This window comes from Paraglaciecola psychrophila 170, from assembly GCF_000347635.1.
Classification (GTDB): Bacteria; Pseudomonadota; Gammaproteobacteria; order Enterobacterales; family Alteromonadaceae; genus Paraglaciecola; species Paraglaciecola psychrophila.
The window spans coordinates 57,672-173,014 of sequence record NC_020514.1; the positions used below are offsets into that span (position 1 = coordinate 57,672).

Annotated in this window: 106 protein-coding genes, 2 tRNA genes and 7 pseudogenes (2 of these 115 cut by a window edge); 52 read left to right on the plus strand and 63 right to left on the minus strand. The window is 40.1% G+C overall.

What is annotated here, in order from left to right; translation table 11 throughout:
* The 5 genes from C427_RS00260 to mutM all read left to right on the plus strand — a co-directional run.
* A protein-coding gene (locus C427_RS00260) for a glycosyltransferase (protein WP_007642005.1) crosses the window boundary here: on the plus strand, positions 1 to 879 show its 3' portion. Its footprint begins 210 nt before the window's first position; only the last 879 of its 1,089 coding nucleotides appear in the window; the start codon falls outside the window, past its left edge; it ends in the stop codon at positions 877 to 879.
* Positions 880 to 1,142: 263 nt separating this feature from the next.
* Complete coding sequence (gene rpmB / locus C427_RS00270) at positions 1,143 to 1,379, plus strand: 50S ribosomal protein L28 (protein WP_007625404.1); 237 nt, start codon at positions 1,143 to 1,145, stop codon at positions 1,377 to 1,379.
* An 11-nt stretch (positions 1,380 to 1,390) separates the two neighbouring features.
* On the plus strand, positions 1,391 to 1,546 hold the full coding sequence (gene rpmG / locus C427_RS00275; RefSeq protein ID WP_007625402.1) for a 50S ribosomal protein L33: 156 nt from the start codon (positions 1,391 to 1,393) through the stop codon (positions 1,544 to 1,546).
* 326 nt (positions 1,547 to 1,872) lie between these two features.
* Complete coding sequence (locus C427_RS00280; protein WP_007642003.1) at positions 1,873 to 2,346, plus strand: hypothetical protein; 474 nt, start codon at positions 1,873 to 1,875, stop codon at positions 2,344 to 2,346.
* A gap of 3 nt (positions 2,347 to 2,349) precedes the next feature.
* Entirely contained in the window at positions 2,350 to 3,162 is an 813-nt protein-coding gene (gene mutM / locus C427_RS00285; protein ID WP_007642002.1) for a bifunctional DNA-formamidopyrimidine glycosylase/DNA-(apurinic or apyrimidinic site) lyase, read from the plus strand.
* A gap of 151 nt (positions 3,163 to 3,313) precedes the next feature.
* Here mutM and coaD read toward each other — a convergent pair whose 3' ends face one another.
* The 3 genes from coaD to C427_RS00300 all read right to left on the minus strand — a co-directional run bounded on the left by coaD (position 3,314) and on the right by C427_RS00300 (position 5,310).
* On the minus strand, positions 3,314 to 3,808 hold the full coding sequence (gene coaD / locus C427_RS00290; RefSeq protein ID WP_007642001.1) for a pantetheine-phosphate adenylyltransferase: 495 nt from the start codon (positions 3,806 to 3,808) through the stop codon (positions 3,314 to 3,316).
* Positions 3,809 to 3,889: 81 nt separating this feature from the next.
* A complete protein-coding gene (locus tag C427_RS00295; RefSeq protein WP_007642000.1) occupies positions 3,890 to 4,918 on the minus strand; it encodes a CDP-glycerol glycerophosphotransferase family protein in 1,029 nt (342 codons plus the stop codon).
* Positions 4,915 to 5,310 carry an adenylyltransferase/cytidyltransferase family protein gene (locus C427_RS00300; protein WP_034900128.1) on the minus strand — a complete coding sequence of 132 codons (396 nt, stop codon included), beginning with the start codon at positions 5,308 to 5,310 and terminating at the stop codon, positions 4,915 to 4,917. Before C427_RS00300 ends, C427_RS00295 begins: the two co-directional genes overlap by 4 nt.
* A 337-nt stretch (positions 5,311 to 5,647) precedes the next feature.
* Here C427_RS00300 and C427_RS00305 point away from each other — a divergent pair, with 337 nt between their 5' ends.
* The gene (locus C427_RS00305) at positions 5,648 to 7,015 is read left to right on the plus strand and encodes a capsule assembly Wzi family protein (protein ID WP_007641997.1); all 1,368 of its coding nucleotides are present in this window, start codon (positions 5,648 to 5,650) and stop codon (positions 7,013 to 7,015) included.
* Here C427_RS00305 and C427_RS00310 read toward each other — a convergent pair.
* The gene (locus C427_RS00310) at positions 7,008 to 7,733 is read right to left on the minus strand and encodes a 3-deoxy-D-manno-octulosonic acid kinase (protein ID WP_007641996.1); all 726 of its coding nucleotides are present in this window, start codon (positions 7,731 to 7,733) and stop codon (positions 7,008 to 7,010) included. The genes C427_RS00305 and C427_RS00310 overlap by 8 nt on opposite strands.
* Positions 7,734 to 7,841: 108 nt before the next feature.
* On the opposite strand from C427_RS00310, the gene C427_RS00315 reads away from it, so the two are divergent.
* Positions 7,842 to 8,918, plus strand: coding sequence for a glycosyltransferase family 4 protein (locus tag C427_RS00315; protein WP_007641995.1), 1,077 nt, complete (start codon positions 7,842 to 7,844; stop codon positions 8,916 to 8,918).
* 8 nt (positions 8,919 to 8,926) lie between these two features.
* On the opposite strand, the gene waaA is transcribed toward C427_RS00315, so the two are convergent.
* Entirely contained in the window at positions 8,927 to 10,240 is a 1,314-nt protein-coding gene (waaA, locus tag C427_RS00320; protein WP_007641993.1) for a lipid IV(A) 3-deoxy-D-manno-octulosonic acid transferase, read from the minus strand.
* Between the two features lie 365 nt (positions 10,241 to 10,605).
* Here waaA and C427_RS00325 point away from each other — a divergent pair, with 365 nt between their 5' ends.
* The 5 genes from C427_RS00325 (at position 10,606) to C427_RS00335 (ending at position 14,572) form a co-directional block, all read left to right on the plus strand.
* Positions 10,606 to 10,893: a hypothetical protein gene (locus C427_RS00325; RefSeq protein WP_007641991.1), complete on the plus strand. Its 288-nt coding sequence runs from the start codon at positions 10,606 to 10,608 to the stop codon at positions 10,891 to 10,893.
* A 6-nt stretch (positions 10,894 to 10,899) separates the two neighbouring features.
* A complete protein-coding gene (locus tag C427_RS25440; protein ID WP_015430232.1) occupies positions 10,900 to 11,466 on the plus strand; it encodes a hypothetical protein in 567 nt (188 codons plus the stop codon).
* Positions 11,467 to 11,516: 50 nt separating this feature from the next.
* A complete protein-coding gene (locus C427_RS25445) occupies positions 11,517 to 11,732 on the plus strand; it encodes a hypothetical protein (RefSeq protein ID WP_015430233.1) in 216 nt (71 codons plus the stop codon).
* Positions 11,733 to 11,801: 69 nt separating this feature from the next.
* The gene (locus tag C427_RS25450; RefSeq protein ID WP_015430234.1) at positions 11,802 to 12,263 is read left to right on the plus strand and encodes a hypothetical protein; all 462 of its coding nucleotides are present in this window, start codon (positions 11,802 to 11,804) and stop codon (positions 12,261 to 12,263) included.
* On the plus strand, positions 12,185 to 14,572 hold the full coding sequence (locus C427_RS00335; RefSeq protein ID WP_226991257.1) for a putative bifunctional diguanylate cyclase/phosphodiesterase: 2,388 nt from the start codon (positions 12,185 to 12,187) through the stop codon (positions 14,570 to 14,572). Before C427_RS25450 ends, C427_RS00335 begins: the two co-directional genes overlap by 79 nt.
* Before the next feature lie 227 nt (positions 14,573 to 14,799).
* Here the strand turns inward: C427_RS00335 and C427_RS00340 are convergent.
* The 3 genes and pseudogenes from C427_RS00340 to C427_RS00350 all read right to left on the minus strand — a co-directional run bounded on the left by C427_RS00340 (position 14,800) and on the right by C427_RS00350 (position 18,002).
* A pseudogene (locus C427_RS00340) lies at positions 14,800 to 16,172 on the minus strand (L-serine ammonia-lyase).
* Between the two features lie 49 nt (positions 16,173 to 16,221).
* Positions 16,222 to 17,238, minus strand: a complete 1,017-nt coding sequence (locus tag C427_RS00345) for a cupin domain-containing protein (RefSeq protein ID WP_007641986.1) — start codon at positions 17,236 to 17,238, stop codon at positions 16,222 to 16,224.
* 23 nt (positions 17,239 to 17,261) lie between these two features.
* Positions 17,262 to 18,002: an SDR family NAD(P)-dependent oxidoreductase gene (locus tag C427_RS00350; RefSeq protein ID WP_007641984.1), complete on the minus strand. Its 741-nt coding sequence runs from the start codon at positions 18,000 to 18,002 to the stop codon at positions 17,262 to 17,264.
* A gap of 113 nt (positions 18,003 to 18,115) precedes the next feature.
* On the opposite strand from C427_RS00350, the gene hisD reads away from it, so the two are divergent.
* The 5 genes from hisD to C427_RS00375 are packed head-to-tail and all read left to right on the plus strand — an operon-like array spanning position 18,116 to position 23,249.
* Positions 18,116 to 19,393, plus strand: a complete 1,278-nt coding sequence (hisD, locus tag C427_RS00355) for a histidinol dehydrogenase (RefSeq protein WP_007641981.1) — start codon at positions 18,116 to 18,118, stop codon at positions 19,391 to 19,393.
* Position 19,394: 1 nt separating this feature from the next.
* Complete coding sequence (locus tag C427_RS00360; RefSeq protein WP_015430237.1) at positions 19,395 to 20,414, plus strand: LacI family DNA-binding transcriptional regulator; 1,020 nt, start codon at positions 19,395 to 19,397, stop codon at positions 20,412 to 20,414.
* Positions 20,404 to 21,105, plus strand: a complete 702-nt coding sequence (locus C427_RS00365) for an alpha/beta fold hydrolase (protein ID WP_007641978.1) — start codon at positions 20,404 to 20,406, stop codon at positions 21,103 to 21,105. The genes C427_RS00360 and C427_RS00365 overlap by 11 nt, the downstream gene beginning before the upstream one ends.
* On the plus strand, positions 21,098 to 21,880 hold the full coding sequence (locus C427_RS00370) for an HpcH/HpaI aldolase family protein (protein ID WP_007641975.1): 783 nt from the start codon (positions 21,098 to 21,100) through the stop codon (positions 21,878 to 21,880). The genes C427_RS00365 and C427_RS00370 overlap by 8 nt, the downstream gene beginning before the upstream one ends.
* Positions 21,867 to 23,249, plus strand: coding sequence for an alpha/beta hydrolase family protein (locus C427_RS00375; RefSeq protein ID WP_007641973.1), 1,383 nt, complete (start codon positions 21,867 to 21,869; stop codon positions 23,247 to 23,249). The genes C427_RS00370 and C427_RS00375 overlap by 14 nt, the downstream gene beginning before the upstream one ends.
* Before the next feature lie 3 nt (positions 23,250 to 23,252).
* Here C427_RS00375 and C427_RS00380 read toward each other — a convergent pair whose 3' ends face one another.
* The 5 genes from C427_RS00380 to C427_RS00400 all read right to left on the minus strand — a co-directional run bounded on the left by C427_RS00380 (position 23,253) and on the right by C427_RS00400 (position 30,699).
* Positions 23,253 to 25,103 carry a tetratricopeptide repeat-containing sulfotransferase family protein gene (locus C427_RS00380; RefSeq protein ID WP_007641971.1) on the minus strand — a complete coding sequence of 617 codons (1,851 nt, stop codon included), beginning with the start codon at positions 25,101 to 25,103 and terminating at the stop codon, positions 23,253 to 23,255.
* Positions 25,104 to 25,191: 88 nt separating this feature from the next.
* A complete protein-coding gene (locus tag C427_RS00385) occupies positions 25,192 to 27,591 on the minus strand; it encodes a TonB-dependent receptor (protein ID WP_007641970.1) in 2,400 nt (799 codons plus the stop codon).
* Between the two features lie 283 nt (positions 27,592 to 27,874).
* On the minus strand, positions 27,875 to 28,834 hold the full coding sequence (locus C427_RS00390) for an ester cyclase (protein ID WP_015430239.1): 960 nt from the start codon (positions 28,832 to 28,834) through the stop codon (positions 27,875 to 27,877).
* Between the two features lie 51 nt (positions 28,835 to 28,885).
* Positions 28,886 to 29,686, minus strand: coding sequence for an alpha/beta hydrolase (locus tag C427_RS00395; RefSeq protein ID WP_007641968.1), 801 nt, complete (start codon positions 29,684 to 29,686; stop codon positions 28,886 to 28,888).
* Positions 29,686 to 30,699 (minus strand): nuclear transport factor 2 family protein, encoded by a 1,014-nt coding sequence (locus C427_RS00400; RefSeq protein WP_007641966.1) that lies wholly within the window; start codon positions 30,697 to 30,699, stop codon positions 29,686 to 29,688. Before C427_RS00400 ends, C427_RS00395 begins: the two co-directional genes overlap by 1 nt.
* 134 nt (positions 30,700 to 30,833) lie before the next feature.
* Between C427_RS00400 and C427_RS00405 the strand changes: the two genes are divergently transcribed.
* The 8 genes and pseudogenes from C427_RS00405 (at position 30,834) to glpG (ending at position 39,389) form a co-directional block, all read left to right on the plus strand.
* Entirely contained in the window at positions 30,834 to 32,444 is a 1,611-nt protein-coding gene (locus C427_RS00405; protein ID WP_007641964.1) for a sodium:solute symporter family transporter, read from the plus strand.
* A 12-nt stretch (positions 32,445 to 32,456) separates the two neighbouring features.
* Positions 32,457 to 33,416: a nuclear transport factor 2 family protein gene (locus C427_RS00410; RefSeq protein WP_007641958.1), complete on the plus strand. Its 960-nt coding sequence runs from the start codon at positions 32,457 to 32,459 to the stop codon at positions 33,414 to 33,416.
* A gap of 69 nt (positions 33,417 to 33,485) precedes the next feature.
* Positions 33,486 to 34,586 (plus strand): ester cyclase, encoded by a 1,101-nt coding sequence (locus tag C427_RS00415; RefSeq protein ID WP_007641957.1) that lies wholly within the window; start codon positions 33,486 to 33,488, stop codon positions 34,584 to 34,586.
* Entirely contained in the window at positions 34,586 to 35,431 is an 846-nt protein-coding gene (locus C427_RS00420) for a hypothetical protein (RefSeq protein WP_007641956.1), read from the plus strand. The genes C427_RS00415 and C427_RS00420 overlap by 1 nt, the downstream gene beginning before the upstream one ends.
* A 257-nt stretch (positions 35,432 to 35,688) precedes the next feature.
* Complete coding sequence (locus C427_RS00425) at positions 35,689 to 36,882, plus strand: glycine C-acetyltransferase (RefSeq protein ID WP_007641955.1); 1,194 nt, start codon at positions 35,689 to 35,691, stop codon at positions 36,880 to 36,882.
* Positions 36,882 to 37,908, plus strand: a pseudogene (tdh, locus tag C427_RS00435) (L-threonine 3-dehydrogenase). Before C427_RS00425 ends, tdh begins: the two are co-directional and overlap by 1 nt.
* Positions 37,909 to 38,174: 266 nt before the next feature.
* Positions 38,175 to 38,504, plus strand: coding sequence for a thiosulfate sulfurtransferase GlpE (glpE, locus tag C427_RS00440; protein WP_007641952.1), 330 nt, complete (start codon positions 38,175 to 38,177; stop codon positions 38,502 to 38,504).
* A 24-nt stretch (positions 38,505 to 38,528) separates the two neighbouring features.
* Complete coding sequence (gene glpG, locus C427_RS00445; protein ID WP_007641950.1) at positions 38,529 to 39,389, plus strand: rhomboid family intramembrane serine protease GlpG; 861 nt, start codon at positions 38,529 to 38,531, stop codon at positions 39,387 to 39,389.
* A gap of 8 nt (positions 39,390 to 39,397) precedes the next feature.
* Here glpG and C427_RS00450 read toward each other — a convergent pair whose 3' ends face one another.
* Positions 39,398 to 39,814 carry a flagellar basal body-associated protein FliL gene (locus C427_RS00450; RefSeq protein WP_007641949.1) on the minus strand — a complete coding sequence of 139 codons (417 nt, stop codon included), beginning with the start codon at positions 39,812 to 39,814 and terminating at the stop codon, positions 39,398 to 39,400.
* A gap of 154 nt (positions 39,815 to 39,968) precedes the next feature.
* Here C427_RS00450 and C427_RS00455 point away from each other — a divergent pair, with 154 nt between their 5' ends.
* A complete protein-coding gene (locus C427_RS00455) occupies positions 39,969 to 40,535 on the plus strand; it encodes a chorismate--pyruvate lyase family protein (RefSeq protein WP_226991256.1) in 567 nt (188 codons plus the stop codon).
* Positions 40,536 to 40,541: 6 nt separating this feature from the next.
* On the plus strand, positions 40,542 to 41,432 hold the full coding sequence (gene ubiA / locus C427_RS00460) for a 4-hydroxybenzoate octaprenyltransferase (RefSeq protein WP_007641946.1): 891 nt from the start codon (positions 40,542 to 40,544) through the stop codon (positions 41,430 to 41,432).
* A 44-nt stretch (positions 41,433 to 41,476) separates the two neighbouring features.
* Here the strand turns inward: ubiA and ubiK are convergent, their stop codons facing one another.
* The gene (gene ubiK / locus C427_RS00465) at positions 41,477 to 41,722 is read right to left on the minus strand and encodes a ubiquinone biosynthesis accessory factor UbiK (RefSeq protein ID WP_007641944.1); all 246 of its coding nucleotides are present in this window, start codon (positions 41,720 to 41,722) and stop codon (positions 41,477 to 41,479) included.
* 151 nt (positions 41,723 to 41,873) lie between these two features.
* On the opposite strand from ubiK, the pseudogene rep reads away from it, so the two are divergent.
* A pseudogene (rep, locus tag C427_RS00470) lies at positions 41,874 to 43,890 on the plus strand (DNA helicase Rep).
* A gap of 21 nt (positions 43,891 to 43,911) precedes the next feature.
* Here the strand turns inward: rep and C427_RS00475 are convergent.
* Together C427_RS00475 and C427_RS00480 are read right to left on the minus strand one after the other, a co-directional pair.
* Positions 43,912 to 46,502: pseudogene (locus C427_RS00475) on the minus strand (bifunctional diguanylate cyclase/phosphodiesterase).
* A gap of 129 nt (positions 46,503 to 46,631) precedes the next feature.
* On the minus strand, positions 46,632 to 47,027 hold the full coding sequence (locus C427_RS00480; protein ID WP_015430246.1) for a c-type cytochrome: 396 nt from the start codon (positions 47,025 to 47,027) through the stop codon (positions 46,632 to 46,634).
* A gap of 232 nt (positions 47,028 to 47,259) precedes the next feature.
* Here C427_RS00480 and C427_RS00485 point away from each other — a divergent pair, with 232 nt between their 5' ends.
* A complete protein-coding gene (locus C427_RS00485; protein WP_015430247.1) occupies positions 47,260 to 48,396 on the plus strand; it encodes a PQQ-dependent sugar dehydrogenase in 1,137 nt (378 codons plus the stop codon).
* 156 nt (positions 48,397 to 48,552) lie between these two features.
* Here C427_RS00485 and C427_RS26835 read toward each other — a convergent pair whose 3' ends face one another.
* The 4 genes from C427_RS26835 to C427_RS00495 all read right to left on the minus strand — a co-directional run bounded on the left by C427_RS26835 (position 48,553) and on the right by C427_RS00495 (position 51,530).
* Positions 48,553 to 48,888, minus strand: coding sequence for a response regulator (locus C427_RS26835; RefSeq protein ID WP_015430248.1), 336 nt, complete (start codon positions 48,886 to 48,888; stop codon positions 48,553 to 48,555).
* Positions 48,889 to 48,947: 59 nt separating this feature from the next.
* Positions 48,948 to 49,790: an ATP-binding protein gene (locus tag C427_RS26840; RefSeq protein ID WP_015430249.1), complete on the minus strand. Its 843-nt coding sequence runs from the start codon at positions 49,788 to 49,790 to the stop codon at positions 48,948 to 48,950.
* Positions 49,760 to 50,107, minus strand: coding sequence for a hypothetical protein (locus C427_RS26845; RefSeq protein ID WP_236613728.1), 348 nt, complete (start codon positions 50,105 to 50,107; stop codon positions 49,760 to 49,762). Before C427_RS26845 ends, C427_RS26840 begins: the two co-directional genes overlap by 31 nt.
* A 571-nt stretch (positions 50,108 to 50,678) precedes the next feature.
* Entirely contained in the window at positions 50,679 to 51,530 is an 852-nt protein-coding gene (locus C427_RS00495) for a LysR family transcriptional regulator (RefSeq protein ID WP_007639104.1), read from the minus strand.
* 186 nt (positions 51,531 to 51,716) lie between these two features.
* On the opposite strand from C427_RS00495, the gene C427_RS00500 reads away from it, so the two are divergent.
* Positions 51,717 to 52,112 (plus strand): hypothetical protein, encoded by a 396-nt coding sequence (locus C427_RS00500; RefSeq protein ID WP_007639103.1) that lies wholly within the window; start codon positions 51,717 to 51,719, stop codon positions 52,110 to 52,112.
* 787 nt (positions 52,113 to 52,899) lie between these two features.
* Here the strand turns inward: C427_RS00500 and C427_RS00505 are convergent.
* From C427_RS00505 to mutY, 3 genes and pseudogenes are all read right to left on the minus strand, one after another.
* Positions 52,900 to 52,975, minus strand: a tRNA-Phe gene (locus tag C427_RS00505).
* Between the two features lie 177 nt (positions 52,976 to 53,152).
* Positions 53,153 to 53,425, minus strand: coding sequence for an oxidative damage protection protein (locus C427_RS00510; RefSeq protein ID WP_007639102.1), 273 nt, complete (start codon positions 53,423 to 53,425; stop codon positions 53,153 to 53,155).
* Positions 53,426 to 53,449: 24 nt separating this feature from the next.
* Positions 53,450 to 54,516: pseudogene (gene mutY, locus C427_RS00515) on the minus strand (A/G-specific adenine glycosylase).
* Positions 54,517 to 54,594: 78 nt separating this feature from the next.
* Between mutY and C427_RS00520 the strand changes: the two are divergent.
* The 10 genes from C427_RS00520 to C427_RS00565 all read left to right on the plus strand — a co-directional run bounded on the left by C427_RS00520 (position 54,595) and on the right by C427_RS00565 (position 64,800).
* Positions 54,595 to 55,323, plus strand: coding sequence for an alpha/beta fold hydrolase (locus C427_RS00520; RefSeq protein ID WP_007639099.1), 729 nt, complete (start codon positions 54,595 to 54,597; stop codon positions 55,321 to 55,323).
* 123 nt (positions 55,324 to 55,446) lie between these two features.
* Entirely contained in the window at positions 55,447 to 56,166 is a 720-nt protein-coding gene (gene trmB / locus C427_RS00525; RefSeq protein WP_007639098.1) for a tRNA (guanosine(46)-N7)-methyltransferase TrmB, read from the plus strand.
* Positions 56,166 to 57,191: a methyltransferase gene (locus C427_RS00530; protein ID WP_007639096.1), complete on the plus strand. Its 1,026-nt coding sequence runs from the start codon at positions 56,166 to 56,168 to the stop codon at positions 57,189 to 57,191. The genes trmB and C427_RS00530 overlap by 1 nt, the downstream gene beginning before the upstream one ends.
* 36 nt (positions 57,192 to 57,227) lie before the next feature.
* Positions 57,228 to 58,664 carry a glycogen synthase GlgA gene (glgA, locus tag C427_RS00535; protein ID WP_007639094.1) on the plus strand — a complete coding sequence of 479 codons (1,437 nt, stop codon included), beginning with the start codon at positions 57,228 to 57,230 and terminating at the stop codon, positions 58,662 to 58,664.
* 475 nt (positions 58,665 to 59,139) lie between these two features.
* On the plus strand, positions 59,140 to 60,789 hold the full coding sequence (locus tag C427_RS00540; protein WP_034899594.1) for a sensor histidine kinase: 1,650 nt from the start codon (positions 59,140 to 59,142) through the stop codon (positions 60,787 to 60,789).
* A 103-nt stretch (positions 60,790 to 60,892) separates the two neighbouring features.
* Entirely contained in the window at positions 60,893 to 61,600 is a 708-nt protein-coding gene (gene arcA, locus C427_RS00545) for a two-component system response regulator ArcA (RefSeq protein ID WP_007639089.1), read from the plus strand.
* A gap of 189 nt (positions 61,601 to 61,789) precedes the next feature.
* Positions 61,790 to 62,203 carry a TlpA disulfide reductase family protein gene (locus C427_RS00550; protein WP_007639088.1) on the plus strand — a complete coding sequence of 138 codons (414 nt, stop codon included), beginning with the start codon at positions 61,790 to 61,792 and terminating at the stop codon, positions 62,201 to 62,203.
* 132 nt (positions 62,204 to 62,335) lie between these two features.
* Complete coding sequence (locus C427_RS00555) at positions 62,336 to 62,560, plus strand: DUF4266 domain-containing protein (protein WP_007639087.1); 225 nt, start codon at positions 62,336 to 62,338, stop codon at positions 62,558 to 62,560.
* Positions 62,551 to 63,873 (plus strand): DUF3570 domain-containing protein, encoded by a 1,323-nt coding sequence (locus tag C427_RS00560; protein WP_007639086.1) that lies wholly within the window; start codon positions 62,551 to 62,553, stop codon positions 63,871 to 63,873. Before C427_RS00555 ends, C427_RS00560 begins: the two co-directional genes overlap by 10 nt.
* A gap of 30 nt (positions 63,874 to 63,903) precedes the next feature.
* Positions 63,904 to 64,800 carry an FAD:protein FMN transferase gene (locus tag C427_RS00565; RefSeq protein ID WP_007639085.1) on the plus strand — a complete coding sequence of 299 codons (897 nt, stop codon included), beginning with the start codon at positions 63,904 to 63,906 and terminating at the stop codon, positions 64,798 to 64,800.
* 47 nt (positions 64,801 to 64,847) lie between these two features.
* On the opposite strand, the gene C427_RS00570 is transcribed toward C427_RS00565, so the two are convergent.
* From C427_RS00570 to C427_RS00620, 11 genes are all read right to left on the minus strand, one after another.
* Positions 64,848 to 65,786, minus strand: a complete 939-nt coding sequence (locus C427_RS00570; RefSeq protein ID WP_007639084.1) for a lipase chaperone family protein — start codon at positions 65,784 to 65,786, stop codon at positions 64,848 to 64,850.
* Positions 65,787 to 65,789: 3 nt separating this feature from the next.
* Positions 65,790 to 66,713 carry a lipase family alpha/beta hydrolase gene (locus C427_RS00575; protein WP_015430253.1) on the minus strand — a complete coding sequence of 308 codons (924 nt, stop codon included), beginning with the start codon at positions 66,711 to 66,713 and terminating at the stop codon, positions 65,790 to 65,792.
* A gap of 241 nt (positions 66,714 to 66,954) precedes the next feature.
* Positions 66,955 to 67,230, minus strand: coding sequence for a peptidylprolyl isomerase (locus tag C427_RS00580; protein ID WP_007639075.1), 276 nt, complete (start codon positions 67,228 to 67,230; stop codon positions 66,955 to 66,957).
* A gap of 121 nt (positions 67,231 to 67,351) precedes the next feature.
* On the minus strand, positions 67,352 to 69,526 hold the full coding sequence (locus C427_RS00585; protein WP_007639072.1) for a glutamine synthetase III family protein: 2,175 nt from the start codon (positions 69,524 to 69,526) through the stop codon (positions 67,352 to 67,354).
* Between the two features lie 114 nt (positions 69,527 to 69,640).
* Positions 69,641 to 70,348 carry a hypothetical protein gene (locus tag C427_RS00590; RefSeq protein ID WP_007639071.1) on the minus strand — a complete coding sequence of 236 codons (708 nt, stop codon included), beginning with the start codon at positions 70,346 to 70,348 and terminating at the stop codon, positions 69,641 to 69,643.
* A complete protein-coding gene (locus C427_RS00595; RefSeq protein WP_007639069.1) occupies positions 70,345 to 71,124 on the minus strand; it encodes a hypothetical protein in 780 nt (259 codons plus the stop codon). The genes C427_RS00590 and C427_RS00595 overlap by 4 nt, the downstream gene beginning before the upstream one ends.
* Positions 71,114 to 71,473: a cupredoxin domain-containing protein gene (locus tag C427_RS00600; RefSeq protein ID WP_007639067.1), complete on the minus strand. Its 360-nt coding sequence runs from the start codon at positions 71,471 to 71,473 to the stop codon at positions 71,114 to 71,116. Before C427_RS00600 ends, C427_RS00595 begins: the two co-directional genes overlap by 11 nt.
* Positions 71,466 to 72,791, minus strand: a complete 1,326-nt coding sequence (locus C427_RS00605) for an ATP-binding protein (protein ID WP_007639066.1) — start codon at positions 72,789 to 72,791, stop codon at positions 71,466 to 71,468. Before C427_RS00605 ends, C427_RS00600 begins: the two co-directional genes overlap by 8 nt.
* 2 nt (positions 72,792 to 72,793) lie before the next feature.
* Entirely contained in the window at positions 72,794 to 73,468 is a 675-nt protein-coding gene (locus C427_RS00610) for a response regulator (RefSeq protein WP_007639065.1), read from the minus strand.
* Positions 73,469 to 73,771: 303 nt separating this feature from the next.
* Complete coding sequence (locus C427_RS00615; RefSeq protein ID WP_007639063.1) at positions 73,772 to 74,200, minus strand: hypothetical protein; 429 nt, start codon at positions 74,198 to 74,200, stop codon at positions 73,772 to 73,774.
* Positions 74,201 to 74,242: 42 nt separating this feature from the next.
* Complete coding sequence (locus C427_RS00620) at positions 74,243 to 74,761, minus strand: FxsA family protein (RefSeq protein WP_007639061.1); 519 nt, start codon at positions 74,759 to 74,761, stop codon at positions 74,243 to 74,245.
* Between the two features lie 427 nt (positions 74,762 to 75,188).
* Here C427_RS00620 and C427_RS00625 point away from each other — a divergent pair, with 427 nt between their 5' ends.
* Together C427_RS00625 and C427_RS00630 are read left to right on the plus strand one after the other, a co-directional pair.
* Complete coding sequence (locus C427_RS00625) at positions 75,189 to 76,946, plus strand: protein-disulfide reductase DsbD (RefSeq protein WP_407636125.1); 1,758 nt, start codon at positions 75,189 to 75,191, stop codon at positions 76,944 to 76,946.
* 127 nt (positions 76,947 to 77,073) lie between these two features.
* Positions 77,074 to 77,790, plus strand: a complete 717-nt coding sequence (locus C427_RS00630) for a M23 family metallopeptidase (RefSeq protein ID WP_007639057.1) — start codon at positions 77,074 to 77,076, stop codon at positions 77,788 to 77,790.
* Positions 77,791 to 77,961: 171 nt separating this feature from the next.
* On the opposite strand, the gene C427_RS26850 is transcribed toward C427_RS00630, so the two are convergent.
* Positions 77,962 to 78,354, minus strand: coding sequence for an EAL domain-containing protein (locus tag C427_RS26850; protein ID WP_034899588.1), 393 nt, complete (start codon positions 78,352 to 78,354; stop codon positions 77,962 to 77,964).
* A 262-nt stretch (positions 78,355 to 78,616) separates the two neighbouring features.
* On the opposite strand from C427_RS26850, the pseudogene C427_RS24330 reads away from it, so the two are divergent.
* Positions 78,617 to 78,787: pseudogene (locus C427_RS24330) on the plus strand (IS3 family transposase); the annotation flags it as partial.
* 418 nt (positions 78,788 to 79,205) lie between these two features.
* Here C427_RS24330 and C427_RS00645 read toward each other — a convergent pair.
* From C427_RS00645 to C427_RS00655, 3 genes are all read right to left on the minus strand, one after another.
* Positions 79,206 to 79,460 (minus strand): hypothetical protein, encoded by a 255-nt coding sequence (locus tag C427_RS00645; RefSeq protein WP_007638107.1) that lies wholly within the window; start codon positions 79,458 to 79,460, stop codon positions 79,206 to 79,208.
* An 81-nt stretch (positions 79,461 to 79,541) separates the two neighbouring features.
* Positions 79,542 to 80,171 carry a uracil phosphoribosyltransferase gene (gene upp / locus C427_RS00650; protein WP_007638109.1) on the minus strand — a complete coding sequence of 210 codons (630 nt, stop codon included), beginning with the start codon at positions 80,169 to 80,171 and terminating at the stop codon, positions 79,542 to 79,544.
* A 2-nt stretch (positions 80,172 to 80,173) separates the two neighbouring features.
* Entirely contained in the window at positions 80,174 to 80,785 is a 612-nt protein-coding gene (locus C427_RS00655) for an acyl carrier protein phosphodiesterase (RefSeq protein WP_007638110.1), read from the minus strand.
* Positions 80,786 to 81,024: 239 nt separating this feature from the next.
* Here C427_RS00655 and aroQ point away from each other — a divergent pair, with 239 nt between their 5' ends.
* The 4 genes from aroQ (at position 81,025) to prmA (ending at position 84,318) form a co-directional block, all read left to right on the plus strand.
* A complete protein-coding gene (gene aroQ / locus C427_RS00660) occupies positions 81,025 to 81,459 on the plus strand; it encodes a type II 3-dehydroquinate dehydratase (RefSeq protein ID WP_007638111.1) in 435 nt (144 codons plus the stop codon).
* A gap of 46 nt (positions 81,460 to 81,505) precedes the next feature.
* The gene (gene accB / locus C427_RS00665; protein ID WP_007638112.1) at positions 81,506 to 81,979 is read left to right on the plus strand and encodes an acetyl-CoA carboxylase biotin carboxyl carrier protein; all 474 of its coding nucleotides are present in this window, start codon (positions 81,506 to 81,508) and stop codon (positions 81,977 to 81,979) included.
* 13 nt (positions 81,980 to 81,992) lie between these two features.
* A complete protein-coding gene (gene accC, locus C427_RS00670; RefSeq protein ID WP_015430259.1) occupies positions 81,993 to 83,363 on the plus strand; it encodes an acetyl-CoA carboxylase biotin carboxylase subunit in 1,371 nt (456 codons plus the stop codon).
* A 76-nt stretch (positions 83,364 to 83,439) separates the two neighbouring features.
* Positions 83,440 to 84,318, plus strand: coding sequence for a 50S ribosomal protein L11 methyltransferase (gene prmA, locus C427_RS00675; RefSeq protein WP_007638115.1), 879 nt, complete (start codon positions 83,440 to 83,442; stop codon positions 84,316 to 84,318).
* 749 nt (positions 84,319 to 85,067) lie between these two features.
* Here prmA and C427_RS00680 read toward each other — a convergent pair.
* The 6 genes and pseudogenes from C427_RS00680 to trxA all read right to left on the minus strand — a co-directional run bounded on the left by C427_RS00680 (position 85,068) and on the right by trxA (position 90,466).
* Positions 85,068 to 85,143: transfer RNA gene (locus tag C427_RS00680), tRNA-Thr, on the minus strand.
* A gap of 141 nt (positions 85,144 to 85,284) precedes the next feature.
* A complete protein-coding gene (locus C427_RS00685; RefSeq protein WP_034899387.1) occupies positions 85,285 to 86,424 on the minus strand; it encodes a 5-(carboxyamino)imidazole ribonucleotide synthase in 1,140 nt (379 codons plus the stop codon).
* 24 nt (positions 86,425 to 86,448) lie between these two features.
* Complete coding sequence (gene purE, locus C427_RS00690; protein WP_007638119.1) at positions 86,449 to 86,943, minus strand: 5-(carboxyamino)imidazole ribonucleotide mutase; 495 nt, start codon at positions 86,941 to 86,943, stop codon at positions 86,449 to 86,451.
* A 130-nt stretch (positions 86,944 to 87,073) separates the two neighbouring features.
* Positions 87,074 to 88,289, minus strand: a pseudogene (locus tag C427_RS00695) (amidohydrolase).
* A gap of 238 nt (positions 88,290 to 88,527) precedes the next feature.
* A complete protein-coding gene (gene rho / locus C427_RS00700) occupies positions 88,528 to 89,793 on the minus strand; it encodes a transcription termination factor Rho (RefSeq protein ID WP_007638121.1) in 1,266 nt (421 codons plus the stop codon).
* 346 nt (positions 89,794 to 90,139) lie between these two features.
* The gene (gene trxA, locus C427_RS00705; RefSeq protein ID WP_007625278.1) at positions 90,140 to 90,466 is read right to left on the minus strand and encodes a thioredoxin TrxA; all 327 of its coding nucleotides are present in this window, start codon (positions 90,464 to 90,466) and stop codon (positions 90,140 to 90,142) included.
* 101 nt (positions 90,467 to 90,567) lie between these two features.
* Here trxA and rhlB point away from each other — a divergent pair, with 101 nt between their 5' ends.
* Complete coding sequence (gene rhlB / locus C427_RS00710) at positions 90,568 to 91,830, plus strand: ATP-dependent RNA helicase RhlB (protein WP_007638122.1); 1,263 nt, start codon at positions 90,568 to 90,570, stop codon at positions 91,828 to 91,830.
* Positions 91,827 to 93,344 carry a Ppx/GppA phosphatase family protein gene (locus C427_RS00715; protein ID WP_007638123.1) on the plus strand — a complete coding sequence of 506 codons (1,518 nt, stop codon included), beginning with the start codon at positions 91,827 to 91,829 and terminating at the stop codon, positions 93,342 to 93,344. The genes rhlB and C427_RS00715 overlap by 4 nt, the downstream gene beginning before the upstream one ends.
* A 77-nt stretch (positions 93,345 to 93,421) precedes the next feature.
* On the opposite strand, the gene hemB is transcribed toward C427_RS00715, so the two are convergent.
* Genes hemB through tatA form a run of 7 tightly spaced genes read right to left on the minus strand, consistent with a single transcriptional unit; the run spans position 93,422 to position 99,053 of the window.
* Positions 93,422 to 94,420: a porphobilinogen synthase gene (gene hemB / locus C427_RS00720; protein WP_007638124.1), complete on the minus strand. Its 999-nt coding sequence runs from the start codon at positions 94,418 to 94,420 to the stop codon at positions 93,422 to 93,424.
* A gap of 2 nt (positions 94,421 to 94,422) precedes the next feature.
* Positions 94,423 to 96,324, minus strand: coding sequence for a sensor domain-containing diguanylate cyclase (locus C427_RS00725; protein WP_007638125.1), 1,902 nt, complete (start codon positions 96,322 to 96,324; stop codon positions 94,423 to 94,425).
* Positions 96,314 to 97,126: a TatD family hydrolase gene (locus C427_RS00730; RefSeq protein WP_007638126.1), complete on the minus strand. Its 813-nt coding sequence runs from the start codon at positions 97,124 to 97,126 to the stop codon at positions 96,314 to 96,316. The genes C427_RS00725 and C427_RS00730 overlap by 11 nt, the downstream gene beginning before the upstream one ends.
* A 4-nt stretch (positions 97,127 to 97,130) precedes the next feature.
* A complete protein-coding gene (locus C427_RS00735; RefSeq protein ID WP_007638127.1) occupies positions 97,131 to 97,733 on the minus strand; it encodes a hypothetical protein in 603 nt (200 codons plus the stop codon).
* Entirely contained in the window at positions 97,730 to 98,473 is a 744-nt protein-coding gene (gene tatC / locus C427_RS00740) for a twin-arginine translocase subunit TatC (protein ID WP_007638128.1), read from the minus strand. The genes C427_RS00735 and tatC overlap by 4 nt, the downstream gene beginning before the upstream one ends.
* Positions 98,474 to 98,478: 5 nt before the next feature.
* The gene (gene tatB, locus C427_RS00745; protein WP_007638130.1) at positions 98,479 to 98,778 is read right to left on the minus strand and encodes a Sec-independent protein translocase protein TatB; all 300 of its coding nucleotides are present in this window, start codon (positions 98,776 to 98,778) and stop codon (positions 98,479 to 98,481) included.
* Complete coding sequence (gene tatA, locus C427_RS00750; protein WP_007638131.1) at positions 98,778 to 99,053, minus strand: twin-arginine translocase TatA/TatE family subunit; 276 nt, start codon at positions 99,051 to 99,053, stop codon at positions 98,778 to 98,780. The genes tatB and tatA overlap by 1 nt, the downstream gene beginning before the upstream one ends.
* 185 nt (positions 99,054 to 99,238) lie before the next feature.
* Here tatA and C427_RS00755 point away from each other — a divergent pair, with 185 nt between their 5' ends.
* Entirely contained in the window at positions 99,239 to 100,153 is a 915-nt protein-coding gene (locus tag C427_RS00755; protein ID WP_226991148.1) for a hypothetical protein, read from the plus strand.
* A gap of 87 nt (positions 100,154 to 100,240) precedes the next feature.
* Here C427_RS00755 and ubiB read toward each other — a convergent pair whose 3' ends face one another.
* The 7 genes from ubiB to prlC all read right to left on the minus strand — a co-directional run bounded on the left by ubiB (position 100,241) and on the right by prlC (position 108,119).
* On the minus strand, positions 100,241 to 101,872 hold the full coding sequence (ubiB, locus tag C427_RS00760) for a ubiquinone biosynthesis regulatory protein kinase UbiB (protein ID WP_015430261.1): 1,632 nt from the start codon (positions 101,870 to 101,872) through the stop codon (positions 100,241 to 100,243).
* Position 101,873: 1 nt separating this feature from the next.
* On the minus strand, positions 101,874 to 102,530 hold the full coding sequence (locus tag C427_RS00765; RefSeq protein ID WP_007638134.1) for a ubiquinone biosynthesis accessory factor UbiJ: 657 nt from the start codon (positions 102,528 to 102,530) through the stop codon (positions 101,874 to 101,876).
* Position 102,531: 1 nt separating this feature from the next.
* Positions 102,532 to 103,311 (minus strand): bifunctional demethylmenaquinone methyltransferase/2-methoxy-6-polyprenyl-1,4-benzoquinol methylase UbiE, encoded by a 780-nt coding sequence (gene ubiE, locus C427_RS00770; RefSeq protein WP_007638135.1) that lies wholly within the window; start codon positions 103,309 to 103,311, stop codon positions 102,532 to 102,534.
* A gap of 175 nt (positions 103,312 to 103,486) precedes the next feature.
* Positions 103,487 to 104,365, minus strand: a complete 879-nt coding sequence (locus C427_RS00775) for a sugar phosphate isomerase/epimerase family protein (protein ID WP_007638136.1) — start codon at positions 104,363 to 104,365, stop codon at positions 103,487 to 103,489.
* A 157-nt stretch (positions 104,366 to 104,522) separates the two neighbouring features.
* The gene (locus C427_RS00780) at positions 104,523 to 105,104 is read right to left on the minus strand and encodes a hypothetical protein (protein WP_007638141.1); all 582 of its coding nucleotides are present in this window, start codon (positions 105,102 to 105,104) and stop codon (positions 104,523 to 104,525) included.
* 156 nt (positions 105,105 to 105,260) lie between these two features.
* On the minus strand, positions 105,261 to 105,950 hold the full coding sequence (locus tag C427_RS00785) for a DNA-3-methyladenine glycosylase I (RefSeq protein WP_007638142.1): 690 nt from the start codon (positions 105,948 to 105,950) through the stop codon (positions 105,261 to 105,263).
* A gap of 132 nt (positions 105,951 to 106,082) precedes the next feature.
* Positions 106,083 to 108,119 carry an oligopeptidase A gene (prlC, locus tag C427_RS00790; RefSeq protein WP_007638144.1) on the minus strand — a complete coding sequence of 679 codons (2,037 nt, stop codon included), beginning with the start codon at positions 108,117 to 108,119 and terminating at the stop codon, positions 106,083 to 106,085.
* Positions 108,120 to 108,373: 254 nt separating this feature from the next.
* Between prlC and gorA the strand changes: the two genes are divergently transcribed.
* On the plus strand, positions 108,374 to 109,723 hold the full coding sequence (gene gorA, locus C427_RS00795) for a glutathione-disulfide reductase (RefSeq protein WP_007638145.1): 1,350 nt from the start codon (positions 108,374 to 108,376) through the stop codon (positions 109,721 to 109,723).
* Between the two features lie 94 nt (positions 109,724 to 109,817).
* Here gorA and C427_RS00800 read toward each other — a convergent pair whose 3' ends face one another.
* From C427_RS00800 to C427_RS00810, 4 genes are all read right to left on the minus strand, one after another.
* Entirely contained in the window at positions 109,818 to 111,218 is a 1,401-nt protein-coding gene (locus tag C427_RS00800) for a sugar porter family MFS transporter (RefSeq protein ID WP_007638147.1), read from the minus strand.
* Between the two features lie 85 nt (positions 111,219 to 111,303).
* The gene (locus tag C427_RS00805; RefSeq protein WP_007638149.1) at positions 111,304 to 112,176 is read right to left on the minus strand and encodes a FecR family protein; all 873 of its coding nucleotides are present in this window, start codon (positions 112,174 to 112,176) and stop codon (positions 111,304 to 111,306) included.
* A 21-nt stretch (positions 112,177 to 112,197) separates the two neighbouring features.
* A complete protein-coding gene (locus C427_RS24340; protein ID WP_007638150.1) occupies positions 112,198 to 112,347 on the minus strand; it encodes a DUF4880 domain-containing protein in 150 nt (49 codons plus the stop codon).
* Between the two features lies 1 nt (position 112,348).
* Complete coding sequence (locus C427_RS00810; protein WP_007638151.1) at positions 112,349 to 112,921, minus strand: RNA polymerase sigma factor; 573 nt, start codon at positions 112,919 to 112,921, stop codon at positions 112,349 to 112,351.
* Between the two features lie 313 nt (positions 112,922 to 113,234).
* Between C427_RS00810 and C427_RS00815 the strand changes: the two genes are divergently transcribed.
* Positions 113,235 to 115,343, plus strand: the 5' portion of a protein-coding gene (locus C427_RS00815; protein ID WP_007638152.1) for a TonB-dependent receptor. It continues 903 nt past the right edge of the window; the window shows 2,109 of its 3,012 coding nt (coding positions 1-2,109); it begins with the start codon at positions 113,235 to 113,237; its stop codon lies off the right edge, out of view.

The following is a 115,343-nucleotide window of genomic DNA, read 5'->3' on the forward strand; positions in this document are numbered from 1 at the left end:
CACCAACTATATAAGATATGTAAAGAATATAAGCCTGATATTTTAGTTGTGCATGGTTTCAGCGAACATATTTGGGGCCGTTATGCGGGATTATTAGCAAAAGTGCCTCACCTTATTCACGTAGAGCATAACTCAAGAGAAAGATATACTTGGCTTAGGCTTAAGCAAGCTAAATGGTTGTCGCAATATACTGCCAAAATTGTTGGTTGCTCTGAAGGTGTTAAAGAAAACTTGTTGCGACTAGGTTTTCCTGTAGATAAAGTTGTAAGTATTCCAAATGGCATCAATTTAACTCGTTTTGAACAACCAACTCACGTTCCTTTTGAACAGAGAAAAGCTGAAATTATCATGGCGGCTAGATTCGCAAGGCAGAAAGACCAAACCAGCCTAATAAAAGCAATTTCCTTGCTAAAACTTAAAAATATTGAAGTTAAATTGAGTTTTGCTGGCTTAGGTAAAACTGCACATTTGGTATCGGCTCAAAAGCTAGTAAAAAAGTTAAATCTTGAGCAACAAATTACATTTTTAGGCCATTGTACAAATTTGCCAGAACTGCTGGCTCACTATCAAATATTTGCACTGAGCACCCATTATGAAGGGATGCCACTGGTTCTGATTGAAGCTATGGCTTCTGGATGTGCTATTGTGGCCAGTGAAGTAGTGGGAGTGAAAGAAATGTTTGTGCACGCTGAAGACGGATATTTAGTTGAACCGCAATCACCACAAGCTTTGGCTGATGCTGTTGAAATATTATTGGCTGACAAAAACTTTACTGCAAAAATGGCGACTAATGGCCAAAATAAGGCACAAAGCCAGTACTCCCTTGAACGAATGGCAGGTGAATATAAAGTACTATTTCGGTCATTATGTAAAACATAATAATTTACTGATGGCTTATCGTGTTTTTTAAATCGGTTGTTACTAACTTTAGAATATGCCAAAGGCTCAGTGATTATTAATGAAAAGCCGTGGCCATGGCTTTTTGATAAAAATGATCGCTATTTACACATTGTTGTTGAATTAATATGTTCTTTACTGTATAAAATGCGCCCTCTTGTAATAGCGTTAGCTGACTCATTGATTGATTACAATTAAATGTGAATCAGAGCTAAATTTTTTTAGATTGTTTGGAGACAAAGGCCATGGCCAAAGTATGTCAAGTTACAGGCAAGCGTCCAGCGGTAGGTAACAACCGTTCTCACGCTAAAAATTCGACCCGTCGTCGTTTTTTGCCAAACCTTCAATCCCACCGTTTTTGGGTTGAAAGTGAAAACCGTTTCGTGAAGTTGCGTTTATCTGTTAAAGGTATGCGTATTATTGATAAAAAAGGTATCGATACAGTATTGTCTGATATGCGTGCCAACGGTGTTAAAGTTTAAGGAATCAGATTATGCGCGAAAAAATTAAATTAGTGTCTAGTGCTGGTACAGGCTTTTATTACACTACAGATAAAAACAAACGTAATATGCCTGGCAAAATGGAGATCAAAAAGTTTGATCCTAAAATTCGCCAGCACGTTTTGTTTAAAGAAGCCAAAATCAAGTAATTTATTGTTTTTGTCTCCTGAAGAACCCGGCCTTTGCCGGGTTTTTTGCGTTTACACCTTATTACCAGTATTTTTATAATAGCCATCGCACCTCAAAAAGCACGTTTCAGAACGAGTGGGGGCTTCAATGAGCGGCCACCAACGATGCGTTAGCCATTTTTGATTTAGCCCCCTTTTTTAAGAAAGGGCGTCTGCAAATCGACGCTTTGCCTGGGGGGCCGATCTAAACGGATTTTTAAAAAGCATTATCTAAACACTTAAACTCCCGCTGAATCCGTCATTTTGGGGTAGAGTGGGCATATATACTTATCCGGTTTTACTTTTACATGATCAAGTTATCTCAACGGGCATGGAACAATGTCATCATTGTCAGTATGTTAGTGCTGATTATGTTATTCAATTTCAGCAGCAGCTTTTTAAATGATGGAGGTGATGAAGCTCCATCATTACTCACCCTTGTGCCTTTTAATATGGTCATCACCACCATGGCGTTCGAACAATACAAAGTAGAGCGTATTGGTCAAGGTTGGCGAACAACATCTGGGAAATACGCTAGAGGGAACAGCAATGAAGAGCTTGAAAGCTTAGTCGAACATTGGATCAATGCAGAAATTAGTTTATTTGATCAAAATCCTAATTGGCCGTCACCTTCCTCAGCAGTACAACTCTGGTTTGCTGGACAAGCGTTGCCTATTGAGTATCAATTTATGCAACTAGATGATAAAACCTTAGTGAAAATAGACCAACAAACGTATCAGTTAATCAGTCCTAGTTATCAAATGTTAACCCTATCAGAGTAAAACATGCCTGAATTACCAGAAGTCGAAGTCAGTCGGTTGGGTATTACCCCGCATCTTGAAAATCAAGTCATTAAAGAGATTATTGTACGTAAGCGTCAGTTGCGCTGGCCTATTCCAGAAACTATTCACCAAGCCGAAGGTTTAGTTATTACTTCAATTCGTCGCCGAGCGAAGTATTTGTTATTAGATACCTGTAAAGGCAGCATTGTTCTGCATTTGGGCATGTCAGGCAAATTGTGTGTGGTGGATTGCAATACCGAAGTGAAGAAGCATGATCATTTGGATATCGTTATGCAAAATGGCGTGTGCTTGCGTTTTAATGATGCGCGAAGGTTTGGCTCTTGTTTATGGCAAGGACGTAATGAACCGATACTAAGTTTATTGGCTTCACTTGGCCCAGAGCCATTAACGGACGATTTTGATGGAAATAGGTTGTATGAATTGTCTCGTAGTAAATCTGTCGCTGTAAAAAAATTCATAATGGATAATAAAGTGGTGGTGGGGGTGGGCAATATTTATGCTAACGAATCACTGTTTATTGCCGGCATTGACCCTAGAAAAGCTGCCAACACAGTGACTAAAAAACGTTATTTGCAACTTGCAGAGATTATTAAAAAAGTTTTGGCTAGCGCTATTGAGCAAGGTGGCACGACCCTAAAAGACTTTGCGCAAGCAGATGGACAACCAGGCTATTTTAAGCAGCAGCTACTGGTTTATGGTCGTGCGGGTGAAAATTGCGATGCGTGTCTGTCACCCATCAAGTCAGTCACCATTGGGCAACGTAATACTTTCTACTGTGAAACCTGTCAGCGCTAAGAGAGAGCCTTCAGCGATGACAAAGAGCCTTCAGCGATTGCAAAGAGCCTTCAGCGATGACAAAGAGCCTTCAGCGATGACAAAGAGCCTTCAGCGATTGCAAAGAGCCTTCAGCGATTGCAAAGAGCCCTCAGCGATGACAAAGAGCCCCTCAGCGGGGCTCTTTGTCATGTAACTTCTGTTGCAACGCATCAATCACCGCTGGGTGACAAAATTCGTTTACGCGCCCTCTGTGCAAAGCTACCTCTTTGACTAAGGTGGATGAAATAAAGGAATTTTCTTCAGCGGGTGTCATAAAGACACTTTCGAGGTCAGGATTGAGCCTTCTGTTCATATTCGCTAGTTGAAACTCATATTCAAAATCGGATACAGCACGAAGCCCACGAATTAAAACACTGGCTCCTTGGCTATCCGCAAAATCAGCCAGTAACCCTTTAAAACCTATCACTTCTACATTATCCAAATGTGCCGTCACTTGTTTAATGAGTTCGACTCGTTCTTCTAAACTAAACAAAGGTTGTTTATTGGGATTCGAAGCTACGCCGACAATCACTTGGTTAAACATTTTGGCTGCGCGCTCAATGAGGTCTGCATGACCATTAGTAACAGGGTCAAACGTACCCGGGTATATCGCTTTTCTATGCATAATTGACCTTATTGCTTCATTTCTTTTAGGCTAACCCGATTAGGATGAATTTGACTAATTTATTTGTTTTAATGGTGTATATCACAATTTCCAATAGCCTAGCTTTTTTCGCATCTTAAATTGTCGTAATAAACTATATGGCTTAGTTAGCAGCTCTGTAGATGGTGATTGGATTATTTTCTCTGCAGCATCTAATACTCTGGCTGAGGATTTGCCATCAAAATAAGGATGCATTAAGTTAGTATTATGTTTGATTTTTTCTAACATTGATTGGTCTGCTTTAAGGGCTTTTTCTATTGCTGAAGATAAGCTTCTTGCCTCGGAAATATTTAATAAATGGGCTTCAGGTTCTTTATTTTTAAATGTGACAATCGGTTTATTAAGTAAACCAAATTCGGTAATGATTGACGATGTATCAGAAACAATCACATCAGCTGCTTGTAAAATAGGCGCTAGCTCTGCGGTTTCAACAACATGCAGGTTTTCACTGCTTAAATCTTTATATTGTTGAACCAAATCTTTTGCCATTTTGGGATGGAATTTTATTATCCATTGCCACTCTTGGTTTTTTGATAACCTACCTATTTCTTCATATAACGCCTGAGCAGAGGTTAAAGCTGGAGAAAAAGTAGGTGCATATAATATTGTCTTAGCAGATCGTTGATTGGGCCATGTATAGGCCTTTGCATTGAACAGAGTGTCAACTTTTGGCCAACCAGTTTCCACTACATTGAAATGTGGATGGCGGATTTTGAGCTGATTGAACTTGTGTGTGAAAAATGGTCCCTGAGTACAGTAGAGATCAAAACAACCTCGTATTCTTAAATGCCCTTTCTTTTTCCATTCAAAGCCATGAAACACTTGTACTTTAATGCCTGGAATAAAAAGGGGCACTAGATTACTAGGTGTAAATACTGCTCGAGGTTTGTAATCCATTATTTGAGTTATATTATCTAGTACACGTTCATCTGGATAAAAATAATCGGGATTGAATTCGTTACCTTCGACAAACCAAGCCACGTCATCACCGCGTCGACGTATTTCTTGTTGTAGAGGACGTAAAATTTCAAAATCGTAATTGTGAGCAATATAAAATAGATAGTGCTTCACATTGTTTCCTTAATTATTTCAATAACTTCGGTGGTGGAAATGGAAGGTGTACGTGGAAGGTATACTACTTTACAGTATTCGTTTAAATGGTCAAATCGACCTTGCCAATCATCACCCATGACCAAAACATCTGCATTTTTTGAGCTAATATATTCGGCTTTTAAATCCAATGAATCCTCGACGAATACTTCGTCAACAAACTTCAGTGAAGAAATAATTTCTAATCGACTTTTTAGTGGATAAATCGGCTCTCGTCCTTTTTTATCTCTATTAAGCTTATCAGAGGATACGCCTACTATTAAATGGTTTCCTAATGACCTTGCGCGCTTCAGCAATTTTATATGTCCGATGTGTAATACATCATATGTACCAAATGTTATGACTCTACTCACTGCTCACCTATTTATTAAAAAACTGACATTCTATTAAAGCCTTTACTCAGGCTCATTGTTCTTAGCATTCGTACAATATATTCCGTATGATATCGGTTAGTTAGAGATTAGTAAAAGCCGCCGTTCGGCAATGACTAAATGACTTATATAATTAGTCATTTAGTCAGTATGTTTAAAGGTCGGTTATTTACGTGGGCAGTGCCCAAGACGAGAAAATATTTTATTGGGGATGATGTTGATAAAAGTTCGACAGAGACATTTTTACTGTTTTTATATTTGTTTATTCTGGTCAATTAAGGGGTGGTGTTCTCCTTGGATCGGCACACTTGAACCGCATTTGCATCAAGACTTGCAAGTGTTAGTGGAGTGGGGAGTGCTAGATGCATCAGTAAGCAGTTACCCTGTTCCTTGGAAAGGCATCACAGAGCAACTAGAAAAACTCCAAGTAAACACTCTTCCGAGTATTCCAGGCATTTTCGCGCAGCGATTGAAGCATTATTTACAAGCCCATAAGAAACAAAAAGGTCAGTCTGTTATCAGCCTGTATGGCGCAACAGACGACAGCAGGTTTGTGGGGTTTAATGGTGTGCAGGCTGAAAAAGTCAAACTCAATGTAACTAAAGAGTTTTATGCTGGTCGTTGGGCTGGGCAAATATCGGCTAACCATGAACGGGGCGGGGAAAGCCACTTTGATCAAAGTTTTTTGGCTTATCAATTTGGTGATTGGAATTTACGAGTGGGTTCATTGAACCAGTGGTGGGGGCCAGCACAATCTAGCAGTCTGATTATGTCTAATAATGCGAGACCGGTTCCCTCTATCAGCTTTTCTCGTTCTCAAGCCATTCGTTCTGAAAATAAGTGGTTACGGTATCTTGGCCCTTGGTTTCTGACTGCGCAAATTGGACAGTTAGAGAGTCAAAGAGCCGTGCCGGATACTAAGTTGTGGATGACACGCTTTAATTTCAGTCCCGTGTCTGGTTTAGAACTGGGGTTGTCTTGGAGTGCAATGTGGGGCGGTAAAGGGCAACCTCATTCCATTAGTGATTGGTTTAAAGTGGTGACCTTTCAAACAGAATGTGCAAACGGTGCGGCGACTTGTGATGATGCCTTAGATTCCAAACTCGGTAACCATCTTGCAGGTTTGGATTTCAAATACACCATGATGTGGTTCGATCGGCCTTTTAGCATTTATGGACAACGTATTGGTGAAGATGCGGTTGATTATTATCGTGTAACTGATAATGCTAATTTGATGGGTTTATCAACTTACCTGTGGGGCAATAAAGTGTTTATCGAGTCTAGTGATACCAATGTTGCTTGTTCTAATGCCGGCACTAATGAAAAAAATTGTTATTATGAGCATGAAACTTATCAATCAGGTTATCGTCGTTATGACCGTGCTATCGGTAGTAGTTTTGATAGTGATGCAAAGATGCTCACGTTAGGTATCAATAAAAATTTCAGGGATGGTGACTTATTTGAGTTAGTTATTAATCAACTAACCCTTAATAAAGACAAGCAAAAACCTGCACCAGTACTAAATGGTATGAGCGAGGAAATACTCAGGCTTAGTGGCTTTTATCAAGCCGCTTACGGTGATTGGTTAGTCAAATTGGGTGCAAGCATTGAACGTGGCGAAGTCGACGATGCTGATGCAAAAACCGATGCATTAGTATTTGCTGAGATTAAATATCGACTTAATTAGTCTTTGCCGCTTCGTTATAGGCAGATATGAGTATTTGCCAATCGGCCAGTTGCCAATGAATATTACGTAATCGTTTTTCTTTTTCAAAGGAGCGCTTTAGGCGCGCCATGTTTGAATTTTTCCAATTACTGCCTTGTCTAATTCCGCATTTATCAAAATCAATTAACCAAACCTCGTTTTCTGTATCGAGCATAATGTTGTGGATATTTAAATCGTGGTGATAAATCTGATGATGATGAAACTTGGCAATGGTTTGCCCAATTTTTTGCCATACATCAGCGGTTAAGCTGTTTGCTAGTAGAATATGATGTAAGTCTTGAGCGCTGGGAATTTTTTTTGAAATAATATCGGCTCGGTAATATAAGCCTGTTTTCTTCAACATCGCTGCGATCGGAGTTGGACAATTTAAATCCATATTTTCCATGTGCTGTAGTAGCTTAAATTCTTGCCATGCTCGGGATTGCTCAAGACCTGTATACAGATATTGATCACTCAGTACTTTTCCAATCAAGCCACCGCGACGATAGTGACGTAACACATATTCATTTTTGTCATGTTGAAAAAAGTAGGTGGTGCCTCGGCCGGTTGCTTGTCCTGTTATGGCACTTTGTGACTGCCAATATTGACCTGAAAACATTTTTGGAATGGGCGCAGCGAAATGTTCTGCATCAAACAGCATGGCGTGGGCGTTAATTGTTTTTTGCTTAATAATAGCCATGTTACAATTTTGACTCAGAAGTAATAGGTGTATTGTATACACATTACCGAGGTAAGTGCAGGTTCAGATAGCTGTTTTGTGTTTCAACAAATTGAGTAATCCCCATCTATGAATAATCATGTTTCTAGCAAACCACAGTCAGGCGAAGTTGAATTAATTATTGGTAATTCCAATTCAAATTTCTCTGGTGTGACATCTACAATGCTGCAAGTTATGTCTTATCAAAAAGAGCTGATTAATTTACGCATCATGGGTACGCACTTTTTGCCTGAACCGGCCTTAGCTATCAGTTTTTGGCAAACTGCAAAAATGTGTCGAACACCACTCAAAAACGGTAAGTGGCGTATTTTTCATGCTCGCCGCGTCGACGAAATGATTCAGGGTATATTGCTTAAATACCTGTTCAGAGCAAAAATCATTCTGGTGTTTAGTTCGGCCGCGCAGCGTAAACGTTCTGGATCAACAGTGTGGTTAACCAGAAAAATGGACGCTGTGATTGCGGTAAGTAAAAGATCGGCAGGGTTTTTATGTGATCCCCCTGACTTGGTCAACCCCCATGGCGTGCAAGTTAATGATTATTTACCTGCTAAAGATAAACAGCAAGCATGGACTGAATTAGGTTTTGGAGGAAAATATGGTATTGGAATTTTAGGTCGTGTCAGAAAACAAAAAGGGGTGCATTTGTTTGTTGAAGCGTGCATTCAACTGTTTGACAAGTATCCTGATTACCACTGTGTAGTGGTTGGCGCAATTTCATTAAGTAACAAAGAGTTTGTCGAACAGTTAAAAGCCAAAGCGGCACAAGCCAATATGGCTGATAGGATAACTTTCACCGGTGAACTTCCATTTGAACAAATACCCACAATATTTAGTGCACTGTCTTTGGTTACAGCCTTGAGTGATAACGAAGGATTTGGTTTAACTGTTTTGGAAGCCATGAGCAGCGGTGCAGCGGTATTGGCAACAGAAGCCGGCGCTTGGGAGGAAATTGTTCGCCCAGCAGTCGATGGTTATATTGTGCCTGTGAATGATCAGCAAGCTGTTATCGAAAAAATGGACTTAATGTTATCCAGTCCTGAAAAACTAACCCAAATGGGTATTGAAGGGCGAAAAAGAGTCGAGGCCAGTTATCGTGTGGAAGACGAAGCAACACGTTTAATCACTTTTTTTCGTAGCTTACAATAGGCATGCTTTTAAGGAGAGTTGAACGCAGTGAGGACATCCAGCGTTTTTTGAATGGCACCACGGTTAAGAGCTAACACTTGTTTGCCAGCATCCCCTGCATGTTTTCTTTGTTCGGGGTTGTCTAGCCACGTTTTACAAGCCGCTTCAATTTGTCGAGCATCTGTCACTGTTAGTAACGCGCCGCTATCGGCTAAGGCTTGGCAAATAGCAGGATTATTATAAGTCGACTCACCCATCAATATTGGTACTGCCATAGCCGCAGGCTCCAAGGCATTGTGCCCACCTCTATCCGCTAAACTGCCTCCTACAAAACTGATATCTGCCAATGCGTAGATGGAGCGCAACTTGCCCATTTGATCGCATAATAATACTTGGGTCATGGATGTACATGGTTTTACGTCACTCATTAAAGCCGTTTCAATATTTTGTGTTTGTAGAAGTTGATGAACCTTTTCAAAGCGTTGAGGGTGACGAGGGACTATAATCATTAATAACGCCGGATAAAGTGTTACCAACGCCAAGTAGGCATCCAGTAAAATTTGTTCCTCTGGCTCATGGGTGCTGCCAGCCACAATAATTAAACGCGACTCTAAGGCAAAGCTGGTTTTAAGCGTTTGGCTAAAGGCGATATCGTAATCAGAAATGCTTAAGTCAAATTTAATGTTATTGGTTAAGGTTAGCTTTTCAGGGCTGACTCCAAGAGTCAGGTAGTTCTGATAATCTCTTTGGTCTTGGGCACAGATGGAAGTGATTTTTTCAAACATAGGTTGAAATAAAGAAGGATATTTTTGATAAGTTTTGGTCGATTTTTCACTCATTCTGCCATTTATGATAAAAATAGGAATATTTGAACGCCAGCATTGGTCACACAAATTTGGCCATAATTCCATTTCATTGATAAGCACTTTGGTTGGGCGTTTTCTGTTTAGAAAAACCTTTATAAAAGGAGGGAAATCATAGGGTAGATAAGCATGGTTAACACGATCCGCAAACAGTAGCTTGACCCTATCAGCACCTGTGGTGGTATTGGTGGTGATAGTTATGCGTTGTTTGGGGTTGTGCTCTAATAATTGTTCAACTAAATTTTGTATTGCCACCACTTCGCCCACTGACGCACAATGGATCAAAGGGCCGTTCTCATGGTTACCTTGCTTTAATGTGAAACCATAGCGGGATAAACGGAGTTTTGTATATCCTGGTTTACGCCTGATAAGTTGATAAACAAAGTGACAAAGGGCAAAGGGTATAATCAGTATCCATAATAATGAATAGCTGAGTAATACAGCGGTTTGCTTGGTACTGGGATAGAAATTTCGGGTCATGATTTATAAGAGCAGATGAGAGTATTCAAAACTAAAGTTATTTTAGCAGGTTTTGACAAATGAGGAACTAACAATACTTTAAATTGAGGCATACTATAATTAATCTAACAGACTGAATCGTAATTAATTTTTATTAAGTCCTCGCTTTTTGTTAAAACTCATTTAGTGTAAAATTTCACCCTGTACAGAGTTTGTTTTTGAATCTAATTGGTCAACATTTTTACTCAATTTTGTTTATAGGCTTGAGCTGCCTATTATCTGTATCCTTTTCTGTTAGAAGTCAGGCTTCTACAATACAAGTTGTGGTAAATCCCTCGGTTGAATCTAAAGATATTAGCGTCGAACAAATACGAAGGATTTTTTCTATGCGCCAAACTATTTGGCCTAATGGTCAAGCAATTACTGTTTATGTTCTTCCAAATCGACATCAAACACATCAAGCTTTCAGCACCAAAGTGCTCGGTTTGTTTCCATATCAACTGGATCGTATATGGAATAAATTAGTGTTTTCAGGACTAGGGGAAGAGTCTATTGAGGTGCAAAGTGAGCAAGAAATGCCGGAGCGAGTTGGTCATAAGCCAGGTGCTATTGGTTATTTGATGCTGCCGATTAATGGCGATAATTTCAATGTTATTAAAGTACTGGGGAAATAAATTAACATGAAGCTTTCAATACGGTTTAGTTGCCTTTGGTTGGGACTAATCTTTCAATCATATTGTGTTGCAGCTGAATCATTCAAACTCAACGGCTTTGTCGCACAGGGAATCACTCAGGCAAAAGGTTCGAACTTTGTAACCGATGATGGTGACGTGTCACTTAAGCTAACGGAAGTTGGAGTGAATAGTACCTACCGTATTAATCCTTCATTTCGGGTGGCCGGCCAGGCGGTATATTTAGAAGGCGGAAATCGTTTTTCTGATGGTTTTAGAGTCGATTATTTGTTTTTAGAGTGGCAACTGCTTAATAGCCCTGATTGGCAGTTAAAAACTCATATTGGACGCAATAAAAATTATCATTGGTTATACTCGTCGACCCGAGACGTGCCTCATACCCGTCCTTCTATTGTGCTACCTCAATCGTTATATTTTGATGTTTTTCGAGATGTTGCTTTGGGTGTCGATGGATTAGTTCTCATAGCCCAAACCCATAATGAATTAGGCGAGTGGGATATTAATTTCAGTTACGGTAATTCAAGGATGAGTGAAGAGCAGAAAAAAAATTATTAGGCTCAAATGCTTCTGGAAAATAGAAACACGATTTCGATACGCAATTTAGTGTGTATTGGCGTCCTAAATTAAGCAAATTTCAATTTGGTTTTTCATTATTGGATGCTGATTTTAGCTACCAACGAGGAGATAACGATACTCTTTTTACAGGTGATGAGACATCTCAAAGAATAATGTTCAATCTATTGTATCAAGGACAATACTGGGAAATAGCCTCCGAAGTAATGCGTGAGCGAGTGATTGTGGAAAACATCTTATTCCCATGATTCTATAGTGATATCACAGCAGAAGGTGGGTATCTGCAAGCTAGGTACTTTGTATCTAAGCAAGTAACCATGCTTGCTAGATTAGATATTTATGACCGAGATAGAAAGCACCGAGATAGAAAGCACCGAGATGGTCAGAATATTGAAACCTTAAGTCAAGGTTTGGTGCCAGGATATTTTGGCTTTATGGATCAAGCCACTGCAGGGGTTACTTGGCGTTTTGCTGAAAATATTCAGGTTCAAGTTGAATACCACAAAGTAAAAGGTACTAGCAGACTAGCGCCTATATTTACCCCAAATATAATCATAAATAACAATAAGTATTGGGATTTGTGGGCTATGCAGCTTATGTATTGGTTTAAATTGATGCGTAAATTTGTCAGCTTACCCACTAAAATAATGAGCATTTTAATGGCCTTTTTATTGTTTGCTAGTGTCTCTTTAACTTATTTGTGGGTGAAAAAAATAATCAAGACTATTCTGTTCAACAGCAAACATTACTCGATCAAGATCAACAGCAATTTGAGTTGATTCGAGGTCTATTGCGTACCAGAATGGAATCTTGGTTTGAATCCTTTGTACACTTTCAAGCAAATTACGCTGACAATATTGAAGCCACTGCGTTGTTCTTCGAACGCGAGTTTGACTACTTGCAAATTAACTTGAAAATCAATGATTTATGGCTATTTTATAGCAACAGTGATTTAATTTATAGTACCTCAAAAACTGAAAAAAGTTATGTTTATGTTGATGTGAAAGAAGTTATTAATACTCAATCATCAATCGCACACATTCGTTGTGCAGCAGAATGTCAGCAACAAATTAGTATGCCGATTTTATCTAACTCGGGAGAATTGGGCATATTATCAGTCAGCAGCTCGTTGTTAGAGGTGTTAGCGCCAGTTAATCGTTCTACTTTTGCTAAATTAGCTATTTTAGGTGACTATGAGTCGATAGCTGCAGCCGTTTCACTTGAGGGTGTGAGATTAAAGGATTTAAGTGTAAAGCCGCCTATCAATTTTACTAATAAACAATTTATGCAAGAACTCCTAAAAGACCTACCTAACACTCTTTTACTTTCACAAATACTGGATTCAGGTTATCGATTTGAAAGAGGCGATAATATATTTTTATTAAATGTATTACCTATCGACCCTCATCTTGAAAACTCAACGTATTTAATGTTTGTACACGATATTAGTGAGGTGTCGCTGGCGCATAAACAATACCAAACGCAGGTGTTAATTATATCTATTACTGTGGTTGTACTTTGTGTTTTGGCCATATTTTTGATGACCCAACAATTTCGCCGTCGCCTGATTTTAGTGGCAGAACAGCTACCTCTGTTAGCTCAAAAAAAGTATCAAGAGTTTCGTATTCATAAGTTTGCAAAAAGCCGTTTTTTTGTCGATGAAATTGAATTATTACAAGACTCTGCAAGCTTGCTCGGTGATGAATTGGAGTTTTTAGATGAAAAGATTGAACAGAATACTCGAGAGTTAGAAAATATCGCCATGTATGACAGTCTGACTGGCTTACCTAATCGCAATATGCTGAATTATCAATTGAAAAAATTGCTGGCTTCCATGACTCGTGAATCAAACAAATTAACTGTTATGTTTCTTGATTTTGATAAATTCCGTAAGGTTAATGATACTCACGGTCATGATATTGGTGATACGTTTTTGATAAATGCAGCACAGAGGATACGCGTGTTTTTTCGTGACTCGGACATGTTGTTCCGTTTTGGCGGTGATGAATTTGTAATCGTATTTTTAGAAAAAAATATCGCAGTAGGTGCCCCTATATTAGCCACAAAGTTGATTGATAGTTTCAGAGAGCCTATTGTCGTCAATGAGTTACTCTTTTATACCTCTAGTAGTATCGGTATTGCGAGTACCGAAGATACATCAATGTTGATGGATGACTTAGTTAGGCAGTCAGATATGGCTATGAATGCTTCTAAAGACGCAGGCGGTGGCAAATATAGTACCTTTAGTGATGTTATGCAAAAAGCTGTAGTACGTAAAGTCGAGCTAGAAAATGAAGTGCGCGACGCTCTCGAAAGAGGGGAGTTTAGTTTTGCTCTGCAACCACAAGTAGAAATTGCAACAGGAAAACTATTTGGATTTGAAGCGCTTATTCGCTGGTTTCATCCTGAACGTGGGTTTATTCCGCCTGATGAATTTATCCCACTGATTGAAAATACAGAAAATATGTTGAAAATAGGTTGTTGGGGCCTTAAAAAAGCATTTGAAATATTACAGAAACTAGATAAATTAGGTTTTAAACACCTTAAAATAGCGATAAATTTATCTGCCAGTCAGTTTTTAGATCCAGAGCTTTTGCCATTCCTCCGTGAGCAGATTAAGGTATTTAATCGTGACCCATCACAGATTGAATTAGAGCTAACAGAAAGAGCCGTAGTAGCTGAGATCGAAAAAACTCTGGCTACAATGCGGCAACTGAAGGAGATGGGATATATCTTTTCTATTGATGACTTTGGCACCGGGTATTCATCTTTAGTTTATTTGAAAAAAATGCCTGTTGATATCATTAAAATAGACAGAAGTTTTATCTCCGGTATGAGCGATAATAATGCTGATATGCAAATTGTCTCGTCTACCATTACGATGGTGCAAAAGTTAGGTATGCAGGTGGTGGCTGAAGGTGTTGAAACATCTGCTCAAATGAAGTTATTACAAGTTCTTCACTGTGAAATCGGCCAAGATTATTTTATCTCTCGCCCGATACCGGAGAGCGAACTATATTCTCTTTTACCTGAAAAATTACAATTTGGTGTATGGAATAAGTTAGACAAACTTAACAAGAATACCTAGAGGTATTTGTCTAAGAGTGTAAAAAAGTTTGCCACTGTAAATAAAATATATAACGCAAAAAACAGATTATTTCATTTATGAATGTGCCCCTCTTGAGGAGTATTACAATTCGGCAGAGATTACCTTTATTATAAATAAAATCTCAATAGCACGAGTCAAGAGCTACGAAAGCGAACAAACAAAAAGCTTTTCAGACAACAATAAATCGAACCAGTAAGTATTCGTTTTTAACACTCAATAATATTAACCGCCAAACCACCGCGAGCTGTTTCTTTATACTTCGCCTTCATATCGTTACCTGTCTCCCACATTGTTTTAATAACTTTATCGAGTGATACTTTGTGATTTCCCGTTCCACGCAGTGCCAGTCTGGATGCATTAATTGCTTTTATTGCTCCCATTGCATTTCTTTCGATGCAGGGAACTTGCACCAAACCGCCTACTGGATCACAGGTTAACCCTAAATTATGCTCCATGCCTATTTCGGCCGCATTTTCAACACAGGCAACTGAGCCTCCTAGAATTTCTGTCAGCGCACCTGCTGCCATGGAACATGCCACGCCAACTTCCCCTTGGCAGCCAACTTCTGCCCCTGAGATGGAAGCATTTTTTTATAAAGAATACCTATTGCTGCAGCAGTTAATAGAAAGCGACACGCGGTGTCATCGGACATAGGAAGAACAAACTTGTGATAGTAGCTCATCACTGCCGGAATGATACCCGCAGCACCATTAGTTGGTGCAGTGACTACTCTGCCACCAGCTGCATTCTCTTCGTTTACTGCAATAGCAAACAGGTTAACCCAATCCATGCAGGCCATAGGATCGCTACTTTTTTCATTCTCAAGGCTTGAGAAAAGAGCGGGTGCACGCCTGTAAACTTTAAGACCACCAGGTAGAATTCCTTCCGTTCTTTTCCCGTTTTCTATGCATTCCTGCATAGTATTCCAAAGTCCAAGTAAATTTGAGCGGATGTCATTTTCTGATCTCATAACCAGTTCATTTTTTAGCATCAAAGTACTTATTCGGAAACCATTGTCTTGGCACGCATTCATTAATTCATGTGCGTTTGAAAATGGGAATGGCACTTCTACTTGTGAATCACCATTTTTTTCACTTTTTTGAGTTTCAAAATTTTTATCTTCTACAATAAAGCCGCCACCAATTGAGTAGTAAGTACACTGAAAAAGTAACATATTTTCAGCATATGCAGACATAGTCATTCCATTAGCGTGTTTAGGTAAGGTTTTTCTTCGATGAAAAATGATTGCGCCTTTACTCAAAAAAGTAATTTTTTTGGAATTCAAAAGCATTAGGCTTTGTGTGGATGCAACCTTTGATAACAAACTATCAATCTGTTGAACTGGCACATCTTCAGGGCTGTATCCTATCAAACCTAAGATAATGGCCTTACCCGTGCCATGGCCCTTGCCCGTTTGGCCTAATGAACCAAATAACTCAGTGGTTATATAAGAAACCTGATCAAGCTTACCTTGAGCTTGTATTTGCTCTGCAAACAAACATGCTGCACGCATCGGTCCAACGGTATGTGAGCTCGATGGGCCAATACCTACTTTAAACATATCAAAAACGCTTATCATAAAAACGCAATTTGTTTAGTAAAATTCACTTAAACATAATCCTTAAGAACTAAAAAACAGGGGCTACTGGCTTATCACTTCTGCGAGTTATATAACAAATCGTTTCTAAATTAGATAAGTTGACAAAGCTTCGCTCACTGCCAATAGGCGTAGTAAAATTATCTCCCTCAACCAGCTTAATTATCTCTTCATCAATAGTAATGAGGAGTGAACCCTGATGAACAAAGATGACTTCCTCCTCAGCTCGATGATGTGTTGGGATCGTTGCACCGGCTTTAAACTTTAAAGCACGAACTACAAAGCCGTGTTTCCATCCTAATCTGGATGCAGTGATGCCTTCTTCAGTTGAATCCCCGCCAACAAGAGATACCTCGGACACACCTGTAAATTGAGATAACGCAGTATTATTTTGCCAATTAAAATCTTCGGTTCGAATGACGTATTGGTTTAATGCATCACTATCAACGAACCTATGTTCAGCAATTTGCTGGGCAGAAGTGACTAACATAGGTTTCTTACCATTAGGCATGCTTTCACCTAAAGTGGAGTCAATCAGTGACCCATCGTCTAAAAGGATCAGTCCGAAGTCTTTCGCCATATCAAACACTTTAGGTGCCCACAACACCCGTCCGGGATCATCTCCACCTAACACGGCATGTAAATAACCTAAACCTTTATGCGCGCCGTTAGGTAGTCCTTTGGTACATTCAAATCCTCTAAAAACATCGACTGGAAGGGAGATAATATCACCAGCATTTAGAGACACTCTGCCATCATTAGCATCAACACCGGTAATAAAGTCCCACTTACCATTGTGCACAACAAACACTTCTTCGGTTAAATGACTGTGTTGTGAGTTAAGGCAATTAGCAGGCTGCCGTGCACCTCCAATATTAAAGCCATGGGGTATTTTGATATGTACATGTTGATCTGGGTTTTCTGCTACACCAGGGCCAATAATGGTAAAATTTTCTTTTTTGTCAGAACCCGGACTGCGAGTGTCAATGAACGCGTTAGTACAGGGTTTTAAATCTTTGTACCGAACAGCTCTTTTTTGAATAGACATTATGTTCTCCATAGATTTATTGATTAGCGAGCGGTCCAGCCGCCATCTACTTTAATACAGGTGCCAGTAATCATTGCCGCTAGATCGCTGAGCAAAAAAATACAAGCGTTAGCAACATCATCAGGGGTTGCCAATTGGTTCATTGGGATCATCTCTAACACAAATTTCTTAAAATCTGGATCTTCGAGCATAGGCGCTGTCAGTGCTGTTGACACAAATGTAGGAGCAACTGAATTAACTCTAATATTGCTTGGCGCTAGCTCTACTCCCATTGCTTTAGTTAACCCCTCCACAGCATGTTTGGTCATGCAGTACAGCGTTCTTCTTGGAGAACCAACAAAGCCCATTTGAGATGACATATTAACAATTGCCCCACCGGACTGTTGCATCACCGATACTGCGGCTCTAGAAGTGCGGTATAAGCTCTTAATATTAATATCGATCATAACGTCTAAGTCTTCTGGGAGCTGTTCGAGCAAATTAGCCACTCGATTGATCCCCACATTATTGATCAGCCCATCAAGTTTATTAAGTTGTAACAACCTAGCGATAAAAGCTTCTGAAGCAACATCTTCTACCCAGATTTCAATATTAGCTGGACTTGTCATTTGTAAACTTTCTAGATCCTCTGTTGTTCTCGCCACCGCAATAACATTTGCACCTAATTGTGCAGCAAGTTTCGCGCAAGCTCGGCCAATACCTTTGCCTGCTCCTGTGATCAGCAATGTTTTTCCAGTGAATAAGTCGGTATTGAAACCAATCATATGCGCCCTTAAATTTTATTTTGCATTCGAAGTCATTATTAAGTAAGATTTTTCAATTGGCAAGAATTATTCGTAACACAGCATAATCAAATATAAATTTTTGGAGTGATATTATGATCAAGTATCTTAAAAAAGGGCCCACACAGCAGGAAAAGTCTGAATCTAATAAAAAGGTGCAAAGCATTGTTGAGGATATTATTAGTGCGATTGAAATAAATGGCGACGAAGCGGTGAGAAAATACTCTGAAACCTTCGATAAATGGACTCCGAAGTCATTTAGGTTATCAAAAGAAGATATTGCAGCTTGTTACGATGAACTAAGCGAACAAGTCGTTTCTGATATTCGCTGGGCTCAAGCACAAGTGAGAAATTTTGCACAGATTCAACGAGACTCAATGAAAGATGTTGAAGTCGAAACATTACCGGGTGTCACATTAGGTCACAAACATATTCCAATGGAATCCGTAGGTTGTTACGTTCCAGGAGGTAAGTATCCCCTTGTAGCTTCTGCACACATGAGTGTGGTGACTGCTAAAGTAGCAGGTGTAAAGCGTGTTATTGCTTGTGCGCCGCCATTTGATGGAAAACCGTCGCCGGCGATTGTAGTGGCTATGGATATGGCTGGCGCAGATGAAATTTATTGTTTTGGAGGAGTACAAGCTGTCGCAGCAATGGCTATCGGTACTGAGACGATAGCGCCAGTTGACATGATTGTTGGTCCGGGCAATGCTTTTGTTGCTGAAGCTAAACGCCAATTATTTGGTCGAGTAGGTATCGATTTATTCGCCGGACCTACTGAAACCTTAGTCATTGCCGATGAAAGCGTAGATGCTGAACTCTGTGCGGCTGACTTATTAGGCCAAGCAGAGCATGGTCCAACGTCACCGGCGGTATTATTGACAAACAGTGAAAAACTGGCGAAAGAAACAATAGTAGAGGTAGAACGTCAATTGAAGGTTCTATCGACAGGCGAAGTGGCTGGTCAAGCATGGCGTGATTTTGGCGAAGTAATAGTATGTGATACACATGAAGAGATGCTGCAGGTAGCCAATGACTTAGCTTTCGAGCATGTACAAGTTATGACAGAAAATACTAAGTTTTATAAAGACAATATGCAAAACTTCGGGGCCTTATTTTTAGGACCCGAAACCAACGTTTCTTATGGTGATAAATGTATCGGAACCAATCATACACTACCAACTAAAAAGGCTGCACGTTATACTGGTGGATTATGGGTCGGTAAGTTTATAAAAACCTGTACTTTTCAACACATTACAGAAGAAGCATCTGTTTTAGTTGGTAATTACTGCTCCCGTCTTTGTGCAGTAGAGGGCTTTGCTGGGCATAAAGAACAAGCCGACATTCGCTTGAGACGATACGAGAAAAAATAAATTGAATAGCAAAAAGCGCGTCACATCCTACGATGTTGCAAAGGCAGCAGGCGTTTCTCAGTCTGCTGTATCCAGAGTGTACGTTGAGGGTAGAAGTGTCTCCAAAAAAACTAAGGCAATGGTATTAGCTACAGCGAAAGAGTTAGGATACAAGCCTAATGCTATCGCGCGTATGTTGATCACTAAACGCTCTGGAATGGTGGCGGTTATTTTGTCTTCAAGAGCAAATTTAATCTATCCAGAAGTTCTATCTTTGTTGAATAAGCGCCTTTCAGAAAAAAATGAGCGTGTTTTGTTATTCAATCTAGATGATGCTGCAGGATTGGATGATATTTTAGAACAAATTTGGACCTTTCAGGTTGACGGTGTTATTGCATTAGCCGCTCACTTCGATAACGAAAGTATCGAAAATTTTAAAGTGCACAACATCCCTGTTGTTTTGTACAACCGCAGAGTTTCTGGTCATTCTGCCAGTTCAGTTTGTTGCAATCATGAGCAGGGTATAAGACAGCTTGTCAATATACTCGATGACTTTGGCCATAAAAGGTTTTTAGTTCTAGCCGGACCAAGTGAATCTGATGTGGCCCAAGAAAGGTTAGAGTGTGCTATCAAAAGCCTGTCCTTGAAGGGACATAACGACGTGCCAATAAAATATGGTGACTTTAGTTATGACTCTGGTCGATTAACATTTGCAGAAGCAATGCACAGCAATAATGTGCCTACGGCTGTTATATGTAGCAACGACACCATGGCAATTGGTGTCATCGACGAGGCAAGAAAAAACTTTGGCCTAAGGATCCCTGAAGACCTATCCGTGGTCGGATTTGATGGTGTAAACGCTGTTTTTTGGCATAGCTACCAACTAACCACTATAAAACAACCTCTCGAGCAAATGACAAAAGCGGCGGTCGATATTTTACTAGAACAAATCGAATCACCTGAAAATCCGGCACAACTGCGGTTGTGGTCAGGAGCTTTTATCGAGGGCAATACTGTAGGACCTGTTAGGAATGAACAATAAACCACTACTTGTATTTATTCCCGGAACATTGTGCACCAGCCAGGTGTTCCAGCCAATTGTAGAAAACCTTACATACGATGCTGTACTCATCGATTATAAGTATCACGATAGTTTGCAAGCAATGAGCGAAGAAGTACTTCGCTTGGTAGGCGATAAACCTTTTATTCCAGTCGGATTTTCGATGGGTGGCATGGTGGCATTTGAGCTAATCCGTCGCGTAAATAAACAAATTAGTGGGCTAATTTTACTCAACAGTAATGCCCATGCTGATTTACCTGGCAGGCAAAAAGGTCGTGTCCGACACTTAGCGTTAGCTAAAAAAACCAGTCTAACCAATCTAATCCAAGATGTGTATCTACCTGTTTACTTCGAAAATAACGAGAGTGCAGAAAGCCAAATAGTACTACAAATGGCTGAAAACTTAGGTATAGACGTATTTGAGGCACAACTAAAGGTACTCGCACAACGACCCGCTTCGTTGGATGTACTAGAAGAGTTTGCTAAGCCTACACTTATTATCGGTGCAGAAAATGACTTACCATGCCCACCTGAACACCAGTTACTGATGGCAGATACGGCGGTTAACTCAGAGTGTCATATACTTCCACAGAGTGGACATTTTGCTGTGCTTGAGCAACCTCAAAAAATAGCCAAGCTTATTAATCGATGGGTAGAGAAGTATCATGAATAATTTTAAACAGCGGTTATCAGACAAACAACCATTACTGGGCACATTTATCAAAACCCCACACCATCATAATACTGAGGTGATGTCGACATTAGGCTTTGATACATTATGCCTTGATGCTGAGCATGCACCATTTGACAGAGGCGATCTCGACCGATGTATTTTAGCGGCTAAAGCTCATCAGCAACATGTTGTTGTTAGAATTGCGAATGATTCACACGACAGCATTTTAAACATATTAGATCTAGGCGCAGATGGCGTGGTAGTCCCCCATGTTAAAAGTGCATCTCAGTTAGAACGAGTGATAAAAAGTTGCTACTTTGGACACAATGGACGCGGTTATGCAGGCTCTACTCGTATGGCTGGATACACGACTCGCAACATTCTCCAAAACATTGAACATAACCGCTCAAACACTACCATTATTGCGCAAATAGAAGACTTAGATGCGTTGCATGAACTATCAGACATTTGCCAAGTAGATGGTCTCGATTGTTTATTTATTGGCAGAATGGATTTAACCGTTGCACTAGGCGAAACTGATCCTAGTGCAGGGATTGTTATCAAAACCATTCAACAAATTATCGACGTCGCTCAGCAATACAATGTCAGTGTTGGAATGTTTGTTGCCAACTTAGATGAGTTACCCACATGGATTGAGAAACACGTTTCTTTGTTTCTTTTAGGCTCAGATCACAGCTTTATGCTGACTGGGGCAAAAGCGTTGCAAACACGTTTCGAAAAGGCTAAAGACGCGAATAGTAATGCGGCCATTTAAACTTTGCTTGTACTTAGTTTTACTTGGACTTTTGACTATAAGTAGTTGCAAAAATATTACGCTGATTACCAAAAAATCAGCTGTTGACTGGTCAACACCTGACATACCTAATCTCAATATTTTATCCATCGATAATTTACGACTCAGAAACTACGGTAGTGAATTTGTTTGGTTAGAAGAATGGCAACGCAAAAATACATCATATCGCAGTGTTATCGCCGCTTACATGAGCGATGGATTGCGTGTTTATGCCCGTATCGACATTCCTAATAAGCCGCCACCTGAGCAAGGTTATCCGGTTGTTCTGTTCAGTCATGGTTGGGTAGGTTTAGATAACGCCAAGGATTTTGACTTTTTTGTAGATTCAGAAAGTAGTCAAGGGCAATATTTACATGCATTGGCTGAAGATGGATTTGTGGTGATTACTCCTGGATGGCGTGGTCATGGCACAATTAATGGAATAAACGCTGATGGTATTGAGTTTATGCAGCGTTGGGATAACGCCACCTATATCAGCCCCATTTTTTATGCTATCGATATGCTTAATGCACTCGAAAGCATCCAATCCCTGACAACTTCAAAATGGGGTCATGGCTCAATCAACATAGATCTAGACAAGGTCTCTTTATCAGGTCACTCACAAGGTGGTGACTCTGCTTTACTTGTCTTAGCCATTGCGGGTGAATCATCCATGGTAAAACAACCTATTAGCGGCGCATCAATTTTTTCTGGATGTTTTTTACCACGTTTAAAACAGGGAGAATTATATAGTTCAATGTCTATGTCTCCACAAGCCTTTTTGGCAGGAGATGGTAGTTGGACATCGAGTGCATCGAGTTACGATGGACAGGTCAATCCTGACTTTCAGTTTGGTTTTCCTGCAGATTGGATAGGCACGCCCAATCCCCCTGATTGGACATGGCAAAATAAAATGTGGTCGACATCAACGGTAAAACAGGCGTTTGAGAAGAAGTATGATGAGATGTACAACACCTTACAAAAAAACCATTTAACTGCAGATCTCTATACTTTAGAAACAAATAATATGGGTCGTACTGTTATTCAACATCCAAATCATATTCAAGCAGCATATGCAGCAACATCACCAATTTATTATCCTCAATATCTTCAGGAACCACTGGCATTACATCATTCGGATCGTGACTACTACTCCCCATCTAAATGGAACCAAGAGCTGGTTCAAACAATATTAAAGTCTGGCGGAAGCGCGGTTAACTTTGAGTACCCAGGTAATACCCATTCGTTAACTATTAGCCAACATAAATGGTTCTCGGAAAATTATAACCAAACAGGACTGAACCGAATGATCACCCATGATATCAACTGGTTTAAAAACTCTAAAAAGTAGTCTTTATTTATATTTATTGAGGGCTTGCTGAAGAGGTTTTAGTGCATCGCCATATTTTTGCCAATTATTGATACTCGTTTTATATATGGGTTGTCTGACTTGTTCAGCGCTTGGTGTCATCACTATGCGTTGTGTTTGATAAAAACGCTCTGTTGCTTGTTCATAATCAAGACCTAAGAACTCGAGTAATCGAGCTGTTTCCTTTGGTTGATTATCCACGACCGCCTCATATTTGATAGTGATGATATCTTCGCTATGGAAACCTGCCCAAAATACCATTAAACGTTCGTGTTCCCGATAATAATGTCCAAGAGCGTTTAATTCATGTGCGTAGCCTTGACTATCATCAAAGGGTAATTTAAAAATAGATAGGCAATTATCTATTGAATCACGTTGACAATATACAAATTTAGCATCAGGTAAAATAGCTTTTATAAATCCCACAAAATTATAGTTGAGCGGGTTTTTATCAGTAAAATAAGTGTGATCACCAAAGGTTTCAAGCATTCTTTGTTTATACTGACGACCCATTTCAGACAGTTGCGATTGACTCAGTTTATTTAAGCAATAGGGATAAGGCGTATTGCTAGTTTGTTCTGCCATCTTCACTAAATCATTAATATAACCTAGCTCACCTGAACCAAAAACTTGCGAATGAGATGCCAGTATTTGTTCTGTTAGACTAGTACCTGAACGAGGCATACCGATAATGAAGATAGGATGGACATGATCCATACAAACCTTTGCAGGTGATATAGGCATAATATCTTCCATTGCCACTCGATATTGTTCAGTGAGTTTGCTGTTGTATGGACATTTTTCTGCTTTTATTTGCTGTGCATAAGCGTAATTTTTAATCGCAAACGCATACTGCTTAGACTTGTCGTAATACACGGCTAATGCAAAGAATAAGGAAGTCTTAAATACACTTGGCGTTGCGCTATCAGCTAGCAATTCAGTGATTTTTTCGACTTCCTCAGTCTTTAATATTTGGTTTTTAAGCTTTGCTAATTGATAAAAAGAACTAGCATGATTAGGCGTATGTTTCAGTGCTATTCGAAAACTTGTGGCAGCTGAATCAAATTCGCCTAACTGTTCTTGTAATACTCCAAGATGATGGTGTGCCTCGCTGTTGTTTGGCTCATGCTTAATGACCTTTTGTAAACATGCTTTTGCTTTTCTATGGTGCCCGAGCTGCTTTAACGTAGTGGATAAATTAATGCAGGCGGGCATATAGTTATCTATCGCCATCGCTTTTTCAAAAGTTTTTTTTGCACTTTCGTAATCAACTTTTGCCAGTTGAATTTCACCTATTACATTTAAGTAGTAACTGTTGTTTGGTTCAAGATGATTAGCATGCTCAATCGCTCTTAGGGCAATCTCTAGGTTGCCCAATTCTTTTAAAGACTGTGCAAAATTAGATAAACACTCTGGATAATTAGCGTCGAGTTTGAGGGCTTTATCAAATACCAAAGTGGCTTGTTTATGCTGGTCTTGTGCTGCCAATATATTGCCCAAATTATTTAATATTTGGGGCTGCTGTGGGTTCAAGATTAAAGAAGAATTAAAGGCTTTCTGCGCTTTTTTGAATTGATGTAATTCTTTGTATGCCAGCCCTAGATTATTATATGTTTGCGCATCTTTATTGTTGATGGCAAGCGCTTTTTCTAGCACAAGTACAGCCTGATCAGCTTGTTGTATTTGAATAAATACTACGCCTAGTAGGTTCAAGCCATGTTCATTTAAAGGGTCTACTTTTAAGATATCTTCAAAGACATTTTGAGCATCAAGCAAGCGCTCATTTTTTAGTAACTGAAAACCTTTCTGTAATTGGTGAGCTACTTGTTGGTTCACAGCATTCCTCGTTGATTTTAGGGGATTATCAATAAAAAGACCTACTCATTGTAGGCCAATATATACTAACATTATGAAACTCTATGTTTTAAAAGTTATACGCAAATCTCACACCAAAGTTACGTGGAGAATTGTAGTCATATGCCACTCTCGCTCGACTGAATATCTCAGTGTAGGTTTTAATCAGTTCGTCAGTAGCATTATTAACATACCCTTGTACGCTATAATCCCCATCGACAGATTCCCATTTTACCGATATGTCCAGTTTGGTGTAGGCGTCTTGGTCAGCAAAAAACACGGGGGCTCGGTTACTTATATAACCTGAATTATAATAAGCAAATACATGGGGTTTTATAGTACCCATATCGCCCAAGTCGATAAAGTAAGACATACCTACACCCACAGTCATATCCGGTGTGTAAGGTGTATCTTCACCATCCACTACGTATACAAAGGAACCACTAATTGTTTCAGAGCCTATCGGTGCAGTGCCATTCCAGACAAGATTACCTGCATCCACTATAAACTCATCATACTCTGACATATCAATCGACACACCAAAGTCAACGACTAATGCGTCAGTCACATCCCAAAAGCCTTCGATTTCAAGCCCACGTGATAAAATTGAGCCACCAGGAACCTGTGTTGCTACAGAAATACCGGTATCACCTTGATCGATAAAGGCAGTGGTTGTTAAGCCCTCAAATTTACCGCTATAGGCCGCTGCATTTAGACGCAAGGCACCATCTAACAAAGTTGATTTTGCGCCGATCTCAAAGGCTTTATTAGTTTGTGGAGCAAGCAAAGTTTGCGTTGTAACATCCGTTGAGCCAGCAATATAGGCCGTGGCATATGTTGCATAGACCATAAGGTTTTCGCCAACTTTATAATCTGCGCCTAGACGATAATCAGTATTTTCATCTACACCCTTTTGTACTTCTCGAGTTCCGTACGACCGAATGGGTAATGTTGGGCCTAAGCGTGCAGCAGAATCATCAAAACTTAGCGGATCAGCGCTTTGAGCTTCACGGTCGTCTTCAGTGAAACGAATACCCGCAGTGATATTTAATTTATCAGTTAACGCGTAGGTTGCCTGTCCATATAGAGCAGTGGATTTAGTACCGCCACGGCCTTCACTATTCCAAGACGCCCATGATGGCGTTTCTGGTGTTGCTCCAGCATAACCAGACCAAGATTCAACTAAGCTACCAAAAATATAAGCTGAGCGATTAGCGGGATCTTGACTGTTAAAATAATAAGCACCAACAGTATATTGTAAGGGTCCGTCAAATAATGATGAAACGGTAACATCAAGTTGTTTTGATTTACTAGTACTGTAGTTTCCATCAACCCAAGAGGCCAAACCAGAAAGATCCGCATCCATCAAGTTAATAGATTGATAATCAAACATAGCGCCATTAACCATTACGCTATGCTCAGCTATTTCCCAATCGATACTCACATAAAATGATGTTTCTTCAAGCTCTCGATTAGGTGTGTAATCATAATCGATGGTTCTTGCGCCAGGAACAATCGTTGCGAAAGCATCACCAGCACAGACATTGCCGCCGGAAACTGTTCTTCCTCCAGGTCGGTCAGGTGAACCATCAGCGCAGCCTTCGTAAACGCCAAAACGCGGGTCTAAAAATCCATCCGCTGCATTAATACGTGTAGGATCATCTTTATCAAGCGGAATACCAGCTGGTTTGTAACCAAAGTTCAAACTGCCGTTACCGGTATCTTTCCAATGTGAAGCTGTTAAGTTAATAGATAAGTCATCGCTTAACGTGAACAGCAGTTGGCCCCGCACATAGGTGTAATCTGAATCTTTTATATCGCCATTTGGGTTGTTGATATTCTCAACGAAACCGTCGCGTTTTTCATCGGCGGCAGTAATACGAAAAGCAACATTTTCACTAACAGGAACGTTAACAAAACCTTCGGTTTTGATTAAGCCAAAATCACCGAGCGTTGCCGCGCCTCCGAATGAGAACTCTTCTGTATCAGGCTTTTTAGTTATAACATTGATCAAGCCGCCGAATGTGTTACGACCAAATAAAGTCCCTTGAGGCCCTCGCAATGCTTCTATGCGTTCAATATCTAAGTAACCTGCCAGCGCCTGGCCTGTGGTCGGCAAATACATACCATTATGATAAATCGGCACTGCGATATCAGTAGTGCCTGCGCTACCTGCGCCGCGTAATATTATTTGTGGATTATTACCAAAGCTGGTTATGGTCACACCAGGAATAGCTTTCTCTAACGACATGACATCATTAATTTGCATGTCTACCAAATCGCTACCGCTGATAGCAGTAACGGCTAATGGAACGTCTTGAATATTAGTAACGCGTTTTGTCGCGCTGACTTCTATTACTTCAATTTTTTTTTCTGCTTTTACTTGTGCATATGCGCTAGACATTGCAATCGCATTTGCTACTGCCACTGCGATTGTTGTTTTAAATAGAATGTGTGATTTCATTTTCATGATCTTTTTCCCGATGCTGTGCTGACTAGAATGTTCCAAAATTGATACTTTTATTTTTTAGGTAAATATCTTAAGTCAAAAAATACTTCGGAATCATCAATAAATCAACTGTGAATTTACATTTAAAGCTATTAAATGACGATTAATTGCTTATTTATCCCCCGCATTGACATATTTTGCATTTAATCATTAACAAAACACAATTAAAAAATTAACACAATAGACTTCGGAGTCACTTTTGGTGATGTCGATTACAATTAAGACCTATTGGGCTTTTTTAGTTCTAACGTCGTGCTTTATTAAATTCGCGCATTCTTCCCAACACATCAACACCTAGCTGGTCATAAACAGAAAGCATATCTATTAATACCCAGTTCTCTCGAATTAGGTCACCTTCTACACGCCAAAAATCAAGACTACGCATGCTTATTTTTTGATCCCCTGGTGCAATACCCAACCAACCAGAACCAGATACTGTCATATGCATGCCTGGCCAAGCTGTAAAAGCTGCGTAATTCGCATCTGCAAATAAGTGACCTGCATGAGGATTGCCAACTCTATCTGGAAGACCATTTAGAAATGGGATCTGATGCCAATCTCTAAATCCGCTAATTGTTCTGGCCGTACCGATACCTGACGGTCCATACCAAGAACATCTGGGGTGCCAATAATCATGTAAACGCATGGCTTCAGCCCCTCCTGTTGCATAATTCCCCAGCGCTACACACATGTCGCCAACCAAAGTTTCTGATTTTTTAGAGCTGGCTCTATCCCACGCTTTTAGGGTGATGCCATCTTGACTTGCAGGCCCGGGTACATGCCATTCACGACCCAAACTCGGAGCCATTGGCCAAGCATTCGCCTGCATCATAACGTCAGGGATATCCCATATTCCTTGGTATTCTATGACCTTATTACCTTCAAATTTATAAAATTCATGAAAACGCAATGAGACCATATGGCCTGTTGCAGGAATGTCTAACCAAGGCTTATCAAAAGAGCCGCAATAAAAACCACAACATCCCACCCAATGAATACCTTTTGCTGTTGGGCCTGACATAATAATCGAGTCTCGTCGTTCAAGATCAGGAATTGACTGGAACAGTGGTATTAATGCTTGCTGAAAAAATCCTTCTACGTCGGTGATTTTTTCGAAAGGAAAACAAAGTTGAATAACAGCGTTTGGACTAAAAAGCGAAAGTAAATTGTCTTTAACTGCTTCGGGTTCAAAGTTGTACTGCAATTGACTGAGTTGGTGGATTTTATTTTGTTTTCTAAAAGGATTTGCTGGAGCTCAGTGGTTTCCATTTTCGATCTCACGGATTAGTTGGATGTCTCTGGATACGGCAAGCTCAAAATCATCGGTTGATAACAGATGCTGTTCCGATTCGTATACAAATTTGGCTGCTAACTGTTGCTTATGATTTTGAAGGTAAAATCCAACATTACTGATAGGAGTAACAGCATCATATTTACCATGATGAATTACATACTTAGCAGATACACTTATTTTTGGAAATCGATACTTTGCCGTTGACCAAAGTGATATTAATTTAACCTTATTTTTTATTTGACTGGCGGCATAGAAGCTAATGGGACCTCCCATAGAGTGCCCAATAAGCACGATGTTTTTAAATTCGGTTAATAAGTGTTTTTCTAGTGCATTTATAGCAGCAATAAGATCTGAGGCGTAGAGTCGATCGGGGAATTTTACTTTTCCGGTTTGATGCGTGTAGGTGATTCCTTGAGAATCGTTATGCCCCCGATAATCAGGGATCAACACGTTAAAACCTGCTTTTGCATAAGCATTTACCCAACTTCTATAATAATCACCTGGTCTGAAGGATTCGCCAGTTTCTACCCTTCCATATTTTGCTGGGTCAGGGTGAAAACCATGAGCCATCACAATGAGAGTGTCTGATTTTAGCTTGTTTGGACTACCGATAATTAATAATGCACTTTGTTTTAAATTATCATTTTCAAACTGTAGTAAGCGTCTTTCAATCCTCTGATTTTTGTTGGGGAGAATATTAAGTTCAACACTCAAACATACTGTTGAACTTAAATATAAAACAAGAAATACCGATAAACGCATTACAGTGTTGGGTTCTCAATACTGGCCGTTCGTTCAAGGATATCTACCCCCTGTTGTTTTAACCAATATGGAATGTCCATCATCACCCAGTTTTCTAATAATTTATCTCCCTCACGGTAATAAACATCAACAATCCGCATATCGGCTTGGCTATCGCCGCTGGGCATGCCTAAAAAGCCACCTTTAGACTTATTTGATAAATTTGGCCATCCGAAGAAACAAGCAAATTGACCTTCAGCAAACCGACATATGTGGCCGTTGAATACTTTGTCAGTCAGTCCTTCTCTAAAGGGATACATGTGTTGTTCTTGATATCGAGGAATAGTAAAAGTTGAACCGATACCTGCGGGTCCATACCATGCCATGTCATCGTGCCAGTTCTTTTTCATCACCTGTTCACCTGCCCTGTCATTAGCCGTTTTGTTTAACTGACTCAAATCATCTATCATAGTGTTGAGAACTTGTAAGGTTTTCACTGCCTCCTCAGCTGGCTGCTCATCAAGTACTAAACCATTGTGGTGACGTGGTCCTGGGTGGATAAAACTGGCACCCGTTTGTGGCGGTAATGGATTAATACCTACTTGCTGCATGAGTCCAATAATGTCTAACCATAAACCTGTCTTAGTTATTTTACCGTTCTCAACACAGTTAAATTCGGCATATTTCAGCATAACAACTTTTCGTGTGGCGCGGATCCCTAGCCAATCACTGTCAAACAGCCCCATAAAATGTCCCATACTCATTACCCATGTATCACCACTCACATCATTTGAACCAGCGATAAATACATCTTGGCGTCTTTGAATATTTTTAAATGACTGGTAAAGAGGTTGCCAAACATTCGCAGAAACTTCTTTTAAATTGTTTATCTTATTAAAAGGGTACACACCGTAAAATTCATAATCATCAGCAATGTAAGATGCTTGAACCTTTGTAAGTGAAGTGGTACTTGCCTTTTCCATTGCTTTGAAATACTCCATTACATAGGCTTTTTCGCTTTGAAAATTGGCCATATTCAGTGCTCTCTTTTGGTTAATAACTAATTTTAAAAAAAGTCTATTTACTAATGACTTCGAAGTCAATTAATAATAAGATGAAAAAAATCTTTAGTACTTAAAACGACAAAAAGAAAAGGTTGGGGATCACAATGACGGAATTTGGCGCCTTAAATTGGACTATATTAATAATATATATAGTTGCAAATCTATTATTAGGCCTGGTGATAGGAAAAAGAATTAAAACCGATAATGATTTTTATATCGGACAAAAAACCACACCTTGGTGGGCAATCGGCATTTCTGTGGTGGCCACTTACGTTAGCGCCATGACGTTTTTGGGTGCGCCGGCTTGGGCTTACAAAGATGGACTCAGTGTCATCGCTATTCACCTTAATTACCCATTAGTGATAATGATTGTCATTATCTTCTTTTTCCCCTTCTTTTATAACTCAGGCGTCGCATCTATCTATGAGTATCAAGAAAAAAGATTTGGCAAACGTGCTAGGGCGTTAATTTCCTCTATTTGGTTGGTATCGCAAACCATGTCTTCTGCTGCTGTACTTTATGCAACTTCTGCGGTGTTGAGTTTCATCACTGGCGTCGATGTTATAGCCGCAATATTTATTGTTACCTTTATTGCACTGGCTTATACCGTTCTAGGCGGTATTACTGCTGTAATATGGACGGATGTAATCCAGTCAATCATTTTATTTGCTGGTGCAGGTATTATATTTTATGCACTGCTTAACGAAAGTAGTTTCTCAGTCATGGATTCACTCGCTCAACTTAAGTCTGAAGGTAAACTTAACCCACTGATCACTGATTGGGACTTCAATGCTACCACCACAGTATGGAGTGGCATTATCGCCATGACGCTCTACCACACAACGGTTTATGGTACTAACCAGATGATGGTTCAAAGAACGTTAGCTGCAAAAAACATTGGCGATGCTAAAAAGTCCTATTTATTAATGGGTTTTGCTGCTTTCTTTATTTACTTATTTTTTATTATTCTTGGGGTACTGTTTTATAGTTATTATCAGGGTAAAACATTTGATAACGAAAACCTCATTATCCTAGAGTTTGCAGCTGAATATGGTATGCCTGGTTTAATGGGGCTAATAGCGGCAGCTGTGATGGCTGCATCCATGTCGAGTCTTGACTCCGCTTTTAACTCATTATCGACGGTTACCACCATCGATTTCTATAAAAAGTATTTCAAAAAGGGAGCTCCTGAAGCTCATTATCTGAAAGCATCTAGACTGTTCACACTGTTTTGGGCGCTACTGATCATCTTCCCTGCCATTATGTATCACCTACACAGTTCTGGCTCAATTTTAGAAGTGTTGAGTAAGGTAGGTTCCTACTTTGTAGGCGCTCAATTGGGTATGTTTGGGCTAGGGTTTTTCTCCAAACAAGCTACCGAAAACGGCTTGCTCGTGGGAACTGCAGTTGGGTTTGTGGCTGTTGTAGCTGTCGCCATTGGAACTGATGTTGCGTGGCCTTGGTATTGTTTGATTGGTGCAGGTTTCAATGTGATTGTCACTATTATTGCTAGTCGTATTATTGATGGTAAACAACATGAATTATCTGAATATACAGTCAAAGGTCAGCAATTAAAGTTTGCCAGAGAAGGATTGGCAGAAAAAGAAAACGGGTGGTATCGCATCCCGGGTAAAGTTGACCGTGTTAACTACTGGTTATTTGCATTCTTTATTTTGACCCTAATTTTCTTATGGTCTATTCAGTATATGGTTTAACAACGGATTATTATGTCAATTATAAGTCAATTTTATGATGCACTTGCGAACGATCTATCGCTAACTAACATAGTTAGCGAAGACGTAACTTTATACGCCAGCGAGCCGGTGAATGAACTTCACGGCATTGATGCCATAAAACAACAGTATTGGAAAATTTTATCGACGTCACTCTACAACATTGAACGTAGGCCATTTATTGAGTTTGATAGCATTCACAATAATCATAAATGGATTGCCGCTACAGGTTATTTAATAGGTGATTTTGTTAATGACTTGCTTGGAATACCTGCCACTAAAAAACCTGTCTATTTAAGATTTACAGAGCTGGTACAGCTGCAAAACGAAAAAATAGTCAATTATTATATCATCATAGATTTCTTAGATGTTATGCACCAAGCTGGCGTTAACCCTTTGCGAAAAAGCCTGGGGCACGATGGTTTGATAATGCCGCCGACCACTATGGATGGATTAAATCCAATAGAGTCCTATGTTGAACAAAGCCAACAATCAGAGCAACTGGTGTTATCTATGCTCGAAGAACTAGGTCGTTTTGACGGTCAATCTTTGGCTAGTATGCAGCTAGAAAATTTCTGGCATCCAGCCTTCATGTGGTATGGGCCCGCGGGCATAGGCATGACCAGAGGTATTAGTGACTTTCGAAAAAATCATCAAGGCCCCTTTGTTTTTAGTTTTCCCGACAGAGTTGTTGACCACAAAGCTGCAATCATCAAAAAAGGAAACTATGTTTCAACCGGTGGCTGGCCACATATGCATGGCTCACATTTAGCTGGAGGCTGGCTTGGCTTGCCTCCTTCAGGGATAAAACTTGAGCTTAGAGTGATTGATATTTGGCGCAGAGAAAATAACCTCTTAAAAGAAAATTGGGTTGGAATTGACATCATTCATATGTGCAAACAAATGGGCTTAGATGTTTTTGCAATGATGAAAGATGCATACCACCTTAGATGAGTATCTTTACGCGAATAGATAGAATGTCAGATCCATCATCAACGGTAATTATTTATAAACGGTGTAACCATGCAACAAGATAATGTCACTCAAGTATATTGGAAAGATTTACCAGAACTATTGTCACCTCAGGGTAAGCCAAGCCAATCATTAAAGAACTTTGATTCAGAGTTTATTGATATTGTGGATTATATTATTCGCATTACTCACCGTATTTGGGAACAGAAAAACATAGCGCTGTGTAATAATTATTATGCTGAATATTGTCCTGTACACACGTTAGGTGGCTATTCAGATGATGTTGCCACTGTAATAAAAAATACATTATTAACTTTAGCAGCATTCCCTGATCGTACGTTAATTGGTGAAAACGTGGTATGGCGAGACCTAGGCGAAAATAATGGCTATTACTCGTCACACCGTATCACAAGCATAATGACCAATAAAAATCCGTCTGAGTTTGGTGCCGCAACGGGTAAAACGGGTCGTGTTACAACCATCGCAGATTGTGTGTGTTACGAAAATAAGATTGTTTATGAATGGTTGATGCGAGATAACAGTTTTTTAGTGAAACAGTTAGGCATCAGCCTTATTGATGCGGCAACACATTTTGCTAACTTGCCTACAAACGATAGTTTTGAAGTATGGCGCGCACAAGAAATCACCCGTATCAAAGCTGGACAAGCAACGTTTCATCAGTGGCATACACCATTAGATGACAGTAGTGAAAAATTTGCCAAGCTTTGGGTAAACACACTTTTTAATAAAAAAGCCTTTGGTGAAGTAAAAGGTTTTTACCATAAGAATGCTAAATTGCAATGGCCAGGTGGCATCGAAGCTGTAGGTATTCCTGGTATCAGAGGTGTCTTTATTCAGTGGCTAGCACAAAGCCCTGAAGCGTCAGCAACATGTGACCATATTAGTGTTACTCCATTTGAAGATGACGCTACTGATATTGCAATTCGTTGGTCAGTGGCCGGAATATTTACCCCTAAAAATGAGCTCTTTTCAAAATACACAGGGCAATGCTTTTTTGTTATGGCAGCGACTCACTTACGAATAGTTAACGGTAAAATTAGCGAAGAATGGACAGTGTTTGATGAAGTTGCAGCTTATGCAAACATGATCAGAGATTACAACAACAGCGATGCAAAGCAGGGGATTGAATAATGTTAGATATGCTTATTAAAACATTCACTCAAGGCGATGTTGCCTGTTACAAATCAAGTTTGTTGCACTCTTCATTCTGGTCCCAACACAATACTAAAATGTTTGGAGAAGATAAACTGACTTCTGTACCATTAACTTGGTTAATGTCTGCAGGCCGTTGCCAAGTGTTGCAAAGCCTAGTCGTACGGCAAGCAAACATCTCAGTCATACACTTAAAACTAAAAATACAACAGCACGACTTACCAATAAATTATACATTTTGGCTGCACAATAATGGCGAAGTCATAAAGTCTGTATATGCCATAGTTGATACCTTGCAATTATCTATTGCCAAAAACACCCATGTAGATGAAATAACGTTAACTTTACCGGAGCCCGATCCATTGGTGATCCCTGATTATGATCAACAAGATAATTTACAGGGAGAATTTGCTACACCTTCTTGTCTTATTACTAAGCCGTGTTCACTCAATGTTTTATTAGACTCTTGGTGGACGATTTGGAGTAGCTCACAACTATCAAATATTGATGACGTTTATACAGAAAAATTTGATGTTTCATTACCTGGAGTCTTTCAACAAAAAAGTAGCAGTGACATGTTTGAGTTTGTGTTGTCCATAAAGTCAAAATTGACGCGTGTATTTTGTCAATTAGAAGATGTGGTTATTGAGGGTAACAACGCAGCAATAAAATGGTTTATTGACGCTGATGAATTTGGGCAAAAAATCAGACTGCCACTCATGACCATATTGAAAACGAATGGTGAGCAGATTACATCTGAAATAACCACTTGTGACATTTTAGCCTTCAATAAACGTCATCAACATTCAAAACTTTTTGAGTAAAACCTATTGAAAGATTGGTTATTTGTCATTTTTAAAAAAACGACACCGAAGGACAATTTATATGGTCTTTTGAACTAGAAATAACGATTTGTTGTGGCAGATAAGTTAAATAAACTTAATATCAAATCTTAGTGTTACTGTTCTTAAAGTGTAAAATTTTTTTTCCACTTGTGTACAAGTTTATGCACTAAAAATTATCATTCATCATATTGAGTATATATGATTCATTTATTTCCATCCCATTCATAGGATTATCCATGAAAAATGACTTTTATATACGTTTAGCTCAGCAAATTGAAGACACTAAGGCACAAGGGCTGTTCAAAAATGAACGCATTATTACGTCAAGTCAACAAGCTGATATTGAAGTTGATCATAACCAAAAAGTACTTAACTTTTGTGCCAATAATTATTTGGGGTTAGCTAATCATCCAGAATTAATAAAGGCTGCAAAATCTGGTTTAGACAGCTACGGATTTGGTGTGGCTTCGGTGCGTTTTATTTGTGGTACGCAAGATATTCATAAGCAGTTAGAAGCTACTATTAGTGAATTTTTAGGCACACAAGAGACCATACTTTATCCTTCTTGTTTTGATGCCAATGGCGGTTTATTCGAAACCATCTTAGATGCTGAAGATGCCATTATTTCGGATTCGCTAAACCACGCAAGCATCATAGATGGTGTGAGATTATCTAAGTGTAAGCGCTATCGTTACGCCAATAACGATATGCAAGCCTTAGAAGCACAGCTTATTCAAGCTGACGCGGATGGCGCACGCACTAAGCTGATTGCAACTGATGGCGTGTTCTCTATGGATGGTGTCATTGCAGACTTAGCAGCAATTTGTGACCTGGCTGACAAATATCAGGCTTTGGTTATGGTTGACGACTGTCATGCAACTGGGTTTGTTGGTAAAAATGGTCGAGGTAGCCATGAATATTGTGATGTGATGGGACGAGTTGATATTTTAACCGGTACTCTGGGAAAAGCGTTAGGCGGTGCTTCTGGCGGGTATACTTCAGGCAAAAAAGAAGTCGTTAGTTGGTTACGTCAACGTTCGCGTCCGTATTTATTTTCAAATTCTGTGGCACCGCCTATTGTTGCCGCATCTTTAAAAGTGTTTGAAATGATGGAGCATGGAGATGCATTGCGTAAACAGTTAACTGCCAACGCTGCTCATTTTCGCCAGAGAATGTCAGACGCAGGTTTTACGCTTTCTGGCAAAGATCATGCAATTATTCCTGTGATGTTAGGTGACGCGCAGTTAGCCAGTGATATGGCGGATAAGATGCTCCAAAAAGGCGTTTATGTAGTTGGCTTTTCTTTTCCTGTTGTTCCCAAAGGGCAGGCGCGTATACGTACTCAGATGTCTGCTGCCCATAGTCTAGAACAAATTGACTTAGCTGTGGATGCCTTTATTGAAGTTGGCAAAGAATTGGGGGTGATTTAATGAAAGCTCTAGCCAAATTACATTCAAAAAAAGGTATTTGGATGACCGAATGTGAGAAGCCCACCGTTGGTCACAATGATTTATTAATTAAAATTCATAAAACCGCAATTTGTGGTACTGATATGCATATCTACCAATGGGATGAATGGGCACAAAAAAACTATCCCAGTACCAATGGTCGTTGGCCATGAATACGTAGGTGAAGTGGTTGATATGGGTCAAGAAGTGCGCGGGTTTGCAGTTGGAGATAGAGTGTCTGGTGAAGGGCATATTACCTGTGGTCACTGCCGAAATTGCCGTGCAGGTCGTCGCCATCTTTGCAGAAATACCACCGGAGTGGGGGTAAACAGGCAAGGTGCATTTGCTGAGTACTTAGCTATACCAGCGTTTAACGCTTTTAAAATACCCCATAATATATCCAGCGATTTAGCCGCTATTTTTGACCCTTTTGGCAACGCAGTTCACACTGCCTTGTCTTTTGATTTGGTTGGCGAGGATGTATTGATAACAGGTGCCGGCCCTATTGGTATCATGGCTGCAGCTGTCGCGCGTCATGTGGGTGCAAGAAATGTAGTGATTACTGATATAAACGAATATCGCTTAGACTTAGCCACTAAAATGGGCGCTACTCGAGCAGTAAATGTATCAAATACTCAGTTGAAAGATGTGATGAATGACTTGGGTATGACTGAAGGTTTTGATGTTGGTCTTGAGATGTCCGGAGTGCCAGCAGCATTGCGTGATATGCTCGACAAAATGAATAATGGTGGCAAAATAGCGATGTTAGGCATCCCAGCTAGCGATGTTGCGATAGACTGGAATCAAGTGATATTCAAAGGCCTGATGATAAAAGGCATTTATGGTCGTGAAATGTTTGAAACATGGTATAAAATGGCTAGCTTGATCCAAGGTGGTTTAAATTTAAAACCTATGGTTACGCATCAATTCGCTATTGATGACTTTCAACAAGGTTTTGATGTGATGGGGTCCGGCCAATCTGGTAAGGTGATCCTAAATTGGCTGTAGTGGTAACCTGAACTCGAGATAAGCAGCGCCGCTCAACACCGCTATTTTAGCGCCTATCTTCGCTTCAATTTCTAGTAATAGCGGACTATTACGTACGAAACCGAGCCTCGATAATCACTAAGATTTCGATGTTGAGTCACACTTGGGTATTTTAACATCGTGAATGTTATGTAACAGATTGAATTTATGATAATTTAATTGATTACTTTCGACACTCATTATCCGGAGTGTAGGTTAACAATAAATTTTTGAGGGGAGTAACCTAGATGGAGCAATTTGCCCATATATCTGTGCAACAGGCACAACAAAAACAGTCTGAAGGTACCGTACGATTCGTCGATATTCGCGACGACTCTGCTTTTGAAGCTGGGCATATCAAGGATTCTACACATTTAACCAATGGTTCGTTACATAGTTTTATGGCTGATGTGGAATTTGATACACCCGTCATAGTGTGTTGTTATCATGGTATTAGTAGCCAACAAGCAGCACAGTTTTTAATTCACCAAGGTTTTGAAGAGGTATATAGTCTGGACGGTGGATTTGAGGCGTGGCGCAAAGACCAGCCTTTTGAAATTTCACACCCAGCTATTTGAAATGTTATAGGAAGTATAATACGTTTGTCTACCCCGCTTAAGTTAGTCGCTTTTTCTAAAGAGCAGCCGGCAAGATTACTCACTATTTATCTTATAAATCAAGGTATTAATGTTGAGTACCAACATTCAGGTAATGATTATGCGCATTCGGTGATGCTGTTAGAGTTGTCTGATCAAATCCAAGCTAAAAAAATAGCAGAAGAATTTGTGCTCAATCCGAATGACGTAAAGTACCAGACGGCTGCATGGCAATCAGGTGAAACGGTTAACCTAACGCCGGTTAAATCTTTTTCTGCAGCTAAAGCCCTCTATGATCTAAAGCAAGCACCTTTTACATCAAGTATATTGGCAATTTGTTTAGTTATTTATTTGTTGGCAATGATAGGCATTTCAGGCCCTTATTTTTGGTTAAAAATTCAGCCTATTGCGATACTGATAGATTCGGGACAGTGGTGGCGATTATTGGGACCTGCACTGATCCACTTCTCAGTCCTGCACATTGCATTTAATATGCTGTGGTGGTGGTCACTAGGTAAACAGATAGAGACAACCTTTGGTATCAATAGTTTGCTGATGCTTTTTGTATTTTCGGCTATTGTGTCTAATGCTTCTCAGTTGTTGGTCAGTGGCCCTAATTTCGGTGGCCTTTCTGGTGTCGTGTATGCGTTAGTGGGCTGTGTTTGGTGGTTGGGCTGGTTAAAACCAAGCTGGGGATTATCGTTGCCTAAACCCATCATTGGCTTTTTATTGGTTTGGTTAGTGGTAGGTTATCTGGATATTCTACCCGTGAATATGGCAAATACTGCGCACACAGTGGGACTAATTTGTGGATGTGTATTTGCGTGGTTTTTGGTTACCAGAGCAAAAAGTGTTAGCACCCAATAGGCTGAGATTTAGCTCTGGAAATAAAGATACTTTGTAAATATGACATCCTTTATCATTTTAGAGCCCGTTTCTTTGAGCATTAACTCTTGGAGTTTTTCTAAGCAGCTACGCCTAATATCCTCGCGACCAGTCAGCGATTTAACTTTTTCTTCTGGCTGGCTACCAAACACCTCAATAGTTGCCGCTCTCATTAGTGGGGAGTGATGTTCTGCGGCTTCAAGAAAGTCTGGGTCTTCTAACATCAATTCTATTGACACCCTGACAAAACCTAACTTTCTTGCGCTAGAGCCTAAATAGTTGGTTACTATCTCTGGCTCGAGACTGAAATAAGCATAGCTTTTTCTGACCACTTCTTGTCCGTTTACCACACTTTGATAACTTAAAAGGGTCAGTAAACTAACAAGTAGGCATATAGTTTTTTTCATCGTTATTTTCTTTTGTTAGTTATCATTACACTGGTACTAAGCTTAACAACTTTTGCTAGGCTAACAAAACTAAATTAGTTAGAGCGGTATTTAACTTTAGTCTAAGTCATGCACTTGTTATTATTCATCTTCGCTACTCAAAAACGTTATAAAATTGAATTTATCTTATACTTTTCCGGTCGGTATTCCATCACAATGGGCTGAACCTAAGTTGTTTACTATACCAAGTCCATGTTTAAAAAATTGGTTATTAGACACAGGATCGTTAACCGAAAGGCTTCAATCGCAATGTACGTCATTCCATCTGACTCTAGTAGGTCAACGGCAGGCGCAGATAACTCTTGAAGAATTTCGACGAGTCTCGGCCCCCAACCAAGAATTAAATTTAGAGGAATGGCAAGTCAGAGAAGTGTTATTGTGGGGTGATAATCAACCTTGGGTCTTTGCTCGTTCAATTCTTCCACAAAGATTATGCGAAAGTGATTTTGTTAATCTCAATACTAAACCTTTGGGTCAATTGATTTTTAATGATGAACGATTTAAACGAATGCCATTTGAATTAACTCATATGTCTCCAAGTAAAGATTTTCTAGAAAAATTACACATAGAATCTGAGATGAAATTGTGGGGACGCCGCTCGGCATTCACCTTTGAGGATCTGCAAATGACAGTCAGTGAGGTGTTTTTACCTAATTCACCAGCTTATCAAGAGATGAAATAGATCAATATGGATAACACAGGAAAATTACCAGCTGCAAAATTAAACGCTTATTGGCGCTTGATGCGTGCTGACAAACCTATAGGTATCTATTTATTACTATGGCCTTGCGTATGGGCTCTGTGGATAGCTTCAGCAGGCATTCCAGACTTACACATACTCGTGGTGTTTGTTTTAGGCGTTGTGGTGATGCGATCAGCTGGTTGTGTAATCAATGATTATGCAGATCGTAAGGTAGATGGTTTAGTGGAACGTTCATCAACCAGACCCTTGGTGACAGGAGAGGTCACTGAAAAAGAGGCCTTAGGTCTATTTTTTGTTCTTTTGTGTTTCGCCTTAATACTGGTTTTGACATTAAGTTGGCTAACGGTTCTGATGTCAGTTGGTGGATTGATATTAGCCACCATTTACCCTTTTATGAAGCGCTATACTCATTTGCCTCAGGTTGTACTTGGTGCTGCTTTTGGCTGGTCTATTCCGATGGCTTTTGTAGCTATAGGACAACCGCTAGGTTGGGTGGTGTGGGCATTGTATTTTGCTAATTTAGCTTGGACTGTCGCTTTTGACACTGAATACGCCATGGTCGATAAAAACGATGATATCAAAGTGGGGGTCAAATCAACCGCTATCTTGTTTGGTCAATACGATAAGTTGATCATATTGCTACTTCAAATACTTAGTTTGTTACTGCTTACTGCAGTAGCACTAAACTTAAGCTTAAGCTGGACTTTTTATTTGGCGTTAGTTATCAGTATGGGGTTGTTTTTGTATCAACACAGGTTGATTAAAGACCGAGAAAGAAGCCTATGTTTCAAGGCTTTTTTGCATAATCACTATGTAGGTTTGGTGTTAGCGTTAGGGATAATTGCACATTATGCTATTTATCCCGCATCTATTTAAATAGCGCCTAATTGTTACATATCCCTAATAATCAATGTTTGATTTTATGTTTCGGGTTTCTCTAATTTGGCGAGACGAGTTTCCAAAGCTTCCAATTTTTCTCGAGTGCGCATGAGTACTTGGCTTTGGATATCAAACTCCTCTCGACTAACAAAGTCTAAGCGGCTGATTTGTGATTGTAATACTTGTTTAACTTTGGCCTCTGCGCCTTCAGCCATCGTTTTCATACCTGGAGGCACGGCATCAGATATTTGCTTAGCAATTTCTTCTAATTTCTTAGGGGTTAACATTTTTATGTACTCGCTGAGTGGGCATTTTTTTGAGTGATTGATACAATAGTGGGCTTAAAAACTCAAAAAGCAATATCCGTTTAATATAGTTGGACTAATGGATGTATTTTCTTACAATCAGCGCCCTTTAACTTGAGAGTTTAAATTTAGTATGAAACTCAACCCTGGTCAGAACGAAGCTGTAAATTTTATTTCTGGGCCATGCTTAGTGTTAGCCGGTGCGGGCAGTGGTAAAACTCGCGTTATTACAAGTAAAATTGCTTACTTGGTCAGGGAATGCGAGTTGCCTGCGCGGTACATAGCCGCAGTCACCTTTACCAATAAAGCCGCACGTGAGATGAAAGAGCGTGTGGCGCAAACCTTGGGCAAAAAAGAAGCGCGAGGATTAAAGATATCTACCTTTCATACTCTTGGTTTAAATATTATTAAGTCTGAAGTAAAAAGTTTGGGTTTAAAACCTGGCTTTTCATTATTTGACGATAAAGACAGCATGTCATTACTTAAAGATTTAACTGAGGTAGAGTTTGATGGCGACAAGGAGCTATTGTCTTCGCTGCAGAGTTGTATCTCTAACTGGAAAAACGATCTTATTTTGCCAGAAGACTTAAAAAAACAAACTCTATCCCCTAGCGAAGTTGAACATGCGGAATTTTACCAGCGTTACTACAATCATCTGCGAGCCTACAATGCACTAGATTTTGACGACTTGATCTTATTGCCTACCGTATTGTTAAAAAATAACGCGGCAGTCAGGCAAAAATGGCAGAACAAAATACGTTATTTACTGGTGGACGAATACCAAGATACCAATACCAGTCAATATGAACTGGTCAGATTGTTAGTGGGTGAAAGAGCTAGGTTCACTGTGGTAGGTGATGACGACCAATCTATTTATTCTTGGCGTGGTGCAAGACCACAAAATTTAGTGCTACTGCAGACTGATTTTCCTAAGTTAAGAGTCATTAAGCTTGAACAAAACTATCGTTCGTCTGAACGAATTTTGCACTGCGCGAATATCCTTATTCAGAATAATCCGCATATATTCGAGAAAAAATTATTTTCTGAGTTGGGCTACGGTGAGCCTCTACAGGTGATTACCGCCAAAAATGAAGAACACGAGGCTGAACGTGTGGTAGCTGAATTAATGGCCCATAAGTTTATGAATGCCACAAAGTTTAAAGATTATGCGATTTTGTACCGAGGCAATTTTCAATCTCGGGTGTTCGAAAAGGTACTGATGAGTAACCGTATCCCTTATAAAATTAGCGGGGGTACGTCGTTTTTTGGTAGAACTGAAGTCAAAGACATCATGGCTTACTTGCGTTTATTGGTAAATCAAGACGATGACAATGCACTGTTGAGGGTAATCAATACACCTACCCGCGGTATTGGCCGGGTGAGTTTAGAAAAACTCGGTAATTTAGCTAATCACAATCGTACTTCTATGTTTGAAGCTGCTTTTGACCCTAATCTTCAGGATGTTCTAAGCGGTAAGGCTTTGGTATCGGTAGAACAATTTAGCCGCTGGATAGTCGAGTTATCAGATAAAGCGGTCAGAGGTGATGGCATAGCGACCATTCGTGAAATGATCAAAGCCATGGGATATGAAGAGTGGTTGTATGAGTCGAGCACTAGTCCAAAGGCTGCAGAAATGGGCATGGCTAATATCAGTACTTTGTTTGGCTGGATCAGCAATATGCTTGAAGGGGGTGAACTCGACCCGCCAATTGACACTACAAGAAGTGGTTAATCGTCTCATTCTCAGGGATATGATGGAACGCGGCGAAGACACTGAAGAAACAGACCAAGTTCAACTAATGACCTTACATGCTTCAAAGGGACTGGAGTTCCCTTATGTTTTTATGGTGGGGATGGAAGAAGGACTATTACCCCACCAAAGTAGTATTGAAGAAGATAATATCGATGAAGAAAGACGTTTAGCATATGTGGGTATTACGCGTGCGCAAAAAATATTGTTTATGACATTGGTCAAAGAAAGGCGGCAATATGGCGAAGTGATTAATCCTGAACCTAGTCGATTTTTACACGAGTTACCGCAGGATGATTTAGTGTGGGAGCATAAAAAGCCGAAAGTGTCAGCACAAGAACGTCAGCAGAAATCTCAGGTGGGCATAGCCAATCTGCGTAACATGATGAATAAGAGTTAAGGATTAAATTAAATTTGACATCTAATTAACTTCAATTTTTGCGGCAGCTTTTAAAAATTTACCTTGTCCAAACTCACAGCCTGCGTCCAATAATGCTTGATATTGTTCTTGAGTATTTATGCCGCTGGCAATTAACTTAAACTTCAAGTGACCAGAAATGGATAGTACCGACTGAATTAATTTCAAGTTGCGTTCTGAGCGGGGTAGTGTTTTAACAAAATAGTGATCTATTTTTACGTAATCAAATGGGTAGGAATACAAATAGCTCAAAGAAGCCAAGCCACTACCAAAGTTGTCTAATACCAGAGTGATGCCCGCTCGTTTTAATATTTTGATTGCCGGTAAGAAAAACTGAGAGCGACGATTTAGTGCGTTTTCATCAAATTCAATGACCAGTTTTTTAGGGTCAACTCTAGCGTTTTTTACCTGTTCAATTAGTTGTTTAGCTAAAGAAGTTTGGGTGAGATGATGGATAGATAAGTTGATCGCAATCTGTTTATCAGCATCGGCCTCATTTAATTGCCAACCTTTTAATATTTCGCAAGCTTTGGTTAGCATGAACTTATCCATTTCGACTGTCAGGCCACACTGTTCTGCAATCTGCCAATACTGATCTCGCTTGATTTTGCCTATACTTGAATGCTCCCATCTAACGTAGCATTCCTGATATATCTGTTCTTGTGTGGCTAAGTTAATAATAGGCTGTGAATAACTTTCAAAGGCTTCAGCTTGGAGTATTTTTCTAAATTCACTCTCGATTTCTAGCTCTTCAAGCAGTTTATCTCGCATCGTCTTATCAAAAACAATATAACGTCCGCGTCCAAGAGACTTTGCTTGATACATGGCTGCATCTGCATCTCGTAGCACTTCGTCAGCTGTTTGGTAGCCACTTTCAATGTAGGCAATACCTATGCTAGCACCTGAATACATATCTTTATTTTCGATATTAAAGGGTTTAGCGATAGAGCTTATAATACGCGCAGATATTTCTTCGACATCGTTTGGAGATTCATAATTGTCGAACAGTACAACAAATTCATCGCCACCCAATCGGGCAAGTAAGTCATGACCACGGATACATGAACTAATTCTAACCGAGACCTCTTTTAAAAAGAGGTCTCCTGCCATGTGACCTAACGAATCATTAATTTGTTTGAATCTGTCTAAATCAATAAATATTACCGCAAAATTACTTTCCACATAACGCTGCTTGCTAGCAAGTGCCAGTTCGAGTCGACTATTAAATAGAACTCGGTTTGCTAAACCTGTTAGCGAATCATGTTGCGCGTCATGTTCCAACTGTTGCTGCGCTTGTAGGCGTTCTTCAATTTGTTTTTGTAGGAATAAATTAGTGCTATTGAGTTCTTCCGTACGCTCTTTTACTTCTTCTGCAAGTTTCTGATTGTATGCTTTAATCGCATCGGAAGACTGTTTACGGCTTAGTGCTACCGCGATGTGGTGAGAAACAAAGCGTAAAAATTCTAAATCCTTAAAGTTATATTGTTTTTCTTTGCTGTAGCTTTGTACAGCTATCACGCCACAGATTTCACCATCTATAATTAGTGGTGATCCGATCCATGAATCCATTTCTTGATACTTACTTTCAGCCATTATTACAGTTAGCTCATTGGACTCGATTAATTGCTGAACTTTAGAGCCATCTATTAGTTCAGCGCTGCCATGTCTAATAACATATTCAGTAAGTCCTAAGCCCATTGGACGCGGTTCTATTTTTGAATGTACTTCGTCTTTGTAATAAGGAAAGTTAAGAGTTTTTTTGTCATTGCTTATCATTGCAACATAACAGTTAGGCGCACCAATTAAGCGTGATAAAGTGTCATGAATAGCAGCATAAAAATCATGCATGTCTCCTTCAACTGAGGCTGAAAGCTCGGAGATTTCAAACAAAGCTTGCTGTAAGGATTCTATTTTTTGCCTTTCGCTGATCTCTTCTTGTAATTCCTCATTCATTTGTCTTAACTGCTTAGTGCGTTGACGAATAGTTTTTTCAGTTAACTCTCGACTTTTAACTCTATCAACAGAGTTGACTATGTGCTGAGAAACAAACAGTAATATTTCTAAATCTTCTCGATTATAACGAATCGACTCGTCATAGCTCTGAACGACCATTGCACCTATTACCTGTGAGCCACGTTTTAAGGGGATACCAATCCAATCAACTGGTGCTGCACCTAAATCTTTTACAGATATATCGGCAAGTTGTTGTTGATAGGTTTCTTGAGTTAGAAATAGATGCTGGCCGGTGCGTAAAATGTAGCCAGTCAGACTGTTTTTTAGATCGTCAGCAGAAACTTGTGAAACTACTTGCTCATCGAATTCGTCCACGAAATAGACAAAATCAATGATTTTTTTTCTTCTTCATAAAAGGCTACGAAGAAGTTTTGAGCGGGCATCAAATCGCCAATAATGTCATGAATTGCAGGATAGAGACTGGATAACTCATTGATTGAACTGGCTAGTTCTGAAATATCAAATAGCGAATTTTGAATGGATTCAGAATGCTTATACTTTTTTGTGATCCTCTGCAATTGAGGAACAAGCTCTCGCAGCTCCTCTAAAGACAGTTGATTAGCGTTGTTTTTAGATATCATTGGATAAATTTATAGTTCTTTATATTGTTGCAAGTACAGAAATCCAACTATCAAAAGTATACTATTTAGACTAAAAAGACCACCTCAGTGGTGGTCTTTTTTACGCCAATATTTAAATTATTTTATAAATTAAATACCTTCAATCATATGTTCTATTGCCGCTTTAATTTCATCATTTGAACAATCACCACAAGTGCCCATAGGTGGCATAGCGCCAATACCATTGATGGCATTTTTCCACACTGCATCAAAGCCTTTTTCCATACGTGGTGACCAGTCTGCTACATTTTGAAATTTAGGTGCATTCAAAACACCAACACTGTGACATGCAACACAAGCTTTTGCGTAGATAACTGAACCTGCCCTTGGTCCTGAAGATGTAACTTCAGCTTTTGCACCCGCTACATGCACTTTGCCAATAGGTTGAATACGAGACCTAATATCAGCTTCACTCATTTCTTGTGCTTGTACCGCCAAAACGCTAAAAACACCTACACAGGTATATAAAAAGGATTTAAATTTCACAAAATTCTCCAAATCAGGCTTTGCTTACCCAAAAAAACTTAAACGGATTATAACGACTAATGTTGTCTGAACAACTATTTAACTAACAAATCTAACTGAATTCGTATTTTTTGTTTTGACCATGTGATTTTTTAATTGACTTTAAGCTTCCCATTTCAGAAACGACTGATCTAATGTATGCATCAAATGGTAACATCCATTTTTAGTAAAATTCTTACAGAAGGGATCAATAATGATGACAATGATACGCCTCTTGGGCATAGTGTGTAGTGTCGTTTTAAGCGGAACAGTTTGCGCCCAGGAGCCAAAAAATCGGCACTCAGTCAGTCTTCAATCTTACGAGTACCAGCTTGTAACTCAAGGTATTGATATTCCATGGGGTATGACTTGGTTAGACAAAAAAACCATACTGGTATCCGATCGTAAAGGTGAATTACGGGTTATCAGCAACGGTTTATTATTAAATGAAAAGGTCACTGGTTTACCGGAACTACGTGCTCAAGGCCAAGGCGGCCTTTTAGATGTCATAGTCGATCCAAATTATGCTCAAAATAATCTGATATATTTTTCTTATTCTGGCCTAGAAGGCGAAGGTGATGGTGCGCATACCTCGGTTATGCGTGCTAAATTACAAGATTTTAAGCTCACTGATCAAACCGTTATTTTTGAAGCGGGCCCCAACACCACAAAAGGCCAACATTACGGCAGCCGCCTGGCATTCGATAAACAAGGTTATTTGTATATCTCCAGTGGTGATCGAGGAAACCGTGACGTCAATCCACAGCGCTTAGACCGAGACGCAGGTAAAATCCATAGAATTAATAGCGATGGCAGCATCCCTGCAGATAATCCATTTGTCGGGCATGAAAACGCCAATCCGTCTATTTATTCATATGGCCATAGAAATCCTCAGGGTATGGCGATGCACCCCATAACAGGCGATATATGGACTCACGAACATGGTCCCAAAGGTGGTGATGAGATCAATATCATCCAACCAAGCGCAAACTATGGCTGGCCAGTGATTAGCTATGGTGTGAATTATAGCGGCTCATCTTTTACTGAGCTGACTGAAAAAGAGGGAATGCAACAGCCACAATGGTATTGGGTTCCTTCTATTGCGCCATCAGGCATGACTTTTGTGACTAGCGGTATCTACCCCGATTGGAAAGGTAAGATAATAGTGGGCTCATTAAAGTTTGCCTATCTAGTTGCGCTTGAATTAGAGGGGGATAAGGTACTCAGCCAAGAAATATTGTTTCCCGGAATAGGCCGAGTACGAAATGTTACGCAAGGTGCTGATGGGTATATATATGTGGCGACCGATGGCGCTGGAATATTTAAAATAGTACCTTCGGGCACTATATAGTTCAAAAAAATCCAGCCGTATATTTTTAATCTCTACGGCTTTAATTCCTCGCCCTTTGGGTTATGAAGCATTGTTGAACAATGCGAAGCGATTGAAAACAGTTAATACCTTGTCCGCTTGCGGAGGAAGTATTTATTATGTGGGCTTATTCCTTCTCTAGATTGGTTGGTATTTCGCTAATATTGACTTTAAAGCATCGGTATTTATAGGCTTGGTAAGATACTCGTTCATGCCTGCTTCAAGACACTTTTCTCGTTCACTATTCATGGTATTTGCAGTTAGGGCAATGATGGGGATTTTGCTAAACAGTTCGCCAGCAGCACCTGCTCGCAAGCGTCGCGTCGCTTCGTAACCATCCAGATTAGGCATCTGACAATCCATAAGTATCAGATCAAATGTTGACGTCTGAGTATGAGTGAGCATAGCAAGGGCTTCAAGCCCATCGTTCGCAACATCTACCTTAATTTCAAGGCTGTTTAAGATGGCAATCATCACCTCCTGATTGATAAGATTATCTTCGACCAGAAGGACGCGCAGTTTAGAAAAATTAGCTAAAAAAGTGGTAGTACGAGTTTGTTTTTCTGAGCTATTACGGGATCTGGAGAAACAAGTTGAACTGAGAATTGGAACACTGATCCCTCCCCTAGCTTACTCTGAGCCGTTATGCCACCGCCCATTAATTCACAGATCTGCTTGGTGATCGCCAGACCCAGACCAGTACCGCCAAAATTCCTTGTTGTTGACATATCTGCTTGCGAGAACGAATCGAAAAGGTAAGGTAGTGAAGCGTCGCTGACACCAATGCCAGTATCGGTCACCATTACACTAAGACAGAGATGATCATCAAGTGTATTCAAATCATATTGAACAATGATGCTGCCCGATTCTGTAAACTTGATAGCATTAGATAGTAGATTGCTCAGAACTTGGATGATCCGGTGAGGGTCGCCCACAACATTTTCTTGCCGAATATATTGCTTTTCTAACTTGAGCTTTAATCCCTTTTTGTTAGCCTGAAATTGTTGATCATGAATAAATTCAGAAAAGATCTTCTCTAAATCAAATTCAACCCGTTCGAGAGTCAGTTCACCAGCCTCTATCTTTGAGAAATCTAGGATGTCGTTGATGATAATCATGAGTGATTCGGCGCTACGCTTGGCTGTTGCCATGAAATCTTGCTGTTCTTCATCCAACTTTGAATTTGACACAAGTTCAAGCATGCCAATGACGCCATTCATTGGGGTGCGAATTTCGTGACTCATGTTAGCTAGAAAAGCGCTTTTTGCATCGGTTGCGGCTTTTGCCTCCTGCTCATGTTGTATCGCAACGTCTCTCTCCAGTTCGAGTTCCCGTTGTTTTTCAACTAATTTTTTCGTGCCAGATGGGCAAACCAACTAAGTAAGGTGCTCATAGTCATCGCGAAGAAAAAGTGCTGGATCAACGCTATTTCAAGTGTGAAGTTAACGGTGAACCATCCTATCCAGTTGAACAGAATTGAAGCTGTCCAGTGGTTACGATTCGACAACACAATGCCTGTCGCGATAATCGTAACGAATATGTTAGTCGTTTGTTCGGGGGCTTCAGAAAACCATAAATGTAGTAGGCTGTTTGAACTGGCCATGAGCATCAGTAATAGAATTGTCAGGCTATGTCGGGCTGATGAAATCTTGGATGCTTTGAGTCCGATGACAAGACTTACAGTTGCCGTCATTAGGGCCGTAGTAAACAGAGTCCATTTAAATGTTTCTTGTAGCAAAAAAAAATGTGTCAGTGTCAGAGAAAAATAGAGAAACGCAAAAAAATAAGCAACGGGTCTTAGTAGGTCCAGCGTTTCATTAAAATTTTGTTTTTTCAGACCATGTCGATTCAAAAGGAACAACCACCTCAATCTATGTATTCGGATTAATTCTAGAAGAATGCCCAATATTGTTATCCTATAGGTAACTAGAATACTTAGCTTGCATGAATTAACAAGCCACCCATTGTAAATACTATAAAATGGCTCTAAATATTTGATTGTATTAAAATGTGTGTCGTACTAAATGATCTGGCCGTGTGTGTAAAGTGAAACAAGGTGAAGACGGCTATATTTATGTTGCGACTGACAGCTCTGGAATTTTTAGAATTGTACCTACAAAATAATCCAAGCTTGGGGTAACTATAGCTACTCCCAATGATACTTCATTACATGCGTGTGCATTAGTCGCGCATGTAAATATCTAGGTGAAAGACTAAGTCTATGAAATTTAAATGCTATAAAATCAATATATTACATGGGGTTGTTATGTTTCACTTTCCTCCTGTAACAGGGGCGTATGTTGTATTTCCTCAATCGCTTTTATTAGCACACTGGGCAGCTTTCGATATGCGAGCACAATGGACCGTGTTATTGGTGTATCCAAAACAATGGAGATGTACTTTAAGTCGTGGTCTTGTTGTATATACGATTCTGGTATCACAGCAACCCCTAAGCCTAGTTTTACCAAGCCTTGGATTTGTAAGTCGTGAATAGCTTTTCCTTTATACGTGACTGATATGTTTTTCTCGTTGGTGAGTCGTTCAAACGCTTTACGGTTAGTGCAGTAAGGTCGCTCAATAAACGTAAGATCTTTGAATGACTCTAATCTAACTCTATTGTTATTTGCTAATGCGTGATCCTGTCGCACAACCAATTTATAACTTTCCCGGTTGAGCCTTTTAAATTGAAATTGTGAAGAAAGCCGCTGCTCATCAATAATAGCTAACTGCGCTTGTTCAACGCTATCAACTATCGACAAATTAATAGATGACGAGCTATGTTTGATGGTTTCAATAATATCGCAATACTGTTCAATATTAATGTCTGGCTGTATATAGAGATGTAACTCAATTTTATTATTAGGCATAAAGGCGGCTTCTAGTTGCTGGTTTTGTAATAATAGATCCGTCGCAAGTTTGTACAGTTTTTGCCCCTCTACCGTTGGCCTTATCCCCTGTTTGTTTCGCTCAAATAAGATGACACCTAAACTACTTTCCAATGATTTGATGGCGTGGGTAATGGACGGCTGTGAAATAAAACATCGTAACGCTGCAGCAGTAATCGAGCCCTCTTCATAAGCCGCTATAAAGTAGTGGAGAGGCTTAATCTCTATCATATAATTTACCTATGGATTAAAAATAAAATACATATTATACCTATATATAAATCTTGACTAATCTATCTATCTTCTGCTTAACGTTATTTTCTATTTCACAAAATTAACGTTGTTCGTATGTTCTATCAGTACTCGATATTTAGTCGAAAAGGCTCATTGAATATAACAAATAATAAGGTATCTAAAATGTTTGAACGTCATGACAATATTGTAATCCATCAATTGCTTAATCGGTTTGAAAAGGGGGACATGACACTATTAGAACTGATTGCGGACGATATTGATTTCCGTATTGACCACTATAAAGATGATGCCGACACTAGTTGGCAGCAGTGTCAAAATAAAGAGCAATTTATCAACGTTTTAACTCGATTAGGTGTTGATATTTTTCCTAAAGGCACGATGATTACCGGACTAACGTCGCTGGAATTGAGGGACGGTTGGTATCTAACTAAATTTGATCAATCATTTTGGTATGGTTTAGTGGAGAAAGATGTGACGAGCAGGACATACATTATTTCTCACGAGTGCGACGGTCAGTTGGACTATTTTCGAGAGAATGTAACCACGTTGCAATATTAAACAGCTTCGTCGTTATTTTAGATGGGGCCACGGTAATTTGGTCCTAGTAAATAGTTTTAGGTATGCCAGTCATCCCGCTTAAACATGCAGCTCTAGCCGATCTGCAAAGCCTATAGCTGGCGTTCGTAATCTATATCTGACCAATGTGCTTGTAGTGCCTCACTCGGTCTAACCAGCTAGTGGATCGTAACGTTATTCAAATACCTAGCGGCCTTTATCTCGTAGTTACCACGGCCAAAAATGGCGTTAATCATCTATATTGCTTTAGGAGAGGTAATTCATTAAAGGGGAGTTTGCTTAATAACGATTACTTGAGCCAAAGACACAACAAAGGAGGTGTCAATCTTTGGATGGCTATGCTTTTTAGTTGGGCTAGATTTATGGGTAAGGATTGGAAAGCTATGGTAACACCTCATTTTGTAGCCGCTGTGTGTTGCAAACAGTGTCACTAAAAATGTGGAAATAGGTTAACGGTGTTGCACGGTAAAAATCGTGAAAGCCAGAAATGACAAAGGCCAGTAATAATACTGGCTTTTGCTGTACTAGAATAACGGTGTCCAGACTCGGAATTGCAACTACGGTTACCGGCAAGGACACGAAGATTTCAATTTCTTATGTCGTAGAAACTAAAAAGCCCCGAACATTTCTGTTCAGGGCTTCTAAATAATGGTGCCCAGACTCGGAATTGCAACTTACGGTTACCGGCGAAGGACACGAGGATTTTCAATTTCTTATGTTGTAGAAACTAAAAAGCCCCGAACATTTCTGTTCAAGGCCTATAGAATAATGGTGCCCAGACTCGGAATCGAACCAAGGACACGAGGATTTTCAATCCTCTGCTCTACCAACTGAGCTATCTGGGCATCAACTAACAAGTGTCTTTGCAGACCGCCTGATTCGCTGAAGGTGAGTATTAAACGGATTTAGAGCTTTTAAGTCAACCCCTTTTTAGGGAAATCTTACTGATTGCCTATAGATTGTGCAAATTCACTACTAAAACAGCTTATTTAGGTAAATCGTTACTTTAAAGTTGCTTAGTTTTAGCTTTTTGGCGGCACGTAACCTTCGATATCAGGTTCTTTGCCTTCGAATAAATAAGCTTTCATCTGAGTTTCTAAAAATGTTCTTGCGGTTGGCTCCATCATGTTGAGTTTATTTTCGTTGATCAGCATGGTTTGTTTCTTTTGCCATTCAGTCCATGCTTCTTTGCAAATATTATCAAAAATTTTCTTACCTAGCTCACCAGGGTAAAGTTGGAAATCTAGACCATCTGCGTCTTTTTGTAGGCGTTGACAAAATACTGTTCTACTCATAATGCTCCTAATCAAAAGGGGTAATTAAAATGATGTATTGATTGTACTAAATAGTTTCTTGGTTGGCGCGGCTAATCCAACATTTTGCGGCTGGGTTAAGTCGTACCACATTTGTGTGTCTTCCATTATTTGTGCAACAGGCTGTTTTTTTAGATGCAGCACAACCGGCTGTATGTCCAAATGAAAGTGACTAAATGTGTGCCGAAAAGGACTGAGTGTTTGTTGTTGGATTTCGTTGAATCCTAAGTTTGATGCTCGTTCAATTATTTGTTCTGCATGATCTACCTCATGAAAGCCCCATAATCCACCCCATAATCCTGCTGGTGGACGTTTGTATATCAAAAGCTGTTTTTGCCACATGGGGATTAGCATAATGGTCGATCTTACTGGGATAGTTTTTTTTGGTTTTTGTTGGGTAGCTCTGCTTGTCGGCCTTGTACAAAGGCTAAGCAGTCTGTATGCACCGGGCAAGTGTCGCATTGTGGTTTGCTGCGGGTACAAAGTGTTGCGCCCATGTCCATCATGGCTTGGGTGTAATCCGCTGTTCTGTGTCTTGGGGTTAGTTGATCTGCGTATTGCCATAACTCAGTTTCAACTTTTTTATTGCCGGTCCAACCTTCAACAGCGAAATAGCGGGCCAGTACACGTTTAACATTACCATCGAGAATACTATGATGCTGACCACAAGCTAAGGATAAAATAGCACCTGCTGTGGAGCGACCAATGCCCGGTAAGGCGATTAATTGCTCTAACTGCTCAGGGAATTTTCCAGCGTACTGATCTCTAATCATTTGTGCTGATTTTTGCAAATTGCGTGCACGGGCGTAATAACCTAGTCCGGTCCAATGATGTAACACCTCATCTTGTGCTGCATTTGCTAAACTTAATACATCAGGGAAACGCTGCATAAAATCATGGTAGTAGGGGATAACCGTTTTTACCTGCGTTTGTTGCAACATGATTTCAGAGACCCAAACAGTGTAAGGGGTTTTATTTAGCTGCCATGGCAGGTTTTTTCTGCCATTTAGGTCAAACCAGGCTAATATTTTTTCATTGAAGGGGTCATGTGGCGCTTTAATATTATTTGGCACAGTTTTAGGGTCTGTTGTTCTTGGGGTAATTACCGGATAATACCCTAACAAACTTGAAATAGTTCATTTGAGAATAGATTGCTAACAACTAACGATACCCCTTATCAAATTGACCAGCCTGTGGTTTTCTTCCCCGGTACGTTGTGTGATGAAAGAATATTCAACTCATGCTGGCAACATCTAGATATACCCATGCGTGCTTTTGTACCTTTGCAATGGGCAGAAGATTTAGCCCAAATGAAAATGTTGAGTGCAGACCGACTAGCCTATTTCGAACAGCCCGTGCATTTGGTTGGGTATTCTATGGGTGGCTATATTGCCGCGCTGACTGCTTTAGAAAATCAAAGTCGTGTTGCATCTTTAACACTTATTGCTAGTGCGTGTGACGAATTACCCGAAAAAGAAATTCAGCAGCGTCAACAATTACTTAAGATAATTAAAAATAAACAATATCGCGGCATAACTGAGAAGCGTTTAAAGTGCTTTTTTCATGATTGCCATCAACAACATAGTGAATACCTAAATATAGTGAAGCAAATGGATCAGGATTTAGGCGCTGCGGTTTTGGCGGCGCAAATTAGTGCGGTTCAACCCAGAAAGAACCTGCTTCCAGATCTAGCTAAATGCCCTTTCCCAGTTCACCTTGTTAGCGGTGAACAGGATGATTTGGTGAGTGAATCAACCATGCTTGATATGCATAAACTATTACCAAACAGTGATATGACGTTAATTAAAAACGCTGGGCATATGTTGCCGATTGAACAATCTAGAGCATTGGCGGAATATTTAGCGTCAAAAATTGCATAAACTATGCCGTCTGCCTTGCAATCAGTCTGTGTCGCCGGATAATGCGCCACACAAAGTGCTGGCAATAGCCAGATTAAGTTTAAGCATGTCACCAGCGAAATTTTTTTAAGATGAGATCTAAATATGAGTCAGTTTAAATCTGAACAAGAAGCCGCCGAATCAGGGGTGTATATTCGCAAAATTCAGAGTTTTGTAAAAAGAGAAGGGCGCTTGACCCCAGGCCAGGCGAAATCTATCGAACAAAACTGGCCTACTATGGGCTTAGAGCACAAAAATGGTTTGCAAAATTTCGCTGAAACTTTTGGGCGAGTTGCTCCTGTAGTGTTAGAAATTGGTTTTGGCATGGGCAAGTCTTTGGTTGAGATGGCGTTACATGAGTCAGATAAAGATTTTGTTGGCATTGAGGTTCATCGTCCAGGCGTAGGCACATGTCTAAGCGAAGCTGCTGAGCAAAATGCACATAACTTACGAGTTTATGAGCATGATGCAGTTGCAGTGTTTGCCGATTGTATTGCGGATAATAGTTTGGCTAGGGTGCAATTATTTTTCCCCGATCCTTGGCATAAAAAGCGCCATCATAAAAGGCGAATTGTGCAGTCAGAATTTGTACAAAAGCTTAAAAACAAGTTAGCTATTGGTGGTGTATTTCATATGGCTACTGATTGGGAGGAGTATGCTGTGCATATGTTGGCTGTTATGTCTGAAGCTGAAGGTTTTAAAAATCAGTCAGCAACTAACGATTATGTGCCAAGACCAGAGCAACGACCGCTGACTAAATTTGAACAGCGTGGGCATAGACTCGGCCACGGTGTATGGGACTTAATGTTTGAGAGGGTATCCTGATGCTATCTGCACCTAGCCAGTTATTAATGCGAAATAAAGATACCTTTGCACAAGGTAAGTGGTTATTGGTTAACCCAACTGACAGCCAAATCGCGGAACAACTAAACAATCCTGATATTAAAGTGTTTCACCAATACTTTGATATTTTTCAGCAAAGCAGTGCTGATGGAAAGTCAGCGCAACATGCTTACGTTGCGGCTTATCCTACGGACGAAAAATTTAATGGCGCCGTAATCTACATGCCTAAGTCTAAAGATCATGCGAAAATGTTGATTGCCAATGTTGCAGCTTGTCTTGAAGATAATGGCAGTTTGTTGCTTGTGGGGGAAAATAAAGGCGGTGTCAAAAGTGCTGCCAAAATCCTCGAGACGATTAGTTCTCAAGTAAACAAAGTCGATTCTGCAAGGCATTGTGCACTATTTGGTGCGCAACTAGATAAACCCGTCAAACCTTTTGAGCTAAGTAAGTGGCAGAGCGAAATTGAAATTTCAGTTGGCGGTTTAGATTATAAAATATGTTCTTTACCGGGCGTATTCAACCATGGCGTAATAGACCTGGGAACGAGAGTTTTATTAGATAACTTGCCAGACATAAAAACGGGGCGATTGTTAGATTTTGGTTGTGGAGCAGGTGTGATTGGTTGTTATCTTGGGTTGAAAAGCCCAGAGAGTGAAGTGGTTATGAGCGACGTCAGTGCCTTGGCTGTGCACTGTTCAAAAGAAAGTGCCAAACTCAACAATCTTAACGTTACGGTGGTTGCATCAAACGGTCTGATGGATGTGCAAGGCAAGTTTTCTGCCATCTATACTAACCCTCCATTTCATACTGGTATCCAGACTGATTATTCTGTTACCGAAGGGTTTATTGCCCAGCTAAAACAATACCTTGCTAAAGGTGGTTCGCTGACGTTAGTAGCGAATAAATTTTTGCGTTATTCTGAGTTGCTCGAACAGCGGTTCAGCGCGGTGGGTCTTATTGCCCAAACCACTAAATTCAGTCTTTATCATTGTGCCCGCGTTAAATAAAGTGCCCGCATAAAATAGAAAAGGTTAGCAGCTAGAATGAAAGTATTGTTTGTTGTGTCTGAAGTAGAAGATTTGGTTAAAACAGGTGGTTTAGCTGATGTAGGCAAAGCTCTGCCTTTGGCATTGGCAGAATTGGGTCACGACGTGACAATAGTCATGCCTTACTACAAACAGTTGGCAGATAAATTTAACGCCGCTAACTGCTGTGATAATCAAACATTAAGTGCGGGCGGTAAATCCTATGAGTTTGCAGTTAAACGTTTAACTTTAGAGGGGTTGCCAGTATTAGCGGTTGACTACCCAGAGTATTTTGAGCGTAAAGGTCTGTATTCTGACAATTATCATGCTTACTCAGATAACGCAGAGCGTTTTGCCTTTTTTGCTAGCGCGGCATTACAAGCGTCAAAAGCAGTCGGGTTTCAGCCTGACATTGTGCATTGTAATGACTGGCACACTGCACTTACTCCGTACTTTGTTAGCATTGACGATTCTGGTTTTTTTGCTCAGGCAAAGACCATTTTTACTATCCACAATGGGGCTTATCAGGGGACACATCGGTTTAGTGAGATTGCTTTCTTACAAACGCATTATCAATTACACAGCCAGTTGGACGGAGATGCGTTAAATTTTGTGCGTATGGGTATTCGATACGCCAATAAAATTAATGCTGTCAGCCCCAACTATGCACAAGAATTGCTGACTCCCCTAGGTTCTCATCACTTATTTAATGAGTTTCAAAACCGACGGGATGACGTGTCAGGTATTTTAAATGGTTGTGATTATAGTCAGTGGGATCCTATCAATGACCCCCACATTGCAAAAAACTACCAGCAGGCTGACTTGTCAGGTAAAAAAGCATGTAAAGCTGAATTACAAAAAGAGCTAGGGCTACCCAAAAAAATGCGCGTACCTATCCTTGGTATGGTTTGCCGTCTAACTGACCAAAAAGGCTTTGGTTTTATTTTACCTATGTTAGATAAGTTGATGCAACATAACGTGCAATTGGCCATTATTGGTACGGGCGATCCACAAATTAGTCTGTTTTTGCGAGAGGTAGTCGACAAATACCCCCAGAAAATGGCGTTTGTTGAAGACTTCAGTGTACGTAAAGCCCACATGGTTGAAGCGGGTAGTGACTTTTTTCTGATGCCTTCTTTGTTTGAACCTTGTGGCTTGAATCAAATGTACAGTTTGGCATACGGTACTTTACCTATAGTCAGAGCAGTTGGCGGGCTTAAGGATACCGTGATCGATTTAGCAGACAACCCAGACAGTGCCACTGGGTTTGTATTCGAGCAGCCCGATAGCAGTGCATTGTTATCATGTATACAGCGTGCCTTGCTGTTTTATCATGAGTTGCCTAAGGTACTCGAGTTAACCCAGCAGCGAGCAATGCAGAGCCGTTTTACTTGGGAAGCTGCAGCACAAGATTATCAAGCATTATATCAATCCATTTTAACAAGCAACCACTAGTTGTTAGGATAGGTTGGTATGATACTTGAGCCAAAAATGATGATTAAATATAATTTTTTTGTTTTTACTGTTATTTGACTGACAACAACAGTAGCTTACGCATTATCTTCAAAATGTTTACAGGCTTTGGAAAGACAAAATGCTTGCCCGCATATTCTTTATAAAAGAGCGGCTTTATCTGTAGCGTTATTGGATGCATGGAAAGGTGATGTTATTTGCATCTGTTTAAGCGATTTTAAAGGGTTAAGGAACACCACGATGAGTAAAGTTGAATCTATAGAACAACACGTCACTCTTCAAAAACTGTTTTAAATACATCAGTTGAGCGAGCCAGATATGTTGATTTTAATCATGAATTAACTTTCTTTGTATGAAAAAAATCCAGCAAATTTAGTCTACTAGTTCCAATTTGAACGTTTATGTATCAATATCATGAACGAAGAGTTGTCAGACCAAGGAATACGTTACAAGCAATATGGCCTCAGACACTAAATTTTTATCTATTAAAAGCCTAATCATATGGGTAGTTATGGCTATTACATCTTTGTCATTAATTCTGTCTTCGGGTGTCAATCTGTATAGTCAAATCAGTAATTATCGACAATCCTTGCAAGAAAACGTTTTAATGTTTTCCAAGCTGATCGGCCAAAACGCATTAGAACCAATGATGAATGATGAAGGTTTAGTTGAAGAACAAAACTTGAAAGCTCTGGTTGCATCCGAAATCATTGAAAATGTACATATCTACAAAATTATCGACCCAAACACTACCGACTTTTTTGCCAGTTACAATAAAGAAGGCATTGCACCGGTTAAAGCCAAATTTGATCAAGTACAAGCCCTCAATCAGCCAAAGATGACAGGTAATGTAATAGAAGTTATTCGGCCTATCCGTAAAAGTGGAAAAGTGTTGGGATACGTATATTTACGTGCTTCAGCCGATGTATTAGAAAACCTGATTGCACAGTCAATCATGGTTACCGTTAGTGTATTGTTGATTTGTTTGCTGATGTGTTTTTTCTTTACTCTAAAACTGCAAAGTGCAATCACCGCCCCTATTAATATTTTGGTGAAATTTGTGCAACGTATTTCGAGGCAAAGAGATTATTCAAGCCGAGCAGAGCTGCACGGTATTAAAGAGTTATATATTTTAGGCGAAGCGTTCAACAATATGTTGCAACGCACCCAAGAACATATGGAACGCCAAACTGAAGCAGAATCTGAACAAGTCAAATTAAATTTAAGTTTGGAGGAGAAAGTACAACAACGCACCATGGCTCTAAAAGAAGCTAATAACGAATTGATCCAAACCTTAGAGAAACTTCACCAGTTTCAACGTCAAATGGTGCAAAATGAAAAAATGGCGTCTTTGGGCGATATGGTTGCCGGTGTGGCTCATGAGGTCAACACCCCGATTGGTCTTGGCGTCACAGCTTCAACTATGATGTTAGATAGATTATCTGATATGCGAAAAGCTTTTGAAGATAAAACACTTAAAGCCAGTTCTTTGTCGAAATTTATTGCTGAAGGTGAAGAAAATCTAAATATCATTTATCGAAATTTGAATCGGGCGGCCGAGCTGATATCAAGCTTCAAGCAAGTCGCTGTTGACCAATCCTCAGAAAATAATCGCGTTTTTTCTTTCGCCAAGTTGATGGACGAAATATTAATGTCAATGCGACCAAAGTTAAAAAAGGTAAAACATCTGATCAATGTAAGTTGTGCAGATAACTTGGTGGTTGAATCCAAGGCTGGGCCGATTAATCAAATTATGATCAACTTAATCATGAATTCAATTATTCATGGTTTTGAAGACGTTGATAAGGGCCAAATAGACATTACCATTGAATCTATTGATGACAATAAGGTCAGTATCGAATTTAAAGACAACGGCAAAGGTATACCAGAACATTTGCGGAAACGGATTTTCGACCCATTTGTCACCACTAAACGTGGTCAAGGGGGTAGTGGTTTAGGCATGCATTTGGTCTATAATTTAGTCACACAAGCTTTAAATGGCTCAATTTCTATTGTCAGCGAAGAAGGTCAGGGCGTTGAGTTCAGAATTATATTCCCTGTCAAAAAGGTTGATATTAACAAGGTGCATAGTGCTTCTTTTATGTAACAACATAGATTTTGTTAATTTATGCTATTCTATCTGGATAAAATCCAGAATTTTAGATATTTTCTGATAAACTTTTACACAAATTCCTAACCAGGCGTGAAACATGCAGACTCCTAACGTATTAATTGTTGAAGATGAAGTGGTCACACGTACCACCCTTAAAAGCTTGTTTGAAGCAGAAGGGTATAATGTATTTGAAGCCGAAAATGGTGAACAGATGCATGAGATCTTCGCAAACAACACTATTAACCTGGTCATTATGGATATCAATTTACCCGGTAAAAATGGCTTGATCTTGGCGCGCGAAGTGCGCGGCCGTAAAAATATTGGCTTGATATTTTTAACCGGCAGAGATAACGACGTAGACCGAATTTTAGGTCTAGAAATTGGTGCTGATGACTATCTTACTAAACCTTTTAATCCTCGTGAACTCACTATACGCGCACGTAACTTATTAACGCGTACAACTAACAGTAACGAAGATGATGATCTGCCAAGCCGTGTAGGCTTTAACGGTTGGATATTAGACAGTGATAGCCGCAGTTTGATTTCTCCTAGTGCAAAAGAATTTCGCTTGCCACGGAGTGAATTTCGAGCTTTACATCTGTTTTTGAACAATCCAGGTAAAATTTTGACACGTGAACAACTCATAATGGAAATGACCGGCCGTGAACTACGTCCTAATGACCGCACTGTTGATGTGACGATCCGTCGTATCCGTAAGCATTTTGAATCAGAAATTAACGCGGATGATTTGATTGTAACTATACATGGTGAAGGTTATCGTTTCTGTGGCTCATTAGATTCATAACCACCCGTTTACACGCCTATTTAAAAAGCTCCTTAGGGAGCTTTTTTATTGTCTTAAGTTTTACTTAAGATTCAACTTTTAGAATGACTGCATATTATCTAGAGGGTCAATATTTTGCGTCATTTCCGATTATGTTTACTGATTATTCTTATCAGCTTTACACCACTCTCTTTAAGTTTTGCAAAGGAAATGGCAGCTCCAGATTTTGCAATTTTAAACGTTCAATTACCGAATAAATTATCTGATTTAGCTGGGCAGGTCGTTTATCTCGATTTTTGGGCTAGCTGGTGTAAGCCATGTCGTCAGTCATTTCCTTGGATGAACCAGATGCAACAGAAATACGCTGCACAAGGTTTGCAGATAATTGCCATCAATTTAGATTCAGAGTCGTCTTTGGCAAAGGATTTTCTAGATAAAGTACCGGCACAAATTCCAATTATCTATGACCCAGAAGGCAACATTGCTAGCGAGTATCAATTAATAGGAATGCCTAGCAGTTACCTAATTGACAAAACAGGCAAAATACGTTTTTCACATAAAGGTTTTTTCACTCGCACCGAACATTTATACGAACAAGAATTAGTCTTATTACTTAACGAATAGAAGCCATTAGCTAAGAAGCCATTAGATAATAAAGTCTTTAACGAATAAAAAGTCTTTAACGAATAAAAAGTCTTTAACGAATAAAAAGTCATTAAATCATAATAGTCCTTAACGGATTAGGAGTAGCCAGTAATGTTAAAAAAAGCACAAATTATCCTCGCATTTTTAATTAGTACCCTGCTTGTAGGTTGTGCAAACCTCGGCGTTCAACCATGGGAGCGCGATCTGCTAGCCAAAGAAGAAATGGCTTTGGACTCTGAGGGGATAGACCTTGGTTTAGATGACCATATTTACTTTAGTAAAGAGGCTACCAGTGGTGGTCGTGGTTTTGCTGGTGGAGGTTGTGGATGCAATTGATATCTAAAAACTCATTAACTAACAATATGAGAAAAACAGCCAATGTTAATGCCGCACTTGCTGTAGCGACTTGTGCGCTATTAGGCACCTCTGCAGTTGTAGAGGCCGATGAAGGTGTGTGGGAAATGGACGCAGCTTTGCTGTACTATGGTGAAACTGCAAGAGTTACAGCAGTTGAAGGCGTGTTTTCGGCCAAAAAAGACTTTGGTGATGAGCATGTGTTTTCTACTAAAATTACTGCTGATTCACTCACTGGGGCCTCAGCGTCGGGCGCAGTTGCTCAACCAAACGCACAGACATACACACGCCCATCAGGAAAAGGCCAATATGTTGTCGCTGCAGGTGAAGTACCTTTAGATGACACATTTCATGATACGCGAGTGCAACTTGAAGCACAGTGGACTCAGCCTCTTTGGAATGACATGCGTGGCAGTACAGGTGTGCACTTGTCAAAAGAATATGACTACCTGTCTATTGCAGTTAATGGTTCGCTTGCGAAAGATTTTAATCAGAAAAACACCACAGTTTCTGCCGGTTTATCTCTAGCTTATGACACTATCGATCCCGAAGGTGGACGCCCTGTTGCCTTTTCTGAAATGGTAATTGATGAAGGTCAATTCGCTAATCAAGACGCTTATCAAGCTGCTTTTGATGCCACAAGACAGACAGATACTGATGATAAGACCACGGTAGAATTGATGTTTGGAGTGACACAAATTATCAACCGCAGAATGTTGATGCAATTTAACTATGGCTTATCAATGTCTGATGGTTATCACACTGACCCCTTTAAGGTCTTAAGTGTGGTCAACGACCAAGGGTTAACTCAGTCGTTAGTGCATGAAGATAGACCTACAGAGCGCACCCGTCATAATTTCTATTGGCAGACAAAGTATGCCTTGGATAGTGGTGTTGCAGATATCTCCTATCGATACGCCACAGACGATTGGGACATTAATTCTCACACGATTGACTCCAGATTTCGATTTAACTTGAGCGACAATACCTATATTCAGCCACACTTTAGATATTATCAACAAAGTGCTGCTGAGTTTTATCAACCATTTCTAATAGAAGGTACAACACTGCCTACCTTTGCTAGTGCAGATTATCGTTTAGGTGAAATGACGGCTTACACCATTGGCTTAAAATACGGAATGACAATGCCAAGTGGTAACGAGTGGGCATTTAGGGTGGAATATTATCAACAAGATCCTAAGAACGCTGGTTTTGATGCTCCCGGAGCGTTGCAGCAGCTCGACTTATACCCCAGCGTGAAAGCAGTGATTGCACAAGTCAGTTATAGCTTTTAAAGTGATGATTTGACTTAACAGGTATTTTAGTTGAACGACGCGTACACTATAGAGCAAAAGAGCGATCATATTATTGGTCGCTTTGCTGCTATGGCAAGCCCTTGCGAGTTGTTGATAGAAACCCAAGATCCGTTGCTTGCCAATCATCTTACCTCTCTTGCCTATAAAGAAAGCCAACGTATCGAACAGAAATTTAGCCGTTATTTGCCTAACAACCTAATGGCTAATATTAATCATAGTATGGGTAAAGCGGTAGCCATTGATGATGAAACGTTTCGCTTATTGGAATTTGCTAACAGTTGCTTTGAGTTAAGTGACGGTATGTTCGATATTACCTCTGGTGTATTACGCCAAGCATGGAAATTTGATGGCTCAGATAATTTACCTAGCCCTGAAGCAGTGCAAGCATTAATGCCTTATATCGGTTGGCAAAAAGTCAAATATAATCAATCTTCAGTCATGCTCACTAAAGGCATGGAGTTAGACATTGGTGGCATAGGCAAAGAATATGCTGTGGATTGTGTTGCTAAAATGTGTACTGAATCTGCGCCAAAAACATCAGTAGTGGTGAATTTTGGAGGCGATATTCAAGTAACTCGTGCACGTCATACCACACAGCCTTGGTATATCGGTATTGAAAGTCCTGAAGGTGATGATAAAAACACCACTCACACTCTAAAAATCATTAGTGGCGGATTAGCCACCAGTGGGGACGCGAGACGTTATCTATTAAACGGCGGCAAACGTTACAGTCACATTCTTAATCCTGAAACCGGATATCCCATTGAAAAGGCAGCCCGCTCTGTAACTGTCGCTGCCCCTCATTGTATCCAAGCTGGATTACTAGCGACCTTGGCTTTGCTCAAAGGAGTCAAGGGCGAAGCTTTTTTAGAAGAGCAGGCAGTAAAATTTTGGTGTTATCGTTAATTTTCATTGTTATATGAAGTCTTAAAAATATAGATCATTAGTCAAATCTAATTAGCAGATTTAAGTAGCTTAGGATTGGCTAAATATACCTGTAACCGCTTTTGTTCGTTGGCTTCAAACATTTGTTGTTTTAGTTGTGTTATTGCTTGGCTGTAATCAGTAGGATTTTGGCCAAATTGATGTTTCAGATCACCATTACGTTGTTGAAACAGTTGTATCTTGTTCAACCAAGTATTTTGCGATTGATTAACGGCGACTAACCTTTGCGCGGCGTCGTCTCCAAACTCAGCGGCAAGTTGGTTGTACTCATGACTGCTATTCAAGGCAGTACTGCTTACAATCTGATTAATCTTGCGCAGTTGTTGCGTAGGCGCTACAGCTCGTTTCATATCGTCTGGTAGTTGTTCAAGTTGTTGTTTGACCTGTTGTGCTTTTTGCAGCTTGCTTAAGCTTGCATTTTGATTGATACGCAGCCTTTCAATGGCATGTCTGTCCCAGACTTCTTCATTATCAAACAACAGACTTATCTCAAGTAAAGAAAATAATTCACTACGAAGTATGTCTAACTCATCGAGCCTATCCTCGAAGTCCGATGCTAGGTCTAAGCGCTCAGTATCTAAGTTTTGAAGCTGTGTTTTGTATTCTAGATAACGTTCAAACAATTCCGTTAATTCTGAGCAGTAAGTTAGAGGATGGCAGTATTGATTGAACTCCTGCCACATTTTTTGCTCACCTTCTTCGTAGTATGCAACATAAAAATCAAGCAGCGCCCGCAATTCTTCAGTCTGCCACACATCTTCATTGTCAGAGTTGTATGCAGTATTTGGCACATGACCATCGATATCAATTGCAACACTCATTGTAAATGTTTGTTCAATTTTGGATGAGTTTACTGAAGTTACCGCATTCACATTAGGTTTAGAGGATTTCCATATTAGTACTGCCATAAAGGCTAAGCTAAAAATTACAGTAATCCCCCACTTCATGTTTTATAAGCCTCTATTTTTCAGTCGATTAGCATGTTTTCGATATAGAGTAATGGGATCAGTTTCAAACAAGTGATGTATACCAAAAGTATGATTTATCTCGTCAATGTGGTTCATTCGATAGTTATCTTTAAGCACATAACCCAAATGACTGCTGCACGCGGAAACTAACCCATCATTTGCCTCGTTAAACGCAAAACTGGTTGCCAATAGAGGCCCATCAAGGACATCAAAAACGTTGGTAAAAGCGCTGCCTCCACTCCAACTGAAATACTCCACACCGTTAGCTGCGACTAAATCACCGCTGCCACAATATGTATCTGGCACACCCTCTGGGTAATTGGCATTAAACGCTAAGCTACCTAGTGTGGTGAGCACTTCCAAAGCTGCTACTGAGTCTTGGGGTAGCCCTGCATTACCTGAAAACCATTCTAAAATAGATGCTAATCCATTTCCTATGGATTCAACAAGTGATTCTGAAACCGACCCTTGCGGCACAACATTACGCACTATATCTGCTACGGGAGTGCCCCAATTTACTCCTCCAATACTGGTTACTGAAGCAATTAAGTCAGGTCGCACAGACGCTACATAACGCACTGTTTGCGCTCCTTGGCTATGTCCAAGTAAATTGACTTTTTCAGCACCTGTAAGGGCCAGTATTTGCTGCACTTCTAACAATAATTGCTCACCTCTTACTTCTGAGCTATTCGCTGCAGAAACGGCAGCGACATATACTGTTGCACCACTGCGGCTCAATGAGTAGGGAATACGATAAAAATAATCAATTCCCAATACGTCATCAAAACCAAAAATGCCATGGACCAAGACAATTGGATATTTTGTTTTGGTATAGGTACTTGCCTGTGAACTTGCACAAACTATTAAGCTAAAAATGATTAGGAAACTCGTCAGTACTTTATTCATATTGCCGCTCGATTTTTACGTTTGGTTAACAACTTAGGCATAATATTAACATTTGCTCATCAGAGGTCAATCCAGTGTGGATAATTTACCCATATATTGAAAATACACGTGGTGAATGTGAGAGGCTGCGATATGGTTTTTTACAATTGCTGTCGCTAACAGTTAAAGGACAGCTTTACAGTAGGCAAGTAAGTTGGCTAGAGACCAAATATGGCAAGGGCATTAAAAATTTGAAGCTATATTAGCTTCGGTAAAGAGTCTTAATCAAATGATAGCCAAACTGGGTTTTCACTGGCCCATGTACAGTCAGAATTTCTTTTTTAAATACGACATTATCAAAGGCTTTGACCATAGTACCGGGGCTAAACTCACCTAAGTCACCGCCTTTTTTGCCTGAAGGACAAGTGGAGTGTTTTTTGGCTAACTGCTGAAAGTTACCACCTTTGTCGAGTTGGCTTTTGAGTTTTTCAGCTAGGACTTTATCTTTGACTAAAATGTGGCAGGCGCAGGCTTTCATGTTTTATAACCCAATAAAGGTATTGCTAATTAATTGATAGCTAAGTTTATCAGTTAGCAGGGCCAAAAAAAGAAAAAGAGCCGAAGCACTTTTTCTTGTTGGTCTATTGGTAGATGATGACCTACTTAATAAATAACATTTCTTGATACTTAGGTAAGGGCCACAAATCATCTGACACCACCAACTCTAGCGCATCTGCGTGAGAACGGACGGCTAACATAAGTGGGCATAACACTTTAGCACAGTGGTTCATATGCGCTTCAGTGCTATCAAATTCTTCGATACTTAAGGCGTCTTTGAGTTTGCCAACAGCAGCCATCATGCCGTCAGTTTCAGCTGCAATTTCATCAATACTATTATGGCTGATGGTAATATTTAGTTTGCTTAGGTTAGTCGCGGCGCTTGAAAGGCTGTCTAGATATTCTACGGTGGCTGGATATATTCTAGTATTGGCGATGCCAATTACTAATTTTGCCTCCATCTCTATAGTCAGAATGTATTGTTCTGCATATACCTCAAATCGGCTAGCAAGCTCGGCTGGTGAAAGCACGCCTGTTGATTCAAACAGTTTTATCACCGATTCTTCTTTAAAGGCAGGCAAAGCGTCGGCACTAGTAGGAATGTTTTTAAGACCACGTTTTTCCACTGCCTCTGTGTGCCACTCGCTTGAATAACCATCGCCACCGAAGATAACATTGCCGTGTAGCTCCATTAACTCTTGCAATACTGTGATGACAGCGGCTGTTTGGTCTTCACCTTTAGCCAATAACGCTTCAAGCTTTTCGGCTATCCAATTGAGTGAGTCGGCTAAAATAGTATTCATCGCAACTAGTGGCCCTGATACAGATTGCGATGAACCTACTGCCCTGAACTCAAAGCGATTTCCAGTGAAGGCAAAAGGTGAGGTACGATTACGATCACCAGGATCACGTTCAAATTTAAGTATTTGTGATAAACCAAGATCCATCAAGCCACCTTTGGCTTTTTCTAATAATTTTCCATCTTTGATATCGTTGAAAACACTTTCCAATTGATGGCCTAAATAGACAGACAGTATAGCGGGTGGTGCTTCATTTGCTCCTAAGCGATGATCATTTGCGGCAGAGGCGATCACTGCTCTTAATAGCGGCCCATGTAAGTGAACACCACGAATGACTGCACCACAAAATAATAAGAAATTGAGGTTGTCATGAGGTGTACTGCCTGGGTCGAGTAAATTACCTTGGGTATCATTACCCACAGACCAATTAACGTGTTTACCAGAACCATTTATTCCGGCAAAAGGTTTTTCATGTAATAAACATAAAAAACCATGCTCCTTAGCGGTGCTTTTCATCAGTGTCATTAATAATTGCTGATGGTCAGCTGCAACATTGGCTGCTTCGTAATAGGGGGCAATTTCAAATTGACCAGGCGCCACTTCATTATGGTGAGTTTTAGCTGGAATGCCTAAACGGTAGAGCTTGTTTTCAAAGTCTTGCATGAACACTTGGACTCTGGCGGGTATCGCACCAAAATAGTGATCATCGAATTGTTGCCCTTTAGCCGGAGGTGCACCAAATAGAGTTCGGCCAGTCAATAATAAGTCCGGGCGGGCGTTAGCAAAGTGTTCATCGACTAAGAAATATTCTTGTTCTGCGCCACAACTTGAATTGAGAGTGGCTATATCTGTTTCACCCATTAGACTTAATACTTTTTTCGCAGCTTTATCCATGGCTTTGTTTGAGCGTAGCAAAGGAATCTTTTTATCTAAGGCTTCGCCCGTCCAAGACATAAATACGCTGGGGATCATCAAGGTGGCACCATTGGCCGTGTGCATCACATAAGCAGGGCTGGTGGGATCCCAAGCCGTGTAGCCTCTGGCTGCGTTGGTCATGCGCAAGCTACCATTAGGGAAGGAAGAACCGTCAGGCTCTCCTTTAATTAATAAGCTGCCAGTAAATTCAGTTATGGCACCACCATCAGAATTCGTAATGATAAATCCGTCATGTTTTTCAGCAGTAATATTGGTCATAGGGTAGAAGATATGTGAAAAGAATTTAACCCCTTTTTTCATCGCCCAAGTTTTCATTGCTGCCGCTACAACATCCGCCGTTGCCGGATCTAAAGACGCGCCTGTTTTAACGGTATTTTTTATGGCTTTAAAAGCATTTTTTGACAACGCTTCTTCCATTGCCGCCAGACTGAATACATCTATTGCCCATATTTTGTTCAATGGTTCAGGCATTTCACACACTTTTGGTGCACGATTTGTGATTTCAATTATTGCGTTTTTACGTAATGTTAATCCACTCATATCTTTTCCTTGGCTTATTTTTAAAGGGGCAGCAGGGATTTACTCATTTTTATTAACGTAAATCTCTACAGGTCTAAGATTTAAGAAAGCAGCTTTTAGGCCAGATATGGGTTATTAAAATTCGTATTCTAGGGCAAACCTAAGAGTGTGGTCTTTAGAATCGCCGTTTAAGCCAGCTATAAAGGCTAATTCCCATTTTAGTTGTTTTTGCCCTTGGTATCGATGTACACCCATAAAACCGGGGCCTATACCAATAAAATCCTCACCAGTATAGATTTCTATAGAAGGTTGTAAGGCCGGTAAATACCGATAGCGATACTTAAGTCTAAATTCCGTTTCAAATTCATCTTGAATGTTTTGACCCCATTCATAAACGAGCAACGCGTTGATGGTTAAACTGGTTTGAGTAAATTCTTTTTCGAATAACAAGCCGCTGGTAAATTCGTAGATATCTTCTTTATGTTGTTTTTCAAGCTCAAATAACATACCCCAATCTGCCCATAGTTCTCCCTGGTCGGTTAACATCCAGCGAACCTCAAGTTCATAAGCTTGTAGACCAAAGTCTCCGATGTCGTCTCTTTCCCCAACTATGTAACCTTCAATCGTCACGTATTCTGAAACGGCATGCCCGTAAGCAAAACGTTGCGCCAACACATTGCCGTCATCGTTTTGTCTAGAAGTAAAACGCCACTCTAATTCCCGCTCATTAGCTAAGACATAAGGATGATAAACTTTGTCAACTTGAATGCCGTCAGCCCGACTTATTGATATCGAAAATAGACAGTACAAAAGCGCAATAGATATGCGGAAAATGGTTTTCATTGTTTGTGACCTGAGTGGGAAGCTGAATATAGCTTGAGGGAATAGAAAATAGCCAATGGGATCAATAAGGCGAGCACATATACAATCACTTGAGCAACAGAGGGTGATGCCTGATAGCCAAACAACACGTTAAATAGATGACCTAATTCAAATTCATTACTAACTAAGTGCTGACTACTCCATGCTGTTGCTGAAGCATCAATAACGTCGACCTGAACCAGTAAAGATAAAGCGTTGACGAGTTGGCCAGTAACGTAAATATGAATTAATAACCATGTTGCCCAAGTGCCTAGACGCTGTTTTAACCATTGTGCAGTCAGATACAATAATATGGCTAAGCTGAAACAAATACCTAGACCCAAAAATGTACCGAGCAACATAGATTGCATTGCATTACTTTGGTTTAAATAACCATCGAAGTACAAAATAAAGTTACTGCCTTTAGACACTAAGATTAAACTTACCATTGAGCCTGAGACCCAATATAAATAATGCTTTTTTGAAGGTTGCTTTCGGTTTAATCCATAGCCCAAAATCAGGGTTAACAAGTAGACAAATACCTGATACAAACATAATGATAATTCAATGCCTTTACCATCAAACCATTGACCGATGACATGGATTTGATTGATGTAGATTAGGCTCAAAAGGGCACCTGCTGCAATACTCAACAATAGCCATAACTTAGTCGCTGGCAGATGAACATATAGATACACAACCAACACAAATATCGGCAATGCATCCCGTAAAAATAAAATAACCGTATTAATTAGCATCTGCAGCCTTTTGCTTTTGATGTTCAACGATCACACTACCCCTTGCGGTATTAGGGTTATACTCCCCAAAAAAATCGTATTCGCCAGGCTGCAGTGGGCCAATAAATATGGTTGCTTTATTATTGGCAAAAATGACTTTATCTCTATTGAGTGAAAAGCTATCAAATTCCTCTGGTGTATTATCTTGGTTATAGATTATGAGTTTGACTTTTTGATTTGCTGGGATGGTAATCTGTGATGGGAAAAATAGGTGATCCTTGAGCTGGACATGATACTCCTCAACAGCCGCCAACAGTGACTGACAAAATAAGCCAAAGCATAGTGTTAAAGCGCCTATAACTTTATTCACTGGATTGCCCTTGTAATAATATCAGCTCTACTGATAAGCCTGATAATTGCTCAGAACGGCTTAGTTTTAATGCAGCATTATGCAGTTCGGCAATATGCTTAGAAATGGCTAAACCTAAACCACACCCTGGGGTGTTGCTGTCATGACGGTCACCGCCAATTCTGTAAAAACGCTCAAATACTCTTTTATACTCTGATTCATCAATTCCTGGACCTGAATCTTCTACTTGTATAATCACTCGCTGCTCCAGACTTTTCAATGTCACCCTAATTAGGGTCTCTTCAGGTGAGTATTTACTCGCATTGGAGATCAAATTTTGTAGCAATATACCTAGAGAAAACTCATCACCTAAAATGCTTGCACTTTGACCAACTAGTTCTATTTCTTGTCTTTTTGCTTCAATTTGTGGGAATAAACTGGCTATAACATTTTGGCAGAGTGAAGCAGTATTTATTTGTTTAAATTGACCTTGGTATTGTTCAGGATTGGTTCGGTTGAGCAGTAAAATTTGTTCTACTACATGGCTCATTCGCTCAATACCTTCTTGCAGGTATTGCATATTGGCGTTTGAAGTACTGTTATTGTTTAGCGCTAACTTTAGGTTGTGGGCATTGATTTTTAAGACGCTCAATGGGGTGCGTAATTCATGGGCTGCGTCTGAGGCAAAGCGTTTTTCTCGTGAAAAGGCTGCGTTTAGTCGTTCAAATAATTGATTCAAGGTTTCTAATACTGGGCTGAGTTCGTTTTGCTGATTCTGCTGGGTAATGGGACTAAGGTCATCGGCTTTTTTGGCGCGCAAGTTGTCAGATAGAAGCCTCAATGGCCGCAAACCCGTGCTGACCAACAAAAATATAATAATGGCTAGCAACGGAATACACAAAATCAGCGGTGTAACCGCAGCCAAGATCATTTTTTCTGCTAGTTCAAAGCGCCGGTTTAAGGGTTGTGCAACAAACACCCATTTATTGTCCGATTCAAAAAAATGTGCATAAGTGCGCCAACGTTGAGCTAAAAAATTATGCTCAGCAAATCCATTTTTAAAATTACTCATTGCCGCTTTAAGTTCTGGATGAGAACTAACTATTAATTGGTTATGTTGCCATATTTGGTATATAAAAGCAGCGTCAGGTTGTGGCGCTAATGACTGAGTGCTCAAGTCGGTAATATTCACCAGCACATAGGTCAAAGAGCGTAATTCATTATCAAATACGCTGGTTGCTTTCGCCATACTGCCGCGGTAACCCTGGATGGCAGCCGCGAAGGTGACTAATGTAATCACAGATAATAAAATCAGTGTTAGATAGCGACGAATAGACAAATTTATGACTCTATACGAGGGCTAGTTTTAACACTGTAACCTACACCGCGGATTGTTTTGATAAAGGCTTCGGGGAGTTTTTTACGGAGGTGGTGAACATGTACCTCAACTGCATTACTCGCTACCTCTTCACCCCACTCGTACAATTTAGACTCAAGTTGTTCTCTGGATTGAATACGACCAGCTTGTTCTAACAGCACCTTTAATAGCATAAATTCTTTGCGAGATAATTCAACCACCTGACCAGCAACACTTAACTGATGAGAAGCGCAGTCTAGACATACCTCACCAATAGTAATAGTAGAAGTAGTGGCGGTACCCAACCTTCTCTCAATCACTCGTAAACGTGCAATAAGTTCGTTTACATCAAAAGGTTTACTTAGATAATCATCTGCACCTTGGTCTAGTCCTTTAATTTTGTCCTCGATGGAGTCTCTTGCTGTGAGTACCAGAACAGGGATATTGACCTTCATTTGCCTGATGTTTTTAAGCAGCGTTAGACCGTCCATATCTGGCAAACCTAAGTCCAATATTAACATGTCACATTCATTGGTTTTTATGGTCAACATGGCTGACTTAGCGTTAGTGACATGATTGGCGGTAAACCCCTCGGAACGAAGTGACTGGTGCAGGCCTCTGGCTAATTGCATATCATCTTCGACTAACAAAATTCGCATTTTAATAACTCTATGTAAAGTCCCACTACACTATGCCGCTAAGGTAGTCGAAAGTGATCTAGTTTGAAAGGTCAAGGTGGTTTAGGTAGCTGTATTTATTGTGTACTTTTGCTAACATTTGATCTGCAAGTTGTTTTTTATGTTAACTCCAATCTTGGTTGTAACGTTCGGTTGGGTTGTGTAGTTTAATCGCCTTTAAAGTGGCTTCAAAGAACGTTTATGCTTGAGTATAGTTTTCTTGGTCAAACCAATAGTCAGCGTAGCGAAAATTGCGGCTATGCTTCATGGGTTGATGTTTACGGCTCAGTTAAGCCGATGCCTGGCCATTTTGTCGCTACCAAAAGAAAATGGCCAGCCTGGGGTGCGGTGATAAAGCCAACTTAACTCGGCGTAAGCCACACCATAAAAAATATAAGTGTCTATAGATAAGGTTTTCTGCAACATATCTTTAGCCTGTTTTACTAACCTCAATCCACCAAAACCACTCTCTACATTTGCTTGTTGAGATTTGGTCATACCCTGCAAGGCCCAGCAATCCGCAGGTAGAGGGTATTGTTTAGTAAGTGTTTCAGCTTTCTTGGCTAGTGCAGTGAGTTCGGAGAGTTGTTGGTCTTCATGCACTTGCAGTAGCAACCATTTTTGATAAAGTGCTGATACTGAATATTCTTGGTTATCAAACCCCTGAGCTGGTGAGCAAACAAACAGAATGAAAACCAAGAAACGCCAAAGCATTAGTATTTACCTGCAAAGATTATTGAAAACGTAGTGCCTAGATTAGTCTGGCTTTCTTAAGTCATCCTTAATAGCTGGGTTGACGGGTGATTTATTTTTGTGTTCAAACTCACCTTCGATAATATCTTCAGATTGATCGGTTGAATGAGGTTGCTGCTGGTGAGGTTGCTGTTGCGAAAAATTACCATTAAAAGAGGGATTGATCATCCGGATGGATAATCTTTTCACCAACCCTTTGGCTATAAGCGGGCGAGTCATCGGTAAACTCAATAAAAAACCAATGCCATCAGTGACAAAACCGGGGGTGACTAATAACACACCTGCAATTACTAACAATAAACCTTCAGCCATTTCTTGACCAGGCATAGTGCCAGCCTGCATTTTTTGTTGTGCTTGCATCAGGGTGCTAATCCCTTGTTGCCTAACTAAATGTGCACCAGCAAAGGCGGTTAAAATAACGATAGCTACGGTGTACCAACCACCTATTTGTTCACCCACGTTGATCAATATGGCTATTTCGACAATAGGTAAAATTGCGAATAATAAAAATAGTTTAAACAAAGATGCCTCGTTATTTGAGCTTTACGTAACAAGCTTTACGTATACTCTCTATGTTAATGTGTTGGTAATGATATTGGGACTGAATAACAAAACTCCAGCATATATACCATCATATTGTTACAGAGTGTTGTTTGGATTGTCTAACGAGTTTAGTGCCCAAGAGCTTTTTATCTTTTAAGTTTATCTTATTTAGCAAAGTAGTGAAATTTGACTCTTAAAGATTGGGTCTCTAAACAAAGTAATGTGTCGTGAATATGCAGTCTTAATATTTTGTTAAGGTTTGTGCTTTAATATTATTTAATAATCCCCGTTGGTCCATTGGTATAATGAACATAGTGCCAAGTTACCTTTTATATAAGAAGTGTTGTCGATGAAGTTCAGTATTAGATATTATGTTTTACTACTTAGTTTTTGTTTTTTTTCATCTGTGGTTACGGCGCAAACATCCGATCCTTTAAGTGATCTGTTTGCTGACGAACCAGAATTTTTACAAGTAGATGAAGCGTTTCAATTCGATTTCGCCCAGCAAGGCGATCAGCTCACCCTAAGCTGGAAAATAGCTGATGGTTATTATCTGTATAAAAAGCAGTTTAAAACAGTTGTTAAGCAAGCTGAGTTGGGTATGCCCGTTTTTCCAGTGGCCGAACAAATTGAAGATGAGTTTTATGGATTATCTGACGTATTTCGTAACCAACTAGATATAACTTACCCCATAGTATCCTCAGTGCAAGATGGCATAGTTAAAATTCGTTATCAGGGTTGTGCTGACGCTGGTTTGTGTTATCCACCTACTACTAGAGAAGTGTATCTGAATCAGGTCGGAAATGTTTCTGAAGCGGAGTCTAACCAATTATCAAAAGATTCAGCAATTGAATCAAATACTCAAGCACCCATTTCAGAGCAATTTGAGTTAGCCAGTCTGTTGTCTAGTGAACAGAGTTTATTTATCACCCTGCTGTTATTTTTAGGCTTAGGTATTGGTTTAGCATTTACACCTTGTGTATTTCCTATGTATCCAATTTTGTCTGGTATTGTGATTGGTCAAGGTAAAACTATTAGCACGTCCCGAGCGTTTACTTTGTCATTTGTATATGTACAAGGTATGGCTATCACTTACTCGTTGTTGGGATTGATTGTTGCTTCTGCAGGTGTGCAATTTCAGGCTGGTTTACAACATCCGGCTATTTTAATTGCGCTAATTGTCATATTTGTGTTGTTAGCAGTCGTGATGTTTGGTGCCTATGAGTTGCAATTGCCTTCTTCATGGCAAGAAAAGCTCAACGCCATGAGCAATAAACAAACCAGTGGAAGTTACTTTGGGGTGTTGGCGATGGGGGCGATTTCTGGTTTAGTGGCTTCTCCGTGCACCACTGCGCCGCTGACCGGGATTTTGTTATTTATCGCCCAAAGTGGTGATTTAGTGCTGGGGTTCAGTGCATTGTATGTATTGAGTTTAGGTATGGGTATTCCGTTGATTTTATTCGGCATTACGGGTGGTAAATTGTTACCCAAGGCAGGTAACTGGATGAACGTTGTTAAAGTCACGTTTGGTTTTATGATGCTGGCAGTTGCCATTATGTTTGTAGAACGTTTAGTTTCACATGTTGCTACCGACATCGCTTGGACATTGCTTGGCTTAACTACTTTCACATATTTCTTTGTGATGAATCAAAACAGCCCAACAAATTTTTATAAAGGCCTTCGTGCATTTTTGATCTTCATTGGCCTGTTTTTTTCAGCCGGTTATGGTTATCAAACATTCAATGGGTTCGGCCACAGCGATACTCAAGCTCAATCAAATAATACCCCTGTCGCGCATCAAGAATTTCTGAGCGTAAGCAGTATCGAAAGCTTCAATCTAGCACTAGCCGAGGCCAATGCTAATGGGCAAACAGTAATGTTAGACCTTTACGCAGATTGGTGTGTAGCGTGTAAAGAGTTTGAAAAATATACATTCCCCGATAGTCAGGTCGTGGCAGCGTTGAGCGATTCCGTTCTAATGCAGATTGATTTAACTGATAACACTGATAACAATATTGCATTCCAAGAGAAGTTTTCAGTGTTAGGTTTACCGACTATCTTATTTTTTGATACTCAAGGACAAGAGATAAGTACGGCTAGAGTGACAGGTTTTATGCGTGCCGCACCTTTTGCTGAGCATGTGAATAACCTTTTTGCTAAGTAACTGTGTCTTGTACTATCACTCGGTTTTTATAACTAAATTTTTTACTACTTTTTCCTTAACTTTTTTTACAGCCATATTCAGTATGTTGGTTACCTGTAGTTCTTTTGCGAACTCAGGTAATTACTGCATGGATGATTGGGCATGTGTAGAGAAAATAGAGAACAACAAGCAGGTCGGTTATTGGCTTTACAATAAAAAACCTTTTGTGGTGACTGTCACCTTAGAAGTGGACACCAATAACTTAAAAACGTCTGCCACAAACCAGCGCCAACATATTGTTAACCAAGTGCTTCAAGGGTATCAGCGAGTTAAAGTGCTTGAGTTGCAGCCCATCAACATTAGACGAAAAATTTGGTATGACGAATCTTTTTATTGGGCACCAGGCAATATGCTGGCGAAACATCAAGGGGATACTGTTTATCAAAACCCATATGCTCAAGGTGATTATTTCCCTATAGTACAAGGCTTTGGCGGTGGATATAGCCACAGTGGGCCATCAAGGTATGCGGTTGATTTTGCTATGCCTATTGGTACTGCTATACATGCAGCTAGGGCAGGGGTTGTGATTGACTTAATTGAGCATCATACACGGGGAGGTGCTAGTCGAAAATACGCTAAATATGCTAATTACGTAGTGATTTTGCATGATGATGACACCACAGGTGAGTATTACCATCTGAGAAAAAATGGCGTTACGGTTGCACAAGGTGTGCGCGTTATTGCAGGTCAAAAAATAGGTTACTCGGGTAATACGGGGTTCTCTTCTTTGCCGCACTTACACTTTGCGGTATATCAAGCAATGCCTTTTGGAAAGTATCAATCACTGCCTTTTGTGTTTGAATAAAGACTGGGTCTTATCTCTATTCCTAGTTTAAGTTATCTACCGTGTCTTTTCTAATAGTGCGAGAATATCGATTGCCGGAACCGGTTTAGAAAAGTAATAACCTTGTAGATGCTGACATTTATTCTTTTTGAAAAACTCTACCTGCTCAAGGGTTTCAATACCCTCTGCCACTCAACTCATTTTTAATTGTTTAGCCATGCTTAGCGTTGTGAGGATAATGGCCTCATTATTTTGGTTTTTTCCGATGTCATCAACAAAACTTTTATCTACCTTGATGATGTTTATTGGGAATTCTTTAAGATACTTCAGAGATGAAAACCCAGTACCAAAATCATCTAACGCAATTAAAAAGCCTTTCTGCTGTATTTGGGTCATGTACGTCAGTGCTTTATCGTAATCGCGCATCAAGGCACTTTCGGTAATTTCAAAACGTATGGCTGTAACTGGTATATTATTTTGCTCCAAAAGCAGAATAATCTTATCAATTGAAGATTGGTTGTCGAAATGTTTAGCCGACAGGTTTACTGATATATACCCAGCAAAAAACATTCTGGCGCATTTCATTCAGTACTGGCATCGCTCGTTCAAACGCATCTAATGTCATATGCTCTATTAAACCAAGCTCCTCTGAAACAGGAATAAATATATCTGGAGTTATCATGCCGCTTCGAGTCGGCCAGCGCATCAGGATGAAGTGGTCTAATTGATTCGGACACTCTAGTTAAGAGATAATACTCAAAACTGGAGTGGACTATGAATGCACGTAAGAAATATTCAAAAGAATTTAAATTGGATGCCATCGCATAGGTGGTAGAGCAAAAATACAAAGCAAGAACGGGTGCATTGGCGTAATTACTCTACACGATTTAGCGCCCAACAAGACATCTTGAATTACATGACCATGTGGTACAACAGCCATAGACTTCATTCGTACTTGGATTACCAAAGTCCTAATAACTTTGAACAACAAAACAATGAATTACAAAAAGTAGCTTAACTGAGGTAGTCGTATTAGGTTGACCAGGTCAGAATGCCTTGTGACAATAAATGGGTTCTAACATTACTACCATTATTAAGCATTTTATCTGGTAACAAATATTCAACAGAAAGCTTATTAGTAACATATGAATAGGAATAAACACCCTCATCCATTGAGAATAATATGTTTCCCAGTTCGTCCTCGCTAACGTAACTGGCTTTTTGTGTTAATTGGTTATCCCGCTTTAACTTTAAATTGATAATATTTTTGGTTGTATTTTTCGTGAGGTTATATTGGTGAACGCCTTTGACAGAGTCACTGACCCAAAGGTTTCTTTTTGAGTCCTGAAACAAATAATTTATAGGGGCAGCATTGAATTCGTTGTTTGGACCAAGGACTTGCTGGTTTTGATAGCCATCAAATCAGCGGTACCCAGTCACAAAAAACCTTCATCATCTAATAACAGAGAATTGATAGTATTCTGAGATAAACCATTATCTGTGGATAAACGAGAAAATGTTGGGTCCTGGATCAACGGCTCACCTTGACTCGCAGTTGAGACAAGCAACAATAAAAAATTGATTAAAAAATAATATCTCGTTGGCCTAAAGTAGGCTCTATTCATCATTTCTGCAGGTACATATTTATCCACGTTCAAATAATAAAAAGTAAATGACATCAATTTATACACTAATAAACCTCACGTCTCACAATGCATGATTTAATAAAATGGCTCTTATTAAATCATAAGTGACACTCAATACTTTTAGGCTTATCGGGTACCAAAAATTTTATCACCAGCATCCCCAAGCCCTGGCAATATGTAACCCTGTTCATTCAGTCTTTCATCGATTGCTGCGGTATAAATGTCGACATCAGGATGTGCAGCTTGAACTGCCTCTAAACCCTCTGGAGCCGCGACTAAAAATAGCCCCATAATATGTTTACAGCCTTTTTGCTTGAGTAAATCTACGGTGGCAATAAGAGTGCCACCAGTAGCTAACATCGGATCTACAATTAATGCGGTGCGTTCTGCGGCGTCTTTTACGACTTTATCGAAATAGGCAACAGGTTGTAGCGTTTCTTCATCACGATACAAACCTACCACACTAATTTTAGCATTAGGGATTAGCCTTAAAACACCATCCAACATACCTAAACCGGCACGTAAAATAGGAACGACTGTTATTTTTTTGCCCTTTATTTTTTGTATGTTTATTTTTTTCCCATTCCAATCTGTGGTTTCAACCACCTCAGTCTGTAGCTCTCTAGTGGCTTCATAAGTTAAAAGGTTACCCACCTCGCTCGCTAACTCCCGAAAATCTTTACTGCTAATCCCTTCTTCACGCATTAAACCTATTTTGTGTTGAATTAAAGGGTGATGAATTTCGTGTACGGGCATACTTATTTCTCGCGGTTATTGTTGAGACTGTAGTCTTGGACAAATCTCTGTCCGTGGTCAAGACACTCAGGATAGAACTGTTGAAAGCTAGACTCAAGCTTATCCCCATTTAGAAGTAAAAAAGACTGGGCTTGGTCGGCAAACATAACTTTATTTCTCAATCGATGTTCAATACTAGTGAATGCTCTAAAACAGCTTTCGACATTGACATATTGATTTAACCATTGTTGGGTTTTCAAGCGCTCGGCCTGTTTATTAAAATGCGCATTATCAGGTAATGAAAATTGTTCAAGTTGTTGATAAAAATTAGCAAAGACAATATTGAAGTGGGTGTCAGAGTAACGTTTCCAAGATTGCATCAGTAGGTAATCAAAATAGATATCGATAATTACCCCAGCCATCCTTCGAATATTACTGGGAAAACATTGTCTTAATTCAATTATTAGAGGGTGTGAATCAGTGAACACGTCAATACTACGATGCAAACGGATACCTTGTTCAATCTCAAAAGGTAAGTGCTGCAGGTGACTGCCTTTAACAAAGTCTCCAAGAAAATTGCCCAGCAAGTTGGTTTGAGTATGTGAGCCTATGTGGATATGGGCGATATAATTCAAATTAAAAAACACTCCAATGTAGGTAGGTAATAAGTCCCAATAAAAGCATAAAATACGTTAACTTGGCGGCAATCTTCGCTGATAAGACCAGTATTTTGCTGTTAATTTCTATTTGCTCTCTATAATGGATGAATAATTTAAGTTAATGTGCATTTAATGTACGAAGATCGATTTTGAAATAATGTTTTTCATATGCAGAAACACTCAACAGAATCATTACTAATTAAAATGGCGACCTAGTGAAAGTATTAGTTATCAATGGCCCAAATTTAAACATGTTAGGCAAGCGCGAGCCTGCAACATATGGCTCACAAAATCTACAACAAATTGTCAGTAGGTTAAGTACTTATGCTGACTCAATAGGTTTGAGTTTAACTCACGTGCAGTCAAATGCTGAACACGAGTTAATTGATACTATTCATAAAGCTTTTGAAAAAATAGACTTTATTGTCATTAACCCAGGTGCATTTACGCATACCAGTATTGCATTGAGAGACGCACTTTTGAGTGTGTCTATCCCTTTTATCGAAGTGCATTTATCGAATGTTCACGCTAGAGAGGTGTTCAGACAGCATTCTTACTTATCCAACATTGCCCAAGGGGTGATTTGTGGGTTAGGTGCACAAGGTTATGAATTCGCCTTAGCGGCGGCAAAACAATATTTAACTAAATAAACATCAGCAAAATTTTCTTGTTGATTAACTAATTAGAGAGAAAAAAATGGACATACGTAAAATTAAAAAGTTGATAGAGCTAGTGGAAGAGTCTGGCATATCTGAACTAGAAATTACTGAAGGTGAAGAGTCGGTGCGCATCCACCGTGGTGCCACGGAAGCTCAAATTGCACCACAACCACAATTTGTACAACAACCACAATTTGTACAACAGCCACAATTTGTACAACAGCCACAATTAGCACCTGCTGCGGCTCCCGCTCCTGAAACTGCGCCAGCGATAAGTGGTCACATTATGTGTTCGCCTATGGTGGGTACTTTTTATCGTTCGTCATCTCCAGGGGTTAAATCGTTTGCAGAAGTCGGTCAAAAAGTCAATGTTGGCGACACTCTATGTATTATTGAAGCGATGAAAATGATGAATCAGATCGAGTCGGATAAATCTGGTGTAGTCAAACAAATTTTAGTTGAAAACCAAGATCCTGTAGAATTCGACCAACCAATGTTTGTGATTGAATAAAAGGTCTATGACAATGTTAAAAAAAGTCCTTATTGCAAATCGCGGTGAGATCGCCCTGCGAATTTTGCGTGCCTGTAAAGAGTTAGGCATTAAGACTGTGGCAGTGCATTCGACTGCCGACGAGTCACTCAAACATGTATTGTTAGCTGACGAAACAATCTGTATTGGTAAAGCATCTGCCACAGAGAGTTATCTGAATATCCCTCGTATTATCGCCGCAGCTGAAATAACCGATGCAGATGCTATTCATCCGGGTTACGGATTTTTAGCCGAGAACGCTGACTTTGCCGAAGCCGTTGAAAAAAGTGGTTTCACCTTTATTGGCCCGACTGCCGAAACCATTAACTTAATGGGTGATAAAGTTTCAGCTATTAGATCGATGAAAAGTGCTGGCGTACCTTGTGTTCCTGGTTCTGATGGACCTTTGGACGAAAACGAAGCCCGTAACAAAGAGCTTGCCAAAGTTATCGGCTACCCCATTATTATTAAAGCAGCAGGCGGCGGTGGTGGTCGTGGTATGCGTGTGGTACGCAGTGAAGAAGAACTGATTACATCCATTGCCATGACCAAAAGTGAAGCTGGCGCAGCATTTAATAATGATGTTGTGTACATGGAAAAATTCCTCGAAAATCCACGTCATGTCGAAATTCAAATATTGGCTGATGGTCAAGGTAATGCGGTTCACCTAGGTGAACGTGATTGTTCTATGCAACGTCGTCATCAAAAAGTGGTGGAAGAGGCTCCTGCACCGGGTATTACCCCAGAAATGCGCGCGGCAATTGGTGCAAGATGTTGCCAAGCCTGTATTGATATTAACTATCGTGGCGCAGGTACTTTTGAGTTCTTGTTTGAAAATAATGAGTTTTACTTTATCGAAATGAATACTCGTATTCAGGTTGAACACCCAGTGTCGGAAATGATCACCGGTGTTGATTTAATTAAAGAGCAACTGAGAGTAGCTGCAGGTCAAAAGTTGTCAATGACTCAAGACCAGATACAAGTGAAAGGTCATGCGATTGAATGTCGTATCAATGCAGAAGACTCAAAAACTTTTATTCCAAGCCCAGGTAAAATCACCAAGTTTCATTCACCGGGCGGTTTGGGTGTGAGATGGGATTCACATATCTACACCGATTATGTAGTGCCCCCATATTATGACTCAATGATTGGTAAATTGATTACTTACGGTGAGACCAGAGAAGTGGCTATCGCCCGAATGCGTCATGCATTAGACGAACTGGTCATCGGTGGGATTAAAACCAATGTTGATTTACAGAAAAGCATTATGGCTGATGAGGCCTTTGCAGCGGGTGGAGCCAATATTCACTACCTAGAAAAAAACTCGGTATGGGCGGCCATTAGTTGGATCGCTAATAACCTATAAATCGATTAAAAAAGAGCGGTGTATCGCTCTTTTTTTTGCTCTATAATGCGGAAAATTTCAAGTGTGACGTACGTTTATGCCCTGGATCCAATTAAAAATAAACAGCCAAGCTGAATACGCTGAACAAATAGGCGAAATGTTATCGGCTAATGGCGCACAAGCTGTGACCTTTGTAGACGCTAAAGACACACCAATGTATGAACCTAAACCCGGGGAAGTTATGCTCTGGCCAGACACCCAAATAGTGGGTTTGTATGACGCACAATACGATATGTCGCAAGTCATTAGCCAACTAAGCAAGTCCAAGCTGTTAGGTAAAAACTTCAACCATAAATTAGACCAATTAGAAGATAAAGACTGGGAAAGAGAATGGATGGTGAATTTTCATCCTATGCAATTTGGCAAACGTTTATGGATTTGCCCCAGCTGGCGTGATGTACCTGATCCAAACGCAGTGAATGTGATGCTCGACCCAGGATTAGCCTTTGGTACTGGTACACATGCCACTACTAGTTTGTGTCTGCGATGGTTAGATAGCCTAGAGTTGTCTGAGGCAACCGTGGTTGATTTTGGTTGTGGTTCAGGAATCTTGGGTATAGCTGCACTAAAATTAGGTGCTAAGCGCGTTGTAGGCATTGATATTGATCCTCAGGCCCTATTAGCCAGCCAAGACAATGCCAATCGTAATGATATTGGCGAAAAAATTGAATTATATCTGCCTGAACATCAACCAGAGCTAAAAGCAGATGTGGTGTTAGCCAATATCCTTGCCGCACCATTACGTGAATTAAGAACCGTAATTACCGGTTATTGTAAGCCAGGTGGTAAATTAGTGCTTTCCGGAATTTTAGATAACCAAGCTCAAGAAATTAATGACTTATACAGCCAAGATTTTGTTATGGAGCCGATTGAAATAGATGGTGAGTGGGCAAGGGTATCTGGAGTTAAAAAATAATAATAGCATCGAAAAGTTAACAGGGTTGGATTACATTATTTATGTGTAATTTTTTCAATAAGAGTTTGAATGGGTGGGCTAACTGGATGGAATTGTTCATTCATTATCAGTTGAATTTGGCAATACTCATCATCTAGTGTATTTTTTTGAGCGAATAAAAATGAGCTGTTGAATAATGTGAATAACAGCCAAAATAATTTTGTTATTATTACCTTGCTTATAAATTGAAAATAAAAAAAGATGACTTTATCGCTGTTCCAAGATATCAATACAAGTATGTCGAACCAACGCTATAAGGCATTCCTCTCAGATTTATAGGTGAATTTTTTTTAAAAGAAATGGGCAAAAATGTTGCCGACTACCGGAGGTGAAGCTGGCCTTTGTAGCTGCACCGCAGCGCCCAGCTGAACAGCTCGACACGGAAGTCGAGATTGGTTGCATATCATCAAGGATGTGTATTTGACTACTGATAACTATTTTTTAAGAGCGTAAAATTGAGCATTCATGGCTGTGTTGCGCAAATGTCACCTCAAAAAAAAGAACTCGCTGCGCTCTGCGTTTTGTTTCGATGAATTTTTACGACAAAATGGTGCCGACTACCGGATTCGAACTGCTATGAAGCTTAGCTACTGATTGCAAGTCCGTTTGAAAATATTTGAAGAAAAGAATGGTGCCGACTACCGGAGTCGAACTGCTATGAAGCTTAGCTACTGATTACAAGTCCGTTTGAAGATATTTGAAGGAAAGAATGGTGCCGACTACCGGAGTCGAACTGGTGACCTACTGATTACAAGTCAGTTGCTCTACCAACTGAGCTAAGTCGGCACACAGGATAAATCTTTCTGGGTGACACTACTTTTGGGTTGTTGATAAACTACTTTGTAGCAGCTAATCCCTAAAGCGAGCGCCATTGTATTCACAATTTATATGATGTCAATCAAATACCATAAAATTCTAATCAGATGCTTAAAGTTTCAGCAATCGGGCTGCTTCATCTTTAAGCATCGGGAAGTATTCTATTGGCACGTATTCGGCCAAAGCTAACATCGTGTTACCAAGCTCAGCATAATTGTCGGCACATAAATTAAAGTGTCCCATCTTGCGTTTTTTCCGTGGTGTTTTGCCATACCAATGTAAATGACAGCCTGGAATGCTAAGCATATCGCGGGCAAAATCTTTGCAACCTATGATATTGATCATTGCAGTGGGTGAGGTCACTTTAGTTGAACCTAAAGGTAATCCTCTTACAGCTCTTAGATGATTCTCAAACTGGCAGGTGTCTGAGCCTTGCATGGTCCAATGTCCTGAGTTATGTACTCGTGGGGCAATTTCATTGACTAGCAATTGTTCGCCAATTTGGAAAAATTCTACCGCCAATACACCTACGTAATCTAAGGATTCTGCTAGTTTATTAAAGATTTCTTGTGCTTGTTGACTGAGTGCTTCGTCAACTTTCGGGGCAGGTGCAATAGAGACATGTAATTGGCCTTGGTAGTGCAAGTTTTCGGCAAGTGGATAATAGGCAATATCACCTTTACTGCTGCGTACTGCAACCAGTGAAAGCTCTCGATCAAAGTTGAGCATTTTCTCAACTATTAAAGGCACTTTGTGCAAGTTCAATTTTGATAGTTTTAGCTTAAGTTCAGGTAAGTCGCTTTGGTTTTGTAAACGCCATTGACCGTATCCATCATAGCCATCTCTGCTTGCTTTGATGATTAATTTTTCACCAAGCTTATCGACTGCCGCATCTAATTCTTCGACATCGGTGACGATTTCAAATGGGCAGTTGGCAATCTCCAGCTTTTCGAGTAATTTTTTCTCTCTTACTCTATCAGCACCAGTTAGGATTGCCTCTACGCTAGGTTTGAGTTTGCCGCTACCATGGACTAACTCGAGCAGGTCCTCAGGGATACTTTCAAATTCTACCGTGATCGCATTGACTTCCTCAATCACCCTGTCCAGTGAGTTGTTGATAATATGCTTAGTAACAGGATCAACAATCTTATTATCCACTACATCAACTGCCTGAACACTTATTCCAAGCGGATAGCCAGACAAAGCCATCATTCTAGCCAATTGGCCTGATCCAAGAACTAATATGCTCATTTATACAGTCTCACGTTAATTTTATCATAAAGAGGGAAGGACCAATTCGTCTTGTGCCAACACAGTAGCTGTTTGCTCGGCTCTAAAATTTATAATGGCTTGTTGTACCTCTGGATTTTGTAGGCCGACTACCTGCGCTGCTAACAATCCAGCATTGGCTGCACCGGCTTCACCAATTGCTAATGTGCCTACTGCAACGCCTTTGGGCATTTGCACGATGGAGAGTAAAGAGTCAATACCGTTCAATTGGCTTGAGCGCACAGGTACACCAAATACGGGTAAATGTGTATGTGCCGCGATCATACCGGGTAAATGTGCTGCACCACCGGCTCCACCAATAATGACTTGATAACCTTTAGAAGCAGCTTGCTCGGCAAATTCTGAAAGAGAATTTGGGGTCCTGTGAGCAGAGATAACTTCGGCTGTATAACTTACGCCAAGTTTTTCTAACATGAGCGCTGCTTTTTGCATGGTGGGCCAATCAGACTTGGAACCCATTACTATTGCCACGTTTGGCATAACTTTCTCTCTTAAATCACATTTTATGATATGAGGGGAAACAATCCCTCCAAAATTTTTGGACACATATTATAGCTCATCGCAATCAGCATAGAAACCACCCCAATCAGCGGTGTCATTCATACGTATTTTAATGCATTTTCATGTAATCCAAGGTTAAGTCTGTGAGTAATTTCACGCCTGTTTTCATACCTGAATCGTCAACATAAAAACTCTGGGGTGTGATGAGCTGGGGCTTGGTCTGCTGGCACATCCAAGGGTTTACCACCAATCCACATATATAATCCCGGTATTTTTTCTTGAAAAAACGAAAAATCTTCAGCGCCAGTTACAGGTTTACTGTAAATAACATTGTCGGCACCAGCACTTCTTATCAGTGTGGGCACCATTTTTTCAGTTAGTGCAGGATCGTTATAGGTGATGGGGTAGGAGTAATCCAAAGGCAACGTTACTTCGACTTCGGCGCGCATGCTGTCAGCAATACCTTTAACCTTTCTAGGTAGCGCTTCGTACATATGGTCACGTGCCGCTTTGTTCAATGTACGAATGGTGCCCACTAATTCAACCTCACTAGGGATAATGTTAGAGCGGTTGCCGCCATGAATAGAGCCTATGGTGACGACCGCTGCTTCATCAATGAGTTTAATTTCTCGGCTGACTATGGTTTGCAAGCTCATAATGATTTGTGCAGCTGTAGTGATAGGGTCCACACTCAACCAAGGGTAAGCCCCATGTGCTTGTTTGCCTTTTATGACTATTTTAAACGGGTCAACTGCAGCCATAGTGCCGCCTTCTTTATAACGTATTTTGCCTACGTCGGTATCAGAACTAATATGCAGTCCAAAAATCACATCTACTGCGGGATTCTTGAGCACTCCCTCTGCAATCATCAGTTCAGCACCCCCTTTTTCACCTCTAGGTGCACCTTCTTCTGCGGGTTGAAATATAAATTTCACTTTACCCTTTAGCTGATTCTTTATTTTAACTAATATCTCCGCGGCACCCATTAACATGGCAACATGAGTATCGTGGCCACAGGCGTGCATGACTGGTACATCATTACCTTCAAGTTCACCACGCTGGGTCGACTTCCAAGGTAAATCATTTTGCTCAAGTACAGGAAGTCCATCTATATCCGCACGTAGTGCAATCACTGGCCCTGGTTTGCCACTATCAAGTACCGCTACCACTCCTGTTATAGCGACACCAGTCTGTACTTCTAATCCAAGGCTCTTAAGGTGTTTAGTAATATATTTTGCCGTTTCAAACTCACGGTTAGATAATTCTGGATGTTGGTGTAGATGATGACGCCATTTAATAACCTTTGCTTCAATATCATTAACCATTTCTTCAATGTTAGAAGCCGCAGTTATTTTGGGTGTGAAAATTAATAGTAGAAATAAGACGGGTATAAGCTGTTTCATTAATGATCGACTTTAAGTGGGTGGCTATCTAATATGTTGAAAGCGCATCAGCTTGTCAAATGTTAAGCAAAGTTAGGTGTGGAGATTTGAACCGTAAAAAATCCGCTTGCAGTTTCCTGAGGCGGACTTTATTACTTTATAAGAGGCTTTTACAAAAAGCTTAGCTTCTTTGTTTACGCATTGCAGTGAAGAATTCGTTGTTAGTTTTCGTCATAGACAACTTACCAATAAGAAATTCCATGGCATCTATCTCAGACATTTCATGTACTATTTTGCGTAATATCCACATCTTTTGTAATTCGTCTGGTGTGGTTAATAACTCTTCTCGACGAGTACCTGAACGATTGTAGTCGATAGCTGGAAATACACGTTTCTCAGCAATTTTACGGTTCAGGTGCAATTCCATATTACCCGTACCTTTAAATTCTTCGTAGATAACTTCATCCATCTTAGAACCAGTATCAATCAATGCTGTGGCAATGATTGTTAAGCTGCCGCCTTCTTCGATGTTACGCGCAGCACCAAAGAAACGTTTAGGTTTGTGCAATGCGTTGGCATCCACACCACCGGTTAATACTTTGCCTGATGAAGGTATAACTGTGTTGTAAGCTCGCGCTAAACGTGTGATTGAGTCTAGCAAAATGACCACGTCTTTTTTGTGTTCGACTAAACGTTTGGCTTTTTCGATTACCATTTCAGCCACTTGTACGTGGCGACTCGCTGGTTCGTCAAAAGTAGATGCAATAACTTCACCCCGAACTAAGCGCTGCATTTCAGTCACTTCTTCTGGTCGTTCATCAATTAATAATACCATCAACAAACATTCTGGATGGTTAGCGGCAATAGATTGGGCGATGTTTTGTAGCAGTAATGTTTTACCTGCTTTAGGTGGTGCGACTATCAAACCACGTTGGCCGCGGCCAATTGGAGCTGCTAGGTCTAAAACCCGTGCAGTGATATCTTCGCTACTACCATTGCCACGTTCCATGATTAAGCGTTCGTTAGCGTGAAGTGGTGTTAAATTTTCGAATAATATTTTATTACGTGCATTTTCAGGGCGATCATAATTGACTTCACTTATTTTCAATAATGCGAAGTAACGCTCGGTGTCTTTTGGTGGGCGTATTTTGCCTGAAATCGTATCGCCAGTTCGCAAGTTGAAGCGTCTGATTTGACTAGGCGAGACATAAATGTCGTCTGGGCCTGCCAAGTATGAAGAGTCGTTGGAACGCAAAAATCCAAAACCATCTTGAAGAATTTCTAGTACGCCATCACCAAAAATGTCTTCACCGCTTTTAGCGTGAGATTTTAGGATAGAAAAAATAATGTCTTGTTTGCGAGCGCGAGCCATGTTTTCTAGCTTCATTTCTTCGGCTAGGCTAACCAGTTCACTGATCGGTTTATTCTTGAGTTCGGTAAGATTCATAATTGGTAGGTCTTTATGCTAGAAGCTTCTCTTAAAAGCCAGTTTGATTGATTCAAAGGTTTTACTTATGTATATCTCTGATTTGAGCGAAGTGTGGGTGTGTTCAGGTATGAACAAGATAAAAGTTAGCACCTAATAATTCCCGCGTCCAGTGAATTGTCTGTTTGTCAGCCAATTTAACATCATTCTACATCCCCGCTATTAAAATAAGGGCCATCCATTAAAACGCAAAGTAACAATTTGTTTGCAGTAGTAACAGGCTCTACGGGCATGGTGGGGACTAGTCATTCACAAAAAAGCTCAGCCAAAGCTGAGCTTATATATTTATATTTTGTAGTAACAAATATTAAATGTTTTCGTTCAAAAACTCTAAAAGTTGAGCTTTTGACAATGCACCCACTTTAGTGGCCGCTACATTACCACCTTTAAATAAGAGTAATGTAGGTATACCTCTTATGCCATACTTAGGCGGAGTTTCGTTATTTTCATCGACATTCAGCTTACCAACTGTTACTTTGCCGTCGAATTCGTCAGCCACTTCATGCAGTATTGGTGCGATCATTTTACATGGACCACACCATTCTGCCCAAAAATCAACTAACACAGGACCAGCTGCATTGATAACATCTGCCTCGAAACTATCATCTGATAACTGGATAATTTTGTCGCTCATACTTTTCTCCGTAATTTTCTCTCTCGCTGAGATGACTCAACGCAGTTGTGATTGTTATATAGAAACTAGTTTTTAATGCAAGCAATGATAAGCTATAAGCTATGCCAACTACACATTTAACCGATACAAAATTTTCAGATTTACCCATTCATCAGCAAGTTGTAGATGCGCTGTCTGAGGCTAATTTCAACCTTTGCACACCTATTCAGGCATTGAGTTTACCGCCCTTGCTTGAAGGCAATGATCTTGCCGGTCAAGCGCAAACAGGAACAGGTAAAACCATTGCATTTTTGGTTGCCACTTTCCATTATTTGTTGACTAACCCCCAAGACTCAAAACGTCAACCTAGGGCAATCATTATGGCGCCCACCCGTGAATTAGCTGTGCAAATCTTTAATGATGCAGAATTACTTAGCCAACACACAGGTTTGACCCTTGGTTTAATTTATGGGGGCGAAGGTTACCAAAGTCAACGGGAGAAACTGCAAGGTGGTGTAGATATTATAATCGGCACCACGGGTCGTATTATCGATTACTACAAACAAAATATCTTTTCATTAGCCGCAATTCAAGTTGCGGTATTAGACGAAGCCGACCGTATGTTTGACCTTGGTTTTATCAAAGATATTCGTTATTTATTTAATAGAATGCCCAAGCCGACTGAGCGTTTGAGTATGCTTTTTTCTGCTACCTTGTCTTACCGTGTTCAAGAGTTGGCATACGATCACATGGATAATCCAACCCATGTTCAGATTGAGCCAGAAAGAAAAACCGCTGAACGCGTAAAAGAAGAGCTATTTTATCCGTCAGACGAGGACAAACCTTATCTCTTACTGACTTTGATGGAAGAAGAATGGCCAGACAAAGCTATTGTGTTTGCCAACACCAAACACGGCTGTGAAAGAATAGCTGATTGGTTAGAAGCGGACAAACATCGAGTCGGTTTGTTAAGTGGTGATGTGCCTCAGAATAAACGCTTAAAAATACTTGAAAACTTTACTAGCGGTGTGCTTGATGTTTTAGTCGCTACGGACGTAGCAGCACGTGGTCTACACATTCCTATGGTAAGTCATGTTTTTAATTACGATTTACCTGATGATGCAGAAGATTATGTACACCGTATAGGTAGAACAGGTCGTGCTGGTGAAAGTGGAAGTTCTATCAGTTTTGCTTGTGAAAAATACGCACTGAATTTACCGGCGATTGAAGAATATGTACAACACTCAATCCCAGTGACCGATTACAACCCAAACGATTTAATGCGTGACGTCACCCCACCCAAACCGCGTTTTAAAAAACGCATGCAAAGTGGTAAAAGTCACCAAAAACGTCCTTCAGGCCCACGCCCTAATCGAAATAGATGAATAATAACACCGAAGTCAGTGCCCCTTTCGCTCAGCCCGAGCAACTGTATGCAGCTGTAGACTTAGGCTCCAACAGCTTTCATATGGTCATTGTGCGGGTTGTGGCGGGTAGTGTACATATCATTGGCAAGGTGAAGCAGAAAGTGCGCCTTGCCGCCGGGTTAGATGAAAACATGGTGCTCGACCAACTTAGCCTCGAAAGAGGTTGGAAGTGCCTTGAAACCTTTGCCGAACGTTTACAAGATATCCCCCTTTCAAACATCAAAATTGTTGGCACTGCAACTCTTCGCTTGGCTGCCAACGCTGATGTATTCATAAAAAAAGCTGAAACAATTCTCAAGCATAAATTAAATGTCATTGATGGTGAGGAAGAAGCCAGGCAAATTTATTTGGGTGTGGCTTATACTTCAGCTAATCAAGGTAATTCTTTGGTGATTGATATTGGCGGCGCAAGCACAGAAGTGATTGTCGGCAATGATATGACTCCGATTCATCTAGTCAGCATGAACATGGGGTGTGTTACTTTCAAGGAGCGATTTTTCGCTGATGGCAACATATCTGAAGGTAATTTTGAGGATGCCATCAAACAGGCTAAGTTTTTGTTAGAGCCTGTGGCAAATGATTTTATCAATTTTGACTGGCAGCAATGTCTAGGTGCATCCGGAACGCCCCAAGCTATTACAGAAATTTTGGTGACGCAAGGCATCAGTGACTCTATCCGCATAGATTACTTGCATAACCTAAAGCAGCAATGCATTGATTGTGTAACTATAGACTTGTTACAAATAGACGGTTTAACAGAGTCTAGGCGAGCAATTTTTCCTAGTGGCTTAGCCATATTGATTGCCCTTTTTGAACAATTAAATATTCAAGAAATGCAGATATCAGGTGGCGCTCTTCGCGAAGGTCTTATTTACGGCATGTTAGATAATATGCAGCAAATTGATCGTCGGTTGCAAACACTTGAGCAATGTATTGAACGTTTTCATATAGACCCTGAACACGCTTATCGCGTGAAAGGTATTGCGCTCAGTCTGTTTAAACAAGTGCAAAATAAAATGGTGTTAGGTAAGGTAGATTGTGAGGCGATGTTGATGGCATCTGCTATGTTGCATGAGACTGGTTTGCATATTGAATACAAATTACATCATCAACATGGCGCATACATACTTAGCCATTTACCCTTGGTGGGTTACACTCAACAGCAATGTGCTGGTATCAAAACATTAGTGCAAAGTCATAGGCAGGAAATAAAGCTCGATTTGTTTGACTCCTTCCATCCAGAGGTACGCAAAGCACTTTTGGTTTTAGTCAGAGTATTACGCTTATCCTGCTTACTCTCTATTCGCCGAAAAGACAACTTGCTGGCAGATTTTACGTTAATCACAGAAGGTGAGAAGTGGACACTCACTTTCCCTGAAGGTTGGCTAAAATCTCATCCATTAATAGATGCAGAGCTAGCTAACGAAAAATGGCAACAGCATAAAGTAGGCTGGACGTTACAGTGCTTTTAAAGCTTCACCTGATTGATTTTGAGTGACTAAAATATATACATCAATTAAGTCGTTATGTTCTCATTCTGATGCTTCATCTAGTCTTGCCTCAAAAGTATCGCCGCTTGCTTAGCAAAATAAGTCAAAATTCCATCTGCGCCAGCACGCTTAAAAGCAATCAAAGATTCTAAAATTACCTCGTCTTCATTTAGCCAGCCATTAGCAAATGCCGCTTTGTGCATGGCGTATTCGCCACTGACTTGGTAGGCAAATGTGGGCACTTTGAATTCGTCCTTGCAGCGCCTGACTATATCTAGGTAGGGCATACCGGGTTTGACCATGACCATATCTGCACCTTCTTGCAAATCCAATGCAATTTCGCGCATCGCTTCGTCTGAATTGGCGGGATCCATTTGGTAATTCTTTTTATTGCCACCTTTAATGTTGCCGGCTGAACCGACTGCATCTCTAAAAGGTCCGTAATAACTAGAAGCATACTTAGCCGAATAAGCCATGATGCAGGTGTTTATAAAACCATGACTTTCTAAGGCTAGGCGAAGTGCCCCTACTCTGCCATCCATCATATCGGATGGGGCAACGATGTCAGCTCCGGCTTCTGCGTGAGACAGAGCTTGTTTAACTAATACTTCGATTGTTTCATCGTTTAACACATAACCTTGCTCGTCAATCAGGCCATCTTGGCCGTGAGAGGTAAAAGGGTCGAGCGCTACGTCTGTGATAACCGCAATGTTAGGTATCGCTTGTTTGATAGCGCGTACCGCTTTTTGTACCAATCCGTCTGGATTATAAGCTTCGCTGGCACATAATGATTTGACCTGCAGAGGCGTCACCGGAAAGAGTGCAATAGCAGGTATGCCAAGTTTAACAAGCTCATGAGCCTCTTTGACTAACAAGTCGATAGATAAACGTTCAACACCAGGCATAGAAGGGACTGCTTCTTTTTGATTTTCGCCTTCTAATACAAACATAGGATAGATTAAGTCACTGGCAGTCAGTTGGTTTTCAGCTACCAATCTGCGAGTGAAATCCTGGTTACGTAACCTGCGCATACGAGTCTTGGGAAATTGTTCTGTCATGATTAATCCTGCTGTTGAATATCGTTTAAATGGCTACCTTGTACATTATTACGGCCTGCATTTTTGGCTGCATATAGCTGTTTATCTGCCAAAGCTAAAAGAATATCTTCTGATTGATTCAAGCCAGCTATTGCGGTACCTATACCGGCACTAATAGTGATGTTTATGGATACACCTTCGGCTTGTACGTTGGTATTTTCTATTTGAGCTCTAAGACTTTCTGTCAAGACCAAAGCACCTTCTAAGTCTGTGCTGGGAAGAATAAGTGCAAACTCTTCACCACCGTAACGGCACACATCATCGCTGGGTCTTTTTAAGGCTTTTTTAAGAGTGCGCGCAACTGATTTTATACATTCGTCGCCGACTAAGTGTCCATATTGATCATTTACATTTTTGAAATGATCAATATCCATCATCACAACAGATAATTGGGTATGTTCACGTCGACTTCTTCGCACCTCAGCTTGATATTTTTTGTCGAAATAACTGCGATTACGGATCCCAGTTAATGCATCTAGAGTGTTTTTTTCTTGGAGTTCACGGTTTATATCAGATAATTCTCGAAGGGCAATTTCTAACTCTAAGGTACGCTCTTGTACTTTGTATTCAAGCTCTTCTGTTGCATTTTCTTGTAATGCTAACATGTCTTTTTGTGCGTGTTGAACTTGGCGCTCCTTGTTCAATAACTCTTCCTGATATTCCTGTAATGCTTGGCGTTGTTGATTGTGGCTTATAGCCAGAATGAACGCTAAAAACAACGTTTCTATGCCAGCACCTAACATCAATAAATAGTACGAGGGTAATTTAAAATTGAGTATGTTGAGTGTATCTAGACTTACCGTAAAACCACTTATAAATAGGACTGCCCAAGCTAAGGTATAATATCGAGCAATCGCTAAACCGTTTATCCATAACCAAATCGAGGTTGCAAAAATAAATATACCACTGGCAGATAACATCAATAGAAAAACTACAATAAAGACTTGTAGCGGTATGAACAAACTGATGATTAAACTGACTAAAAAAGTATAACCAGTAACATTGAGTATCTTACTTAGTCGTTTGCTATAGGCCCTGACATTGAGTAATAGATCACAAAATATAATGGATAACCACACCGTTAAGTTTGCAAAAATACCTACCGCATGTTGTTGTAACCAAGGTGAGTTAGGCCAAATATAGCGGTAACCTAAGCCTTGTAGTGCCGATAAGGTTAAGGCTAAAAAGATAACATAACCGGAATACACTAAAAAAGTAGGCGTACGTGTGGTGATAAAGAATAGTAGATTACTTAACCCCATTGCCAACATCAGGCCAAAAAACATTCCCTCGATTAAGTTGCTTTTACTGGTAAATGCTAAGTAATCTTTCTGTTGCCAGATATTTAAGGGTAATCGCATCGCCCCTTCAGAATGAGAAGTTATGTAGACTTCTAATGATTGGCCTGTTGTTGGTACTGGAAATAGAAAGTTTTCATGTTCAACGGTACGTTGCGAAAAAGTCAAAGTATCACCAGCTATATATTCTGCTAATATTTTGTTGTCTTGCACAAACCAAATATTAATGCTGTCCAATAACGAATTATCAACTTCTAATAGCCTAGATTGAACTGATTCGGTGTTTCTGAGTGTAAACCTAAACCAATGCAATTCGTCAGACATACCTAACGAGGCTCTGTTTTGGCTAAGTTGTTGCCAAATATTGTCTGTATTACTCAGGATATCTAAAATGGAATGGTGTTTTTTTGTATCAACCAAGTGCTCAACGTCTTGCACTACTGTATGGTTTGGGCGGATCGGACTGGAGAAATTAGCTACTGTAAAAACGGTTACAATACAAAAAAAACTGACGAGTATTAACAGCCAATTTTTGCCTAGAATTAGGTGAAATGGGTTACCCGGCATGTATGGTAGTTATGCTAGAAATATTAAATAATGCCTGGGTATTAGTTTGGCTCGCAAGTTGTAATGATTGCATATCAGTTGCCATTAAACGGGCTACTTCCTCAGCTACGAAAGGCAGGTAGGCGGGTTCGTTGTTGCCATTGTCTACCTTGCGGTTGTTAGCTAGCCCTTTAGGACGTAAATAAGGGGCATCGGTTTCCAATAAAACACGATTTAATGGAAGTGATTTAACCGCTTCCCGTAATGCTTGCCCACGTTTAAGGTCACATACCCAGCCGGTTATACCAATATACAAGTCTAAATCTAGGTAACGATTCATCTGTGCGCTATCGCCAGTGAAACAATGCACGACTCCACCTTTTAATGCATTGCGGTATTTAGTCAGCAATTTAATCTGCACTTCAAATGCGTCACGCTCATGCAAAAAAACTGGCAATCCTAAGTCACAAGCTAGTTTAAGTTGTTGTTCAAATGCAAAAGTTTGTTGTTCAGGTGTCGAAAAATTTCGGTTGAAATCTAAGCCACATTCGCCAATAGCGACTACACATTCAGACTCAGCTAAGGCTTTAAGTTCACTGATTGTTTGAACATTAAATTGGCTGGCGTCGTGGGGATGAACCCCAGCAGTAGTCGATAAGTGGTTGGGGTAATGTTGGGCTAACTGAATGGCTTGTTGGCTTTTGGCTATATTGGTGCCTGTAATAATGATATGGCTAACATCAGCGGCTAATGCTCTTTCAAACACGGGCTCAAAAAGAAGTCGTTTGTCAGTAAAGTTGACACCAATATCACACCAGGACATTAACCTATTTTACTCGCTTGGCACGAATTCGTTGGTTGGAATTCTCTTTGCCAATAAAAAAAGAACCCAATGCTCCACGCTCGATAATAACCATTTCATCTGCACTTAGTCTGAAACGAATACTATCTGTTTGACGCCATACTTGTGCATTTTCAAAGGTAATGATCAGTTCGCCGTAAGGTGCTTTTTGTATTTTGATTACTTTTGCTTTGAGCTGTTTGATTATACCTTCTGGGCGCTTTACATCTTCCTTCCCAAATGATGCTTGCTGCTGTTTGACAGAGTTAGCAATAACACCTGCTGGTCGTGGCTCAACAAAGGCAGGTGTATTTGGACGTTCTGACACTGCTAATACTTTATCGGGCTGAACTTTTGGTGCTACTTGGACCGTGCTGTCGACTCTTTCTAAGATGCTGTCTTTTAGCGAAACCTGGGGTTGCTTAGGTGGTTTACTTTTAGTGTCATTGGCCAATTTGTCGTAACAGACCAAACGTTGCAAACTATCGGTATTTTTTGCGCACATTGCTAATTCATCTAACAGTGAATTGGCGATGCTAATTGGGCTCACAAAAATGGCTAATAATGCACATTTACTTAGATAGTTCATAATTCATCCTGTGGTTCTTGTTCTTCTTTTTTCCGAGTGTAAATACCGCCAATTACAATACCAAACTCATATAAAATCCACATCGGTATGGCAAGGAGCGTTTGCGATATAATGTCGGGTGGTGTCAGCAGCATGCCAACTACAAACACGCCAACGATCACATAAGGGCGTTTTGCTCTTAACTTATCCGGTGTGGTTACGCCTGTCCAACACATTAACACTACTGCCACAGGTATTTCAAAAGCCAGCCCAAAAGCAAAGAAAATTTTAAGCACAAAGTTCAAGTAACTGCTGATATCAGTGTTTATCACCACGCCTTCAGGCGCCACGCTAGTGAAAAACGAAAATGCTAAAGGAAAGACTACGTAGTAGGCAAAAGCCATGCCTAAATAAAACAATAATGTACTCGAGAATAATAGTGGCGCCACTAAACGTTTCTCGTTCCTATATAAACCAGGCGCCACAAATCCCCAAATTTGGAAAAGCACCACTGGAATAGCAATAAAAAATGACAATACCATCGTCAGTTTAAAAGGGGCAAAGAAAGGGGAGGCCACATCGGTGGCAATCATTTGTGCGTTTTCTGGCAACGTGTCTAACAATGGCGTGGCTAACCAGTGGTATAAGTCTTGTGCAAAATAAACCAAGCATAGAAAGACTACAAACACACTGACAACTGCTTTTAATACACGGCCTCTGAGCTCAATTAAATGAGCAATTAAGCTATTCGGTTCAGCCATGTTAATTACTCTTTTGAATAGGGTTTTTGAACAGACTTGGCTGCATCGCGAAGTTCGTCAACAGATTTTTGTAGCTCCGGAGACAGATTTTTTAGATCTTGTTGTTCGGCTTTTTTTAAATTTTCATGTAATTCATGAATTTTGAACTGCTGTTCGACTTCTTGTCGAAAACCGCTGGCCATGCCTTTAATACTGCGCACCGTTTTCATAGTCGAGCGAATGGCACCGGGTAACCTTTCAGGACCCAATACCACTAAGCCTAATACAGCAATAATTAAAAGTTCGAAAAAACCAATATCAAACATTAGCTATTCTCTTTGTGTTCGCTCTTGGTTTGCTGGACCGTACTTTTTGTATTTTCAACATTCTCAGCGTTTTCAGTCGTTTTATCTTCGACCTTCTCTTTAGAAACGAAGTCAGCATCGGCATCTTTTTCCTTATCATCATCACTCATGGCTTTCTTAAAACCTTTCATCGCAGAGCCTAAATCACCACCTAAACCGCGTAGTTTTTTAGTGCCAAAAAGCAAGACTACGATAACTAATATAATCACCAACTGCATGGGGCTAATGCCAAACATAAAATACTCCTAAAGACTGTATGAGTTTCATTATACGTAGCTTATTAGAAAGGTCACTGGATTTGATAGCCAAATCTAGGTTGTTTGACTTTTAAACCACTAATTGCGTTAATCTAAGACATGTAAATGTCATTCGTTTGCCTATCAAATACCTACTTACAGATATTTGCGCCGAGAGAAGAAGTGTGAAAAAAGTTTTTTTATTCCTTGTCGGTATCGGTTTTCTTACAAACCTTAATGCTCAAAAGATACAACCAGAATATCCATGGTTAGACTCCATGCACCAGAGTATTGCCTCTTCAGTCAACTCCAGTGCTTTATGGTTTGATGACTTTTTTGCATTAGAAGAATTTGAAAAGCATGAGAAGGCTTATGGCGAAGCACGTATTAGATTGGGGTGGGAGCCAAGAAGTCGCAGCGTAAACGAGTTTGAGACGCGTTTTAAAATAAGAGTGAAATTACCCAACTTAAAAAATCGCGCCGATCTGGTGTTATCTGATTATGATGATGACCGACCCGATAACGACATCCAAGCGTCAGGTATTAATGACTTTGTAGAGCAGAATCGTTTCAGTCTTGCACTGCGGTGGCGAAGTAGCCCTGAGAGTGGGTTATCTCATCGAATCGGAGTAGGCCGTCGCTTGCAGGCTTTTGCAAAAAGTCGTTATCGCAACTCGCACACTTTGACTAATAAAACAATTTTACGCTGGGAAACGTCTGCTTATATGTACAGTGATGACGGGTTGGGGGCAGACTTTTCTTGGCAGTTAGGTTACAACGCCACTGACCATTCAATATTTAGGTTGAATAATCACTTTTATTTTAGAGACCGAACCAGCGATTGGCTTTGGCAACATAGCGTCCAAAAGCTCACTCAATTTGATGAAAAAAATGCCTTGATAGTAGGCTGTTATATTGAAGGAATAAGTCGACCAAATTATCGTTTAGAAGAATATTTGGTCAGCCTAAGATGGCGTAAAAACACCCTGAGAAAGTGGTTATTTTACGAAGTTGAGCCATTTATATTGTGGCGTCGGGATGAACAATTTTCAGCTTCTTATGGCATGGCTCTTCGAATAGAAGGTTTCTTTGGCAAGTAAAAAGGCTCGCTGGCGAACACAATATTTGTGAATTCGTTAAATAAAAACGAAGCCAGTGTATCCTTAGTTAAACAAATTCAGACGGTATTAACTGCGTTTTTTTCTAAAAGCAAAAAACCAGCAACCTAAGCCTAATAAATCGAAGCAGCCACTGGGCCACCAATTATCTTGATACATAGGCAAAATTGCACCAATGATAATAAAGGTTGTGCCCATTATCATCAGTAATGTGCTGGTATGCTGCTGTCTAAGTTGTTCTTGCTGCGCTTCGAACTGAAGCTTTTGTAGCTCAGGCAAGGTTTTAACTTGTTTCAACGTGTCATACACTAAGTCGGGTATTTCGGGTAATTTTTCAGACCAATAAGGTAAGTTAGTCGAAATCTTTTGATACATGGCTTTCAGGCCAATTTGTTCTTTCATCCAATTCTCTAAAAATGGTTTTGCCGTTTTCCACAAATCAAGTTGTGGGTACAATTGGCGACCTAAGCCTTCAATGTAAAGCAAGGTTTTCTGGAGTAGAACTAATTGTGGTTGTATCACCATATTAAAACGTCTGGCGGTGTTAAACAGTTGCAACAACACGTTACTAAATTCAATTTCCGCCAAGGGCTTTTGAAAAATGGGTTCGCAAACCTTGCGAATGGATGCTTCAAAATCATCTATATCAGTATCTGAAGGAACCCATCCAGAGTCGACGTGCAATTGCGCAACTTTTCGATAATTACGATTGAAAAAGGCGATAAAGTTTTCGGCCAAATAACGTTTGTCTTCGCTGTTTAGGGTGCCGACTATGCCAAAATCTATGGTGATATATTGGGGGTCGTTAGGATTAACTGTAGACACAAATATATTGCCGGGATGCATATCTGCATGAAAAAAACTATCACGGAATACCTGTGTGAAAAAAACTTCAACGCCACGCTCTGCTAACCTTTTCATATTGGTATTTCGGGCAACGAGTTGTTTTATATCAGAAATTGGGGTGCCGTAAATACGTTCCATTACCATCACGTTTTTATGACTGTAGTCACTATAAATGGTAGGAACATAAAGAGCCGTTGAATTTTCAAAATTGCGCTTGAATTGCATGCCATTTGCGGCTTCGTGGGTTAAGTCTAATTCATCAATAATAGTGCGTTCGTATTCCTTGACTACTTCAACTGGGCGTAAACGTTTGCCATCCGGTAACAGTTTTTGTAAGGCGCTTGCTGCTGTTCGCATAAGCTCAATATCAGATTGAATAGTCTGTTGAATATTCGGCCGAATGACTTTAACAACTACATCTTGGTTACCGTCTTTTAATTTTGCTGCATGCACTTGAGCAATGGACGCAGAAGCCAATGGTTTAGTTTCAAATTCACTAAACAGGTCGCTTAGTTTCTCTAATCCTAAAGATTGAAGGATAATTTGCTTAGCTAACTCAGGGTCAAATGGTTCGACTTGGTCTTGCAAAATAGACAGTTCGGTTGCGACCTCGGGTGGCAACAAATCTTTGCGAGTAGATAACATTTGACCAAATTTAATAAACACCGGGCCCAGGGTTTGCAAAGCTAACCTGACACGCGTTCCTTGGGATTTATCAGGATGTTTATTGCGAAGCCAAAAAAAACCAATACGGCCTAATTTCGCATACCAAGGTAACCATTTACCGGGAATAAGTTCGTCTAGCCCGTGTTGTAACATGACTTTGTTGATCTGATAAAAGCGTAGAATTCTCACGTTAGTTATTGAGTCCTGTATCGACTTTCTTAGCTTGTTCTAATAAAGCAATTTTGGCAGATAAACGCTCTGTGCTACTACGCAGGTCGCTCACACCTCGGCTAAATTCAATCATTTCGCTAGGTTTGACCGCAATTGAATCACTCTTAGTTAAATATTCTCCAAGTCCAATCACACCCTGTTCTATTTGTGTTTTAGCGGTATCAAATATTGTTCTCATGCTGCTAAACGTCTGATGGGCCACTACATCACCAGTGTAACGTGAAAGCTGTTCCTCCCAATCAACATCCAAATCTTTGAGTAATGCACTAAAGGTTTGTGCCACATAAATGTCACCGATCAGATTGAGCTGCTTTTTTTGGATAAGTTGAGTGAGCTGGCTACTATCCTTGAGCTTAGGTAATGTCTCTAAATTTAACTCAATCAAACAATCTACCGGTTCAGGCTCGGGCTCTGAATCATTATTTGGGGTCATAACAGTGCGCACATCAATTTGCTCAGAAAAACTGAACAATAGTGGCCACGGCAGTTCTTTGATCGTCACTTGCAACGCTTTTCCTGATAATTTTTTTAAGCGCTGTTGGCTATCATCATCGAGTTTTAGCAATTGATTCAATGCCAACTCGATCCCAGAGGTTACTAATTGGGCAAAAGGCATATTAAAACTTAAAGCCTCTGTGCAGTGCGACAATTCCGCCCGTTAAATTTTGATACGTTGTTTGTTCAAACCCCGCACTATCCATCATCGCTTTGAGCACTTCTTGCTCTGGGTGCATGCGAATAGATTCGGCTAAATATTGGTAACTGTCTGCGTCATTGGCTACAAGCTGCCCAATTTTAGGCAACAAATGAAATGAGTACATATCGTAAGCTTTATTTAACATCTCGTTAGTGGGTTTAGAAAACTCTAAAATCAATAAACGTCCGCCAGGTTTTAATACGCGATACATCGACGCCAAGGCTTTGTCTTTATCCGTGACATTTCTGAGTCCAAAAGCAATGGTGATAATATCAAAGCTATTATCTGGGAAGGGCAATGCTTCAGCATTCGCTTGTACATATTCTACATTACCAACTATGCCCTTATCTCGAAGTTTATCGCGGCCTACTTTAAGCATGGCATCATTGATATCAGCCAATACCACTTGGCCTGCCTCACCGACAATGCGCGAGAACTTAGCCGTCAAATCACCGGTACCACCGGCTAAATCTAATACCTTGTGTCCAGCACGCACACCACTACAATCAATGGTGTAACGTTTCCATAGACGATGCACACCCAAAGACATTAAGTCGTTCATAACGTCATATTTGGCAGCTACTGACTGAAATACTTCTTTAACCATATTCACTTTTTGACTGGTATCTACTTGTTTAAAACCAAAGTGTGTGGTGTGTTCATGTGGTGTATTGGTTTTAGGTGTTTCAGACGCGCTCATGAGTGCTCCTTGGAAATCAATTGCTGCTAGTTTACCCAATTAAAGCGTGCGCCAACAGTGAATGTTGTAGCTTTTTAAATGTGGTGGCTTGGATAACAAGAGTATTGGGAGGATATTGCTATATTAACCTCAGCCGATAATATTGTAATCGACTGAGGAGAGCGAGTACTTATAGTTAAAGTGTGCTAATTATTTTATCTAAACCCTGTTTGGATTTTTTCACTGCTTGCATAGAAGACAGGCCATCTGGATATTCTTCTTGTTCCAAAACTAACCAACGAGTACCTCCTACTTTAGCCTGAGTTTTAATTAACGTTGCCCAATCGTACTGGTCTTCTCCTAGAATAGGGCTTACACCTTGAGGAGTTCTATTCTTACCATGATAGTTACGTATTTTGAGATGAGTCGTTAATGTGCGTCCGGCGTAACGTTTAACGTATTCAATAGCATCTTTGTCAGCATAGTTTACCCAACCTACATCCAGCTGTAGCAATACATTTTGTGGGGTGTTTTTGGCAATATAATCCCAGAACGTCAAATCCTGATATGCGTCAAATTCTTTGTCGTGATTATGGTAACCAATCAACATGCCTTTTTTGGCAAGTTTGCTAGATAGTTCAGTTAACTCTGTGGTTAAACTCGCCACGTTATCAGCACTCCAAGCTCGACTATCCATAGGAATAATAACTAAGTCAATGCCCAGTTTTTTTAAGAAGTTGAGCGTCGGTTCTAATTCTTCGCCTCTTAGGCCATCAAAACTAACGTGCGCTCCACTGGCTTTTAAATCCAAAGAGGTTAAATACTCTTTTAAACCTTCTGGGTTATTAGAAAATTCACCAAAATTTCCAGCAAATTCTACACCTTGAAATCCCATATCCGAGATTTGTTGTAAGGTGCCTTTAAAATCTTTTTCAAGGGCATCTTTGACTGACCACAATTGCACACTCACAGGAGGGACTTTAACTTTTTCAGTTTCGTTACTTTGTGAGTTAGAACAAGCCGTTAGTCCGATTAAAGTCAGAGCTAAGTAGCAAGAAAGTAAAATTTTATTCATTTTTTCACCTTTGGTTAACGTAATTGTATGCAGAGCATATTTGTTTTCTAAAATTAATGAGACATTTTTGCTTCGTTGTTTTTGTCTTTAAGCGTGCCCTAAATGCAACTTAATCGCATATCTGATGCTTAGTCAGAATGTAGTTTATTGGCGGCATTTACGAAGTAGGTCTTTGAATAGCTTTTATTTCAGACTTATTAAAAACGTTTAGTTTTTTGCCTTGTTCGCCTAGGGTAATGGTTGTATCAGTTTCAGCATTGAACAAGCCACTTAACACGCTGCCGTCGTGAATTGTTAAATTGAAGGCACTGTAACCTGGAGCAATGGTGGCAATGGGATCAATCAGTGCTTGTAACAAATATTTTGCGGAGTGTTTTTCACCAAAGTAACTTAAATCAGGACTAACGTTTGAACCTTGACCATTGATTTGGTGACAACGCATATAATTAGTTGCGCCGTTGGTAAAAAATAAGTTACTGCCTAAATCATCTAGTGGTTGATTAATCCCGTCAGCGAATACCTCGGATGTATCGGCTTTGCCATCGTTATTGGTATATTCAATTAAAACGATTCGATATAACTCCGTCACGAGCAATCGCCCTTTTGAATCAAAATAAAAGTAGCTCGGGTTTTGAGTCAATGATGTATCAGCCCATACATCTACTTTTTTATCCTCTGCAATCGAAGATAAAGGACTCACCAAAAGACAGATGATGAGTAAAGTATTTAAACAATTCATTGTTAAATTTCTGTAAATATAACTTTAACAAGATGGTAGCTAAAAATTCAAAGGTTGAGTAGTTAGTATTCAGTTGCCAATGCAACAAATTCGGCGTTGTTTAAACTAGAAAATATTTCTAAATACTGGAGATAGAGAAATGGTATTTCAACTGATTCAAATGTAATTATCACCTACACTCTTAGAGATTATCATACTTAACTCTTGCAATGAGAGGCCGCTTTGTTGTTGCAGTTCGTTAAAGCATTGTTGAATGGCTGTGAGACTACGCTTAGACTGAACTGAGCCAGAAATAATATTACGTTTGGTAAAATAACCCACTATATCATTGGTAAGTAAAAAGGTATCTTTGCCTATTGTCCGCAGACCATAAGGACCAGTGTTACCACCGAGTCGTGCACCATGCTTTTTCAAATAAGCCCAAAGTCCGATGATATCTTCGCTTGGCCAATCTGCGACAAATTCGGCAAAATTTCCGTGCTCGCGAGCCACCGAATCCATCATTATGGCGTTGTCGCGAATGGTTTTGACCTTAGTGTAATTTCGAATAATGCTAGGGTCGGTGGCTTTTTGTTCGAGCATTTCATCAGGTAAGAGTAATATTTTTTCGATGTTAAAATCAAAAAACACACGTTCAAAATCAGGCCATTTATTTCTAACTACTCGCCACACAAAGCCAGATTGAAAAACCTTTTTACTAAACTCAGCTAAAAATCTGTCATCTCCAACTTTGCTAAGTGCTTTGTTCGACAGGGGTTTGTTTAAGCCCACAGCTAAAGAATTTGGGCCGCCTTTGCGTTCACAAGCTCGCTGATAAATGGCATTAAACTTTTCTAGGTTGTGCATATATGTTTACTCTAAATAATTGAAGTCGAAGCAAAGCCGCTGAATACCAAACCCAACGAGCATATAAGTAATGCAAAATTGGGTTGAGGGATCAAAAACAAAGCCGCAACAGATTCAATAGTAACGAGTAAATTAAGCTGCAATTCCTGAATGGCGTAATAAAGCATCAATTTCTGGCTCGCGTCCTCTGAAAGCCACAAACATTTCCATGGGCTCTTTACTTCCACCCATCTCTAAGATGTTAGTCAAGAAGTCACTGCCTGTTTGTTGATTAAAAATACCCTCTTCTTCAAACCGGCTAAATGCATCGGATGACAGCACTTCAGCCCATTTATAACTGTAATAACCCGCTGCGTATCCACCTGCAAAAATATGTCCAAAACTATTTTGAAAACGATTAAAACTAGGTGGGATAAGCACCGCTACTTGTTCGCGCACTTGGTTTAAAAATTGTTGTACATTCGTTTTTCCGGCAACAAAATTTTCGTGCAGGCTAAAATCAAACAGACTGAATTCTAACTGCCTAAGCATTTGCATGGCTGATTGAAAGTTTCGTGCAGCTAACATGTTGTCTAACAACGTTTGAGGCAGTGTTTTGCCTGTTTCGAAGTGCCCAGAAATAAAGTTCAAGGCTTCTGGTTCCCAGCACCAATTTTCTAAAAATTGACTGGGTAGTTCTACTGCATCCCAAGCAACGCCGTTGATGCCTGATACACCACCTACGTTTATTTTGGTTAACATATGGTGTAGACCATGGCCAAATTCATGGAATAGAGTGACCACTTCATCGTGGGTAAATAATGCAAGATTGTCGCCTACTGGACCATTAAAATTACAGGTTAGATAAGCCACTGGATATTGTTGACTGCCATCTACTTTTTGTCTGCGTACTTGGCATTCGTCCATCCAAGCACCGCCGCGCTTTTTCTCACGGGCAAATAAATCTAAATAGAAACTACCACGAAGCTCGCCTGTTTGGTCATGAATATCGTAAAAACGTACATCTTTGTGCCAAGTTTCAACATCGCTACGGGCAGTAATTGTCAAGTTGTATAAACGGGACACCACTTCAAATAATCCTTTTACTACCTTGTTTTCGGGAAAATAAGGGCGTAATTGTTCATCAGAGATTTTATAAGTTTGCTCTTTCAGTTTTTCGCTATAATAAGCAAAATCCCAAGCTTGCAATTCAGCTGCTTGATAGTGTTCGTTGGCAAAAGCTGTCAGTGTATCAATATCTTGTTGCGCTTGGGGTTTGGAGCGCTTGGCTAAATCTTGTAAGAAACCATTTACTTGTTCACCAGAATTAGCCATTTTACTGGTAAGTGAATAATCTGCAAAATGTTTAAAGCCTAATAACTGCGCTAGCTCTTGGCGTAAGGTTAAGGTTTCATTAATAATTTCTGTATTATCCCATTTACCAGCATTGGGTCCTTGGTCAGACGCTCGTGACGTATAAGCACGATACATTTCTTCACGTAACTCACTACTACTGGCGTGGGTCATAATTGGTAAATAGCTTGGGATGTCCAAAGTAAACAACCAACCTTCTAGCTCTTTGCTTTCGGCTAATTGTTTAGCTGCACCTAGTGCAGATTCGGGTAATCCAGATAATTCAGCTTGGTCAGTAATATGTTTTTGCCAACCTAAAGTGGCGTCCATCACATTATTACTGAAGGTCGAGCCTAAGTCAGACAAGCGACTTTTCACCTCTGCATAACGGGCTTTTTTGTTATCATCTAAAGCTACACCTGACAATTTGAAGTCGCGGATAGCTTGGGTAATCACTTTTTGTTGTGCTTCTGACAAGTCAGAAAATTCAGTGCTAGCTTTAATTTTGCAATAGGCGTTATAAAGCTTGGTGTTTTGACCTACCCAAGTGCCATATTCAGATAATGCAGGCAAACAAGCATCATGTGCTTCGCGCAATTCATCATTGCTAACCACAGAGTTCATGTGTGAAACCGGAGACCATTTGCGGCTCAGTTCGTCGTCTATTTCTTCAATGGGTGCCACTAGGCCATCCCAACTATATTGACCTGAATTCAGCACTTCAGTAATTATAGTTTTGCAGGCCTTGATGGCCTCTTCGATAGCAGGTTGAATATGCTCAGATTTAATAGCTGAGAATTGCGGTAAGCTAGATAGATCAGTAATTGGATTGGTCATAAAGTATTCTTCTCTGCTAGGGTATAACAAAGAAATTGGGTTGCATTAAGCAAATCTCAAGAGTCGACCGGCGGTTCCAGCAGATAATTTTAGCCGCGATGTAATTTAATCATAATAACTAGGTTCTTTTTGCATTCACAACACGTATCGAGTAGATAGATTGACTCAATTGAAAAATTGCAGTGTTATTTTTGTCTGATAAGCATTATCTTCGAGCGATTATCTTTAACTGAATATTTTAACTAGGCAGACTCATGGCAGATTTTGATTATATATGTATTGGTGGTGGCAGTGGCGGTATTGCATCGGCAAACCGCGCGGCTAAACATGGTAAGAAAGTAGCATTGGTAGAAGCTAACGCAATTGGCGGCACTTGTGTCAACGTGGGCTGCGTACCGAAAAAAGTGATGTGGTTTGGCGCACATGTTGCCGAGGCAATTAATCTTTATGCACCTGATTATGGTTTTGATGTCACCGTGAACAACTTCAGTTGGCAAACGTTAGTCAATAGCCGTGAAGCTTACATTAAGCGTATTCATGCAAGTTACGGTAGTGGTTTTGAAAAAAATGGTGTGACACTTATCAATGGTTTTGCGAAATTTGTTGATAAAAACACCATCGAAGTGAATGGTAAGCAGTATACCGCTAAGCATATTCTTATCGCCACAGGTGGTCGTCCTATTTTTCCTAACATTACTGGCTCCGAACTAGGCATTGATTCTGATGGTTTCTTCGACCTAATAGAGCAGCCGAAACGTGCAGTTGTGGTTGGCGCGGGTTATATCGCTGTAGAGCTGGCTGGTGTATTGCACGCATTAGGTACAAAAACTGATTTAGTGGTGCGTAAACATGCCCCACTTCGTGGCTTTGATACTATGTTGTCAGAGACCTTGGTGGAGCTTATGGCTCAAGATGGTCCTACGTTGCATACCCACGCCACACCCACTCAAGTGATCAAAAATGCAGATGGCTCTTTAACCATCGAATTTGCAAACGGTGAATCAATCGAAACTGATTGTGTGCTTTGGGCTATTGGCCGTGAGCCAGCAAACGATAAAATTGGCTTGGAAAATACCGGCGTTGAATTAAACGAAGGTGGATACGTTAAAGTCGATAAATTCCAAAATAGCAACGTCGATGGTATTTATGCAGTGGGCGATAACATCGGTTATGTTGAACTCACCCCAGTAGCAGTGAAATCTGGCCGTTTGTTGTCTGAACGTTTATTTAATGGCCAAACAGACGCTCATATGGACTACAGTTTAATTCCAACCGTCGTTTTCAGCCATCCACCTATCGGCACCATTGGTTTGACTGAAGCAGAAGCTAATGAGCAATACGGTGAAGATAACATCACTGTGTATAATTCAGGTTTTGCTGCAATGTATACAGCCGTTACTAAGCACCGTCAAATGACTCGTATGAAGTTGATTTGTGCAGGCGAAGAGCAAAAAGTAGTTGGCTTGCATGGCATAGGCGCAGGCATGGATGAAATACTCCAAGGCTTTGGTGTGGCTATGAAAATGGGTGCCACTAAAGCTGATTTTGATTCTTGTGTAGCGATACATCCTACTTCTGGTGAGGAGTTTGTGACTCTAAATTAGGGGCAGAGTTTTGTATCTTAAAAGCTTTAATGTGAGTAAATAAAGAGGAGCCTGAAAATATTGTTGCGGTATTTTCAGGCTTTTTCAATTCTATCTAACCTTGCATACTCTCCAAGGTTTTGCCTTTTGTTTCCTTGACCATTTTTATAACGAAGATCACTGATAACAACGCGCACAACGCATAAAATCCATAAGCACTGGCCAACCCTATGGTAGTCAGCATAACTGGGAACATCATAGTAATCGCAAAATTAGCTATCCACTGAGCAAATCCTGCTACAGCCAAACCCGAGCCACGTATTTGATTGGGGAACATTTCACCCAGCAATACCCACATAACGGGACCCCATGACAAGTTAAAGAAAAACACATAGGCATTGGCTGCGACCAAAGCTAAAGTGCCGTTTTCACCTAATATTAGATTACCATTTTCCGCTACATCTGCATTGGCGAACACCCAGACAAGAGTTAGCAAGGTAATACTCATGCCTATTGAACCGAAGATCAAAAATGGACGCCTTCCAAGCTTGTCGATCAAGCTAATGGTTATGATGCAAGCAATAATACTCACAGCACCAACAATCACATTGATCATCAGAGAGTCAGATTCAGAAAATCCTACGGCTTGCCATAATACCGCACCATAATAAAACACCACATTAATGCCAACTAATTGCTGAAACATGGCCAAACCGATTCCCACCCAAACAATGGTCCTGACTTTTCCACCTGATACTAAGTCAGATAATTTGGGTTGATGGCTTTCTGATGCAATAGATTGTTCAATATCGCTCAATGTGAACTTTGCTTGGTTAGCCCCATAAAGTTTTGTAAGTGTGTCTAATGCTTTTTGGCGTTTACCTTTTATCACTAAAAAGCGTGGGCTTTCTGGGATGGTCAATAAAGATAAAAAGAAAATGACTGCCGGCACAAGTTCAACCCAAAACATCCAACGCCAAGTTTGATAATCAAGCCAAAAAACTTCTGTAGAGCCGCCAGCTGCATTAGCCAGTAGATAGTTGCTGATAAATGAGCAAAATAAGCCAAATATTATGGCTATTTGCTGAATAGTGGCGAGTCGACCGCGCATTCTGGGAGGCGCGATTTCGGCTATATATGCGGGGGCCATCACAGAAGCAGCACCAACGGCAAGACCGCCAACAATGCGATAGAAAATAAACTCTGCAGAGCTTTGTGCGATCCCAGAGCCCCAAGCACTAAAGATGAAAAACACTGCAGCAATAATAAGTAAACCTTTGCGGCCAAGCCAATCGGCTAATGTACCAGCGGCAAATGCACCTACCGCGCAGCCCAATAACATACTGGCGACATTGAATCCTTGACCGATAGATTCTGATTCAAACGTTTTTGTCAGTCCATCGACTGTGCCATTTATGACGCCACTGTCAAAGCCGAATAAAAATCCGCCAATGGTGGCTACCGTACTTATAATAATAATAAAAAGTAGGTTTTCTTTTTGAGAAGGGTTGTTCATCTTTGAATTTCACTTTTCTAGGGTTTATAGAATGCCATGCAACAACACTTGGCTGTTACTCGACACATAGAATGGGGGATTCGATTTACTCGGTCAGGGGCTTTTTACTCAGTCTTATCTTGTTGGAACTCATTTTTTTGAAGACCACATTAAAGTTACTTTCCAAAGCGGCTAATAAGCCACTGATGTCAGACGTTTTGAAGAGTCCAGCAATCTGGAGACTCTTAGTATCTTCATCGCCAAAATCAAACTGATAGTTGGTGTAACGAGACACTTCTTGCATGGCATCAAACAGACTTTCACCACGAAAAATCAGGTTGCCTTGTTGCCAAGCTAAATCAGAGGCAAGTTTTCCTTTATCACTACCAATGATGCTGGTATTACTTGCCTTGAGTTGAGCTTTTTGTCCTTTGTTGACGGCAAATGATTTAGGAGATAAATACACATTTTTTAGTTTGAGAGGCTCCACAGTCTGGCTGTTTATATCTGATACTAAGACCTTTCCATCAGTCACAATCAATTCAACTTGTTGACTGCCAAGTTCGACATTAAAAGAAGTACCTACCGCTTGGATGATACTGGTGCCGGCATACACACTTAAGGGTTTACGCTTGTTATGGGCCACTACCACATGCATTTCCCCCCGTAATAATTCGAACACACGCTGCTTGTCGGTGTAAGTCACTCTGACTAAGCTGTTAGTGTTTAATTTTATTCTGGTCTTATCCTGTAAAAAGAAAGTGGATTGCTCACCAATTTTAGTTTCATAGTCGCTATTGAACTGCACAACTTGTATTGTGTTTTGTCCAAGTAAAATATCTGCATTTAGCCATAAGCTCACAGAAATGAGCGATGCAAAAATGAAACTCGCAGCCCATGCAAAAATAGATATTTTGTTGCTGGGTAAACGTTGAGGTTTGTGAGGAAATAATTCACTGAGCTGAGACAGTGACTCCATTTTGTCCCATAATTTTACTAACTACATGAAGGTGTCGACATGAGTTTGAGAAGCCTGTAACCAGACTTTTAGAGCAACCTGTTCTTGTTCAGATAAACCCCTGTCTAATCGAGTAATCCATAAGCTCGCCTCATCCATAGGGTCTTTATTCAATTCAATTACATTACTCATTTTAGACCCCCTTGATATTTGCTGTAGATCCAGACTGACTTGTTCTCACATCTGTTTGACCGAATTCCAGCATATAACTGGCACATCGTTTAAACCCTATTGCGATATGTTTTTCTATCGTGCTCTCACTTAACTTCATTTCTTTCGCTATTTCTTTCTGAGAATATCCATATACTTTTTTTAATACAAAAACCCGTCTGCATTGAACTGGGAGTTGACGAACAGCCTCAGAAAAATGGGCAAATTCTTCGCTACTTGCGATACTTTCATACACTTCATCATGTACCAGCGCTTCGACATCAAAATCAGAATCAGTTTCCACTCCATCGGCTAGTCGTGTTTCTGCTTTTTTCAGGTGATCGTATGCTAAATTCCTTGCTGTTTTCATTAGAAACGACTTGGGTTGTTCAACAGACTCGCGTTTATCCATTTGACAAATTCGCACGTATGTTTCTTGAACTATATCTTCAATTTCTTTAGGGGGAACTATGCGTGACACCATACGTGCCATGCTGTCCCTTGCAGCCATAAAAATGGGATGCCAAGATGTATGCGATGCTGATTTTGTTTGCATTTTTATACGCTATGCTTGCCTATATTGAGATTGCTCTGTGTATTAGACGATTACCAACCATTATTCCGCCAGTTGAATAATACTTTTTCTCATTCAATGATGTAAAATTTGCTCCAAAGATAGAAATTAAGTGTAAATTTTTTGTGAATCTATGTTAACGTTTTAGACTATTTTAATCTAGAAATACCCTCAATAAATACGTACATAACGTATTGTTTAATATATGAAATGTAAGAACCTACCCAATACAGTGATACTCAAGACTAAACTAAAAAATATTAGTTGCTGCGTGGTTCTCTGTTTGTTGAGTCCGATGCTATGGGCACAACCTAAACAAATCTTTCAGGATTTTAATCTTGACGCCAGCTCTGCCGATGTTTCGTTAATCGAATTTGCTAAACAAGCTGACCTCACTATCATCTTTCCTTATGAAAAAGTGCAATCTCGTCAGGCGAATGCTTTAAAAGGCAGCTTCACTATCGAACAGGGAATGTGCAAGCTCCTTGAAAATACGGGATTGGCTGCTTCTTTTGAACGGGATGGGGTGGTGACTATCAAACGCATCTCTATTCGCGATACCTTGCTTGAAGACAAATCATTATTGCAGGAAATAGTCGATTTACTTATAGGTAACGGCGATAAAATTGTGACTTTTCCTGAAGAACCTTCATATGTTGAACTGATCGAAGTCCGCGGAATTCGTAGCAGTATGGATTGGGCATTGGACATTAAGCAAGAATCAATAGGCGTCTCTGAATCAATACAATCTGAAGAAATTGGTAAGTTTCCAGACCTTAATTTGGCCGAGTCATTACAAAGAATAACGGGGGTTTCGATTGACCGTTCTGAAGGTGAGGGGCAATTTGTTACAGTGCGAGGCCTAGGCCCACAATTTAATACGGTTTTGAGTAATGGACGTAGGTTAGCGACGGATAACCAAGGGCGCGAATTTAGTTTTGACACCATCGCGTCAGAACTGGTGACCTCGGTGACGGTAGACAAAACGTTCTCTGCATCCCAACCTTCGGGGGGGATTGGTTCAGTCATTAATATAAAAACTGCAAGACCCATGGCATCCAAGGATTTTAAGATAGCCGGCAGTGTCAAAGCCACATTTGACAATAACAGTCAAAAAGCAACGCCTCAAGGTACTATTTTTTTTAGCCACAGTAATGACAAGTTGGGATGGTTAGTCTCCCTATCACACCAAACGCGCAAGGCACGTATCAACGAAGTGCAAACAGACGGCTGGTTGTTAAATACTGACATTCCGACCGAGCAGATATTGTCCACGGCTGACACCATTTTTGTCCCGAGAAACTATGATCAACGTGTTCGGTTTGATCAACGCACTCGAACTGGTGGTACCTTGGTTTTACAATATAAGGCAACACCAAATCTGGATGTTAGTCTAGATTATTTACAATCAGATTTTAATGTGAAAACTGATTCAACATCCCTGGGGCATTGGTTTACATCCAGTAATTTAGAAGATGTTGTGACTGATGAAAACGGTACTGCGATAGCGTTTTCTCAGAATGTAGGTCACGCTACAGACTTTCATGCTCGCACATTCGACAGGCCTTCTAGTATTAGCGCATTAGGTTTCAATAGTCATTGGCAGGCCTCTCCAAAAGTGTTGCTGGAGTTTGATGTGTCTAGTTCTAAGGCCAGTACCAAAGATAGGATAGGTGCAGGGAATGCTTTGACTTTAATTGGTTACCTCAACCGGTCTTCTTTTTCCATATCAGAAGGTAATATTCTTCCGCATATAACGGGCTTCGAATCATCAGATCCAACCATTGTTGATGCTTTAGGAGATGTCACTGGCATATCAGATTATTTAGATCCAATCAATGGTAGAGCACACGTGATGATGCGTCGTGGATGGAATATAGAAGATAAATTTGACCAACTAAAAACTGATATTACACTTTTCGATGGGCTTGTTTCTAATATAGATATTAAGTTTGGCCTGATGTATTCAACGCAATCAAAACGCAACGAACGCTGGGATAATGAAAAAAATGCAGTGCATTGTTCGTTTTGTGGTTATTTCCCAGAGCCCGACCTTCCAGATGGATTTCAAACAGTATTTGATGCGGGTAGTGATTTTCTAAGTAGTGTCAGCGGCAGTGAAAATTTGCCAACCCGTTGGTTAAGACATGATGGTGAAACCCTCTTTAACTTTCTGGAGTCTGCCAGCGATATTAATTTCGATGCAGTGATACGAAATAATTCTTTCACTGTTACTGAGAACATCTCCTCAGCTTACATTCAAGGGCAGCAGAGATCCCAATGGCTTAATATTGAATTATCCTCACAATACGGGGTGCGTTATGAAAACACTGATACCGTGGTTACGGGCTTTGAGTCGGACTTGTTAGCCCTGACCATCCTTGACCAAACCGAAATAGGTCAA

Excerpts from the sequence above, each read along its gene's own strand:
- rpmB (WP_007625404.1), top strand. The coding sequence starts at position 1,143 with ATGGCCAAAGTATGTCAAGTTACAGGCAAGCGTCCAGCGGTAGGTAAC.
- rpmG (WP_007625402.1), top strand. The coding sequence starts at position 1,391 with ATGCGCGAAAAAATTAAATTAGTGTCTAGTGCTGGTACAGGCTTTTAT.
- C427_RS00280 (WP_007642003.1), top strand. The coding sequence starts at position 1,873 with ATGATCAAGTTATCTCAACGGGCATGGAACAATGTCATCATTGTCAGT.
- mutM (WP_007642002.1), top strand. The coding sequence starts at position 2,350 with ATGCCTGAATTACCAGAAGTCGAAGTCAGTCGGTTGGGTATTACCCCG.
- coaD (WP_007642001.1), bottom strand. The coding sequence starts at position 3,808 with ATGCATAGAAAAGCGATATACCCGGGTACGTTTGACCCTGTTACTAAT.
- C427_RS00310 (WP_007641996.1), bottom strand. The coding sequence starts at position 7,733 with ATGGCTATTATTAAGCAAAAAACAATTAACGCCCACGCCATGCTGTTT.
- C427_RS00315 (WP_007641995.1), top strand. The coding sequence starts at position 7,842 with ATGAATAATCATGTTTCTAGCAAACCACAGTCAGGCGAAGTTGAATTA.
- waaA (WP_007641993.1), bottom strand. The coding sequence starts at position 10,240 with ATGACCCGAAATTTCTATCCCAGTACCAAGCAAACCGCTGTATTACTC.
- C427_RS00325 (WP_007641991.1), top strand. The coding sequence starts at position 10,606 with ATGCGCCAAACTATTTGGCCTAATGGTCAAGCAATTACTGTTTATGTT.
- C427_RS25440 (WP_015430232.1), top strand. The coding sequence starts at position 10,900 with ATGAAGCTTTCAATACGGTTTAGTTGCCTTTGGTTGGGACTAATCTTT.
- C427_RS25450 (WP_015430234.1), top strand. The coding sequence starts at position 11,802 with ATGCTTGCTAGATTAGATATTTATGACCGAGATAGAAAGCACCGAGAT.
- C427_RS00345 (WP_007641986.1), bottom strand. The coding sequence starts at position 17,238 with ATGTCTATTCAAAAAAGAGCTGTTCGGTACAAAGATTTAAAACCCTGT.
- C427_RS00350 (WP_007641984.1), bottom strand. The coding sequence starts at position 18,002 with ATGATTGGTTTCAATACCGACTTATTCACTGGAAAAACATTGCTGATC.
- hisD (WP_007641981.1), top strand. The coding sequence starts at position 18,116 with ATGATCAAGTATCTTAAAAAAGGGCCCACACAGCAGGAAAAGTCTGAA.
- C427_RS00365 (WP_007641978.1), top strand. The coding sequence starts at position 20,404 with ATGAACAATAAACCACTACTTGTATTTATTCCCGGAACATTGTGCACC.
- C427_RS00370 (WP_007641975.1), top strand. The coding sequence starts at position 21,098 with ATGAATAATTTTAAACAGCGGTTATCAGACAAACAACCATTACTGGGC.
- C427_RS00375 (WP_007641973.1), top strand. The coding sequence starts at position 21,867 with ATGCGGCCATTTAAACTTTGCTTGTACTTAGTTTTACTTGGACTTTTG.
- C427_RS00385 (WP_007641970.1), bottom strand. The coding sequence starts at position 27,591 with ATGAAAATGAAATCACACATTCTATTTAAAACAACAATCGCAGTGGCA.
- C427_RS00395 (WP_007641968.1), bottom strand. The coding sequence starts at position 29,686 with ATGCGTTTATCGGTATTTCTTGTTTTATATTTAAGTTCAACAGTATGT.
- C427_RS00400 (WP_007641966.1), bottom strand. The coding sequence starts at position 30,699 with ATGGCCAATTTTCAAAGCGAAAAAGCCTATGTAATGGAGTATTTCAAA.
- C427_RS00405 (WP_007641964.1), top strand. The coding sequence starts at position 30,834 with ATGACGGAATTTGGCGCCTTAAATTGGACTATATTAATAATATATATA.
- C427_RS00410 (WP_007641958.1), top strand. The coding sequence starts at position 32,457 with ATGTCAATTATAAGTCAATTTTATGATGCACTTGCGAACGATCTATCG.
- C427_RS00415 (WP_007641957.1), top strand. The coding sequence starts at position 33,486 with ATGCAACAAGATAATGTCACTCAAGTATATTGGAAAGATTTACCAGAA.
- C427_RS00420 (WP_007641956.1), top strand. The coding sequence starts at position 34,586 with ATGTTAGATATGCTTATTAAAACATTCACTCAAGGCGATGTTGCCTGT.
- C427_RS00425 (WP_007641955.1), top strand. The coding sequence starts at position 35,689 with ATGAAAAATGACTTTTATATACGTTTAGCTCAGCAAATTGAAGACACT.
- glpE (WP_007641952.1), top strand. The coding sequence starts at position 38,175 with ATGGAGCAATTTGCCCATATATCTGTGCAACAGGCACAACAAAAACAG.
- C427_RS00450 (WP_007641949.1), bottom strand. The coding sequence starts at position 39,814 with ATGAAAAAAACTATATGCCTACTTGTTAGTTTACTGACCCTTTTAAGT.
- ubiA (WP_007641946.1), top strand. The coding sequence starts at position 40,542 with ATGGATAACACAGGAAAATTACCAGCTGCAAAATTAAACGCTTATTGG.
- ubiK (WP_007641944.1), bottom strand. The coding sequence starts at position 41,722 with ATGTTAACCCCTAAGAAATTAGAAGAAATTGCTAAGCAAATATCTGAT.
- C427_RS00485 (WP_015430247.1), top strand. The coding sequence starts at position 47,260 with ATGATGACAATGATACGCCTCTTGGGCATAGTGTGTAGTGTCGTTTTA.
- C427_RS26835 (WP_015430248.1), bottom strand. The coding sequence starts at position 48,888 with ATGATTGCCATCTTAAACAGCCTTGAAATTAAGGTAGATGTTGCGAAC.
- C427_RS26845 (WP_236613728.1), bottom strand. The coding sequence starts at position 50,107 with ATGACGGCAACTGTAAGTCTTGTCATCGGACTCAAAGCATCCAAGATT.
- C427_RS00495 (WP_007639104.1), bottom strand. The coding sequence starts at position 51,530 with ATGATAGAGATTAAGCCTCTCCACTACTTTATAGCGGCTTATGAAGAG.
- C427_RS00500 (WP_007639103.1), top strand. The coding sequence starts at position 51,717 with ATGTTTGAACGTCATGACAATATTGTAATCCATCAATTGCTTAATCGG.
- C427_RS00510 (WP_007639102.1), bottom strand. The coding sequence starts at position 53,425 with ATGAGTAGAACAGTATTTTGTCAACGCCTACAAAAAGACGCAGATGGT.
- trmB (WP_007639098.1), top strand. The coding sequence starts at position 55,447 with ATGAGTCAGTTTAAATCTGAACAAGAAGCCGCCGAATCAGGGGTGTAT.
- C427_RS00530 (WP_007639096.1), top strand. The coding sequence starts at position 56,166 with ATGCTATCTGCACCTAGCCAGTTATTAATGCGAAATAAAGATACCTTT.
- glgA (WP_007639094.1), top strand. The coding sequence starts at position 57,228 with ATGAAAGTATTGTTTGTTGTGTCTGAAGTAGAAGATTTGGTTAAAACA.
- C427_RS00540 (WP_034899594.1), top strand. The coding sequence starts at position 59,140 with ATGGCCTCAGACACTAAATTTTTATCTATTAAAAGCCTAATCATATGG.
- arcA (WP_007639089.1), top strand. The coding sequence starts at position 60,893 with ATGCAGACTCCTAACGTATTAATTGTTGAAGATGAAGTGGTCACACGT.
- C427_RS00550 (WP_007639088.1), top strand. The coding sequence starts at position 61,790 with ATGGCAGCTCCAGATTTTGCAATTTTAAACGTTCAATTACCGAATAAA.
- C427_RS00555 (WP_007639087.1), top strand. The coding sequence starts at position 62,336 with ATGTTAAAAAAAGCACAAATTATCCTCGCATTTTTAATTAGTACCCTG.
- C427_RS00560 (WP_007639086.1), top strand. The coding sequence starts at position 62,551 with ATGCAATTGATATCTAAAAACTCATTAACTAACAATATGAGAAAAACA.
- C427_RS00570 (WP_007639084.1), bottom strand. The coding sequence starts at position 65,786 with ATGAAGTGGGGGATTACTGTAATTTTTAGCTTAGCCTTTATGGCAGTA.
- C427_RS00575 (WP_015430253.1), bottom strand. The coding sequence starts at position 66,713 with ATGAATAAAGTACTGACGAGTTTCCTAATCATTTTTAGCTTAATAGTT.
- C427_RS00580 (WP_007639075.1), bottom strand. The coding sequence starts at position 67,230 with ATGAAAGCCTGCGCCTGCCACATTTTAGTCAAAGATAAAGTCCTAGCT.
- C427_RS00585 (WP_007639072.1), bottom strand. The coding sequence starts at position 69,526 with ATGAGTGGATTAACATTACGTAAAAACGCAATAATTGAAATCACAAAT.
- C427_RS00590 (WP_007639071.1), bottom strand. The coding sequence starts at position 70,348 with ATGAAAACCATTTTCCGCATATCTATTGCGCTTTTGTACTGTCTATTT.
- C427_RS00595 (WP_007639069.1), bottom strand. The coding sequence starts at position 71,124 with ATGCTAATTAATACGGTTATTTTATTTTTACGGGATGCATTGCCGATA.
- C427_RS00610 (WP_007639065.1), bottom strand. The coding sequence starts at position 73,468 with ATGCGAATTTTGTTAGTCGAAGATGATATGCAATTAGCCAGAGGCCTG.
- C427_RS00615 (WP_007639063.1), bottom strand. The coding sequence starts at position 74,200 with ATGCTTTGGCGTTTCTTGGTTTTCATTCTGTTTGTTTGCTCACCAGCT.
- C427_RS00630 (WP_007639057.1), top strand. The coding sequence starts at position 77,074 with ATGGATGATTGGGCATGTGTAGAGAAAATAGAGAACAACAAGCAGGTC.
- C427_RS26850 (WP_034899588.1), bottom strand. The coding sequence starts at position 78,354 with ATGAAATGCGCCAGAATGTTTTTTGCTGGGTATATATCAGTAAACCTG.
- upp (WP_007638109.1), bottom strand. The coding sequence starts at position 80,171 with ATGCCCGTACACGAAATTCATCACCCTTTAATTCAACACAAAATAGGT.
- accB (WP_007638112.1), top strand. The coding sequence starts at position 81,506 with ATGGACATACGTAAAATTAAAAAGTTGATAGAGCTAGTGGAAGAGTCT.
- accC (WP_015430259.1), top strand. The coding sequence starts at position 81,993 with ATGTTAAAAAAAGTCCTTATTGCAAATCGCGGTGAGATCGCCCTGCGA.
- prmA (WP_007638115.1), top strand. The coding sequence starts at position 83,440 with ATGCCCTGGATCCAATTAAAAATAAACAGCCAAGCTGAATACGCTGAA.
- C427_RS00685 (WP_034899387.1), bottom strand. The coding sequence starts at position 86,424 with ATGAGCATATTAGTTCTTGGATCAGGCCAATTGGCTAGAATGATGGCT.
- purE (WP_007638119.1), bottom strand. The coding sequence starts at position 86,943 with ATGCCAAACGTGGCAATAGTAATGGGTTCCAAGTCTGATTGGCCCACC.
- rho (WP_007638121.1), bottom strand. The coding sequence starts at position 89,793 with ATGAATCTTACCGAACTCAAGAATAAACCGATCAGTGAACTGGTTAGC.
- trxA (WP_007625278.1), bottom strand. The coding sequence starts at position 90,466 with ATGAGCGACAAAATTATCCAGTTATCAGATGATAGTTTCGAGGCAGAT.
- rhlB (WP_007638122.1), top strand. The coding sequence starts at position 90,568 with ATGCCAACTACACATTTAACCGATACAAAATTTTCAGATTTACCCATT.
- C427_RS00715 (WP_007638123.1), top strand. The coding sequence starts at position 91,827 with ATGAATAATAACACCGAAGTCAGTGCCCCTTTCGCTCAGCCCGAGCAA.
- hemB (WP_007638124.1), bottom strand. The coding sequence starts at position 94,420 with ATGACAGAACAATTTCCCAAGACTCGTATGCGCAGGTTACGTAACCAG.
- C427_RS00725 (WP_007638125.1), bottom strand. The coding sequence starts at position 96,324 with ATGCCGGGTAACCCATTTCACCTAATTCTAGGCAAAAATTGGCTGTTA.
- C427_RS00730 (WP_007638126.1), bottom strand. The coding sequence starts at position 97,126 with ATGTCCTGGTGTGATATTGGTGTCAACTTTACTGACAAACGACTTCTT.
- C427_RS00735 (WP_007638127.1), bottom strand. The coding sequence starts at position 97,733 with ATGAACTATCTAAGTAAATGTGCATTATTAGCCATTTTTGTGAGCCCA.
- tatC (WP_007638128.1), bottom strand. The coding sequence starts at position 98,473 with ATGGCTGAACCGAATAGCTTAATTGCTCATTTAATTGAGCTCAGAGGC.
- tatB (WP_007638130.1), bottom strand. The coding sequence starts at position 98,778 with ATGTTTGATATTGGTTTTTTCGAACTTTTAATTATTGCTGTATTAGGC.
- tatA (WP_007638131.1), bottom strand. The coding sequence starts at position 99,053 with ATGTTTGGCATTAGCCCCATGCAGTTGGTGATTATATTAGTTATCGTA.
- C427_RS00765 (WP_007638134.1), bottom strand. The coding sequence starts at position 102,530 with ATGCCTTTTGCCCAATTAGTAACCTCTGGGATCGAGTTGGCATTGAAT.
- ubiE (WP_007638135.1), bottom strand. The coding sequence starts at position 103,311 with ATGAGCGCGTCTGAAACACCTAAAACCAATACACCACATGAACACACC.
- C427_RS00775 (WP_007638136.1), bottom strand. The coding sequence starts at position 104,365 with ATGAATAAAATTTTACTTTCTTGCTACTTAGCTCTGACTTTAATCGGA.
- C427_RS00780 (WP_007638141.1), bottom strand. The coding sequence starts at position 105,104 with ATGAATTGTTTAAATACTTTACTCATCATCTGTCTTTTGGTGAGTCCT.
- C427_RS00785 (WP_007638142.1), bottom strand. The coding sequence starts at position 105,950 with ATGCACAACCTAGAAAAGTTTAATGCCATTTATCAGCGAGCTTGTGAA.
- prlC (WP_007638144.1), bottom strand. The coding sequence starts at position 108,119 with ATGACCAATCCAATTACTGATCTATCTAGCTTACCGCAATTCTCAGCT.
- gorA (WP_007638145.1), top strand. The coding sequence starts at position 108,374 with ATGGCAGATTTTGATTATATATGTATTGGTGGTGGCAGTGGCGGTATT.
- C427_RS00800 (WP_007638147.1), bottom strand. The coding sequence starts at position 111,218 with ATGAACAACCCTTCTCAAAAAGAAAACCTACTTTTTATTATTATTATA.
- C427_RS00805 (WP_007638149.1), bottom strand. The coding sequence starts at position 112,176 with ATGGAGTCACTGTCTCAGCTCAGTGAATTATTTCCTCACAAACCTCAA.
- C427_RS24340 (WP_007638150.1), bottom strand. The coding sequence starts at position 112,347 with ATGAGTAATGTAATTGAATTGAATAAAGACCCTATGGATGAGGCGAGC.
- C427_RS00810 (WP_007638151.1), bottom strand. The coding sequence starts at position 112,921 with ATGCAAACAAAATCAGCATCGCATACATCTTGGCATCCCATTTTTATG.